105 protein-coding genes, 1 tRNA gene and 2 pseudogenes (1 of these 108 cut by a window edge) are annotated in these 113,179 nt (G+C 69.8%); 77 read left to right on the plus strand and 31 right to left on the minus strand.

Going from position 1 to position 113,179, the window contains the following annotated elements:
* Nucleotides 1–505, plus strand: the 3' portion of a protein-coding gene (locus AB0I67_RS08700) for a hypothetical protein (protein WP_357919815.1). It extends 350 nt beyond the left edge of the window; the window shows 505 of its 855 coding nt (coding positions 351–855); the start codon falls outside the window, past its left edge; the stop codon is at nt 503–505.
* Nucleotides 506–515: 10 nt separating this feature from the next.
* Nucleotides 516–758, plus strand: a complete 243-nt coding sequence (locus AB0I67_RS08705) for a hypothetical protein (protein WP_357919818.1) — start codon at nt 516–518, stop codon at nt 756–758.
* A 73-nt stretch (nt 759–831) separates the two neighbouring features.
* Here AB0I67_RS08705 and AB0I67_RS08710 read toward each other — a convergent pair whose 3' ends face one another.
* Nucleotides 832–1,053: a BldC family transcriptional regulator gene (locus AB0I67_RS08710; protein WP_026214226.1), complete on the minus strand. Its 222-nt coding sequence runs from the start codon at nt 1,051–1,053 to the stop codon at nt 832–834.
* Between the two features lie 256 nt (nt 1,054–1,309).
* Between AB0I67_RS08710 and AB0I67_RS08715 the strand changes: the two genes are divergently transcribed.
* On the plus strand, nt 1,310–1,528 hold the full coding sequence (locus tag AB0I67_RS08715) for a DUF4229 domain-containing protein (RefSeq protein WP_357919821.1): 219 nt from the start codon (nt 1,310–1,312) through the stop codon (nt 1,526–1,528).
* On the opposite strand, the gene AB0I67_RS08720 is transcribed toward AB0I67_RS08715, so the two are convergent.
* The gene (locus AB0I67_RS08720; RefSeq protein ID WP_357919824.1) at nt 1,525–2,718 is read right to left on the minus strand and encodes a hypothetical protein; all 1,194 of its coding nucleotides are present in this window, start codon (nt 2,716–2,718) and stop codon (nt 1,525–1,527) included. The genes AB0I67_RS08715 and AB0I67_RS08720 overlap by 4 nt on opposite strands.
* A gap of 128 nt (nt 2,719–2,846) precedes the next feature.
* Here AB0I67_RS08720 and AB0I67_RS08725 point away from each other — a divergent pair, with 128 nt between their 5' ends.
* The 17 genes from AB0I67_RS08725 (at nt 2,847) to AB0I67_RS08805 (ending at nt 21,111) form a co-directional block, all read left to right on the plus strand.
* Entirely contained in the window at nt 2,847–3,566 is a 720-nt protein-coding gene (locus AB0I67_RS08725) for a demethylmenaquinone methyltransferase (RefSeq protein WP_357919827.1), read from the plus strand.
* A 166-nt stretch (nt 3,567–3,732) separates the two neighbouring features.
* A complete protein-coding gene (locus AB0I67_RS08730; RefSeq protein WP_357919830.1) occupies nt 3,733–4,986 on the plus strand; it encodes a geranylgeranyl reductase family protein in 1,254 nt (417 codons plus the stop codon).
* A gap of 46 nt (nt 4,987–5,032) precedes the next feature.
* Nucleotides 5,033–5,392 (plus strand): NADH-quinone oxidoreductase subunit A, encoded by a 360-nt coding sequence (locus tag AB0I67_RS08735; RefSeq protein ID WP_357919833.1) that lies wholly within the window; start codon nt 5,033–5,035, stop codon nt 5,390–5,392.
* A gap of 3 nt (nt 5,393–5,395) precedes the next feature.
* Entirely contained in the window at nt 5,396–5,947 is a 552-nt protein-coding gene (locus AB0I67_RS08740) for an NADH-quinone oxidoreductase subunit B family protein (protein ID WP_357919836.1), read from the plus strand.
* A gap of 53 nt (nt 5,948–6,000) precedes the next feature.
* Nucleotides 6,001–6,606, plus strand: coding sequence for an NADH-quinone oxidoreductase subunit C (locus tag AB0I67_RS08745; protein WP_357920385.1), 606 nt, complete (start codon nt 6,001–6,003; stop codon nt 6,604–6,606).
* Entirely contained in the window at nt 6,603–7,919 is a 1,317-nt protein-coding gene (locus AB0I67_RS08750; protein WP_357919839.1) for an NADH-quinone oxidoreductase subunit D, read from the plus strand. Before AB0I67_RS08745 ends, AB0I67_RS08750 begins: the two co-directional genes overlap by 4 nt.
* The gene (nuoE, locus tag AB0I67_RS08755; protein ID WP_357919842.1) at nt 7,916–8,572 is read left to right on the plus strand and encodes an NADH-quinone oxidoreductase subunit NuoE; all 657 of its coding nucleotides are present in this window, start codon (nt 7,916–7,918) and stop codon (nt 8,570–8,572) included. Before AB0I67_RS08750 ends, nuoE begins: the two co-directional genes overlap by 4 nt.
* Entirely contained in the window at nt 8,569–9,855 is a 1,287-nt protein-coding gene (nuoF, locus tag AB0I67_RS08760) for an NADH-quinone oxidoreductase subunit NuoF (protein ID WP_357919845.1), read from the plus strand. The genes nuoE and nuoF overlap by 4 nt, the downstream gene beginning before the upstream one ends.
* Nucleotides 9,852–12,221: an NADH-quinone oxidoreductase subunit G gene (locus AB0I67_RS08765; protein ID WP_357919847.1), complete on the plus strand. Its 2,370-nt coding sequence runs from the start codon at nt 9,852–9,854 to the stop codon at nt 12,219–12,221. Before nuoF ends, AB0I67_RS08765 begins: the two co-directional genes overlap by 4 nt.
* Nucleotides 12,218–13,513 carry an NADH-quinone oxidoreductase subunit NuoH gene (gene nuoH / locus AB0I67_RS08770; protein ID WP_357919850.1) on the plus strand — a complete coding sequence of 432 codons (1,296 nt, stop codon included), beginning with the start codon at nt 12,218–12,220 and terminating at the stop codon, nt 13,511–13,513. The genes AB0I67_RS08765 and nuoH (AB0I67_RS08770) overlap by 4 nt, the downstream gene beginning before the upstream one ends.
* A 43-nt stretch (nt 13,514–13,556) precedes the next feature.
* Nucleotides 13,557–14,015, plus strand: a complete 459-nt coding sequence (nuoI, locus tag AB0I67_RS08775; protein ID WP_246380418.1) for an NADH-quinone oxidoreductase subunit NuoI — start codon at nt 13,557–13,559, stop codon at nt 14,013–14,015.
* The gene (locus AB0I67_RS08780; RefSeq protein WP_357919853.1) at nt 14,008–14,772 is read left to right on the plus strand and encodes an NADH-quinone oxidoreductase subunit J; all 765 of its coding nucleotides are present in this window, start codon (nt 14,008–14,010) and stop codon (nt 14,770–14,772) included. Before nuoI ends, AB0I67_RS08780 begins: the two co-directional genes overlap by 8 nt.
* Nucleotides 14,769–15,065, plus strand: coding sequence for an NADH-quinone oxidoreductase subunit NuoK (gene nuoK / locus AB0I67_RS08785; RefSeq protein ID WP_357919855.1), 297 nt, complete (start codon nt 14,769–14,771; stop codon nt 15,063–15,065). The genes AB0I67_RS08780 and nuoK (AB0I67_RS08785) overlap by 4 nt, the downstream gene beginning before the upstream one ends.
* Nucleotides 15,066–15,138: 73 nt before the next feature.
* Nucleotides 15,139–16,986, plus strand: a complete 1,848-nt coding sequence (nuoL, locus tag AB0I67_RS08790; protein WP_357920388.1) for an NADH-quinone oxidoreductase subunit L — start codon at nt 15,139–15,141, stop codon at nt 16,984–16,986.
* The gene (locus AB0I67_RS08795) at nt 16,986–18,527 is read left to right on the plus strand and encodes an NADH-quinone oxidoreductase subunit M (RefSeq protein ID WP_357919858.1); all 1,542 of its coding nucleotides are present in this window, start codon (nt 16,986–16,988) and stop codon (nt 18,525–18,527) included. The genes nuoL and AB0I67_RS08795 overlap by 1 nt, the downstream gene beginning before the upstream one ends.
* Nucleotides 18,524–20,107: an NADH-quinone oxidoreductase subunit NuoN gene (gene nuoN, locus AB0I67_RS08800; protein WP_357919861.1), complete on the plus strand. Its 1,584-nt coding sequence runs from the start codon at nt 18,524–18,526 to the stop codon at nt 20,105–20,107. Before AB0I67_RS08795 ends, nuoN begins: the two co-directional genes overlap by 4 nt.
* Before the next feature lie 14 nt (nt 20,108–20,121).
* Entirely contained in the window at nt 20,122–21,111 is a 990-nt protein-coding gene (locus tag AB0I67_RS08805; protein ID WP_357919864.1) for a polyprenyl synthetase family protein, read from the plus strand.
* Here AB0I67_RS08805 and rarD read toward each other — a convergent pair.
* Nucleotides 21,087–22,037: an EamA family transporter RarD gene (gene rarD, locus AB0I67_RS08810; RefSeq protein ID WP_357919866.1), complete on the minus strand. Its 951-nt coding sequence runs from the start codon at nt 22,035–22,037 to the stop codon at nt 21,087–21,089. The two genes, AB0I67_RS08805 and rarD, sit on opposite strands and share 25 nt — an antisense overlap.
* Nucleotides 22,038–22,137: 100 nt before the next feature.
* Here rarD and msrA point away from each other — a divergent pair, with 100 nt between their 5' ends.
* Nucleotides 22,138–22,824 (plus strand): peptide-methionine (S)-S-oxide reductase MsrA, encoded by a 687-nt coding sequence (gene msrA, locus AB0I67_RS08815; RefSeq protein WP_357919869.1) that lies wholly within the window; start codon nt 22,138–22,140, stop codon nt 22,822–22,824.
* A gap of 49 nt (nt 22,825–22,873) precedes the next feature.
* Here msrA and AB0I67_RS08820 read toward each other — a convergent pair whose 3' ends face one another.
* Nucleotides 22,874–23,119, minus strand: a complete 246-nt coding sequence (locus AB0I67_RS08820) for a GntR family transcriptional regulator (protein ID WP_357919872.1) — start codon at nt 23,117–23,119, stop codon at nt 22,874–22,876.
* A gap of 87 nt (nt 23,120–23,206) precedes the next feature.
* Between AB0I67_RS08820 and AB0I67_RS08825 the strand changes: the two genes are divergently transcribed.
* Entirely contained in the window at nt 23,207–23,428 is a 222-nt protein-coding gene (locus AB0I67_RS08825; protein ID WP_357919875.1) for a hypothetical protein, read from the plus strand.
* Between the two features lie 1,117 nt (nt 23,429–24,545).
* Nucleotides 24,546–28,025, plus strand: a complete 3,480-nt coding sequence (locus tag AB0I67_RS08830; RefSeq protein WP_357919878.1) for a hypothetical protein — start codon at nt 24,546–24,548, stop codon at nt 28,023–28,025.
* A gap of 621 nt (nt 28,026–28,646) precedes the next feature.
* Here AB0I67_RS08830 and AB0I67_RS08835 read toward each other — a convergent pair.
* The 3 genes and pseudogenes from AB0I67_RS08835 to AB0I67_RS08845 form a co-directional block, all read right to left on the minus strand.
* Entirely contained in the window at nt 28,647–29,570 is a 924-nt protein-coding gene (locus AB0I67_RS08835) for a recombinase family protein (protein WP_357920391.1), read from the minus strand.
* Nucleotides 29,571–29,627: 57 nt separating this feature from the next.
* Nucleotides 29,628–29,891, minus strand: a pseudogene (locus AB0I67_RS08840) (recombinase family protein); the annotation flags it as partial.
* Nucleotides 29,822–30,070 (minus strand): recombinase family protein, encoded by a 249-nt coding sequence (locus tag AB0I67_RS08845; RefSeq protein ID WP_357919881.1) that lies wholly within the window; start codon nt 30,068–30,070, stop codon nt 29,822–29,824. The pseudogene AB0I67_RS08840 and the gene AB0I67_RS08845, both read right to left, overlap by 70 nt.
* 68 nt (nt 30,071–30,138) lie before the next feature.
* Here AB0I67_RS08845 and AB0I67_RS08850 point away from each other — a divergent pair, with 68 nt between their 5' ends.
* Entirely contained in the window at nt 30,139–30,453 is a 315-nt protein-coding gene (locus AB0I67_RS08850) for a hypothetical protein (protein ID WP_357919884.1), read from the plus strand.
* Nucleotides 30,454–31,527: 1,074 nt separating this feature from the next.
* Here AB0I67_RS08850 and AB0I67_RS08855 read toward each other — a convergent pair.
* On the minus strand, nt 31,528–32,364 hold the full coding sequence (locus AB0I67_RS08855) for a PRC and DUF2382 domain-containing protein (RefSeq protein WP_357919887.1): 837 nt from the start codon (nt 32,362–32,364) through the stop codon (nt 31,528–31,530).
* A 192-nt stretch (nt 32,365–32,556) separates the two neighbouring features.
* Between AB0I67_RS08855 and AB0I67_RS08860 the strand changes: the two genes are divergently transcribed.
* The 7 genes from AB0I67_RS08860 (at nt 32,557) to AB0I67_RS08890 (ending at nt 42,763) form a co-directional block, all read left to right on the plus strand.
* Entirely contained in the window at nt 32,557–33,966 is a 1,410-nt protein-coding gene (locus AB0I67_RS08860; RefSeq protein ID WP_357919890.1) for a serine hydrolase, read from the plus strand.
* Between the two features lie 75 nt (nt 33,967–34,041).
* A complete protein-coding gene (locus AB0I67_RS08865) occupies nt 34,042–36,021 on the plus strand; it encodes an ABC transporter ATP-binding protein (RefSeq protein WP_357919893.1) in 1,980 nt (659 codons plus the stop codon).
* The gene (locus AB0I67_RS08870; RefSeq protein WP_357919896.1) at nt 36,018–36,968 is read left to right on the plus strand and encodes an ABC transporter permease; all 951 of its coding nucleotides are present in this window, start codon (nt 36,018–36,020) and stop codon (nt 36,966–36,968) included. The genes AB0I67_RS08865 and AB0I67_RS08870 overlap by 4 nt, the downstream gene beginning before the upstream one ends.
* The gene (locus AB0I67_RS08875; RefSeq protein ID WP_357919899.1) at nt 36,965–37,813 is read left to right on the plus strand and encodes an ABC transporter permease; all 849 of its coding nucleotides are present in this window, start codon (nt 36,965–36,967) and stop codon (nt 37,811–37,813) included. Before AB0I67_RS08870 ends, AB0I67_RS08875 begins: the two co-directional genes overlap by 4 nt.
* Nucleotides 37,810–39,663, plus strand: a complete 1,854-nt coding sequence (locus AB0I67_RS08880) for an ABC transporter substrate-binding protein (RefSeq protein WP_357919902.1) — start codon at nt 37,810–37,812, stop codon at nt 39,661–39,663. Before AB0I67_RS08875 ends, AB0I67_RS08880 begins: the two co-directional genes overlap by 4 nt.
* Nucleotides 39,645–40,754 carry an erythromycin esterase family protein gene (locus AB0I67_RS08885; RefSeq protein ID WP_357919904.1) on the plus strand — a complete coding sequence of 370 codons (1,110 nt, stop codon included), beginning with the start codon at nt 39,645–39,647 and terminating at the stop codon, nt 40,752–40,754. Before AB0I67_RS08880 ends, AB0I67_RS08885 begins: the two co-directional genes overlap by 19 nt.
* Nucleotides 40,751–42,763 carry a prolyl oligopeptidase family serine peptidase gene (locus AB0I67_RS08890; protein WP_357919907.1) on the plus strand — a complete coding sequence of 671 codons (2,013 nt, stop codon included), beginning with the start codon at nt 40,751–40,753 and terminating at the stop codon, nt 42,761–42,763. The genes AB0I67_RS08885 and AB0I67_RS08890 overlap by 4 nt, the downstream gene beginning before the upstream one ends.
* Here the strand turns inward: AB0I67_RS08890 and AB0I67_RS08895 are convergent.
* From AB0I67_RS08895 to AB0I67_RS08925, 7 genes are all read right to left on the minus strand, one after another.
* Complete coding sequence (locus AB0I67_RS08895) at nt 42,741–44,402, minus strand: helix-turn-helix domain-containing protein (RefSeq protein ID WP_357919910.1); 1,662 nt, start codon at nt 44,400–44,402, stop codon at nt 42,741–42,743. The two genes, AB0I67_RS08890 and AB0I67_RS08895, sit on opposite strands and share 23 nt — an antisense overlap.
* A gap of 146 nt (nt 44,403–44,548) precedes the next feature.
* Complete coding sequence (gene menC, locus AB0I67_RS08900) at nt 44,549–45,658, minus strand: o-succinylbenzoate synthase (protein ID WP_357919913.1); 1,110 nt, start codon at nt 45,656–45,658, stop codon at nt 44,549–44,551.
* Nucleotides 45,655–46,563 carry a GNAT family N-acetyltransferase gene (locus AB0I67_RS08905; protein WP_357919916.1) on the minus strand — a complete coding sequence of 303 codons (909 nt, stop codon included), beginning with the start codon at nt 46,561–46,563 and terminating at the stop codon, nt 45,655–45,657. The genes menC and AB0I67_RS08905 overlap by 4 nt, the downstream gene beginning before the upstream one ends.
* A 13-nt stretch (nt 46,564–46,576) precedes the next feature.
* Nucleotides 46,577–47,797 carry a M20/M25/M40 family metallo-hydrolase gene (locus AB0I67_RS08910; protein ID WP_357919919.1) on the minus strand — a complete coding sequence of 407 codons (1,221 nt, stop codon included), beginning with the start codon at nt 47,795–47,797 and terminating at the stop codon, nt 46,577–46,579.
* Nucleotides 47,798–47,888: 91 nt separating this feature from the next.
* Nucleotides 47,889–48,368, minus strand: coding sequence for a GNAT family N-acetyltransferase (locus AB0I67_RS08915; RefSeq protein ID WP_357919922.1), 480 nt, complete (start codon nt 48,366–48,368; stop codon nt 47,889–47,891).
* 53 nt (nt 48,369–48,421) lie between these two features.
* Nucleotides 48,422–49,180, minus strand: coding sequence for a maleylpyruvate isomerase family mycothiol-dependent enzyme (locus tag AB0I67_RS08920; protein WP_357919925.1), 759 nt, complete (start codon nt 49,178–49,180; stop codon nt 48,422–48,424).
* A gap of 169 nt (nt 49,181–49,349) precedes the next feature.
* Nucleotides 49,350–49,712, minus strand: a complete 363-nt coding sequence (locus AB0I67_RS08925; protein WP_357919928.1) for a signal peptidase I — start codon at nt 49,710–49,712, stop codon at nt 49,350–49,352.
* 40 nt (nt 49,713–49,752) lie between these two features.
* Here AB0I67_RS08925 and AB0I67_RS08930 point away from each other — a divergent pair, with 40 nt between their 5' ends.
* From AB0I67_RS08930 to AB0I67_RS08940, 3 genes are read left to right on the plus strand one after another with little or no spacing between them, the layout of a single operon-like run.
* Entirely contained in the window at nt 49,753–50,109 is a 357-nt protein-coding gene (locus tag AB0I67_RS08930) for an MmcQ/YjbR family DNA-binding protein (protein ID WP_357919931.1), read from the plus strand.
* A 52-nt stretch (nt 50,110–50,161) separates the two neighbouring features.
* Entirely contained in the window at nt 50,162–51,298 is a 1,137-nt protein-coding gene (locus tag AB0I67_RS08935; RefSeq protein ID WP_357919934.1) for a phosphotransferase, read from the plus strand.
* A 40-nt stretch (nt 51,299–51,338) separates the two neighbouring features.
* Nucleotides 51,339–51,827: a GNAT family protein gene (locus AB0I67_RS08940; RefSeq protein WP_357919936.1), complete on the plus strand. Its 489-nt coding sequence runs from the start codon at nt 51,339–51,341 to the stop codon at nt 51,825–51,827.
* Between the two features lie 11 nt (nt 51,828–51,838).
* On the opposite strand, the gene AB0I67_RS08945 is transcribed toward AB0I67_RS08940, so the two are convergent.
* Together AB0I67_RS08945 and AB0I67_RS08950 are read right to left on the minus strand one after the other, a co-directional pair.
* A complete protein-coding gene (locus tag AB0I67_RS08945) occupies nt 51,839–52,129 on the minus strand; it encodes a barstar family protein (protein WP_357919939.1) in 291 nt (96 codons plus the stop codon).
* Nucleotides 52,126–52,494, minus strand: a complete 369-nt coding sequence (locus AB0I67_RS08950) for a ribonuclease domain-containing protein (RefSeq protein ID WP_357919942.1) — start codon at nt 52,492–52,494, stop codon at nt 52,126–52,128. Before AB0I67_RS08950 ends, AB0I67_RS08945 begins: the two co-directional genes overlap by 4 nt.
* A 108-nt stretch (nt 52,495–52,602) precedes the next feature.
* Between AB0I67_RS08950 and AB0I67_RS08955 the strand changes: the two genes are divergently transcribed.
* The 7 genes from AB0I67_RS08955 (at nt 52,603) to rfbD (ending at nt 58,992) form a co-directional block, all read left to right on the plus strand.
* Complete coding sequence (locus AB0I67_RS08955; RefSeq protein ID WP_357919945.1) at nt 52,603–53,508, plus strand: EamA family transporter; 906 nt, start codon at nt 52,603–52,605, stop codon at nt 53,506–53,508.
* Entirely contained in the window at nt 53,492–54,073 is a 582-nt protein-coding gene (locus AB0I67_RS08960) for a GntR family transcriptional regulator (RefSeq protein ID WP_357919948.1), read from the plus strand. The genes AB0I67_RS08955 and AB0I67_RS08960 overlap by 17 nt, the downstream gene beginning before the upstream one ends.
* 40 nt (nt 54,074–54,113) lie before the next feature.
* Entirely contained in the window at nt 54,114–54,458 is a 345-nt protein-coding gene (locus AB0I67_RS08965) for a hypothetical protein (RefSeq protein WP_357919950.1), read from the plus strand.
* A gap of 238 nt (nt 54,459–54,696) precedes the next feature.
* Nucleotides 54,697–56,151, plus strand: coding sequence for a sugar transferase (locus AB0I67_RS08970; protein WP_357919953.1), 1,455 nt, complete (start codon nt 54,697–54,699; stop codon nt 56,149–56,151).
* A gap of 2 nt (nt 56,152–56,153) precedes the next feature.
* On the plus strand, nt 56,154–57,221 hold the full coding sequence (locus tag AB0I67_RS08975; protein WP_357919956.1) for a glucose-1-phosphate thymidylyltransferase: 1,068 nt from the start codon (nt 56,154–56,156) through the stop codon (nt 57,219–57,221).
* On the plus strand, nt 57,218–58,153 hold the full coding sequence (rfbB, locus tag AB0I67_RS08980; RefSeq protein WP_357919959.1) for a dTDP-glucose 4,6-dehydratase: 936 nt from the start codon (nt 57,218–57,220) through the stop codon (nt 58,151–58,153). The genes AB0I67_RS08975 and rfbB overlap by 4 nt, the downstream gene beginning before the upstream one ends.
* Entirely contained in the window at nt 58,141–58,992 is an 852-nt protein-coding gene (gene rfbD / locus AB0I67_RS08985) for a dTDP-4-dehydrorhamnose reductase (protein WP_357919962.1), read from the plus strand. The genes rfbB and rfbD overlap by 13 nt, the downstream gene beginning before the upstream one ends.
* On the opposite strand, the gene rfbC is transcribed toward rfbD, so the two are convergent.
* Nucleotides 58,974–59,543, minus strand: coding sequence for a dTDP-4-dehydrorhamnose 3,5-epimerase (gene rfbC, locus AB0I67_RS08990; RefSeq protein WP_357919965.1), 570 nt, complete (start codon nt 59,541–59,543; stop codon nt 58,974–58,976). The genes rfbD and rfbC overlap by 19 nt on opposite strands.
* Before the next feature lie 67 nt (nt 59,544–59,610).
* Between rfbC and AB0I67_RS08995 the strand changes: the two genes are divergently transcribed.
* From AB0I67_RS08995 to AB0I67_RS09005, 3 genes are read left to right on the plus strand one after another with little or no spacing between them, the layout of a single operon-like run.
* Nucleotides 59,611–60,813 (plus strand): class I SAM-dependent methyltransferase, encoded by a 1,203-nt coding sequence (locus AB0I67_RS08995; RefSeq protein WP_357919968.1) that lies wholly within the window; start codon nt 59,611–59,613, stop codon nt 60,811–60,813.
* Nucleotides 60,810–61,604: a sugar phosphate nucleotidyltransferase gene (locus AB0I67_RS09000; RefSeq protein ID WP_357919971.1), complete on the plus strand. Its 795-nt coding sequence runs from the start codon at nt 60,810–60,812 to the stop codon at nt 61,602–61,604. The genes AB0I67_RS08995 and AB0I67_RS09000 overlap by 4 nt, the downstream gene beginning before the upstream one ends.
* Nucleotides 61,585–62,235 (plus strand): PIG-L family deacetylase, encoded by a 651-nt coding sequence (locus AB0I67_RS09005; protein ID WP_357919974.1) that lies wholly within the window; start codon nt 61,585–61,587, stop codon nt 62,233–62,235. The genes AB0I67_RS09000 and AB0I67_RS09005 overlap by 20 nt, the downstream gene beginning before the upstream one ends.
* 2 nt (nt 62,236–62,237) lie before the next feature.
* On the opposite strand, the gene AB0I67_RS09010 is transcribed toward AB0I67_RS09005, so the two are convergent.
* Nucleotides 62,238–62,774: a dTDP-4-dehydrorhamnose 3,5-epimerase family protein gene (locus AB0I67_RS09010; protein ID WP_357919977.1), complete on the minus strand. Its 537-nt coding sequence runs from the start codon at nt 62,772–62,774 to the stop codon at nt 62,238–62,240.
* Nucleotides 62,775–62,819: 45 nt separating this feature from the next.
* Here AB0I67_RS09010 and AB0I67_RS09015 point away from each other — a divergent pair, with 45 nt between their 5' ends.
* Genes AB0I67_RS09015 through AB0I67_RS09030 form a run of 4 tightly spaced genes read left to right on the plus strand, consistent with a single transcriptional unit; the run spans nt 62,820 to nt 67,465 of the window.
* Nucleotides 62,820–63,839, plus strand: a complete 1,020-nt coding sequence (locus AB0I67_RS09015; protein WP_357919980.1) for an SDR family oxidoreductase — start codon at nt 62,820–62,822, stop codon at nt 63,837–63,839.
* The gene (locus AB0I67_RS09020; RefSeq protein WP_357919983.1) at nt 63,836–65,101 is read left to right on the plus strand and encodes a DUF4910 domain-containing protein; all 1,266 of its coding nucleotides are present in this window, start codon (nt 63,836–63,838) and stop codon (nt 65,099–65,101) included. Before AB0I67_RS09015 ends, AB0I67_RS09020 begins: the two co-directional genes overlap by 4 nt.
* Nucleotides 65,076–66,008, plus strand: a complete 933-nt coding sequence (locus AB0I67_RS09025; RefSeq protein WP_357919986.1) for a hypothetical protein — start codon at nt 65,076–65,078, stop codon at nt 66,006–66,008. The genes AB0I67_RS09020 and AB0I67_RS09025 overlap by 26 nt, the downstream gene beginning before the upstream one ends.
* Nucleotides 66,009–66,016: 8 nt before the next feature.
* Entirely contained in the window at nt 66,017–67,465 is a 1,449-nt protein-coding gene (locus tag AB0I67_RS09030; protein WP_357919989.1) for an oligosaccharide flippase family protein, read from the plus strand.
* 1 nt (nt 67,466) lies between these two features.
* Here the strand turns inward: AB0I67_RS09030 and AB0I67_RS09035 are convergent, their stop codons facing one another.
* Nucleotides 67,467–68,375: a glycosyltransferase gene (locus AB0I67_RS09035; protein ID WP_357919992.1), complete on the minus strand. Its 909-nt coding sequence runs from the start codon at nt 68,373–68,375 to the stop codon at nt 67,467–67,469.
* A 253-nt stretch (nt 68,376–68,628) separates the two neighbouring features.
* On the opposite strand from AB0I67_RS09035, the gene AB0I67_RS09040 reads away from it, so the two are divergent.
* Genes AB0I67_RS09040 through AB0I67_RS09070 form a run of 7 tightly spaced genes read left to right on the plus strand, consistent with a single transcriptional unit; the run spans nt 68,629 to nt 76,962 of the window.
* Nucleotides 68,629–69,498, plus strand: coding sequence for a hypothetical protein (locus tag AB0I67_RS09040; RefSeq protein WP_357919994.1), 870 nt, complete (start codon nt 68,629–68,631; stop codon nt 69,496–69,498).
* Between the two features lie 3 nt (nt 69,499–69,501).
* Complete coding sequence (locus AB0I67_RS09045) at nt 69,502–70,212, plus strand: hypothetical protein (protein WP_357919997.1); 711 nt, start codon at nt 69,502–69,504, stop codon at nt 70,210–70,212.
* On the plus strand, nt 70,209–71,513 hold the full coding sequence (locus AB0I67_RS09050; RefSeq protein ID WP_357920000.1) for an O-antigen ligase family protein: 1,305 nt from the start codon (nt 70,209–70,211) through the stop codon (nt 71,511–71,513). The genes AB0I67_RS09045 and AB0I67_RS09050 overlap by 4 nt, the downstream gene beginning before the upstream one ends.
* Nucleotides 71,510–72,277 carry a WecB/TagA/CpsF family glycosyltransferase gene (locus AB0I67_RS09055; protein ID WP_357920003.1) on the plus strand — a complete coding sequence of 256 codons (768 nt, stop codon included), beginning with the start codon at nt 71,510–71,512 and terminating at the stop codon, nt 72,275–72,277. Before AB0I67_RS09050 ends, AB0I67_RS09055 begins: the two co-directional genes overlap by 4 nt.
* Before the next feature lie 16 nt (nt 72,278–72,293).
* Nucleotides 72,294–74,336 (plus strand): glycosyltransferase, encoded by a 2,043-nt coding sequence (locus AB0I67_RS09060; RefSeq protein WP_357920005.1) that lies wholly within the window; start codon nt 72,294–72,296, stop codon nt 74,334–74,336.
* On the plus strand, nt 74,333–75,637 hold the full coding sequence (locus AB0I67_RS09065) for a hypothetical protein (protein WP_357920008.1): 1,305 nt from the start codon (nt 74,333–74,335) through the stop codon (nt 75,635–75,637). Before AB0I67_RS09060 ends, AB0I67_RS09065 begins: the two co-directional genes overlap by 4 nt.
* Nucleotides 75,634–76,962, plus strand: coding sequence for a hypothetical protein (locus tag AB0I67_RS09070; RefSeq protein WP_357920011.1), 1,329 nt, complete (start codon nt 75,634–75,636; stop codon nt 76,960–76,962). The genes AB0I67_RS09065 and AB0I67_RS09070 overlap by 4 nt, the downstream gene beginning before the upstream one ends.
* Here the strand turns inward: AB0I67_RS09070 and AB0I67_RS09075 are convergent.
* The 5 genes from AB0I67_RS09075 to AB0I67_RS09095 form a co-directional block, all read right to left on the minus strand.
* Nucleotides 76,952–77,617: a hypothetical protein gene (locus tag AB0I67_RS09075; protein WP_357920014.1), complete on the minus strand. Its 666-nt coding sequence runs from the start codon at nt 77,615–77,617 to the stop codon at nt 76,952–76,954. The genes AB0I67_RS09070 and AB0I67_RS09075 overlap by 11 nt on opposite strands.
* A gap of 94 nt (nt 77,618–77,711) precedes the next feature.
* Entirely contained in the window at nt 77,712–78,758 is a 1,047-nt protein-coding gene (locus AB0I67_RS09080; protein ID WP_357920017.1) for a 2-oxoacid:ferredoxin oxidoreductase subunit beta, read from the minus strand.
* Nucleotides 78,751–80,598, minus strand: a complete 1,848-nt coding sequence (locus tag AB0I67_RS09085; RefSeq protein ID WP_357920020.1) for a 2-oxoacid:acceptor oxidoreductase subunit alpha — start codon at nt 80,596–80,598, stop codon at nt 78,751–78,753. The genes AB0I67_RS09080 and AB0I67_RS09085 overlap by 8 nt, the downstream gene beginning before the upstream one ends.
* Before the next feature lie 158 nt (nt 80,599–80,756).
* Nucleotides 80,757–80,852, minus strand: a complete 96-nt coding sequence (locus tag AB0I67_RS09090; protein WP_357920024.1) for a putative leader peptide — start codon at nt 80,850–80,852, stop codon at nt 80,757–80,759.
* Between the two features lie 9 nt (nt 80,853–80,861).
* On the minus strand, nt 80,862–82,289 hold the full coding sequence (locus tag AB0I67_RS09095) for a polysaccharide deacetylase family protein (protein WP_357920027.1): 1,428 nt from the start codon (nt 82,287–82,289) through the stop codon (nt 80,862–80,864).
* A 98-nt stretch (nt 82,290–82,387) separates the two neighbouring features.
* Between AB0I67_RS09095 and AB0I67_RS09100 the strand changes: the two genes are divergently transcribed.
* The 6 genes from AB0I67_RS09100 to AB0I67_RS09125 all read left to right on the plus strand — a co-directional run bounded on the left by AB0I67_RS09100 (nt 82,388) and on the right by AB0I67_RS09125 (nt 87,410).
* Entirely contained in the window at nt 82,388–83,725 is a 1,338-nt protein-coding gene (locus tag AB0I67_RS09100; protein WP_357920030.1) for a glutamate-1-semialdehyde 2,1-aminomutase, read from the plus strand.
* Between the two features lie 17 nt (nt 83,726–83,742).
* Nucleotides 83,743–84,114: an NADH-quinone oxidoreductase subunit A gene (ndhC, locus tag AB0I67_RS09105; protein WP_357920033.1), complete on the plus strand. Its 372-nt coding sequence runs from the start codon at nt 83,743–83,745 to the stop codon at nt 84,112–84,114.
* 114 nt (nt 84,115–84,228) lie between these two features.
* Complete coding sequence (locus tag AB0I67_RS09110; protein ID WP_357920394.1) at nt 84,229–84,705, plus strand: NADH-quinone oxidoreductase subunit B family protein; 477 nt, start codon at nt 84,229–84,231, stop codon at nt 84,703–84,705.
* Complete coding sequence (locus AB0I67_RS09115) at nt 84,702–85,295, plus strand: NADH-quinone oxidoreductase subunit C (RefSeq protein ID WP_357920036.1); 594 nt, start codon at nt 84,702–84,704, stop codon at nt 85,293–85,295. Before AB0I67_RS09110 ends, AB0I67_RS09115 begins: the two co-directional genes overlap by 4 nt.
* On the plus strand, nt 85,288–86,229 hold the full coding sequence (gene nuoH, locus AB0I67_RS09120; RefSeq protein WP_357920039.1) for an NADH-quinone oxidoreductase subunit NuoH: 942 nt from the start codon (nt 85,288–85,290) through the stop codon (nt 86,227–86,229). Before AB0I67_RS09115 ends, nuoH (AB0I67_RS09120) begins: the two co-directional genes overlap by 8 nt.
* Nucleotides 86,230–86,276: 47 nt before the next feature.
* The gene (locus tag AB0I67_RS09125) at nt 86,277–87,410 is read left to right on the plus strand and encodes a hypothetical protein (protein ID WP_357920042.1); all 1,134 of its coding nucleotides are present in this window, start codon (nt 86,277–86,279) and stop codon (nt 87,408–87,410) included.
* Nucleotides 87,411–87,598: 188 nt separating this feature from the next.
* On the opposite strand, the gene AB0I67_RS09130 is transcribed toward AB0I67_RS09125, so the two are convergent.
* Nucleotides 87,599–89,224 (minus strand): serine/threonine-protein kinase, encoded by a 1,626-nt coding sequence (locus AB0I67_RS09130; protein ID WP_357920045.1) that lies wholly within the window; start codon nt 89,222–89,224, stop codon nt 87,599–87,601.
* Nucleotides 89,225–89,419: 195 nt separating this feature from the next.
* On the opposite strand from AB0I67_RS09130, the gene AB0I67_RS09135 reads away from it, so the two are divergent.
* The 7 genes and pseudogenes from AB0I67_RS09135 (at nt 89,420) to htpX (ending at nt 99,344) form a co-directional block, all read left to right on the plus strand.
* The gene (locus AB0I67_RS09135; RefSeq protein ID WP_357920048.1) at nt 89,420–90,766 is read left to right on the plus strand and encodes a 4Fe-4S binding protein; all 1,347 of its coding nucleotides are present in this window, start codon (nt 89,420–89,422) and stop codon (nt 90,764–90,766) included.
* Nucleotides 90,767–90,822: 56 nt separating this feature from the next.
* On the plus strand, nt 90,823–91,566 hold the full coding sequence (locus tag AB0I67_RS09140) for an NADH-quinone oxidoreductase subunit J (RefSeq protein WP_357920051.1): 744 nt from the start codon (nt 90,823–90,825) through the stop codon (nt 91,564–91,566).
* Nucleotides 91,566–91,850 (plus strand): annotated as a pseudogene (nuoK, locus tag AB0I67_RS09145) (NADH-quinone oxidoreductase subunit NuoK); the annotation flags it as partial. The gene AB0I67_RS09140 and the pseudogene nuoK (AB0I67_RS09145), both read left to right, overlap by 1 nt.
* A 191-nt stretch (nt 91,851–92,041) precedes the next feature.
* Nucleotides 92,042–94,126 carry an NADH-quinone oxidoreductase subunit L gene (locus AB0I67_RS09150; RefSeq protein ID WP_357920054.1) on the plus strand — a complete coding sequence of 695 codons (2,085 nt, stop codon included), beginning with the start codon at nt 92,042–92,044 and terminating at the stop codon, nt 94,124–94,126.
* A gap of 271 nt (nt 94,127–94,397) precedes the next feature.
* A complete protein-coding gene (locus AB0I67_RS09155; protein ID WP_357920056.1) occupies nt 94,398–96,572 on the plus strand; it encodes an NADH-quinone oxidoreductase subunit M in 2,175 nt (724 codons plus the stop codon).
* A gap of 4 nt (nt 96,573–96,576) precedes the next feature.
* Nucleotides 96,577–98,097, plus strand: coding sequence for an NADH-quinone oxidoreductase subunit N (locus tag AB0I67_RS09160; protein WP_357920059.1), 1,521 nt, complete (start codon nt 96,577–96,579; stop codon nt 98,095–98,097).
* A gap of 395 nt (nt 98,098–98,492) precedes the next feature.
* Nucleotides 98,493–99,344, plus strand: coding sequence for a zinc metalloprotease HtpX (gene htpX, locus AB0I67_RS09165; RefSeq protein WP_357920062.1), 852 nt, complete (start codon nt 98,493–98,495; stop codon nt 99,342–99,344).
* Nucleotides 99,345–99,755: 411 nt separating this feature from the next.
* On the opposite strand, the gene AB0I67_RS09170 is transcribed toward htpX, so the two are convergent.
* The gene (locus tag AB0I67_RS09170) at nt 99,756–100,796 is read right to left on the minus strand and encodes a hypothetical protein (protein ID WP_357920065.1); all 1,041 of its coding nucleotides are present in this window, start codon (nt 100,794–100,796) and stop codon (nt 99,756–99,758) included.
* Between the two features lie 83 nt (nt 100,797–100,879).
* Nucleotides 100,880–101,356 carry a MarR family transcriptional regulator gene (locus AB0I67_RS09175; RefSeq protein WP_357920068.1) on the minus strand — a complete coding sequence of 159 codons (477 nt, stop codon included), beginning with the start codon at nt 101,354–101,356 and terminating at the stop codon, nt 100,880–100,882.
* A gap of 18 nt (nt 101,357–101,374) precedes the next feature.
* Between AB0I67_RS09175 and pip the strand changes: the two genes are divergently transcribed.
* A complete protein-coding gene (gene pip, locus AB0I67_RS09180) occupies nt 101,375–102,307 on the plus strand; it encodes a prolyl aminopeptidase (protein ID WP_357920071.1) in 933 nt (310 codons plus the stop codon).
* Nucleotides 102,308–102,408: 101 nt separating this feature from the next.
* Here the strand turns inward: pip and AB0I67_RS09185 are convergent, their stop codons facing one another.
* The gene (locus AB0I67_RS09185) at nt 102,409–103,416 is read right to left on the minus strand and encodes a hypothetical protein (RefSeq protein ID WP_357920074.1); all 1,008 of its coding nucleotides are present in this window, start codon (nt 103,414–103,416) and stop codon (nt 102,409–102,411) included.
* Between the two features lie 76 nt (nt 103,417–103,492).
* Between AB0I67_RS09185 and AB0I67_RS09190 the strand changes: the two genes are divergently transcribed.
* From AB0I67_RS09190 to AB0I67_RS09215, 6 genes are read left to right on the plus strand one after another with little or no spacing between them, the layout of a single operon-like run.
* Nucleotides 103,493–104,974 (plus strand): hypothetical protein, encoded by a 1,482-nt coding sequence (locus tag AB0I67_RS09190; RefSeq protein WP_357920077.1) that lies wholly within the window; start codon nt 103,493–103,495, stop codon nt 104,972–104,974.
* Nucleotides 104,975–105,006: 32 nt separating this feature from the next.
* Nucleotides 105,007–106,245: an ABC transporter substrate-binding protein gene (locus AB0I67_RS09195; RefSeq protein ID WP_357920080.1), complete on the plus strand. Its 1,239-nt coding sequence runs from the start codon at nt 105,007–105,009 to the stop codon at nt 106,243–106,245.
* Nucleotides 106,246–106,261: 16 nt separating this feature from the next.
* Nucleotides 106,262–107,143 (plus strand): sugar ABC transporter permease, encoded by an 882-nt coding sequence (locus AB0I67_RS09200; RefSeq protein ID WP_357920083.1) that lies wholly within the window; start codon nt 106,262–106,264, stop codon nt 107,141–107,143.
* Nucleotides 107,140–107,952, plus strand: coding sequence for a carbohydrate ABC transporter permease (locus tag AB0I67_RS09205; protein WP_357920086.1), 813 nt, complete (start codon nt 107,140–107,142; stop codon nt 107,950–107,952). Before AB0I67_RS09200 ends, AB0I67_RS09205 begins: the two co-directional genes overlap by 4 nt.
* 3 nt (nt 107,953–107,955) lie before the next feature.
* Nucleotides 107,956–109,101, plus strand: a complete 1,146-nt coding sequence (ugpC, locus tag AB0I67_RS09210; RefSeq protein WP_357920089.1) for a sn-glycerol-3-phosphate ABC transporter ATP-binding protein UgpC — start codon at nt 107,956–107,958, stop codon at nt 109,099–109,101.
* Nucleotides 109,102–109,156: 55 nt separating this feature from the next.
* Nucleotides 109,157–109,930: an SDR family oxidoreductase gene (locus AB0I67_RS09215; protein ID WP_357920092.1), complete on the plus strand. Its 774-nt coding sequence runs from the start codon at nt 109,157–109,159 to the stop codon at nt 109,928–109,930.
* 149 nt (nt 109,931–110,079) lie between these two features.
* Here AB0I67_RS09215 and AB0I67_RS09220 read toward each other — a convergent pair whose 3' ends face one another.
* Nucleotides 110,080–110,919: a helix-turn-helix transcriptional regulator gene (locus tag AB0I67_RS09220; protein ID WP_357920095.1), complete on the minus strand. Its 840-nt coding sequence runs from the start codon at nt 110,917–110,919 to the stop codon at nt 110,080–110,082.
* A 70-nt stretch (nt 110,920–110,989) separates the two neighbouring features.
* Between AB0I67_RS09220 and AB0I67_RS09225 the strand changes: the two genes are divergently transcribed.
* Nucleotides 110,990–112,372, plus strand: a complete 1,383-nt coding sequence (locus AB0I67_RS09225; protein WP_357920098.1) for an MFS transporter — start codon at nt 110,990–110,992, stop codon at nt 112,370–112,372.
* A gap of 50 nt (nt 112,373–112,422) precedes the next feature.
* Here AB0I67_RS09225 and AB0I67_RS09230 read toward each other — a convergent pair whose 3' ends face one another.
* Nucleotides 112,423–112,911: a YajQ family cyclic di-GMP-binding protein gene (locus tag AB0I67_RS09230; RefSeq protein ID WP_357920100.1), complete on the minus strand. Its 489-nt coding sequence runs from the start codon at nt 112,909–112,911 to the stop codon at nt 112,423–112,425.
* Between the two features lie 134 nt (nt 112,912–113,045).
* On the opposite strand from AB0I67_RS09230, the gene AB0I67_RS09235 reads away from it, so the two are divergent.
* Nucleotides 113,046–113,127: transfer RNA gene (locus tag AB0I67_RS09235), tRNA-Tyr, on the plus strand.
* Nucleotides 113,128–113,179: the final 52 nt, after the last annotated feature.

Consider the following 113,179-nt stretch of genomic DNA (forward strand, 5'->3'; position numbering starts at 1 on the left):
GGTGGAGAGCCTCGCCCGGCTGCCCGACCGGCTGAAGGAACTGCTCGCCGACCGCATCGACGGCATCTACGTGGGCACGGGCGGCGTCCCCGAGCTCGACGACATGGGGTACCTGCGCGGCGCACCGTTGCCGTCCGGCCGGGCGACCTGGGACATCTGCGCCGGCGCGTACGGCGACCGCAAGATCGTGGTGGGGGACCGGCCGTCGCCGACACCGGACGTGATGATGCACGAAGTCGGGCACGCGATCGACGATGTGGACTCGCCCTATGGCGATTGGGTCTCCGATTCGGCAGAGTTCGTGGCACTCTACGAACGGGCGCGGCCTTTGCTGGCCTCCGCCTTCCACCGGCAGGACGGGGGGCTCGGCCGCAAGGAGTTCTTCGCGGACGCCTTCGCGGCCATCGCCTCCCGCCAGCGTCCGGCGCTCCTCGACATGCTGAGCGGCGACACGAGGCTGGCGCTCGACATCATGCTCTTCTTCAACAGGCGCTACGGGATTTAGGTGATGAGCGATGTACGTCATCCGCCTTGCTGACGGGACCCTGCGCGTGCCGCAGAGCGTCACCAGCGAGGACGGCCGGCTCATCGGCAACGCCTTCGTGGAGCTCAAGCCGGGCGATCCCGACTACGACACGTGGGAGGCGGAGGCGCTGACCGAGGCCGAGGTGGCCGAGCGGCGCGAACGGTGGCTGGCCGAGAACGACGAGCTGGAGCGGGAGTTCCTGGCGTTCAAGGCGCGGCAGGACGACGCCTGACGGCCCGCTTCCGTTCGGGCTTCCGGTCTGGTGACCCTGCGGTTTGTGGCGCAGGATCACCTATGACGGAACGTCATACGCGCGGGGACTCGCCTGCGGGCCTGTCGGCCGTCAGCACGTCCTCGCCACGGAGAAGGGCATGCACTTCCGATTCACGGAAGCGCCGGTGCCCTCCGGGGGTACGGATGCTACTGATGCGGCCTGCCGCGGCCCAGCGCGTCACCGTCTTTGGGTCAACCCGGAAGAGGGCGGCAACCTCACCCGGGGTCAGCAGACGCTCGCTGCTACTCTCCACCAATCTCTCCCCCTCGCATCCCGCTTCCTGCCAGCGGGCGGACAGGTAACCAGTGTGTCGAGCGAAGCCTGATTTATCCGTGGTTTTCGACAAAGATCACGGGTTGTTATCGGCTGACTGCCCGATTGTTATATGATAGAGCCTCTTTGGGGCTCTCGTGGGTGTTTCTTTACGAAAGCACCTGACTGGGAACAGTAGCAGTGCAAGCGCCGGATGCGAAGAGCGGTCACTGCCGGGGGCGAGTAACCTCGAACGCGTGCGTCCAGTTCTGACTTACACCCTCGCCCGGGTCGGCGTGTTCGCCGTGACCGCCGGAGTGCTCTACCTCGTCGGGGCCCGAGGGCTCCTGTGGCTCGCCCTGACCTTGGTGGTGAGCGCCATCGCCAGCTACGTCCTGCTGGCGAAGCAGCGTGACGCGCTGACCCAGAAGGTCAGCGAGCGGCTCAACCGGCCGAAGCCCTCTCAAGAGGTCTAAGGCCTGGGGAACATGCCAATTCGGGCATGGTACTCCCCTCCGAGCCGCGTTGTGTCGCTACCGACAAGTAGTCCTTCCCGATGCGCGAGAAATGCCTTGACGCCGATCCCGCGCTCGCGCCCGGGGTTCCAACTCAGGGCTTTACCGGTGATCGGATGAATGGCGCCGATGCCCTCCCTCGGCACTGCTCCGGGCCCGGCTGAATCGCGTCCGCGCGGATTGTCGAGCCAGCGCTGATGCCCGCCGACATACACCGCCTTCCCGGTGACCTGGACGGCGTAGAGCGAGTCTCCGCCGGTGTGGTTCACCCAGGTCGGCTTGATCCGCGTCCCCCTGGCGTAGGTCTCGAACCGGGCGGTGGTGTCGCAGAGCCGGTTGCGCCCGCTGAGCGCCCCGCCGGTGGTGACCACGGCGAAGTACTTGCCGTCGGGGGACAGGTCGAGTCCGCGGACATAGGAGGGGAACGCCTCCATGCAGGCCGGCTCGTAGGCGGCGCTGTGCCAGTCGGCCACCTTCGCCCTGGTCCGGCCGATGTCGATCACGCCGAGCTGCGGGCGCGGCAGGCCGTCCAGGGTGGTGAAGCTGCCGTCCACGACCAGCCGGTCCTTCGAGACGGCCAGCGCGTGCACATTCACCCTGGGCGTGCGCGGGTGGCCGGGGGTGACGGTGAAGGCCGGATCGGCCGCCCCGGTCGTCGCGTCCAGCCTCGCCAGCGCGGTGCGCGGATGGGCGAAGTCGCCGCCGACGTACAGCTTCGAGCCGCGCCGGGCCAGCGTCGTCACGTTCCCGCCGGCGACACCCGGCCGGAACCTCGCCGACACCCGCCCGTCGGCCAGGCTCAGCCGGAGCAGCCGGCCGTCGAAGTCGCCGCCCACGTAGACCGTTCCACCGGCGCCCGGAGCCAGCGCCAGCACGGGACCGTCCGGGTCGGGCGCGAAGTCCTCCAGGATGCGGCCGGTGGTCAGGTCGAAGGCGAACAGGTTCGTGCGGGTCAGCGTCTCGGTGCGCCGGGCGTCGCTCACCTCGCTGAACGACCCGCCGACCACGACCGTCGAGCCGACCAGCGCGATCGCGTTGACGATGCCGTCCAGGACGTGCGGGGTGTGGTCCACCGGATCGGCCGAGACCACGCGCGCGTGCGCGACGGGGGAGAGGGCCAGGTAAGCCGCGAAGGCCGTACGGGCAAGCATTCGCCAAGTCCTAGCATACTCAGAGTAAGGGGAAAGCCGCTTTCCGTCACTTTGGCCGGTGTTCCGGCCGCGGCGTGCGGGGGTGATCCTGTCGGGCACCGGCGGTCCGGCTCAGTAGGCTGGGCACCATGACGCGCGCCCAGCTCGACAAGAAGCCGCACGAGGTCGCTGCGATGTTCGATCGCACGGCCCGCCGTTACGACCTGGTCAACGACCTGCTCTCGCTCGGCCAGGACCGCTTCTGGCGCAAGGCCACCGCGCGCGCGGTCGACGCCGGGCCCGGCGAGGTGGTCCTCGACCTCGGCGCCGGCACGGGCACCTCCACCGTCTCCTTCACCGAGCTCGGCGCCCGCGCCATCGCCTCCGACTTCTCCCTCGGCATGCTCGGCGAGGGCGTACGGCGGCTCGGCGGCAACGCGCTCAGCGGCCCCGGCGTGCCGTTCGTCGCCGGCGACGCGCTGCGGCTGCCCTTCGCCGACGAGTCGGTGGACGCGGTGACCATCTCCTTCGCGCTGCGCAACGTGCACGACACCGAGCACGCGCTGCGCGAGATGCTCCGCGTCACCAAGCCGGGCGGGCGCCTGGTGATCTGCGAGTTCTCGCACCCGACGGTCAGGTCGTTCGACGTCGTCTACTCCCAGTACCTCATGCGCCTGCTGCCCCTGGTGGCCAAGGCCGCCGGGTCCAACGACGACTCCTACGACTACCTGGCCGAGTCCATCCGCGACTGGCACGACCAGCCCGCGCTCGCCGCCATCGTGCAGCGGGCCGGGTGGGAGCGCGTCGCGTGGCGCAACCTCTCGCTCGGCATCGTCGCCCTGCACCGCGGCTTCAAGCCGCGCGGCTGAGCCGTACGGCAGGCGTCCGGAACGAGGCGGCGCTGCGGACAGAGTGATCACCTACCGGCTACTCTGGGCCCGGCGACCCCCGGCTGACACCTTGTCCGGGAAAGGCGTTAGACTTCCCGCGACAAGTTTGTGAAGACCTTCACAAAGCGCCGAGCAAGGACAGCCAGTGACCGAGCCAGCCGCCTCTCAGGCTGACGCCGACGTCATCGTCGTCGGCGCCGGTCCCGCAGGTTCCGCGACCGCGTATTACCTCGCCCAGCACGGACTCGATGTCCTGTTGCTGGAGAAGACGACCTTCCCCAGGGAGAAGGTGTGCGGCGACGGGCTGACGCCGCGGGCGGTCAAACAGCTCATGAACATGGGTGTCGACATCGACGCTCCGGGCTGGACGCGGCACAAGGGGCTGCGCGTGGTCGGCGGCGGGCACCGGTTCGACCTCGACTGGCCGGAGCTGGACAGCTTCCCCAACTTCGGGCTGGTGCGCACCCGGCAGGACTTCGACGAGATCCTCGCCGCCAACGCGGTCAAGGGCGGCGTGCGCCTGATGGAGGGCGTCAACGTCTCCGGCCCGATCCTCGACGACCGCAGCGGGCACATCGTGGGCGTCACCACCAAGGACGGGCGGAGCTTCCGCAGCCGCGTCGTGGTGGCCGCGGACGGCAACTCGACGCGGCTGGCCCTGGCGATGGGGCTGCACAAGCGCGAGGACCGGCCGATGGGCGTCGCCGTACGGACCTACTACGACTCCCCGCGCCACGACGACGACTACCTCGAGATCTGGCTGGAGCTGTGGGACGGCGACACGCTGCTGCCCGGCTACGGCTGGGTGTTCGGCGTCGGGGACGGCCGGGCCAACGTCGGCCTGGGCCTGCTGAACACGAGCGACGCCTTCAAAGCCATCGACTACCGCGACCTGCTGAAGCGGTGGACGAGGAACATGCCCGCCGAGTGGCAGTTCGACGACGAGCACATGACGGCGCCGATCCGGGGCGCGGCGCTGCCGATGGCCTTCAACCGGCAGCCGCACTACACCCGCGGGCTCCTGCTCGTGGGCGACTCGGGCGGGTCGATCAATCCCTTCAACGGCGAGGGGATCGCGTACGCGATGGAGACGGGCGAGATCGCCGCGGAGGTCATCGCCAAGGCGCTCCGCCAGGACACGGCCGCCCAGCGGGAGCGGGTGCTGCGGACCTACTCGCAGGTGCTCAAGGACGCTTATGGCGGATATTTCACCTTGGGCAGGTTGTTTGTCGAGGCGATTGGGAAGCCGGGTCTGATGAGCTTCGGTGTACGGCACGGCCTGCCACACCCGAGGCTGATGCGCTTCGCGCTGAAACTCCTTGGTAATCTCACCGACCGGCGAGGCGATGCGTCGGACAAGATCATTAATGTACTCTCGAAGGTCGCTCCGCCAGCATGAATCCACACCACACACACAGCTCAGACTGCAATGAGGAGGCGTAGCGATGGACCTTTACGTGCCCATCCTGGTGCTCGCCGTACTCGCCGGGGGGTTCGCGATCTTCTCGGTCGCCATCGCCCCCTTCACCGGTCCCAAGCGCTGGAACCGCGCCAAGCTTGACGCATACGAATGCGGCATCGAGCCGACGCCCCAGCCTGTCGGTGGCGGACGGTTCCCGCTCAAATACATGATCACGGCGATGCTCTTCATCGTCTTCGACATCGAGATCATCTTCCTTTACCCCTGGGCCGTCTCCTTCAAGGCACTCGGGGTGTTCGCGCTGATCGAGATGATCCTCTTCATTGCGACCGTCCTGGTGGCCTACGCCTACGTGTGGCGCCGCAAGGGACTGGACTGGGACTGAGACATGGGACTTGAAGAGAAACTCCCCAGCGGATTCATCCTCACCACCGTCGAGCAGGTGGCGGGCTGGGCGCGCAAGAACTCGGTGTGGCCGGCCACCTTCGGCCTCGCCTGCTGCGCGATCGAGCTGATGGCCACCGGCGCCTCGCACTACGACCTGGCGCGCTTCGGCATGGAGCGGGCGTCGGCTTCGCCGCGCCAGGCCGACCTGATGATCGTCGCCGGTCGCGTGTCGCAGAAGATGGCCCCGGTGCTGCGCCAGATCTACGACCAGATGGCCGAGCCCAAGTGGGTCATCGCCATGGGCGTGTGCGCCTCCTCCGGCGGCATGTTCAACAACTACGCCATCGTGCAGGGCGTGGACCACATCGTCCCGGTCGACGTCTACCTGCCCGGCTGCCCGCCGCGGCCGGAGATGCTGATCGACGCGATCGTGAAGCTGCACGACAAGATCCAGAACATGAAGTTCGGCGCCCACCGGGCCGAGCAGATCGACGAGCTCGAACTGCGCGCGCTGCGCCAGCTTCCGCTGATCGACCAGGGGGCGGTCAAGTGAGCACGGAGGAGAACCTCCCGTCCGTGCCGGAGACTCCGATCGTGCGGCACGGCATGTTCGGCGCGCACGACTCCGGCGACACCTCCGGCTTCGGCGGCCTGGTCGTCCGGCGGGCGCCCGAGCTGTCGACGCCGCGCCCGTACGGCGAGTACTTCGACGAGGTGGTCGACACCCTCGGCTTCGACGAGGCGATCGAGCGCGTGGTCGTCGACCGCGGCGAGCTGACGCTGCACGTCCGGCGCGAGTCGCTGCTGGAGGTCGCGCGCAAGCTGCGCGACGACGCCGCGCTCCGCTTCGAGCTGTGCATGGGCGTCTCGGGCGTGCACTACCCGCACCTGGCCGGCCAGGAGCTGCACGCGGTCTACCACTTCGTGTCGATCACGCACAACCGCCGGGTCCGCCTCGAGGTGAGCTGCCCCGACGCCGACCCGCACATCCCCTCGATCGTCAGCGTCTACCCGACGAACAACTGGCACGAGCGGGAGACCTACGACTTCTTCGGCATCGTCTTCGACGGTCACCCCGCGCTGACCCGGATCATGATGCCGGACGACTGGGACGGTCACCCCCAGCGCAAGGACTACCCGCTGGGCGGCATTCCGGTCGAGTACCGCGGCGCCGAGATCCCCGCGCCGGACCAGAGGAGGTCCTACTCATGACGGCTGAGGCCACCGAGGGCAAGGTCTATTCGGTCAACGGCGGCGACTGGGACGACCTCGTCACCGGCGTCCGCGACTCCGAGGACGAGCGCCTCATCGTCAACATGGGCCCGCAGCACCCGTCCACGCACGGCGTGCTCCGCCTCATCCTGACGCTCGACGGCGAGACGGTGACCGAGGCGCGCAGCGTCATCGGCTACCTGCACACCGGCATCGAGAAGAACATGGAGTTCCGGACGTGGACGCAGGGCGTCACGTTCGTCACCCGCATGGACTACCTCTCGCCGATCTTCAACGAGACGGCGTACTGCCTGGCGGTCGAGAAGCTGCTCGGCATCACCGACCGCATCCCGGAGCGGGCGTCGGCCATCCGCGTGCTGACCATGGAGCTGACCCGCATCAGCTCGCACCTGGTCGCGATGGGCACCTTCGGCATGGAGCTCGGCGCCACCACGCCGTTCCTGTTCGGCTACCGCGACCGCGAGCTGATCATGGACCTGCTGGAGCACATCACCGGTCTGCGGATGAACATGGCCTACATCCGGCCGGGCGGCGTCAGCGTCGACCTGCCGGCGGGCACCGTGGACAAGGTCGGCGAGTTCCTCAAGGAGATGCCCAAGCGCATCCAGGGCGTGCGCAAGCTGCTCGACGAGAACCCGGTCTACACCCGCCGCACCAAGGACGTGGGCTACCTCGACCTGACCGGCTGCATGGCGCTCGGCATCACCGGCCCGATCCTGCGTTCGGCCGGCCTGCCGTGGGACCTGCGCAAGTCTCAGCCGTACTGCGGCTACGAGACCTACGACTTCGACGTCGCCACCCAGACCAGCGCCGACGTGTACGGCCGCTACCTGGTGCGCATGCAGGAGATGGAAGAGTCCCTCAAGATCATCGAGCAGGCGATCGACCGGATCGCCGGCCCGCTCAAGGGCCAGCCGGTGATGATCCAGGACAAGAAGATCGGCTGGCCGGCGCAGCTCGCGCTGGGCCCCGACGGCTACGGCAACTCGCCCGACCACATCGCGCACATCATGGGCCAGTCCATGGAAGCGCTGATCCACCACTTCAAGCTGGTGACCGAGGGCTTCCGCGTCCCGGCCGGGCAGGCTTACGCATCGGTCGAGTCGCCGCGTGGCGAGCTCGGCGCCCACGTGGTGAGCGACGGCGGCACCCGCCCCTACCGCGTGCACTTCCGCGACCCGTCCTTCACCAACCTGCAGTCCTTCCCGGCGATGTCCGAGGGCGGCCAGGTGGCGGACGTGATCTCGGCCGTGGCGTCGATCGACCCCGTTATGGGAGGTGTGGACCGGTGACTTACGCACCGGAAGTCCGTGAGCGTCTCGAGCGAGACGCCAAGGAGATCATCGGGCGTTACCCGAAGACCCGGTCGGCGCTGCTGCCGCTGCTCCACCTGGTGCAGTCGGAGGACGGCTACGTCTCCGACGACGGCCACGAGTTCTGCGCCGAGATGCTCGGCCTGAGCAAGGCCGAGGTGGTCGGCGTCGCGACCTTCTACACGATGTACAAGCGCCGTCCGATGGGCGACTACCACGTCGGCGTCTGCATCAACGCGCTGTGCGCCGTCATGGGCGGCGACCAGATCTGGGACGAGCTGTCGGAGCACGTGGGCGTCGGTCACGACGAGACCACCGCGGACGGCAAGATCTCGCTGGAGCGCCTGGAGTGCAACGCGGCCTGCGACTTCGCGCCGGTCATGATGGTCAACTGGGAGTTCTTCGACAACCAGACCCCCGCCTCGGCCAAGCAGCTCGTCGACGACCTGCGGGACGGCAAGGAGATCGCGCCGACCCGCGGGCCGAACAAGCTCTGCACCTTCAAGCAGACCTCGCGCGTGCTCGCCGGGCTGGAGGACGGCCTGGCCGGTGAGGGCCCCGCCGCCGCGGGCGCCTCGCTGGAGGGTCTGAAGGTCGCCAAGGCCAACGACTGGAAGGCACCGGAAGCGTGACTACCCTGACTCCGGTCCTCACCGCCAACTGGGACCAGGCCAACGCCTTCACCATCGAGGGCTACGGTCCTTACGACGCCGCGAAGAAGGCGCTGGGCATGGACCCCGACGCCGTCATCCAGGCGGTCAAGGACTCCGGCCTGCGCGGCCGCGGCGGTGCGGGCTTCCCCACCGGCATGAAGTGGGGCTTCATCCCGCAGGGCGACGGCAAGCCCCACTACCTCGTCGTCAACGCCGACGAGTCGGAGCCGGGCACCTGCAAGGACATCCCGCTGATGATGGCCAACCCGCACTCGCTGGTCGAGGGCGTCATCATCACCTCCTACGCGATCCGCGCCAACCACGCCTTCATCTACGTGCGCGGCGAGGTCGCGCACGTGATCAGGCGGCTGCACGCGGCCGTGCGCGAGGCGTACGCCAAGGGCTACCTCGGCAAGGACGTCTTCGGCTCCGGTTACGACCTGGAGCTGGTCGTCCACAGCGGTGCGGGGGCGTACATCTGCGGCGAGGAGACCGCGCTGCTCGACTCGCTGGAGGGCTTCCGTGGCCAGCCGCGACTCAAGCCCCCCTTCCCTGCGGTGGCGGGCCTGTACGCCTCGCCTACTGTGGTGAACAACGTCGAGTCGATCGCCAGTGTTCCCTCGATCATCGCCAACGGCGCCGACTGGTTCGCCGGGATGGGCACCGAGAAGTCCAAGGGCTTCGGCATCTTCTCGCTGAGCGGCCACGTCACCCGGCCGGGACAGTACGAGGCGCCGCTGGGCATCACGCTGCGCGAGCTGCTCGACATGGCCGGCGGGATCCGCGAGGGGCACCAGATCAAGTTCTGGACCCCGGGCGGCTCCTCGACGCCGATCTTCACCGACGAGCACCTCGACGTGCCGCTCGACTTCGAGGCGGTCGGCGCCAAGGGCTCCATGCTCGGCACCCGCGCGCTGCAGATCTTCGACGAGACCACCTGCGTGGTCCGCACCGTGCTGCGCTGGACCGAGTTCTACGCGCACGAGTCCTGCGGCAAGTGCACCCCGTGCCGGGAGGGCACCTTCTGGCTCAAGCAGGTGCTCAAGCGGCTGGAGAAGGGTGAGGGCACCGAGGACGACCTCGTGCTGATCACCGACATCGCCGACAACATCCTGGGCCGCTCCTTCTGCGCTCTGGGCGACGGCGCGACCAGCCCGATCCACTCGTCGGTGAAGTACTTCCGCGACGAGTACCTCAAGCACTTCGAGATCGGCGGCTGCCCGTTCGACCCGAAGAAGTCCACTCTGTGGGGTGACCAGTGACTGACCTCGTGACGCTCACGATCGACGGTTTCGCGGTCAGCGTCCCCAAGGGCACGCTGATCATCCGGGCCGCCGAGCTCCTGGGCATCCAGATCCCGCGCTTCTGCGACCACCCGCTGCTCGACCCGGCGGCCAACTGCCGCCAGTGCCTCGTCGACATCCCCGACGCCGGCAACGGCCGCGGCTTCCCCAAGCCGCAGCCGTCCTGCGCGATCGAGGTCGCCGAGGGCATGGTCGTGCAGACCGCGCTGACCTCGCCGGTCGCCGAGAAGGCGCAGCGGGCGGCGATGGAGCTGCTGCTCATCAACCACCCGCTGGACTGCCCGGTCTGCGACAAGGGCGGCGAGTGCCCCCTGCAGAACCAGGCGATGTCCAACGGCCAGGGCGAGTCGCGCTTCCACGAGCACAAGCGCACCTTCCCCAAGCCGCTCCCGCTGTCGACGCAGGTCCTGCTCGACCGCGAGCGCTGCGTGCAGTGCGCCCGGTGCATCCGCTTCTCCGACGAGATCGCGGGCGACCCGCTCATCGAGTTCTTCGAGCGCGGGGCCAAGGAGCAGGTCCGCACGGCCGACGGCAAGCCGTTCGACTCCTACTTCTCCGGCAACACCATCCAGATCTGCCCGGTGGGCGCGCTGACCAGCGCCGCCTACCGCTTCCGCGCCCGCCCGTTCGATCTGGTCTCCTCGCCGAGCGCCTGCGAGCACTGCGCCTCCGGTTGCGCCCTGCGCACCGACCACCGGCGCGGCCGGGTCACCCGCCGCCTGGCCGGCGACGACCCGGTGGTGAACGAGGAGTGGAACTGCGACAAGGGCCGCTTCGCCTTCACCTACGCGACGCAGCCCGACCGCCTCCGCACCCCGCTCATCCGCGACGAGGAGGGCCAGCTCGTCCCGACCTCGTGGCAGGAGGCGCTCGCGGTGGCCGCCCAGGGCCTGTCCGCCGCGCGCGGCCGGACCGGCGTGCTGACCGGCGGCCGGCTGACCGTCGAGGACTCCTACGCCTACGCCAAGTTCGCCCGCCTGGCGCTCGGCACCAACGACGTGGACTTCCGCGCCCGCGCCCACTCCGCCGAGGAGGCCGCCTTCCTGGCCCACTCGGTGGCCGGCAAGGGCATCGAGCTCTCCTACGCCGACCTGGAGGCCGCCCCGGCGGTCGTGCTGGCCGGCTTCGAGCCCGAGGAGGAGTCGCCGATCGTCTTCCTGCGCCTGCGCAAGGCGTGGCGCAAGAAGGGCCTGCGCGTCACGGCCATCGCGCCGTTCGCCTCGCCCGGCCTGCTCAAGATGGACGGCACGCTGATCCGCACCGCGCCGGGTGGCGAGGCCGACGCCCTGGGCGAGCTGGCCGGCTCCCTGGCCGAGGGCACGATCGTGCTCGCCGGCGAGCGGCTGGCCACCGTCCCGGGCGCGCTCTCCGCGCTGGTACGGCTGGCCGACAGCCCGAACGTCCGCGTCGCCTGGATCCCGCGCCGGGCCGGTGAGCGCGGCGCGCTCGAGGCCGGGGCGCTGCCCGCCCTCCTGCCGATCGGCCGCCCGGTCGACGACGAGGCGGCCCGCGCCGAGGTGGCCCGGGTCTGGGGCGTGTCCGCGCTGCCCGCGCAGCCCGGCCGCGACACCACGGGCATCCTGACCGCCGCCCTGAACGAGGAGCTCGACGCGCTGGTCGTCGCGGGTGTCGACCCGTACGACCTGCCGGACCCGGCCGCCGCGCTCGCGGCGCTGGAGAACACCCCGTTCATCGTCAGCCTGGAGATCCGCGCCAGCGCCGTCACCGACCGCGCCGACGTGGTGCTGCCGGTGGCCGCCGTGCAGGAGAAGAGCGGCACCTTCGTCAACTGGGAGGGCCGCGGCCGCTCCTTCGAGACGGCCATCAAGGTGCCCGGCCTGATGAGCGACCTCCAGGTGATCTCGGCCATCGCCGACCACATGGACATCCACCTGGGCCTGCCCGACGCCGCGGCCGCCCGCCGCGAGCTCGGCTCGCTCGGCGCCTGGAAGGGCGCCCGCGCCGCCGCCCCGAGCCTGTCCGGGTCCGGCCAGGCCGCCCCGGGCGTCGGCCAGGCGGTCCTCGCCTCCTGGCACCAGCTCCTCGACCAGGGCCGGCTGCAGGACGGCGAGCCGTACCTCGCGGGCACCGCCCGCGCGGCCGAGGCGCTGCTGTCGCCGCAGACCGCGGCGGAGATCGGCGTGGCCGACGGTGACAAGGTGGTCGTCAGCGGAACTGTCGGTGGCCTCGGTCAGACTGTGACCCTGCCGGTGCGGATCGCCGATCTGCCCGAGCGCGTCGTCTGGGTGCCGGCCAACTCCGGCGGCTCCTCCGTTCTGGGAGCCGCCGCCGGTGACATCGTCACGATCGGGAGCGCTTCATGATCCGTCTGGCCACTGATCCAACCCTTGCCGACTTCGGCAAGGACCCGCTGTGGATCACCATCATCAAGGCGCTGCTCTTCTTCGTCATCGTGATGCTGGGCATCCTGTTCGGCGTCTGGTACGAGCGCAAGCTCATCTCCCGGATGCAGCACCGCTACGGCCCCAACCGGGCCGGCAAGTTCGGCCTGCTGCAGTCGGTGGCCGACGGCCTCAAGATGGGACTGAAGGAAGACCTCTTCCCGAACACCGTCGACAAGGTCCTCTACCTGCTGGCGCCGGTCATCATGGTGATCCCGGCCTTCCTGGCCTTCTCCATCACCCCGTTCGCCGGCATGGTCAACCTCTTCGGTGTCGAGACGCCGCTGCAGCTGCTCGACCTGCCGGTCGCGGTGCTGTTCATGCTGGCGATGGGCGCCATCTCGGTCTACGGCGTGGTGCTGGCGGGCTGGTCGTCCCGCTCGCCGTACGCGCTGCTGGGCGGTCTGCGGTCGGCGGCGCAGGTGGTCTCCTACGAGATCGCCATGGGCCTGTCGTTCGTGGGCGTGTTCCTCTTCGCGGGCACGCTGTCCACCTCCGAGATCGTGGGCTCGCAGACCGGCATGTGGTACGTCGTGCTGCTGCTGCCCTCGTTCCTGGTCTACGTGGTCTGCATGTTCGGCGAGGCCGCCCGCATCCCGTTCGACCTGCCCGAGGGTGAGGGCGAGCTGGTCGGCGGCTTCCAGACGGAGTACTCCTCCTCGCTGAAGTTCGCGCTGATCATGATGGGCGAGTACCTCCACACCTTCACCGCAGCCGGCATCGCCGTCACGCTCTTCCTGGGCGGCTGGCACTCGCCGTTCGGGTTCCTGCCCGACGACGGCTACTGGGGCTTCCTCTGGTTCTTCATCAAGTTCGTGCTGGCCTTCAGCTTCGTGGTGTGGGTCCGCGCCTCGCTGCCGCGAGTGCGGTACGACCAGCTCATGGCGCTGGGCTGGAAGGTCCTGATCCCGGTCAACCTGGCCTGGCTGCTGCTCGTGGCCGGCATCCAGACCGTCCGCGGCCAGGACATGGGCACCGGCGACTGGTACTGGGCCGTCGGCGTCACCGCGGTGGTCCTGCTCGCCGGCCTGGCCATCTGGGCCCGGTTCGACACGGTCAACCAGCGCCGTAAGGAAGCCAAGAAGGCACAGGTCGAAGCCGAGTACGAGGAGCTCAGGAACGAGCCCGAGGCCGGCGGCTTCCCGGTGCCTCCGCTCGACTTGCCCCACTATCACGGGGTTTCCCGCAAGGAGGTCTCCAGTGGGAGCAACTGATTGGCTGAACCCCGTGAAGGGCTTCGGCGTCACCTTCCACACGATGTTCAAGAAGCCCGTCACGACGAACTACCCGGAGGAGAAGAAGCCGACGGCTCCTCGCTTCCACGGTAGGCACCAGCTCAACCGCTGGCCGGACGGGCTCGAGAAGTGTGTGGGTTGTGAGCTCTGCGCGTGGGCGTGTCCTGCGGACGCGATCTACGTGGAGGGCGCCGACAACACCGAGGAGGAGCGGTTCTCGCCGGGTGAGCGCTACGGGCGCACCTACCAGATCAACTATCTGCGGTGCATCCTGTGCGGCCTGTGCATCGAGGCTTGCCCGACTCGGGCGCTGACCATGACCAACGAGTACGAGCTCGCCGACACCTCGCGTGAGAGCCTGATCTACACCAAGGAGATGCTCCTGGCGGACCTCACGCCGGGTATGGAGCAGCCTCCGCACCCCATGCGGCTCGGCGAGACCGAAGAGGACTACTACCGGCTGGGACGAACCAATGGGTGAGCAAGTCACATTCTGGGTGCTTGCCGTGGTCTCCGTCGGCGCGGCGCTCGGCATGGTGTTCAACCGCAAGGCGGTGTACTCCGCGCTCATGCTGGGCACGGTGATGCTCTGCCTCGCGGCGCTCTACGCCGTGCAGGACGCGCCCTTCCTGGCCGCGGTGCAGATCATCGTCTACACCGGCGCGATCATGATGCTGTTCCTGTTCACGCTGATGCTCGTGGGCGTCGACTCCTCCGACTCGCTGGTCGAGACGATCAAGGGGCAGCGCTTCTGGGCGGCCGTCGCCGGTCTCGGCTTCGGCGTGCTGCTCGTGCTGGCCTTCGGCAACGCCTTCTTCACCAGCCCGGCCGGGCTCGGCGCCATCCACCAGGAGGGCGGCGGCAACATCGGCGCGCTGGCGAGGCTGATCTTCACGCGGCACGTCTTCGCCTTCGAGGTCGTCTCGGCGCTGCTGATCACCGCCGCGCTCGGCGCGATGGTGCTCGCGCACCGCGAGAAGGACCGGCCGCGGCCCTCGCAGAAGGAGCTGGCTCGCGCCCGCTTCCGCCAGGGCGACCCGTCGCCGCTGCCGGGCCCGGGCACCTACGCCCGCAACAACGCCATCGACATGCCGGCCCGCCTGCCCGACGGCACCCTCTCGGAGCTGTCGGTCAACCGCACCATCGCGCGGCACGACGTCGAGGACGGGCACCTGCCCACCGACCCCGAGCTGGCCGAGGCCATCCGGCACGCCGCCGCTGAGGAGGAGGCCAAGTGACCACCGAGTTCCTTGTCCTGTCGGGCATCCTGTTCGTGATCGGCGCCGTCGGCGTGCTGATCCGCCGTAACGCGATCGTGGTGTTCATGTGCGTGGAGCTCATGCTCAACGCCTGCAACCTCGCGTTCGTCACCTTCGCCCGGCAGTGGGGCAACCTCGACGGCCAGATCATCGCCTTCTTCGTGATGGTGGTGGCCGCGGCCGAGGTCGTCATCGGCTTGGCGATCATCGTGACGATCTTCCGGACCCGCAGGTCCGCGTCTGTGGACGACGCGAACCTGCTGAAGTACTAAGAGGTGACTGGTGGAATCTCCTGCTGAGATCCTCAAGTACGCGGGCGGCGGTGTCATCGGCGTCTCGTGGCTGATGATCGCGCTGCCGCTGCTGGGCGCGGCGATCCTGCTGATCGCCGGCCGGCGGACCAACAAGTGGGGACATCTCCTGGGTGTCACCATGTCCCTGGGCGCCTTCGTCGTGGCGGTGCTCGCCTTCGTCGAACTGCTGGGGCTCGCCCCCGAGCAGCGCCGTCAGGCCGTGCACCTGTACGAGTTCATCCCCGGCATGGTGGACATGGGCCTGCTGGTCGACCAGTTGTCGATCAGCTTCGCCCTGCTGATCACGGGTGTCGGATCGCTGATCCACATCTACTCGATCGGCTACATGTCGCACGACCCCGAGCGGCGGCGCTTCTTCGCCTACCTCAACCTGTTCGTCGCGGCGATGCTCCTGCTGGTGCTGGCCGACAACTACGTCGGGCTGTTCATCGGCTGGGAGGGCGTGGGCCTGGCCTCGTACCTGCTGATCGGCTTCTGGTACTTCAAGCCCTCGGCGGCGGTGGCGGCCAAGAAGGCCTTCATCGTCAACCGCGTCGGTGACTTCGGCCTGCTGGTCGGCATGTTCGTCATGTGGACCACCTTCGGCACGCTGGCCTTCGCCGACCTCGGCGCCAAGGTCGGCACCGCCTCCAACGGCACGCTGACCGCGATCGGCCTCCTGCTCCTGCTCGGCGCGTGCGGCAAGTCCGCCCAGCTCCCGCTGCAGTCCTGGTTGCTCGACGCGATGGAGGGCCCGACCCCGGTCTCGGCCCTCATCCACGCGGCGACCATGGTCACCGCCGGCGTCTACCTCGTCGTCCGCTCGGGCGCGTTCTTCTTCCCGCTCGGCTCCACGGCGGCGATGGCCGCGGCGATCGTCGGCTGCGCCACGCTGATCGCCGGTGCGATCATCGGTTGCGCCAAGGACGACATCAAGAAGGGCCTGGCCGGCTCGACGATGTCGCAGATCGGCTACATGATGCTCGGCGCGGGCTTCGGCCCGGTCGGCTACGCCTTCGCGATCGGTCACCTGATCACGCACGGCTTCTTCAAGGCCGACATGTTCCTCGGCGCGGGCTCGGTCATGCACGCCATGAACGACGAAGTCGACATGCGCAAGTACGGCGGGCTCTTCTCCAAGATGAAGATCACCGCGATCACGTTCATCATCGGCTACCTGGCGATCATCGGGTTCCCGCTGCTGTCCGGCTACTTCACCAAGGACGGCATCATCGAGACCGCCATGCACCACAACCAGGTGCTCGGCTGGCTCGCGGTGCTGGGCGCCGGTCTGACCGGCTTCTACATGTCGCGCATGATCTTCATGACCTTCTTCGGCAAGCCCCGCTGGGACAAGGACGCGCACCCGCACGAGTCGCCAGCGGTCATGACCCTCCCGCTGGTCATCCTGTCGATCGGCGCGATCGGCCTCGGCGCCTTCCTGGTGCTGGGTGGCCGCCTCTACACGTGGCTGGCCCCGGCGGTCGGCGGCGCGCGTGACGGCGCGCCGGCCTTCCACCCGATCACCACGCCGGGTCTCGCGACCCTGGCGCTGGTCGCGGTGGGCGTCGTCATCGCCTGGCTCAAGTACGGCAAGGCCGAGGTCCCGGTCGTCGCCCCGCGCGGCAGCTTCCTCACCACCTTCGCCCGGCGTGACCTCTACGGGGACGCGCTCAACGAGTCGCTGTTCATGCGCCCCGGCCAGTGGCTGACCCGCCTGGCGGTGTTCTTCGACAACCGCGGCATCGACGGGCTCGTCAACGGCCTGGCCGCGACGATCGGCGGCACCTCGGGCCGGCTGCGCCGGATCCAGACCGGCTTCGCGCGCAGCTACGCGTTGTCCATCCTGATCGGTGCCGCGCTGCTCAGCGGCGCCCTGCTCCTCGTTGGGAACCTGTGATGTCACTCTGGCTTCCAATCCTCATCGCGGTGCCCGTACTGGGCGCCGTGCTGGTGGCACTGCTCCCCAAGGGCAGCGACACGCTGGCCAAGTGGCTCACGCTCGGCGTCTCCCTGGTCGTGATGGTCCTGACCCTGGTCATGGCCTTCCAGTTCGACACCGGCGCCAAGGCTGAGCGGTTCCAGTTCGTCTTCGAGAAGGACTGGATCCCGAGCTTCGGCGTGCACTTCGGCCTCGGGGTCGACGGCATCGCGCTGGTGCTGATCGCGCTGTCGGTCGTGCTCACGCCGATCGTCATCGCGGCCTCCTGGCACGACGCGGACGCCCCGCACGCCAAGTACTCGGTGAAGACCTACTTCGCCCTGCTGCTGGTGCTCGAGGCGATGATGATCGGGGTCTTCGCGGCCACCGACATCTTCCTGTTCTACGTCTTCTTCGAAGCCATGCTGATCCCGATGTACTTCATGATCGGGTCGTACGGCGGAGCCCAGCGGTCCTACGCGGCCATCAAGTTCCTGCTCTACTCGCTCTTCGGCGGCCTGCTCATGCTGGTCGCGGTCATCGGCCTCTACGTCGCGGCGGGCAAGAACACCTTCCTGTTCCCCGAGCTGATCGGCGCGATCCAGGACCCGACGACGCAGAAGTGGCTGTTCGCCGGCTTCTTCATCGCTTTCGCGATCAAGGCGCCGCTGGTGCCCTTCCACACCTGGCTGCCCGACGCGGCGGCCCAGGCCCCGGCGGGCGCCGCGGTGCTGCTGGTGGGCGTGCTCGACAAGGTGGGCACCTTCGGAATGCTCCGCTTCTGCCTGGAGCTGTTCCCGGAGGCCTCCAAGTGGGCCACCCCGCTGGTCATCGTGCTGTCGGTGGTCGGCATCATCTACGGCGCCATCGTGGCCATCGGCCAGACGGACATGAAGCGCCTGATCGCCTACACCTCGATCTCACACTTCGGCTTCATCGCCATGGGCGTGTTCGCGATGTCGCAGACCGCGCAGTCGGGCGCGACCCTCTACATGGTCAACCACGGCTTCGCGACCGGCATGCTCTTCCTCGCCGCGGGCTTCCTCATCGCCCGCCGCGGCTCGCCGTACATCGCCGACTACGGCGGCGTGCAGAAGGTGGCGCCGCTGCTGGCCGGGGCGTTCTTCATCGCCGGTCTGGCCGGGCTGTCCCTGCCGGGTCTGTCGTCGTTCGTCAGCGAGTTCATGGTCATGATCGGCACCTACTCCAGCTCCGCCTTCGGGAGCGGGGCGCTGGGTGTGGCCGCGGTGATCTCGGCCGTCGCGGTCATCCTCGCCGCCGTCTACATCCTGTGGATGGTGCAGCGGGTCCTGCACGGCCCGGCCACCGAGTCGGTCGCGGGCATGAAGGACCTCAACAAGCGCGAGCTCTGGGTGGTCGCCCCGCTGATGGCCCTGATCATCGGCTTCGGCTTCTTCCCCAAGCCGCTGCTGGACATCATCAACCCGGCGGTCAACCACACCTTGCAGAGCGTCAAGGTCGACAACCCCGCTGTCGCTGAGAAGGGTGCGGGTCAGTGAATACCATTCCGGCGCCAACGATCGAGTACGGCACGCTAGCGCCGCTGCTGCTGGTCTTCGGTGCGGCCGTCCTCGGCGTGCTGGTCGAGGCCTTCGCGCCCCGATACCTGCGCAGGTCGATCCACCTGCCGCTGACCCTGCTGGGGCTGGCGGGCGCGTTCGTCCTGGTCGTCGTGCAGACGGTGACCTCCGGAGTGCCGAAGTCCGCGGTCGCCATGGGCGCGGTCGCGGTGGACGGCCCGTCCCTGTTCATCTGGGGCGTCATCCTCGTCCTGTCCTTCGTGTCCGTGCTGCTGATCAACGACGAGGGTCACTTCGTCGCCTCGGCGGCGGCGGTCCCGGGCAGCCGGGACGAGGAGGAGGCCGAGGCCTCCGGCAACGCGCACACCGAGGTCTACCCGCTGGTGCTCTTCGCCGTCGGCGGCATGATGCTCTTCCCGGCCAGCAACGACCTGCTGGTCATGTTCGTCGCCCTCGAGGTCATGTCGCTGCCGCTGTACCTGCTGTGCGGCCTGGCCCGCCGGCGCCGCCTGCTCTCGCAGGAGGCCGCGCTGAAGTACTTCCTGCTCGGCGCGTTCTCCTCGGCGTTCTTCCTGTACGGCATCGCCATGACCTACGGCTACGCCGGTTCGGTGGAGCTGGCGGGCATCAGCAAGGCGCTGGCCACCGGCGGCGTGCTCGACCCGCTGCTGCTGGCCGGGCTGGCGCTGCTCGGCGTCGGCCTGCTGTTCAAGATCGGCGCCGCGCCCTTCCAGGCGTGGAAGCCCGACGTCTACCAGGGCGCGCCCACCCCGATCACCGCCCTCATGGCCTCCGGCGTGCTCGTCGCCGCCGTGGGCGCCGTGCTGCGGGTCTTCTGGGTGGCGCTGGGCAACATGGACTGGGACTGGCGCCCGGTCATGTGGGGCGTGGCCGCGCTCACCATGCTGGTCGGCGCGATCCTCGCGATCACGCAGACCGACATCAAGCGCATGCTGGCCTACTCCTCGGTCGCCCACGCGGGCTTCCTGCTGGTCGGCGTCCTGGCCACCTACGACGCGGCCGAGGGCAACGAGAAGTCGCTCGGGGCGATCCTGTTCTACCTGCTGGTGTACGGGTTCACCACGGTCGGCGCGTTCGCCGTCGTCACGATGGTGCGCGACGCCGGCGGCGAGGCGGGGCACCTGTCCCGCTGGGCCGGGCTCGGCAAGCGCTCGCCGCTGCTGGCCGGCATCTTCGCCTTCTTCCTGCTCGCCTTCGCGGGCATCCCGCTGACCAGCGGCTTCTTCGGGAAGTACGCGGTGTTCACCGCGGCGCTGGGCAGTGGCGCGGAAGCGGGCGACTCGCTCGGCGCGTGGATGACCGGAATCGTGGTCGTCGGTGTGATCGCCTCGGCGATCGCCGCCTTCTTCTACGTCCGCGTCATCGTGCTGATGTTCTTCAGCGAGCCGGCCGCGGACGGCCCGGCCGTCGTGGCGCCCTCGGTGTCGCTGAAGGTGGTAATTGGTATGGCTTTGGCGGTCACGCTCGTCGTGGGCGTTTTCCCGCAGCCTATTCTGGACATCGCTGGCCAGGCCGCTTCAGGCCTGTTCATTCGGTGAAATTGGGGGATTAGATGGCTGCGCCACCCGTTGTTGACCTTCCGATCGTCGACGAGAGGTTGGCGCAGGATCTGGCCACCGGGATGGCCTCGGTCGAGAAGCTGCTCCGCTCGTCCGTCGAGACGGAGGACGCCTTCGTCACCGAGGCCTCCAAGCACCTCATCGAGGCCGGCGGCAAGCGGTTCCGCACCATGATGGTGCTGCTCGCCGCCCAGTTCGGTGACCCGTCGGCGCCGGGGATCGTGCCCGGCGCCGTGGTCATCGAGCTGACCCACCTCGGTTCGCTCTACCACGACGACGTCATGGACGAGGCGCTCGTGCGCCGGGGCTCGGAGTCGGCGAACTCGCGTTACGGCAACACCGTCGCCATCCTCACCGGCGACTACCTCTTCGCCCAGGCCTCCGACATCCTGGCCGATCTGGGCCCCGAGCTCATCCGCATCCAGGCGCAGACCTTCTCCCGCCTGGTTCAGGGCCAGATCCGCGAGACCATCGGGCCGCGGCCCGGTGAAGACCGCATCGCGCACCACATCCGCGTTCTGGCCGACAAGACCGGCTCCCTGATCGCGGCCTCCGGCCGCTTCGGCGCCCTGCTGTCCGGGGCCTCCTCCGAGATCGAGGACCGCATCAGCCGGGCCTGCGAGGCCATCGGCGTCGCCTGGCAGCTCGGGGACGACCTGCTCGACGTGGCGTCCACGTCGACCGAGTCGGGCAAGACCCCGGGCACCGACCTGCGGGAGGGCATCCAGACCCTGCCGATGCTCTACGCGCTGCGCTCCGGGGAGTCCGCCCGGCTGTCCGAGCTCCTGGCCGGGCCGGTCGCCGAGGAGGACCTCGACGAGGCGCTCGACCTGCTGCGCTCGTCCGAGGGCATGCGGCAGGCCCGTGCCGACCTGCACGCCTGGGTCGACCGGGCTCGGGGCGACCTGGCCACCCTGCCGGACATCCCGGCTCGCGCCGCCTTCCTGGCCCTGTGCGACTACGTGGTGGAACGCTCGGGCTGACCGGCCTCCCGCGTCGCCGCCGCGGCGAGGACGGCCTGGCGGGCCTTCTCGTTGCGGTGGGCCTCCCGCAGGGAGTCGTAGGTGAAGACGGCCAGGGCTGCCCAGACGATGGCGAACCCGATCCAGCGGCTGGGCGGCATGGTCTCCTTGGCGATCAGCACGCCGCACAGGAACTGCAGGACCGGCGCGATGTACTGGAGCAGCCCGATCGTGCTGAGCGGGACCCGGATCGCGGCCGAGGTGAAGCACAGCAGCGGCACCGCGGTGATCAGACCGGCCCCCGCCAGCAGCAGGGCGTGGCCGGGCGTGGTGTGGCCGAAGGTGGCCGTGCCGTTGGCCTCCAGGTAGACCAGGTAGGCGAGCGCGGGCGCGAGGAGCACGAGGGTCTCCACGGTGAGGCTCTCGGCCGCGCCCACGTTCGCCTTCTTCTTCACCAGGCCGTAGAGGCCGAAGCTGAAGGCCAGGGTGAGCGCGATCCAGGGCAGCCTGCCGTACCCGAGCGCGAGCACCACGACGGCCAGCGTCCCGAACCCGACCGCGACCCACTGCAGGGTGCGCAGGCGCTCCTTGAGTACGGCGACGCCGAACAGCACGCTGACCAGCGGGTTGATGAAGTAGCCGAGGGCGCTCTCGACCACTTGGCCGCTGTTGACGGCGAAGATGTAGGTGCCCCAGTTGAGCGACACGAGCACCGCGGCGAGGGCGAGCAGCCCCATCGTCCTGGGCTGCTTGACCAGGACGCGGAACCACGACCAGTGCCGGCGGATCGCCAGGATCGCTACGACGGCGACCAGGGACCACGCCATGCGGTGGGCCAGGATCTCGACCGGCTCGGACGGCTTCAGCAGGGGCCAGTACAGCGGGAAGAGGCCCCACATGGCGTAGGCGGCCACCCCATAGAGCACACCACGGCGAGAGTCAGGCATGTAGTCAATTTTTGCGCCTTACGTGCTTAAATACAAATAAGTCTTGGTATGCGGACACTTAAGCGCAGCTTCAGTGTGGGGTTGACGTAGGCTGGACGGTATGGGCTGGCTTTTCGGTACGCACAAGACCTCGATGGTCGCTCCTTCCGACGCGCTTCCCGGGCGGGACACCCCCATGCCCGTCCCCGCGCGCCACGCTGTCCTCGACGCTCCGCTGGCACCGCCGTACCCCGACGGGCTGGAGATCGCCGACTTCGGCCTGGGCTGTTTCTGGGGCGCCGAACGCAAGTTCTGGCAGACGCCGGGCGTCGTCACCACCGCGGTGGGCTATCAGGGCGGCTACACCGCCAACCCCACCTACGAAGAGGTCTGCAGCGGCCTCACCGGCCACACCGAGGCCGTCCGCGTCGTCTTCGACCCGGCCAAGGTGTCGTACGAGGAGCTCCTGCGCGTCTTCTGGGAGGCCCACGACCCCACCCAGGGCATGCGCCAGGGCAACGACGTCGGCACCCAGTACCGCTCGGCGATCTACTACCACTCACCCGAGCAGGAGAAGTCCGCTCTGGCCTCCCGTGACGCCTACCAGGCTGTGCTCAAGGGCGCGGGGTACGGCGAGATCACCACGGAGCTCGCGCCGGCGGGGCCGTTCTTCTATGCCGAGGAGTATCACCAGCAGTACTTGTACAAGAACCCCGGCGGCTACTGCGGGATCGGGGGCACCAACGTCAAGCTGGGTGACCCGTCCGAGTGGTCCTGCCCGACGGGACTGACTACGTCAGAGGAGTAGTCCCTGAACCTTGAGACCCCGTTGTGCGGTGAGTGCACCGTCCGGGGTCTCAGTCGTTTTCGGAGGCCTTCTTGGAAGCGACGAAGGATCCCATGCCTGGGGTGGTGACGATGAGGCCGTCTTCGCGGAGTTGGGCGGTCGCCTTGCGGATGGTCACGCGGGCGACGTGGAACTCGGACTCCATCTGCACCTCTGAGATGAGGTGGTTGGGCGGGTACTCGCCTGACTCGATGCGTGCGCGTACGACCTCGTAGATCTGCACCCACTTGGGGCGCACGGGGTCGTAGTCGATCATGCAAGCAACTGTAGACAGTCACAGTCTGCCAACCATAGAAGCTCATAGCTATAGACAGGCATAGAGAGGCTCTCTAATGTCTCTATCGTGGACGACTTGAAGTTGCTGGCGGAAGGCTTCCCGAATTGGTCCATCTGGCGCGCTCGGGCTGGAGATGGCTACGGCGATTGGTATGCGACGCGGAAGGCATTCCGTATCACCGACGCACAGCTGGATGCTGGACTGTGTATGACGGTGTGCGCTGCCACGCTGGACGACCTGGCGTACCTCCTGAACGCTCAAACCGAACGCCAGATCCGTTCTCGATGAGTTCCGTGGACAGGAATCCACGTGCCCCTGCCCGCGATTCGGTGGATGCCTCCGAGTGGGAGTGCCCAGGCGTGTCGGTTCACCCAGGCCGTGCTCTGTCGAATCACATCACTCTGTCCTGGCAGGGCCATCCGCTGGGTCCGTATCGCGTGGTGGACCATACGTGCGCGTGTGTCGCCGTCGTCTACGAGCTGGTGGTCATAGGCGGCCTGTTTCAGATCCACAAGCTCGTACAGGCCGAATCGCCAGTACACACCTATGCGGGGGCCTGGCGGCGTTCGGAGGCTCAGGAATGGTGGCTCCGCGTGCTACTGGGCACCGCTCGCTGAGCAACTCATTACGAGATTCTCCATGATCGTCCAGCGCCGTCCACCAGAGACTCCGCGCGCTGGTCACATCCACCCGATGCGCTTGGCCCGGCCTGCTGTCGTCCGTGCTCGTCCAAGGCCGTTGTTAGCAACCGCGTCAGCAAGATCCGGCCCTCAGCCACGTCATCCGATGGCCAGAGGAGACCGCACCGCAGGGCTACCAGACCCGACGAGGGGAAGCCTTGCGGCAGCGTGACCGTCCGCTTTTCAGGCGGACCGATCAGCCTGCTCGGCTGATCGAGACCGTGGTCAGGCACGCGTGGACAGTGGCGCGGATGCGTCGGCGTGCGGGGACGTTGCTGTCAGCACTGCTGTCACCTCAGCCATTGTCACTCGGTGGCGAGGCCCGACGAAGGAGAGCCTCGGCGTCGATCGCCCCAGCAACGGACGGCGAGAGCCGAAGTCCGCGATCGTCACGGCCTCAGCGAGTGATGTTCGTTGTCATGCCGTGGATCAGCGTGAGCGCCCTATAGAAATGAGCGAGATACGGCGCAAAGCCTCTTTGAGCTCCCTACAGTGATGGCGTGGCCTCGACTCCCTGAGAGGATAGCTGATCGCAAAAAGACCTCCGGGCGTAGGGGAGTTGCCGACTTCACCACCCCCGGAGATCCTGCGCTCCTAACGGCAGTTGCCATCTGATCAAAGTTGGGTCCTTTAGTCTGCCTGCTATGGCTCATCTGAAAGTGTCGGTCCCGCGTGCCTCGATCGGAGGGGCGAGCGGGGACGGGGGTGTGGAGTACCGGCGAGCCGTGGCAGCGTACGCCGTAGCACACGCCCTGGCGGGCGAGGCGCTGCCGGAGTTCGGATTTGCCCTCACCTTGGCGCAAGTCGTGGCAGTTGCAATTGAGACGGACGAGCACGCCGACGATGTTCGGGTAACGCTCGCTGGCGGTCATAAAGCGCAGGTTCAGGCGAAGCGCACGCTGCGCTCCGGCCGTGTGTTGCGTAGCGCTGTAGCGCAGTGGCGCGACGCGGCGATGTCAGGACTGAACGTTACTCGTGACCGACTGGTCCTGGTAACCGGTGCTGCTAGCGGGCCTGTACGTACGCTGGCACGAGCGCTCGATCGATGCAAGACCGACGAGCCTGGGGCGTTCACGGGACAGGAGAAGGAGGCGCTGAAGGCGCTCGACCAGATGCTGTCTGGCCTGACGTCACAGCAGCGGCAGCTGGTACGTCGGTGCGCGGTGATCACGATCCTCGATGTGGAGGAGGAGCAGTCGTCAGGGGCCAGTCTTGCTCGGCATTTGCTTGGGCGAGTCCTCGGCGGCGGCGACGTGGCAGTACGAGCCTGGCGTGATTTGGTTGCGCATTGCGGCAGAGTGGGACGACTGCGGGGTGGGTTCGGCGTCGAAGGCTGGGTGCGGCTCCTGCAGGAGGAAGGATATCGGGTCGCTGGCTACGGGACCCCGGCGGCAGATGCGGCCCGACAAGCAGAGGCATTAGACAGATATCGGGATCTGCTGCGGTCGCGTGGCACTATGGTCGACTTGCGGCCACTCGGCGCCGACACGCCACCGATTCCGCTCGCAGAAGTTGATTCAGTAACGGAATGCGTGCCGGCGGGTGCGGATGAACGTGAAGTCGAGCCGCTGCCATGGTCATTGCTTCGCCGTCGACGCGTGCTGCTTACAGGGCTACCGGGCGGCGGAAAGAGCGTCACGATGTCAGCGGCAGCAGCGGTGCTCGTCGATGCGGCGGGCGCGCCGCTCCCGCTGGTGGTCTCCTTGCGGGACGTCGATGCGCGGGACCGGTCCAGCGGATTTGCCGACCGCGTGCTGGATACCGCTGTAAAAGACGTACCGGCGATCGATCGACCACTGGTCCGCGCGGCGCTTGAGCACGGGCTGCGGTCGGGTGCGACAGCGCTTCTGCTGGACTCACTAGATGAGACACACGACCGCCGCGGGACGGTTGTGTCCGAGATAGAAAACCTATGTGGTGGAATTAGCGCGGATGTGCCGGTATTGCTTGCGACGCGCGATGTCGCCTACGCCCAAGCAGCCACGCTCGGGTGGGACGACCTGCGCCTCGTCAAACCGAAGGAGCCCAAACGAGCTGTCCGGGCCGTCCTTGCGGCAGTAGCGGCCGCTCGCCAGGCACCGGATTCTGACACGTGGGTGGAACGGCGGGTCGAGTGGGTAGCAGCGATTCTCGACAGGGACCGTGTGCTGGGCGAAACAGCACTCATGCCAGTGCTGTTGGCGTTGCTTGCGGGTGACCGAAGCAACGGAGCCCTGCCCGTAACGCGCGCCGAGATCCTGCACGGGGTAGTCGAGGCCGCCGTACGACGCCGCGAGGCGCATCGCGACCCCGGTGTTCGACTAGCGACTCTCAACGAGCACGACTCTGCAAACGCGACCCTGGCCGCGTTCGCAGTCGAGGCCGGTGTTCTCGGGGACTCTGGCGGCCAGGCACGATTGGCGACTGTGCAGGAGGCGGTCGCCACCGCCTTGATGCGCGACTGGGGTCTCCCCTCAGGCGCCGCTGCGTCCAGCGCGAGAGCCATTGTGCACTTCTGGGATGAAATTGGAGTATTCGTCATCCGCGGTGCGGATGAGATCATCGCGCCACGGATGGAACTGTTCCTCGATATTGGCGACGCCGTCCAAGCCAGCAAACGGCCACCGGAGGCCGTTGCCGCATGGGTCGACGCACGCATCCATGACCGACGGCACGAGCCCCTCATCCTCGCTGCCGCAATGAGCGACATCGCGTGCGAGAAGCTGCTAACCGCAGCGTGTGACAGCGGCGAGCACGAGTTGCTGATCGCGGCCAGCACCGCTGTCCGCCAGCATGCACGCATATCCGACGAGGGTCGAGTACGACTCGCCGCTGCCTTAACGAAGGATGCCGCGAGCCCGGATAGACAAGGATGGACATCCTACGTTGCGATGCTGGGGTTGGTGAGCGAGTACGACACTCTGCGTCATACAGGTGAGGTGCTGGCGCAATATCCGCTTGAGCATCAAGTCATCGCGAAGGCGGCGATAGTGCTACGCACCTCATCCGACTCGGCAGACAACGAGGCTCTGCTGAATACGCTTCGCACTAATCGCCTTCGACAATTGCCGGATCGAGATCTCACCGCCACATCGGCGGGCCCTTGGACACTTGGGGACGATCTGTATGACGAGGTGATTGAGGCGGTAGCGCGCCGACTTCTGGGCCATGTGGATGAGGCGACAGGGCTCATCATAGAGATGCTGAAGAACGCATCCATAGGTCTGCACAAGCGTTTGCTCAGTGCGCTGCGCGGTGCTGGTTTTGACGACGAGGTAAATGACATTCTCACTCAAGAGGCGCGTAAGTTTAAGCGCACTTTGGAGTGGTTGAAGGATCATGATTGGGAGGGAGAAGTGCGCGTCCTTGATCATCTCGCACACCTCTCGTGTGCCGCGGAGTTGGATGTCGCACAAGCAGCGCGACTCGACGAACTCGCCGTACTCATCACCTCGCTGAGGTTGGATGTCCTCAGCGCTTGGCCTCGCCGAGAGGCGTATTCAGCCTGGCTGGAGTTTGTCGATGTCATCCTCACACTTGGCGGATTCGATCTAGCCCGCATTTCCGCAGAAGCCGCGATCATGCAGCGACGTGTCGCGCAGTTTGGCATTAGAGCGTTCACGGCACTGGACATCGCGTCTGACCACCGACGCCTCGTACGCTGGCACGCCATCGATACTCCCGAGGTTGGCGCGCGCAGCCTGGCCAAGGCTCTTTTTATGGGCAGGGCGACATCTTTCGTCGCCGCCGCTGCCCTATCGACCGCTCCTCCAGATATTGCCGTCCCACTACTGGAAGATGCACTGCCCCGGCTTGAGTCTCTCCGCGACAATCAGCACTTTGCTGCGCTTGCTCTCTCACTACTACAGCACGATGAGCCGCTGAGGGAGTGGGCCGTATCGGACCAAGTTGAACTACGGCGTGTAGCCGCGATGCGGCTACCAAACGTGGTGAACGGGGAGCTCAACTCCCTCCTCTGCCAACTCACACATGACAAGGACAATCGCGTGGCCGACGCTGCGGTGCGCAACGTCGGTGATGTGCGCACGAAGGCGGCTGTCGAACACCTCAAGAGCATCGCCAGCACGGAGCACGGCAAGTGGACATGTCTGCACTGTGGATCCCCACATGCGGACATTGTCGATTGTATGGCCCCCCATATCGCCCTACCGGACCCCGCACGAACCGCCCACGACATACTCGCGGAGTTCGCAGATTCTTCATGATCTCTTGGTAAGTTCCGGGAGGAACTAACTACCATGAGTCGGATCCTGGTGAGCCAGCAGCTTTCGATGGCTCCTCATCTGCATGCCTTCGTCCGCGGGGCGGTGCCGGCCGCGACCGGCCGAAGAGCCGCAGCGCGGCCAGCGACCGCCCGGCGCGCGGGGGACGCCGCAGGCGGCTCGCGCCTTGATGACGTACAGAGAAGTTGCTTTCTGATCTTGACGGCCTGTGTGTGGCGCTGCCGACGAAGTTCATCTGGGGCCGATGAGGGACGTCCAGGGATGACCGATGCGTCGGGGACGTCTCGGCCGCGTCCGTGCTGGTGGTGATCGTGTCCCGGTTCCTTCGCTGATCCTTGATGTTGTTCGACGACTGAAAGGAGCAGCGGAAGGAGGCCATCCATGACGATGAGGAGGTACCAGGCCCGGCGGGTTGAGGTCGGGAGTGAGCTTGTGTTGTCGGGTTCCGGCGGTGCGGGTGAATGAAGAGATGCGAGCACGGGTGGCTGCATCTCGGGCACGGCAGGGGTTGCCGCCGGTTATCGAGGATCTGGCGGTCCTTGAACGGGTCGCGGCAGTGTTCCGGTTGGTGGCGGCAGAGGATTCGGAGGGTCGTTGTGCGGCTTAGGCGATCCAGTCGAAGGTGAAGCGGTCGGGGTCCCAGCGCTTACGTGGGTTGGCGGGAGCGACGGCGATGGTGCGGACGGTGGCGCTCACGATGGCACGCTGCTGGGAGACATTCATGACCCTCCATCGGGCGAGCATCTCGTCGGCGGTTCCGATGAAGGAGATGAGTGGGGAACTGCGTGAGAGGCTGGCGAGCTGAGCGCGGTTCTTCTCCAGACGCATATCTATAGGTGCACGGGCTGCCATCCACTCCTTGCGGCTGATCTCACGGGCGGCCCATGCTTCGGCGAGTTCTTCGAGTTGTTCTTCGTCGGCGCGGACCAGTTCGGAAAGGTTGTCATCGTCGCCTGACTGATGCCGGATGCGTTCGGCGAGTGCGGGTGAGTCGAGAGCGGTGAGGACCATGTCGCGGACGTGTGTGTCAGTGCGTTCAGCGTTGGTGGCGATGCCTCCGCATGCGCCGCTGCCGGGTACGTTGGGGCACACGTAGCGGGGGACTCCGGAGCGAGGGCGGCCGTTCATCCGGTGTCCGCAGCGACCGCAGCGCAGGATTCCGGAGAGCAGGTAGGTACGGCCAGTGGCGGCCAGCCGACGGTAGTCCCTGCTGGGATCGCTCAGTAGGGTTCGTAGCCGGTCGGAGTCCAGTGGGCTGATGATCGCGGGCCAAACGGCATCCGCAACGATCTCGCCGAGAAGGGGACGCGTCGTCTCGAAGGTGCTGCGCGGGGTGTGTTCACGACGACCACTGATCCGCGCACCAGCGAGCATCCGCCGAAGCGTAGTCGGGATCCAAAGCCGACCACCGGACGTGCGGACATCTCGGCTTGCGAAGTCTCGGCACACACTGGAGAGGGACTCTCCAGCCAGGATGCGATGGGCGGCCTCGCGGATGAGCTCTGCTTCCTGCTCGATGATGGTGATGCGGTCTTCGGCGTAGCCGTACGGACGTAGACCCCCACCAGAGACCTTGCCAGCCGCAGCGTTCTGGCGGCGTTGGCGCTTCTGGCGTTCTGCCTTGTGTTCGGCTTCGTGGCGGGCGGCGGCACCGAGCATGCGGGCGATGAGGCGACCGGTTGGTGTCGCGAGGTCGATTTCGCCGGTGACGGTGGCCAACTCGATACCGTGGCGGTCGGCGAGGTCGATGACGTCTTCCAACTCGCGTGGGGATCGTGTCAGCCTGTCCACATGCCAGCAGACGATCGCGTCGATCGCGCCTGACTTGATGTCTTCCAGGAGCTGTTGCCAGGCGGGGCGGGGCTGCCGGAGTAGGCGCTGACGTCATTGTCTGGGTAGACCCCGGCGACGTTCCAGCCGCGAAGCTCCACGAGCTTGCGGCAGTCGGCCTCCTGGCGGGCGACTCCCAGCCCCGCACCTTCGCGGTCCTGGCTGATCCGGCAGTAGATGGCTGCACGTCTCGTCATGGGTCACACAGATACACGCTCGTAGGGACCGGGGTCGCTTGCCCCGTGGGCGTCGCGCCTGCTGGCGAGTGAACAAGACGGTCTTCGACGAGGTCTGTGTGCTCTGGGCGGAGCACATGGGCCTGCCGTTCCCCGACGACCTGCGCGGCGTGGACATCTACGAGCAGCCGGTCGCGTATCTGGACTTCTGCATGGCAGGCCCTCTGGCCAGCTATGTCGGAAGCCAGAGAGGCGTGTTGGACGCTGATCAGCTTCGAGTTGTGAAGGAGTCCGCTCGTGATTTGCGAGCGCTCCTTCCGCGCCTACGACGTCGCGAAGGCCGAACGTACGTCGCCCGGTTGGTCCGAATCGGCGAGCTGGTCATCAGTGATGCCCCAGGATAGTTCTGGCCGCCGCAAGTAGTTGCGGCGACAAACTTCACTACAAGGTCAAGAGCGTGCCGCCTGCGGCGGCCCGCCGCTCCTCGGGCCGTCGCAGGCCGCGCTGGGGCCTGAGGGCCGGTCGCGGCCAGCACCGCCCACGCGGAGATGATGAGCATGCATCTTGGCTGTGCGGGCAACATGCGAACGACTATGGGCGTTCATCCGTCGTGTCAATCTGATCACGCAGCATCTGTTCTCTCCAGCTCTCGATGACGGGGCGAGCTGGTGTTGTTCCCCGTCTGGGAGCCAGCCCGCCCGAGGATGCGGCGGGACTGCTGACGTGGTGGCAGAGGCGCATGCCTGCGTGGGCGTTCTACAGGACGGCTTTTACTTGTGGACGACCGTCCATCTGTGCCGTTCCGCCGTCTCCCGGTTGAGGCGGTACTGGTCCTGCACCCCGTGCTCATCCCGCCTGATATTGCGGAAATGCGAGCGTAAGAGACGGGCGGACAATGGACCTATAACCCTTCTCACGTGAGTTGGTGCGGAGAGTCGAGTTCCACGCGCTAGCAGTACTTGTACAAGAACCCCGGCCGGTCGGGCTGACGTCCAGCGACTGACCGGTTTAGGCGCACCTCAGCGAGCTGAGGGTTCGGGCTGGCATTCCTCGGACTCCAGGCTCTTGCGGAGGCCCTCCAGGGTGCGGCTGCAGACGACGTTGGAAAGGCCGTTCTGCTGAGGAAGGGGGATCCGGCGGAGCGCATACCAACCGCCTCCGGCCGCATCCATGATCTCCCAATCTGGGAAGGCGGCCATGATCTCTCGCTGGGTCGGCGGCATAGTGCTTCATTCGTAGTGAAGGCCGAGAGCGGATGCATGGCGTGGACAGAAAGCTGACCGTCATCCAGGGGGCGTGGGCGGATGGGGAGGCCGTCTCCGTGGTAGATCAGGGTGGGTGCGCGGCCCCATCGGTCGTCCTCAATCCGGGCGACGTGTAGGAGGACGGTGGGTTCCTCGGCGGGAGGGTCCAACCTATCTCGGACGTGACTGCACGCCCGGGCGGGCCGGGCGTGCAGTTGGGGCCCTCCCGATCGATCAGGAGGAGCGCGGGTCGATGTCGTCGTCCGAGGTGTCGAGGGCGCCGTCGGTCTCCAGGCGCTCCTTGCGCACCTGGCCCGAGACGGTTTCCTGCTCGGTGACGTTCTCCTTCACCAGGCGGACCCGTTCGACGGGGACGGCCTCGGTGTCGACGACGGGGCGTTCGGCGTGCAGGGTCACCTCGCGCTCGACTTCGGTGAAGTCGACGTCGCCGCGGGCGCCGTCGGCGATGGGCTCACGCTCGACGCGCACCTCTTCGTGGGTGACGGGAACGGTGACCTGCTGCTGCTCGGTGACGACGTACTTGCGCAGGCGGACCCGGCCGGTCTCGTAGCTCTCGGTGCCGACGCGGAGGCGCTCCTCGGACAGGGTCAGGTCGCCGGTGTCGTCGGTGGTGGAGCCCTGCGTCGGGATGGAGGCCGCGGCGGCGGCGGTGCCGCGGCGGGACATGTCCACGCCGTCGCGGCCGCCCTGGCCGGGGATGCCGGTCCGGCCGGTCGTGCTGGTGCCGGTGCCGGAGTTGACGCCGTAGTAGCGGTAGAGCTCGCGCTCCTCCTCTGCGGACAGGTGCTGGCCACCGGCGGCGTCCACGCGCGGCGCGTCCTTGATGCGCGACTTGTCGAAGTCGACCTGCACCCGGTCCTCGACCCGGGTGGCGGCGCTCAGTGGCACGAAGGACTCGTGCATGCCGAACCAGCCGGTCTTGACGGTCATCCACTCCGGGCGCCCGGATTCGTCGTCGAGGTAGAGATTCTGTACCTCGCCGACCCGGTCACCGTTGGCGTCGTAGACCGTCATACCGATCAGGTTGTCGATCTGCGTGTGGCTAATCACGGTTATCCCCCCTTGGTCACCTGCACAGATGCCCGCCGTGGCCGGGAGGTATCGCGAGATACCCAATGCATGACCAAACCTGAACTTCGAGCTACAGACCGGCGGAAAACATGGACCGGGGCTGGTCTACGTCACGAATACCTCGGGTCCGGCTGGTGGGAGCGGACGAACGGGCATGTTCCGCCCAGTTCTATGCTCGACCGGAAAATCCGGGGCTCAGGGGCGCCGGACGACCTGGGAGGGGTGCGGGTGGCGGCGCTGGGCGAGGTTGGCGAGTGGCTGAAGCGGCGGTTGCCGGAGTTGCTGGGCGAGCATGACGTGCCCGGGGCGGTCGTGGCGATCGGCATCGGGGACGAAGTGGTGGAGGCCGCGGCCGGGTTGCTGAGCCGTACCACCGGGGTGGGGGTGACGACGGACTCGATCTTCCAGATCGGGTCGGTCACCAAGGTGCTGACGGCGACGCTGGTGATGCAGCTCGTCGACGAGGGCAAGGTCGAGCTGGACGCCCCGGCGGGCCGGTACGTGCCGGAGTTCGGGCGGGAGGGCACCGTCCGGCAGTTGTCGTGCCACGTGGCGGGGTTCGAGGGGGACATCTTCACCGACACCGGCAAGGGGGACGACTGCCTGGCGAAGTTCGTGGCGTCGCTGGACGAGGTGCCGCAGGTGTTCGGGCCGGGAGAGATGTTCTCCTACAACAACGCGGGGTTCTGCGTGCTCGGGCGGCTGGTGGAGAGCGTGCGGGGCCGGCCGTTCGACGAGTGCCTGCGGGAGCACCTGTTCGGGCCGCTGGGGATGACGCACGCGGCGAACGATCCCTACGAGGCGGTGCTGCATCGGGTGGCGGTGGGGCACATCGCGGGGGAGCCGACGCCGGTGTGGGCGCTGGCGAGGTCGAACGCGCCGGCGGGGTCGATGCTGGCGATGCGGGCGCGGGATCTGCTGGCGTTCGGGCGGATGCATCTGGCGGGTGGCGTCGCGGCTGACGGCGCTCGGGTTCTGAGCCGGGCCGGGGTCGAGGCGATGCGGGAGGTTCAGGTCCGGCAGCCGGATCTCTGGCAGGGGGAGGCCTGGGGGCTGGGCTGGGAGTTGTTCGAGAGCAGCGCCGACAGGGCGGTGTTCGGGCATGACGGGAACACCATCGGGCAGTCGGCGTTCCTGCGGGTGGTGCCTGAGCTGGATCTGGTGCTGGTGGTGCTCACCAATGGCGGCTCACCTAAGCCGATATTTCGGGAAATATTCGGGCGGTTCCATGACCTTCCCCAAGCCCCGGTTCCAGACCCCCAGGCCCGGCCGACCAGACCCGAGCGCTACGCGGGGGTGTATGAGTCGAGCACCGGTCGCACCACCGTCAGCGTGGACGGGGAGGGACGGGTGTGGCTGGACCGCGTCCCGCTGGGCGTGACCGCCGAGCTGGACGAGGTGCCCTACCGCTCCGAGCTGGTCGCCTGGCGTGGTGACTCGCTGATCCCGCTGGAGCCGGAGGGCGGCGCCCACGCGCCGGTCGCCTTCCTGGGCGACGACGGCGAGGGCCGCGCGCTCTACCTGCACACCGGCCGAGCCGACCGGCGATCAGTTCGTCCGCACGGACAAGCGCGGGACTGAAGGTTCGATGGACGCGACGAACACCACCAGACCATCCCATCCCAATATCGTCGGGTGGATTTGGAACGTACTGCCGTGAGCACCGACCGTGTGCTGACGATCCGCGACCTGTCGGTCGAGATCCGCCGCGGGGATCGGGTCGTCCGTCCGGTCTCGGACGTCAACCTGGTCCTGAACCGCGGCGAGACGCTCGGCATCGTCGGTGAGACCGGGTCCGGCAAGTCCATGACCGGCCTGGCGATCATGGGCATGCTGCCTCCGGGCGGCCGGCTGGCCGGCGGTTCGATCCACTTCCGCGACCGCGAGCTCGTCGGCCTGCCGGCCGCGCAGTACCGGGGCGTCCGCGGCAACGAGATCGCGATGATCTTCCAGGACTCGATGACCGCCCTTAATCCCACCCGGCGCATCGGCGACCAGGTCGCCGAGCCGGTCCGGCTGCACCGGGGCGAGTCGAGGCGGGCCGCCCGCGCCCGCGCGGAGGAGATGCTCGCCCTGGTCGGGCTGCCGCGCCCCGCCGAGCGGCTGGACGACTACCCGCACCAGCTCTCCGGCGGCATGCGGCAGCGCGTGATGATCGCCATGGCGCTGGTCTGCGAGCCGAGCGTGGTCATCGCCGACGAGCCGACCACGGCCCTGGATGTCACGATCCAAGCCGAGATCCTGGAGCTGCTCGACGACCTCCGGTCTCGGCTGGGCATGTCGATGATCCTGGTCACGCATGACATGGGGGTGATCGCCCGGCATGCGGATCGGGTCGGGGTGATGTACGGCGGGCGTCTGGCCGAGACGGGGCCGACGGCCGCGCTCTTCGACCGCACGCGGCACCGCTACACGCACGCGTTGCTCGCCTCGATCCCGTCGCTCACCCAGGACCGGGGCGAGGAGCTCTTCAGCATCCCCGGAGCGCCGCCGGACCTGACGGTGGCGCAGGCCGGGTGCCCGTTCGCGGCGCGTTGCGAGGCGGCGACCGAGCAGTGCCGGACCGAGCAGCCCCCGCTCACCGTGGCCGAGGACGGGCACGCGCACGCGTGCTGGCACCCCGCCTCGGGACCCACCGCGCGGGCCCGCTCGTCCTTCCCCGTCCCCGCAGCGAAGACCGAGGACGCCGCGCCGCGGTTGCGGGTGGTCGACCTCGTCCGGGAGTACCCGGCCGGTGGGCGCCGCACGGTCAAGGCGGTGTCCGGGGTCAGCTTCGAGGTGGCGCCCGGCGAGACCTTCGGGCTGGTGGGGGAGTCGGGCTGCGGCAAGTCCTCGCTGGGCCGGATGCTCGTCGCCCTCGACCGGCCGACCTCCGGCCAGGTGGTCTTCGACGGCGAACCCGTCACGCCGGGCACGAAGCGGCTCCGCCGTACCGACCTGCAGATGATGTTCCAGGACTCCAACGCCTCGCTCGACCCGCGGATGCGGATCGGCACGATCCTGCGCGAGCCGCTCGCGATCCAGGGGATCGGCAACCGCGCGCAGCGCACCGAGCGCGCCCACGAGCTGCTGGCGGACGTGGGCCTGCCGGCCGCGGTCCTGGACCGCTACCCCTACGAGCTGTCCGGCGGCCAGCGCCAGCGCGTCGGCCTGGCCCGGGCGCTCGCCCTGAACCCGACGGTGCTGGTCGCCGACGAGCCGGTCAGCGCGCTGGACGTCTCCATCCGCTCGCAGGTCCTCAACCTGATGCGCCGGCTGCAGATCGAGCGCGGCCTGAGCAGCGTGGTGATCTCGCACGACCTCGCCGTCGTCAGGTACCTCGCCGACCGCGTCGGCGTCATGTACCTGGGCAAGCTGGTCGAGACCGGCAGCACCGACGAGGTGTACGGCGCCGCCGCCCACCCCTACACCGCCGGCCTGCTGGCCGCCATCCCCCAAGCCGGTACGGCAGGCGCCGCCAGGGTGCGAGGCGAGCTGCCCAGCCCCATCGACCCGCCCAGCGGCTGCCGCTTCCGCACCCGCTGCGCCCTGGCGACCGAGCTGTGCGCCCAGGTGGAACCCCCGATGAAGCCGCTCACCGGCACTCACCAGGTCGCCTGCCACCACCCCCTGCGCCGAGAGGACTCGCTCGCATGACCTGGTACGTCCTCCGGCGGCTGGCGATCTCGCTGCTCGTCCTGCTCGGCATCACCGCGGTCGTCTTCCTGCTGCTGCACCTGGTGTCGGAGAGCCCGGGCCGCGTGGTGCTGGGCCAGCGCGCCTCGCCCGAGGCGGTCGCCGCCTTCAACCACGAGCACGGCTTCGACCGGCCCGTGGTCGTGCAGTACGTCAGCTACCTGGGCCAGCTCTTCCAGGGCGACCTCGGCCGCTCCTACAAGCTGAACGAGAACGTCGCCACGCTGCTCCAGCAGAACGCCGGCCGCAGCGCGATGCTGTCGCTGGCCGGCCTGGTGGTCGCGCTGGTGATCGCGGTCCCGCTGGGCATCCTGCAGGCGGTCAAGCGCAACAGCGTCGTGGACCGGGTCGCGACCGCGGTGTCGTACGTGCTCTACGCGACGCCGTCGTTCCTGCTCGGGCTGATCCTCATCGCGGTCTTCAGCCAGACGGTGCCGATCTTCCCGGCGGAGGCGTCGCAGTCGCACTCGCCCTGGGTGGTCTTCACCGACCCGCAGGCGATGGCGCTGCCGGTCATCACGCTGGCCATCACCAGCGTCGCGATCTTCGCGCAGTACCAGCGCTCGGCCGCGCTGGACCAGCTCGGCCAGGACTACATCCGGGTCGCGCGCGCCAAGGGCCTGCCGGAACGGCTGATCCTCACCCGCCACCTGCTGCGCAACGCCTGCCTGCCGCTGATCATGCTGGTCGGCACGCTCATCCCGACGCTGCTGGCCGGCAACCTGATCGTCGAGTCCCTGTTCAACTATCCCGGCCTGGGCCTGCTCTTCCTCAACAGCCTGCAGCGCGAGGACTATCCGGTGCTCCTGGCCTACACCCTCATCGGCGGCGTCCTGACCGTGGCCGGCAACTTCCTCGCCGACGTCATGGTCGCGGCCGCCGACCGCCGAATCGAGCTGAACACATGAGGTCCTCCCTGCGGCAGCACCCGCTCGGCGTCGCCGGCGGCCTGCTCCTGGCGCTGATCGTCGCCTTCTGTTTCCTCGGCCCGCTGCTCTACCAGACCAACCAGACCGACGTGGACCTGGTCAACGCGGCCGTGCCGCCGGGCGAGGGCTTCCCGCTCGGCACCGACACCAACGGGTTCGACGTGCTGGGCCGGTTGATGGCCGGCGGCCAGGTCTCGTTGCAGATCGGCCTGATGGCCGCGCTGTTCGCGACCACGATCGGCACCCTCTACGGGGCGATCGCCGGGCTGGCCGGGGGCGTGGTGGACGGGTTCATGATGCGGCTGGTCGACATCATGCTGTCGATCCCGTTCCTGTTCTTCGTGCTCATCCTGTCGGCCCGCTTCCACGCCGACGCGGTGTCGCTGAGCCTGGTCATCGGCGGCTTCTCCTGGCTGGTCTCGGCCCGGCTGGTGCGCGGCGAGGTGCTCACCCTGCGGGTGCGGGAGTTCGTGCTGGCGGCGAAGGTGATGGGCGCCTCCCGGCGCCGGATCATCCTCACCCACCTGATCCCGAACGCGCTCGGCGTGATCATCGTCAACATCACCTTCCAGGTCGCCGACGCCATCCTCGTCGTCGCCGCCCTGGGCTTCCTGGGCTTCGGCCTGACCTTCCCGAGCGCCGACTGGGGCAGCCAACTCGCCAGCGGCGTCACCTACATCTCCGCCGACTACTGGTGGCTGATCTATCCCGCGGGCGCCTGCATCATCCTCACCGTGCTGGCGCTCAACCTGCTCGCCGACGCCCTCCGGGACGCCATCGGGCGGCCGACCCACTCCACTTCATCCGCAGGGAGCCTGTCATGACCCGAATGCCGCGCCGATCGGTGGCGCTGGCCGCCGCGGTCGCCGTGCTCGCCACCGCGTGCAGCGCCGGCGGGGGTGCGCCCAAGCCGAAGCAGATCGCGACCGGCTACACCGCCACGCCGCAGCAGACCGGGGCGCCCAAGGACGGCGGCACGATCACCGTGGCGCTGACCCCCGGGCTGAGCCCGAACTACATCTACCCCTACCCGCCCGCCGCCGCCAACGGCACGGTGATCGGGCGCGGGCAGATGTGGCGCTCCCTCTACCGGCCGAGCGGCGAGGGCGACCAGGTGGCCGACGCGGAGCTCAGCCTGGCCGAGCCGCCGGCCTTCAGCCCGGACCGCAAGACCGTGACCATCAAGATGAAGGACTACAAGTGGTCCACCGGCACCCCGGTCACCGCCGATGACGTCGTCTTCTCCCTGGCGCTGCTGAAGGCCGCGCTCAAGGAGAGCCCGGCCAACTGGAGCTTCTACACCCCCGGCCAGTTCCCCGACGGCGTCAGCGCCGAGGCCACCGCCCCGGACACGCTCACCCTGAAGCTGGAGACGGCCTACAACCCGTCCTACCTGCTGTCGATGCTCACGCTGCTGTACGTCATGCCTTCGGCCGAGTGGAACATCGCCGAGACCGGCGGCGAGCACCTCGACTTCAAGGACCCGAAGAACGCCAAGGCGATCTACAATTACCTCACCGAGCAGTCGGCCGAGCAGTCCACCTTCGCCACCAACCCGCTCTGGCAGGTGGTCAACGGCCCGTACAAGCTCAAGAGCTTCGACCCGACGACCGGCTCGTTCTCGCTGGTGCCCAACGAGAACTACAGCGGACCCGGCGACTCGCGCCTGGACCAGGTCGACTTCAAGGCCTTCACCTCCGCGGCGGCGGTGCTCAACCAGTTCAAGGCCGGCACGCTGACCGTCGGCACGCTCGACTCCAGCTACGTCACGCAGATCGACGAGCTCAAGGCCAAGGGCTACAGCGTGTACGGTGCCCCGGCCCCGGCCCGGTTCGACGCGCTGACCATCAACTTCGCCAACACCGTCGACAACTTCGACAAGGTCATCGCCCAGCCGTACGTCCGCCAGGCCCTGCAGCGGCTGATCGACCAGAACGGCTACATCGCCAGCCGCGGCATCTACAACGGCGCGGGCTCGCCCAACTACAGCACCGCCGGCAGCGGCTCGCCGTACCCGCCGGCCTTCGGCGACACCCCGCCCTACCCCTACGACCCCGCCGCCGCCGAGAAGCTGCTGACCGGCAACGGCTGGAAGGTCGTGCCGAACGGCGTCACCACCTGCGAGAACCCCGGGACCGGAGCCGGGCAGTGCGGCGCGGGCATCGAGAAGGGGCAGAAGATCAGCTTCACCCTGGCCTCGGCGAACACCCCCGCCTACGTCGGCGCCCGGGACGTCGCGTTCTCCTCGGCGGCCAAGAAGCTCGGCATCGAGGTCAAGATCGTGACCAAGGCGCTGAACTACATGTACGCCAACTACGGCAACACCTTCGCGCCGGCCACCAAGAACGAGTGGGCGATGCAGGACTTCGGCCCGCTCTACCTGGCCGCGGGCTACCCGAGCAGCAACACCGTCTTCAACGCCGACGGCAGCTTCAACCTGGGCAGCTACCGCAACGCCGAGGTGGACAAGCTGATCAACGAGTCGACCTTCGGCGCGGACGAGAAGACGTTGTCGGCCGAGGTGACGCGGCTGGCCGAGGACCTGCCGGTGCTCTTCTTCCCCACCCCGCACACGCTGGTCGTGGTGAAGGACACCCTGTCGGGGCCGCAGTCGTCGTTCAACGCCCTGCTCAGCTACCTCTACAGCCCCGAGCAATGGTACTTCCACAGCTAGCCCGCGACCTGGCCGGCGGCGCCCGCGTGGTGGCCGTCGGCGAGGGCGCGCACAACGTCACCGAGTTCTACGAGCTCCGGCTGGAGCTGCTGCGCACGCTCGTCGAGGAGTACGGCTTCACCGCGTTCGTGATGGAGTCGGGCTTCCCCGAGGGGCTGGCCGTGGACGCCTGGGTGCGCGGCGGGCCCGGCGAGGTCGAGACGGTGGCCCGCGAGGGCATCACCTACCGTTTCGGCGAGTGCGAGCCGATGTGGCGGCACCTGAGCTGGATGCGGCAGGCGCAGGTCGGCTTCTACGGCATGGACCTGCCGGGCTCGTCCACCTCGCCCGGCCCGGCGGTCCGCGCGATCCTCGCCCGCATGCCGGGCGACGAGGAGCTGCTGCGGCTCAGCGACCTCGGCGGGCGCACCGAGGCGGCGGTCCGCTTCGCGGCCCTGCCGCCCGGCGAGCGGGCCGGGCTGCTGGACGCGCTGCGCGAGCTGGCCGGGCGCGCGGCCGCCCACCCGGACGGGATCGTACGGCGGTGCGCCGCCTCGCTGGACGCCTTCGTGGCCGAGGCCGAGTTCGACCCCGAGGCGGCCGGGCCGTACCCGAGGGAGCGGTTCATGGCCGAGACCGTGCGCTGGATCCTGGAGCGCGAGGAGCGCGTCGTGGTGAGCGCGCACAACTCGCACGTCCGGCGCACGCCCTTCCTGGGCCGGCCGACCCTGGGCGGCCTGCTGGCCGAGACGCTCGGCGACGAGCTGGCCGTCGTCGGCATGACCTACGGCTCGGGGCCCGAGGTGCGCTTCACCCAGCGCTCGCCGCGCCCCTTCGACTGCGACGTCTCGCTCGGCGCCCGCACGCTGAGGCCGGACAGCATCGAGGCGCGGCTCGACCGCCTCGGCGCGCCGGTGTCCGCGGTCGACCTGCGCACCGCGCCCGCCGAGCTGTTCGACGGCGTGGCCGGCACCCTCGCCTCGGGCGGGCTCGACCCGGTCGACGACTTCCCCGCGGCCTTCGACGCGCTCGTGCACGTCCGCGAGGCCACCCGCATTCCCGGAGCGTTCGAGCGGCTCCGGGCGGAACTCGCCGGATCGGAGCCGACGTGACCCTGCTCTACCCGCCCGCCCGCACGGTCGAGGTCTTCGAGGAGGTCGCCGGCGTCCGCGCCGCCGACCCCTACCGGTGGCTGGAGGACGAGAGCCCGGAGGTGCACCGCTGGCAGCGGCGGCAGGCCGAGCTGGCCGTCTCCGTCATCTACGAGGGCCAGGACCCGGAGGCCTTCCGCGACCTGATCCGCGCCTACGACGCCGGTTCGCGGCCGGCGCTGCCGAAGCACGCCGCGGGCCGCTGGTTCCGGGTGGCCGGGGCGTCGGTCGTGGTCGCCGACGAGCCGTTCGGTGATGGCCGCCCGCTCCTGGACACCGGAGGCGCCTACGTCTCCTGGCTGGCGCCCAGCCCGGACGGCCGGGTGCTGGCGCTCGGCCTGTGCACCGACGGCAGCGAGCACAACACCATCCGCCTGGTCGACACCGCCACCGGCGACCTGCTTCCGGGCGCGCCCGAGCAGGTCCTGCACAGCGCGTGGGCCGGAGGCGTCTCGTGGCTGCCGGACGGCAGCGGCTTCACCTTCTTCGCGCTCACCGGCACGCCGGAGGAGTTCCGGCAGGCGGTCTTCACCCACCGGCTCGGCGGCCCGACCGAGCTGGAGGAGATCCCGGTGCCGGCCGGCTCGCGCGAGTACACGCTGGTCCAGATGACGCCCGGCAGCCGGTGGGCCGTGGCGGCGCACCGCGTGGGCAGCCCGATCCCGGTGGCCGTGCGCGACCTGTCCGAGGCGGGCGCGCCCTGGCGGCCCTTCGTCACCGATTGCGCCGGGACCGTCGCCGGGCACGTGATCGGCGATCACTACGTCGCGGTGACCGACGTGGGCGCGGCCCGCGGGCGGGTGGTCGCGATCCCGCTGGACGCGGCCGACCCCGGCGATCCCGGCCAGTGGATCGAGCTCGTCCCGGAGGGCGAGACGGTGTTGCGCTCGCTCACGCCGGTGGGCGAGCACCTCTACCTGAGCGAGTTCGACCGGACCTTCGCGCGGGTCCGGATCCTCGACCGGGCCGGCGCGGTGGTCGGCGAGGTGCCGTTGCCGGGGCGGGGCGCGCTGGCCGCGCCGTTCTTCGCGCTCACCGGGCTGGCCGTCGGGGCGCCAGTGGCCGACTTCGTCTTCGCCTTCTCCACGCTGACCAGCTCGTGGGGGGTCTACCGGCATCGGCCGGGCGGGGAGCTGGAGACGCTGGCCGCCCCGGCGGTCACGCTCGACGCCGACGTGGTGGAGGGGCAGGCGCTCGCGCCGGACGGGGTCGCTGTGCCGTACCACGTGGTGGGACGGACCGGCGGCGGGCCGGCGCCGGTGCTGATCTCCGCGTACGGCGCGGCCAACGTGCCGCTGCTGCCGCAGTACCAGCCCGACCTGGCCGCGTTCGTCGCCGCCGGCGGCGTGCTGGTGCAGGCCTACCTGCGCGGCGGCGGCGAGTTCGGCCGGGACTGGTACCTGGCCGCGCACCGCGAGCGCAAGGGCGTGCGCGACTCCGACCTCGTCGCGGTCGCCGAGCACCTCATCGCGGAAGGGGTGACGACCCCGGCCCGGCTCGCGCTGACCGGAGGCTCCGACGGCGGCCTGATGTGCGGCGTCGCGCTCACCCGGCGGCCGGAGCTGTGGCGGGCCGTGCTGCCCCGGGCGCCCCTGCTGGACCTCATCGGAGGCACCCGCGACCCCTACCTCGACTTCGTGATCCGCAAGGCGTGGGCCGACCCGGACGACCCGGACGAGGTACGCCGCCTGCTGGGGCTCTCGCCGTACCAGCTCGTCCGGCCGGGTGTCTTCCCCGCGGTCTACCTGCAGGCCGGGGCGGCCGACCCGCGGTGCCGGCCGTGGCACGCGCGCAAGTTCGCCGCGCGGCTGCAGGCGGCCCAGCAGGGGGAGGCGCCGATCCTGGTGCACGTCTTCGAGAACGCCGGGCACGGCGCGGCGACCGGGCCCGACGTGGCGGTGGCGCAGGACGCGGAGTGGCTGGCGTTCCTGGCGAAGACCCTCGGGCTCACGCCTCCGGCTCGGACCTGAGGGACATCAGCCGAAGCTGCAGCATCGCCGACAGCCGCGCGTTCGGGTCGCCGAGGTCGAGCCGCCCGACCTCGGCGGCGCGGCGCAGCCGGTACCGGAAGGTGTTGGGGTGCACGTACATCGACGCCGAGGCTACCGCCACGTCGCCGAAGGCGTCGAGCCAGGTGCGCAACGTCTCGATGAGGCTGGTCTGGTGCTCCCGGTCGTAGGCGACGATCCGCGCGACCGCCCCGCTGGGGATGTCGCCGCGCGGGACGAGGTCGCCGAGCTCGATCAGCAGCGCCTCGACGTGCACGTCGTCCAGGCGGGCCACCTGCTGCGGTGCGACACCCGAACGCAGCACGCGCAGGGCCCGCTCGGCGCCCGAGCGGGACCGGGCGAGCGCGGAGCTGTCCCTGGCCAACCGTCCGACGCCGACCAGCGGCCGGAGCCGCGAGCCGACCCGGGTCAGGAACTCCTCGGCCACCACGACCGCGCGCTCCTCGGCGTCCTGCCGGTTCTGGGCCGGGAGGATGCCGTAGGCGACGTCGCCGATCAGCGCCGCGGCGGCCCGGGGGTGCACGGCCGACAGGTGCATGCCGAAGGCGTCGGCCAGCCGCTTGCGCTCGGTGGCGAGCTGCGCGGGCAGCGGGTTCTCCGCGCCCGAGCCGACCACGGTGAGCGCGAGCACGACCGCGGGCTCGTCCTTCAGCCCCAGCCGGCGCACCGCCTCCAGCGAGCCGGGCCCGCTCTCCAGCGCGGTGCTCAGCAGCTCGGCGCGTAGCCGCCGCTCCATGTCCTCGTCGGCGCGCTGCCACACCATGTGCATCGCGACCAGCTTGGACGCCTCGTAGAGCGCCTCGCTGCGCTCGTCGCTGAGCGGCTCGGGGACGACGACCCAGATCGTGCCGAGGATCTCGTCCCCGGCGCGTACGGCGATGGCCGCCCGGGGCAGCTCGGGCGGCAACGTCGGGTCCACCGGCTCGGGCAGCGGCGCGACGTAGACCGGCCGGTCGCTGCGGTAGATCGCCTGGAAGACGCCGCGCTCCTCCAGGATGCGGGTGTAGTGCTCGGGGACCTGGCGGCCCAGGATCGTCTGGACGCGGGACGGGTCGGCCTCCTCCTGGCGGCTGGAGAAGGCCAGCAGGCGCGAGTTGCGGTCCTCGATGGTGACCGGCGCGTCGAGCAGCGCGGCGATGGCGTTGGCCACCGCGAACAGGTCGCCGGAGCGGATCCGGCCCACGGTGTGCGCGTCCGGGTCGTGCAGGCCGCTGTCGGCGGTCAGCGAGCGCAACATCCCCGACAGGTGCGTCCACGACGCGCCACGCGCGAAGGCCAGGACGGTCACCCCGGCCTCGCGGGCCGCGGCGGCCAGCCGCTCGTCGGGGGCGACCGGCGCGCGGACCACCAGCCCGACGGCGCCGCGCCGGCCGAGCTGGGTCACCACCCGGACCAGCTCGTCGGGGTCGTGCAGGCCGACGCCCAGGACCACCGCGCGGGGCGGCAGCTCCGGCTCGTCGAGCGGGTCGTGGATGACGACGCCGCCGATGTCACCGGCGCGCTCGACATCGCCACACACCACATCGAGGAGCGTGGAGCCGAGTTCCTCCAGGACACGGGCCAGACCGGCGCGCGGGAGGCTGGTCACCGGGACAAGCACAGGCCCGAAGCTAGCGCGGCCCGGACCTGTCGTCGTTCGTTGTGCATGACGAAATGATGCTACCCGCTTCGTCCGGCGGGACCAGGTCGGGGGGAGGTTCGTCCGGCGGGACCAGGTCGGGGGGAGGTTCGTCCGGCGGGACCGGGTCAGGGGAGGGGTAGCCAGACGGTGGTGGTGGTGACCTCCTCCAGGACCTCGGGGATGGGGGAGACGCCGAGCCCGGGACCGGTCGGCACCGCGAGGTGACCGTCCTCCAGCCGGAACGGCGGGGTCAGGTCGGTCCGGTAGTAACGGTCGGAGGCCGAGGTGTCGCCGGGCAGGACGAAATTGGGCAGCGCGGCCAGCGCGACGTTGGCCGCCCGGCCCAGCCCGGTCTCCAGCATGCCGCCGCACCAGACCGGCACGTCGTGCGCCGCGCAGACGTCGTGGATGCGCTTGGCCTCCAGGTAGCCGCCCACCCGGCCCGGCTTGATGTTGACCACCTGGCAGGCGCCCATCGCGATCGCGTCGGCGGCGGCGCGGGCCGAGACGATCGACTCGTCCAGGCAGATCGGCGTGCTGAGCTGCCGGGCCAGTTCGGCGTGCCCGAGCAGGTCGTCCTCGGCCAGCGGCTGCTCCAGCAGCAGCAGGCCGAACGGGTCGAGACCGGCCAGGTGCCGGGCGTCGGCACGGCTGTAGGCGGTGTTGGCGTCGACCTGGAGCGGAATGTCGCCGAAGCGCTCGCGGACCGCGCGGACCGGCTCGATGTCCCAGCCAGGCTCGATCTTCAGCTTGATCCGCCGGTAGCCGTCGCCCAGGTAGCCGCCGACGGTGTCGAGCAGTTCGGGGAGGGTGTCGGTGATCCCCACCGACACCCCGCAGGGCACCCGGTCCCGGACCGCGCCGAGCGCCTGGCCGAAGCTGACGCCCCTGGCTCGCAGTCCGACGTCCAGCACGGCGGTCTCCAGGGCGGCCTTCGCCATCCGGTGGCCCTTGAACTCCGCCAGCGCCGGGGCCACCTGGTGGGCCTCCAGCCCGTCGGCCACGCCGGCCAGGGCGGGGACCAGGTGGCGGGTCAGCACGTCGGCTGCGGCGTGGGTGTACTCCGCCGAGTACAGCGGCGCGGTGCCCGCGCCGCACTCGCCCCAGCCTTCGGCCTCGTCCGTCACCGCGCGGACCAGCAGGGCCTCGCGTACGGTCTCCGTGCCGAACGAGGTGCGGAAGGGGGTGACCAGGGGGATCTGGATGGTGCGGAGCTCTACTCCGGTCAGCTTCATTGCGACATCTCCCTGCCTGCCGGGCTGTGGTCATTTCGATTCGTTGGGTCTCGGTCCACGACGTACCAGCCGGTGCGGTCGAAGCCGCGCACGCGGGCGCCCTCGGCGAGCAGCCCGCCCAGCACCTCCCGCAGCGCCGTACGCCACTCGGCGGCGCAGCCGGGGTCGGTCTCCCGCATGGCCTCGATGTCGGCCGGCACCCCCACGAGCACCGTGCGCTCGTCGGCCCGGGCCACCACCGGCCCGCCGCCGGCCGCCACCCGCAACGCCGCCGCGGCCTGCACCGAGACCGCCTTGGGCCGCCCCGCGCACGCGGCCACCGCCTCCGGGGTCTCCAGCCGCCACCGGATCAGGACCCGGTCGGTGTCGTCGCTCCGGTTGATGTCGTCGTCCATCGGCCCGTAGAAGTTCGGCAGGTACTCCGCCGGCTCGGCGGCCAGCTTGGCGAGGTTGAAGTAGGCGTTGCGCCGGATCAGCGGGTCGTAGGTCCAGCTCACCTCGCCCACCCCGCGCGACATCGCCCACGCCCGCTGGTGCAGCTTCAGCGCGAACCCGACGTTCCGCCCCTGCATCCGGGCCAGCACCCCGGCGATGTGACTGTGCAGCGCCTCCCGCGCGGGCGGGGAGAAGAAGCCGAAGCAGGCGCCCACCAGCTCGCCCCCGTCGAACGCGCCGCTCACGTAGCTGCCCGCCTTGGCCATCGCCACCAGCAGGTCGGCGGTCACCGGCGGGTTGTTCGCGCCGGTGCGCCAGATGTGCTCGTACAGGCGGCGGACGGCCTCCAGCTCGGCGACGCTGTCCAGCGGGCGGATGTCCACGCCCCCGGCGCGCGCGGCTGCCTCGGCCGCGGCGTAGGCCGCCTCGACGGGGCCTGACTCGCGGCGGTCGCGGATGAGATCGGTCACGGCGGTCATGGTTTCAGCCGCTCCAGCCCTGTAGATGGTCGACGCGCACCGCTCCGGCCACCCCGGTTCGTCCATCCGAACAACCCGCCCCGCCCCCTCCCGCCAGCCCGGCCGGTTCGGCTCCGCTGGCTGGCTCGCTAGGCCGTCCCGCGCGCTCTTCCGGCTGTGTGGCCGCCCGGGCGTCGGTCAGCAGGTCGGTGACCAGCGCCGCGAGCAGCCGGGCTCGCCTGGGCAGTTCGGCCACCAGCACGTGCTCGTCCTCCGCGTGCGCCCCGCCGCCGACCGCGCCCAGCCCGTCGAGCGTGGGCGTGCCCACCCCGGCGGTGAAGTTCCCGTCCGAGGCCCCGCCGACGGCGACCTCGGCCAGCGGCCCGACCCCGAGCCGATCGGCCAGCCGGCTCGCCCGCTCGAACAACTCCCGCGACGCCGCCCCGGCCAGCGGCGGCCGATTCGGCCCACCCCGCACCTCGGCCCCCGGCAGCCCGGTCATCGCAGCGTGCACCCGGTCCTGCTCGGCCTGGTCCCACACCCGCGCGTCCACCTCGAACCGCGCCCCGCCCGGCCCGGCCTCCATCCGGGTCGGCGTCACCGTCGTCCCCGCCGCCGCGTCCCCCAGCCCGGCCACCGCCACCACCAGCCGCGCTAGCTTCACCGTCGCACCCGGCGAGTCCGGCACGATCACCTCGTACCGCGACACCCCCTTGCGTGCCGTCTTCAACGCCCCGCCAGGCCCGGCCGCCTCCAGCACCAGCGCCGCCGTACACCCCCGGGCCTCGTCCTCGATCAACCCCCGCGACGTCGCCGACCCCGGCTCCTCGTCCCCGGTGACCAGCACCGTCACCCCGTCGAGACCGCTCAGCCCGGCCAGCGCGTGGAACGCCACGACCAGCCCGGCCTTCATGTCGAAACACCCCGGCCCGCGCAGGACCCCGTCCCGTACGTCGAACGGCCGCCTGGCCAGCGTCCCCACCGGCCACACCGTGTCGTGGTGTCCCAGGAGCAGCACCCGCGGCTCGCCCCCGAACCGCCACCGCAGATGGGTGCACCCGTCGATCACGACCCGCTCCGGCTCACCCCCGAGCCACCGCGCGCCGACCTCCGCGACCACCTCCGCGCTCCGCGCCACCGCCCCGAGATCCTCGGACGGCGACTCGCAGCCGACCAGCCGCGCCACATCCCTGACCATCGTGTACGGCAGGCCGGCCCGGCCCCCGTGTCTCCCTCGTTCGCGCACCGCCCCAGCATCGCGAACCACCCAGGCCCCGGACCTGTCCTCCCGGCCAACATCCCCACACCCCGTTGGGCCACCCCGATGAACGCCCCGCTCAGCCCGCGTGACGGACCATGTAGACGTCGATCTCGTCCTCCGACTCGACGGTGAAGCCGTGGCGTTCGTACAGGCGGAGGGCGGCGCTGCCCTGCAAGACGTTCAGCCGGACCGGGACGCCCTCGGCGTCCATCCCGAGCAGCAGCGTGCGCAACACGACCGTGCCCAGACCGCGGCCCTGGAGGTCGGGGTCGAGGTAGAAGTGCTCCAGCCAGCACCCGTCCTCCTCCGGCCGGACGGTGACACAACCGGCGAAGGAGTCGTCCACCTCGATGACCGAGGTGTGCTCGGCCGAGAAGGTGTCCCTGAGCCGTTGCCGCACCCGGTGCTCGTCGAACCGGCCCAGCCGTTCGAGGTCGTCGCGGAGCACGATCGCCCGGAGTTCGGCGATCTCCTCCACGTCCTCGTGCCGCGCCGGTCGCAACCGCCACTGCAACACCCGGTTCGCTTGACCGTTTCGTGCCTCATTCTTGTCCACGGCTTGCAGTATCCCAGCGCCTGCCGTACCGGGTGATGTCGTGCCGGACGGGGTTACTGGGTGGCGGCGGTCCGGAGGGCCTGGAACTGCTTGAGCAGGACGGTGTCGCCGGAGGTCTGGACCGCGGCGTCGTCCGTACGGTTCCAGAGCCACAGCAGCAGCGGCTGGGGCTCGCCGGACACCCGGGCGTCGCTCGGGGTCGCGGGGTCGGCGTCGGCCACCTCGACGCGGCCCTCGACCGCGGTCACCACCCAGCCGCGGCCACCCGCCGTCACGAGCACTGGACGCTCGTCCGGGGCGTGGAGCAGCGAGCCGAACTCGTCCTGCCACACGGTGCTCCCGTAGCCGAGGAACAGCTTGAGGATCTCGTCGATGCCGTCGAGCGCTAGGTCGTCGGGGATCGGCGAGAGCGGCCGCCCGGCGACGAGCTCGGCGTCGACGCGGTGGATAACGGTCTCCTGGGCCATGCGGCGGATCCAGAAGCTCACGGTCTGGTCGGGCTCGTGCCAGGTGGCCGCCGGGTCGGTGGGTGCGTGCGCGGCGAACTCCTCGCTGAGCCGGGCGTGGGTGCGCTCCAGGGTGCCCAGCGGGTCCGCCTCGTCCAGGACGCCCTCGGGCCACTCCTCGGGGAAGGCCTGGAGGCGGATGCACTCGGCCTTGTGCAGGTAGACCTTGGCCACGTGCTCAGTCAGGTCGTTCGCGGTCCAGTCGGGGCAGGACGGCACGCGCGCCGCCGGGTCGGCGGCGGTGACGGCGGCCCGCAGGCGGTCGTAGTCGTCGTTCAGGCAGGTGAGCAGCCGGGATGAGTCCATATCCCGAGATCCAAGCAGGTGAACACCAGTTCGCGAAACCCACCCACGGCCACCAGGTGAGTGGCGGGGGTCCGTCCGGTAGGGCGGAGCCGGGTGGCCGGTCTGCCCTTCTGTACGGCGGAGCCGGGTGGTTGGTCAGTCTTTCTGTACGGCGCGGCCGGGTGGCTGGTCAGTCTTTCTGTACGGCGTAGCCGGGGATCGAGGGCCAGCGGACCGTGACGAGCACCGAGTCCTCCTCGGCCACCCACGAGTGATCCACCCCCCGCCCCCACACCACGTAGTCCCCCGGCGAGTCCAGCAGCACGCTCCGATCCGTGAACTCCACCCGGAACCGCCCGCTGACCAGCAACAGCAACGCCGTCCTGGTCTCGTTCACCGCCCACTCGCCCCGCTTGTCCCCACGCGCGTGCACTCCCCACTTGACCTCGACATCCGTGCTGTGCCGGGCGTCGCCCTCCGGTTTGAAGTGGCCGAGCAGCCAGCCGCTGTCCGCCGCCCCGTCGAGGTGCGCGTTGCCCACGTAGACCGTCATGCCGTCGATTCTGTCGGAGGCGTCTGGTTTCATCGGCGGCATGGGTGTGAGCGTCGATGAGTTCCTGGAGATCTTGGAGCGGCTGCCTGAGGTCAAGCAGGGCGATGGGGGCGAGTGGGTCTCGCTGAAGGTGCGGGGCAAGGGCTTCGGCTACCTGTGGGAGAAGACGCGCACGGTCGGGTTGAAGGCGACGATCGAGGAGCAGCAGGCTCTGGTCAACGAGCGGCCGCACGTGTTCGAGGAGCAGTTCACCGCCGGGCGGTTCGGGTGGGTCGTGGTGCGGCTCGACGGGATCGAGGCGGACGAGCTGGAGGAGCTGGTGGACGAGGCCTGGTGCCTGACCGCGCCCAAGCAACTCGTGGACGCCCACGAGGCCGCGCGGGCGGCCGGGCGCTGAAGCTGTAGATATTTGAGTGCTTCGTCCCGGTTTGTGGCGTAGGTTCGCCGGAATGAGCGCGGAGTACGGGGAAGTCTTCCAGCGGTTCGGGATCGAGCCGCAGGAGTCGATATATGCCTACTCGCCGGTCTTCCGGGGCGAGGTCGGTGGTCGTCAGGTTGCGGTGAAGCGCACCCACTCCGGTGCGGCCATGGTGCGGTGGCTTCACTCGCTCGCCGCCCGTGGCGTGCCCGTGGTCACCCCGGTGGCCGGGCCTGTGCGGATCGGGGCGTGGGACTGGGTCGCGTACCCGTGGATCGACGGCCGCCTCTACAACGGCACCCCAGCCGACGCCGCAGCGGCCGGTGCGTTGCTCGGCCGCATCCACACCATCCCACCGCACGGGGCCGGGGTCGAGGAGGAGGCCAGAGAAGGGGACGGGGCCGGGGTTGAGGAGGGGGCCGGAGAAGGGGACGGGGCCGGGGTTGAGGAGGGGGCCGGAGAAGGGGACGGGGCCGGGGTTGAGGAGGGGGCCGGAGAAGGGGACGGGGCGGGGGTCGGGAAGGCGGCCGGGGAGCGAGATGGGGATCCCGGCGGGGGCGGTCTGCCGGCCTTCTCCTGGCCTGACCATGACCAGGCGTCGATCGACGAGGACGTCACGGGGCTGTCCGCCGTCCTGCGAGCACACCGTCCGGACCTTCACGCCGAGGTCATGGGGCGGCTGGAGCCGCTTCTGCGGTCGTTCATGACCACCACCCTCCCCGCGATCCGGGACGCCGACCTGCCGGTGGTGGACGCGTGCCTCGACTTCAAGGCGGTCAACCTCGTCTACCCCCAGTACACCCCCACCGCGCCCAAGGGACCGGTGTTGGTGGATCCGGACAACGGGGAGCGGGTCCCGAGGCTGCTGGATCTCGCCCTGGCGGTGCTGCTGTTCCACAACGACCTGCCAGGGGAGCCGGCCGGGTTGTTCGATGCCGAGCAGTGGCAGGCGTTCCGGGAGGCCTACCTGGCCGAGGTGGAGCTCACCGAGGAGGAGCGACGGCTGTGGCCGACCGCCCTGCAGTACATGCTCCTGGAGTGGGGCGTCTGGACGGTGATCAACGGGGACGAGGCGGGAGACTGGGTGCACCCCCGGCACGCCGAGTTCTTGACCGCCCTGGTGACGGTGGACGTGACGGGCTTCCCGCTAAATGGGGAAATGGCGTGAACTGTTGAGTGTTGGGCTAGACCGCAAGGAAGGGAAGCCAGTGGGGATCGAGCTGCGAGCCTGGCGGGACGAGGACGCGCCGGCGGTGCTGCGGGCGTTCCAGGAGCCTGACATGCGGCGGCAGACGTCACTGCCGATCGTGTCGTTGCAGGACGCCGTCGGGTGGGTGACCGCGATGCGGGAGGTGCAGCACGCGTTCGCGGTGACGCTCGACGGGGCGGTGGTCGGGAACGTGGCGGTGACCAACATCGACCGGCACGACAACGGGTGGGTGTCGTACTGGACGACCGCCGAGGTGCGGGGGAAGGGGGTCGCCACGCAGGCGACCCTGCTGGTGGCGGAGTGGGCGTTCCGTGAGCGGGGGCTCTACCGGCTGGAGCTCGGGCACCGGACCAACAACCCGGCCTCGTGCCGGGTGGCTGTGCGGGCGGGGTTCCGGGCCGAGGGGATCGAGCGGGGGAAGCTCTGTTACGACGGGGTCCGGTATGACGTGGAACGGCACGCGCGCCTGGCCGACGACGTGATCTGAAGCCCGGTCGGCTAGGGCCGGAAGACGATCGACAGGCGGGGGCCGCCGAAGGTACCGGTGGCGACCGCGTCGGTGAGGGCGGAGGCGAGTTTGGAGTAGCCCTCCGGGTCGAGCTGGGCCAGCCGCCCAGGAGCGTTCCAGACCAGGACATAGTCCCCGTCGGGCAGCCATTCGAGGTCGGTCAGGCAGTCGTACAGGCTGTCCAGCGTCCCCCCGAAGTAGTCCGGGAAGGACAACTGCCGCGCGATGGCGGCGATCACCTCGGCGGTGCTGTCGCCGGTGATCAGGTGCTTGGTGCTCATCTCGTCACATCCACCGACACGAAGCTCCGATAGTGGTCCGAGGTGTAGTAGACCTCGGACGAGCGCCCGGTGACGAGGCGGCGGGCGCCGCGGTCGGATCTGCCGGGAGTCGGGACGGTGTATTCGCGGTAGTACCCGCGGGAGCGGGTCGGCAGCAGGCGTTCGCGGTTCTCGAAGGTCACGCCGTCCTTGCGATAGGGGAAGGGTCCGCCCTGCTGAATCAGGCGCCAGGTCTCGGCGGCCTGGGCGGGGAGGGAGGAGAGCGGCTTCACCGGGAGGCCGGTTCGAGGCACGGTCCCGGCCCCGCAGCCGCCGAGGAACACGAAGATCGCTAGAAGGGCTGTCAGGAGTCCCCGGGTTCTCACGACGCCTGCCGTACCCGGGAAGAGTCGGGACGAACCTCCGCATGCCGTACCGGACGATCTCTGCACGCCACTGGACGAATGTTGTCTGGTTGTCAGACAATCTCACCCATGCGAAACGGTGCGATGGCTGTCGTGGGTGCGGCCGTGTTGTGGGGTACGGCGGGCACGGCCGGGTTGCTGACGTCGGCCGACCCGATCTCGGTCGCCGCGGCACGGCTGGTCATCGGTGGTGTGGCCCTGGCGGTCGTGGCACGGGCGGGACTGCGCAGAGCGGTGTCGCCGGGGCTGGTGCTGGCGGCGCTGGCGGTGGCGGCGTACCAGTTGTGCTTCTTCGCCGCGGTCAGCCGCACCGGCGTGGCGATCGGGACGGTGGTCGCGATCGGCAGCGGCCCGGTGTTCACCGGCCTGCTGAGCTGGGTCCTGCACGGCAAGGCGCCCACCCGCAGGTGGGCGGGCGCGACGGCGGCGGCGATCGCCGGATGTGCGGCCCTGATCGTGGGCGCCGGCCCGGCCGAGGGCGACGCGCGGGCCGCGGGCGGGGAGGTCGCGCTCGGCGTCGGGCTGGCGCTGCTCGGCGGCCTGCTGTACGCCTTCTACGCGGTGACCGCCGCCCGGCACATCGAGGCGGGCCAGAGCTCGAACGCGGTGATGGGCGTGCTGTTCGGCGGCGCGGCGGTGGCGATGGTGCCGGTGCTGCTGTGGACCGGGCCCGGCTGGCTGGCCGAGCCGACGAGCCTGCTGGCCGCGCTCTACCTGGGCCTGGGGACGACGGCGCTGGCCTACTTCCTGTACGGCAGGGGCCTCAGGAGCACCCCGGTGGCCACCGCCGCGACGCTGGCGCTGGCCGAACCGGCGGTGGCGGCGCTGCTCGGCCTGGTCGTGCTGCACGAGACGCTGACGCCGCTGTCCGTGGGCGGACTGTTGCTCCTGGGCGCTAGCCTCGTGGCGGTAGCCGTACCTGAAAGGAAGCAGCCCCTTGCTGAAGCCGGTGTCGGCGGTGGACGCCCTCGTTGACGCACTGCGCAAAAGGGTGCTGTCAGGCGAGATCGAACCGGGCGCGCCCCTGCCCGAGCAGGAGATCTCCGCCCTGTACGGCGTAGCCCGCCCCACGGTCCGCGAGGCGCTCGCCGCGCTGGTCCACGAGGGCATCCTGCGCCGCGAGCGCAACCGCAGCGCGTACGTCCCGGTGATCACGGCCCAGGACCTCGACGACCTCATGCTGGTCCGCCGCCCCCTGGAGGACCTGATGGCGCAGCGGCTGGCCGGCCGCCGGGTCCCCGCGGCGGAGGCCGCGCTGGAGCGCATGGCGAGCAAGGCCGCCGGCCCGTGGTCGGAGCTCGTCGCCGAGCACATGGCCCTGCACGAGGCACTGATCGAGGCGGTCGGCAGCCCGCGCCTCGAACGGCTGTACGCGGTGCTCGCCGCCGAGACGCGGTTGGGCCTGGTCAGGCTGCGTGAGACGTACGAGGACCGCGATCTGCTCGTCGCCGAGCACCGCGCGCTGCTCGACGCGATAGCCGCTGGTGACGGCCGTGCCGCCGTGGCCGAGCACCTCAGCCATTCCTGGGGTGCCGCGTAGCCCTTGCGGGATGTGCGTAGTTGTCGCGAGAATCGCGGCCATGCACGGCAACGCGATGCCGGACTCCTACGTGTACGTCACCGAAGAGGGCGTTACGCGACACTACGCTGACGGGAGCGTGGAGGCGCTCGCGTGGGAGGATGTCGTGGAGGTCCGGGTGCGGACCGAGCCCGAGGTGTTGTACATCCTGCTCGATCGGGACGGCGAAGGCTGCGTGGTCCCGCGCAGCGCCACCGATGCCACTTTTCTCGCGCGGTTGCGTTATCTGCCGGATTTTGATCTAGAGCGTCTGCATCTGGCGGCGGAGCGGCCTCTTGATGGGTTTGTGGTCGTTTGGCGGAGTCCTGATCCGCCGTCCGCTTTGCCGGACCTCGAATACGACTAGGGCGTTAAGCAGGCAGTAGCACTAGGTTGCCCGGCCGAACGAGGCCGTTGGACCGTTCCCGTCAAGTTGTGGTCGGCGTCCGATTGTGGACATTTGTCGTTATTCCCCAGCCTTGTCTCGATCTTTACGCTAGGGGAGTTGGTCAGCCGCTGAGTTATCTGTGTGATTCGTGGCAACCGATGGGGTTCATGGGACGTCTGTAGATTCACAGTGCCTGAAGCTGCAGGGTGGGGAAGCTATGGGGCTCGGAACGGAAGACGTCGACGTCTTCGTTGTCGGGACGCGAGCTCACCATGTCGCCACCATTTGGACTCGATCCTATTTTCGAGTCTTATTGGGCGGAGATGTGGTGTGCGCGCTGTTAGCCAGCGCCTCCGTTTTGGGGGTCCGGCTATCGTCTGGGGTGTATATCCCCATGGGAGAAATCGCGCTCTGCGCCGGACTCGCGGTTGCCTGGCCGGGGGGCCTGGCGGCGGCGGGCGCGTACCGGCGGAGAGTGCACGGAGAAGGCACCGACGAATTCCGGTCGGTATTCAATGCGGGTATCGGGCTAATGGCTGCGGTCGCGGTAGCCGCGTACGCCACCCAGACCCTCGTGGCGAGAAGCTTCGTGATGGCCACGCTGCCGCTGGCCATCGGGCTGACCCTGCTGTTCAGGCACCGGATGCGCAAGCGCCTGCACCGCCGCCGCATCGCCGGCCAGTACCTGCGGCAGGTGGTCGCGGTCGGGCACCGGGATTCGGTCCTCGACCTGGTGGTCCAGTTCCGCAGGCAACCCCATCACGGCATGCGCATCGTGGGCGCGTGCCTGCCGCCCTCGGCACTCCACGCCGACCTGGACGGCGTCCCGATTCTCGGCACGTTCGGTGACGTGGCCGACGCAGTGGCGCGGGTCCAGGCGGACGCGGTGGCGGTGTTGTCCTGCCCCGAACTGGACGGGACGGCGCTGCGCCGGCTCGCCTGGAGCCTGGAGGCCTCGCGCACCGACCTGTTCGTCGCGCCCGCGCTGCTGGAGGTGGCCGGGCCGCGGATCAGCATCCGGCCGGTCGCCGGGATGCCGCTGCTGCACGTGGAGCACCCCGAGTTCGACGGCGTCAGGCAGCTGATCAAGGGCGTGTTCGACAAGGTGATGGGCGGCGCGGTCCTGATCGGCCTGGCGCTGCCGCTGCTGGTCATGGCGCTGGCGATCCGGCTGACCAGCCAGGGTCCCGCGCTGTTCACCCAGACCCGGGTCGGCAAGGGCGGCCGGGAGTTCAAGGTGTACAAGTTCCGCACCATGGTGATCAACGCCGAGCAGCTCAAGGGCACGCTTCGCGAAGCGAACGACTTCGACCAGGTGCTCTTCAAGATAAGGAACGATCCACGCATCACCCGCGTGGGCGGCCTGCTGCGCCGGTACTCGCTCGACGAGCTCCCGCAGTTGATCAACGTGCTGCGCGGTGAGATGTCGCTCGTCGGGCCACGGCCTCCGCTGCCCGAAGAGGTCGCCAGGTACGGTGCCGACGTCCGCCGGCGCCTGGTCGTCAAGCCGGGGATGACCGGGTTGTGGCAGGTCAGCGGCCGATCCGACCTGTCGTGGGAGGAATCAGTCAGGCTGGACCTTCGTTACGTGGAGAACTGGTCGCTCATCCTCGATCTCCAGATCCTGTGGAAAACCTGCGCCGCGGTCGTGCGCGGAGAAGGGGCGTACTAGCGGTGAAAGCACTTGTGCTCGCCGGAGGGTCGGGCACGCGGCTTCGGCCCATCACCCACACCTCGGCCAAACAACTGGTTCCGGTGGCCAACCAGCCGGTGCTCTTCTACGGCCTGCGGGCGATCGCCGACGCCGGCGTGACGGAGATCGGCCTGGTCGTGGGCGACACCCAGGCCGAGATCGAGGCGGCGGTCGGCGACGGCTCGCGCTTCGGGCTGCAGGTGACCTACCTGCGGCAGGCAGCGCCGCTGGGGCTGGCGCATGCCGTACTGATCGCCAGGGAGTTCCTGGGTGACGACGACTTCGTCATGTACCTCGGCGACAACTTCATCGTCGGCGGCATCACCGGCATCGTGCGGAGCTTCGCCGAGACCCGGGCGGCGGCGCAGATCATGCTGACCACCGTCAGCGACCCGCGCCAGTTCGGCGTCGCCGAACTCGACGAGCACGGCCAGGTGATCGGGCTGGAGGAGAAGCCGGCCCGCCCCAAGAGCGATCTGGCGCTGGTCGGCGTCTACCTGTTCAGCCCTGCCGTGCACGAGGCGGTGGCCGAGCTGAAACCGTCCTGGCGGGGCGAGCTGGAGATCACCGACGCGATCCAGTGGCTGATCGACAACGGCCATCCGGTCCGCTCGACCACGGTCTCGGGCTACTGGAAGGACACCGGGAACGTCGACGACATGCTGGAGGTCAACCGGCTGGTGCTGGAAACGTTGCCCGGCTCGGTCGAGGGCGAGGTGGACGCGGCCAGCACGCTGATCGGCCGGGTGGTCGTGGAGCCGGGCGCCGTCGTGCGGGGCTCCCGCATCGTGGGCCCGGCCATCGTCGGATCGGGCGCCCGCGTCGTCGACAGCTACGTCGGCCCCTTCACCTCCATCGGTCAGGACTGCGTGATCAGGCAGAGCGAGATCGAGTACTCCATCCTGCTGCCGAGGGCCTCGATCAGCGGCGTCGGCCGCATCGAGGCCTCCCTGATCGGCCACGACGTCGAGGTCACCCCCGCACCCACCACGCCCCGAGCGCACCGCCTGGTGCTGGGCGATCACAGCAAGGTTCAGATCAGCTCATGAAGAAGATCCTGGTCACGGGAGGCGCGGGCTTCATCGGCTCGCACTTCGTCCGCAGCGTGCAGCCGGCGGACGTCACCGTGCTCGACAAGCTCACCTACGCCGGCAACCGCGCCAACCTCGACGGGGTGCCGCACACCTTCGTGCACGGCGACATCTGCGACGCGGAGCTCCTGGCCGAGGTCGTGCCCGGGCACGACCTCGTGGTGAACTTCGCCGCCGAATCGCACGTGGACCGCTCGATCGACGGCGCCGGCGAGTTCGTCCGCACCAACGTGCTCGGCACCCAGGCCTTGATGGCGGCCTGCCTCGACGCGGGGGTGCGCAAGGTCGTCCAGGTCTCCACCGACGAGGTCTACGGCTCGATCGATCTCGGCTCGTGGGACGAGTCGGCGCCCCTCGCGCCGCGATCGCCGTACGCCGCGGCCAAGGCGGGCGGCGACCTGATCGCCCGCTCGTACGCGATCACCCATGGCCTGAACGTCTCGATCACCAGGTGCGGCAACAACTACGGCCCGCGCCAGTACCCCGAAAAGATCATCCCGCTCTTCCTCACCAACCTCATGCGCAACCGCAAGGTGCCGCTGTACGGCGACGGCGGCAACGTGCGCGACTGGATCCACGTCGAGGACCACTGCGCGGGCATCCGCCTGGTGGCCGAGGTGGGCGAGCCCGGCGAGGTCTACCACATCGCGGGCACCGAGGAGCTGTCCAACCTGGAGCTGACCGAACGGCTCCTGGAGGCGTGCGGCAAGGGCTGGGACCTGGTCGAGCAGGTCCGCGACCGCAAGGGCCACGACCGGCGCTACTCCCTCGACGACAGCCGGCTGCGCGCGCTGGGCTACCGGCCGGAGATCGCCTTCGAGCAGGGACTCAAGGAGACGGTCCGCTGGTACGCCGAGCACCGTGACTGGTGGGACCCGTGCGCTGGCTGATCACCGGCGGCCAGGGCCTGCTCGCCACCGACCTGCTGCACCGGGTGGCGCTCACGGGGGAGCCGGTCCTCGCACCCGGCCGCGCCGAACTGGACTTACGCGACCGGCGGGCGGTCCGTGACCTGCTCGCCGGCTACCGCCCCCGAGTCGTGATCAACTGCGCCGCGTGGACCGCGGTCGACGACGCGGAGAGCCGCGAGGCGGAGGCGCTGGAGATCAACGGCCTGGCCGTGCGCACCCTCGCCGAACACTGCGACCGCGTGGGGGCCCGGTTGCTCCAGGTCTCGACCGACTACGTCTTCGACGGCACGCGGCGCGAGCCGTACCCGGAGGATCATCCGCCGGCCCCGCTCAACGCCTACGGCCGGACCAAGCTGGCCGGCGAGCGGGCCGCCCTGGACCTCGGCCACTCGGTGGTCCGCACCGCCTGGCTCTACGGCGCGGGCGGCCCGAACTTCGTCACGACGATGATCCGGCTGGCGGCCGAGCGCGAGACCCTGGACGTGGTCGACGACCAGCGCGGCCAGCCGACCTGGAGCGCCGACCTGGCCGACCTGCTGGTACGGCTGGCCCAGTCGGATCTGCCGCCGGCCGTCTACCACGGCACCAGCGACGGCGAGACGACCTGGCACGGCTTCGCGCAGGAGATCTTCACCCTGCTCGGCGCCGATCCCGACCGGGTCCGGCCGGTGCCGTCGACGGCCTTCCCCCGTCCCGCGCCGCGTCCGGCCAACAGCGTGCTGGCCCACACCAGGGGCCCGCGCATCCGGCACTGGCGCGAGGCGCTGCACGCCGCCTGGCCGGTGCTGACCGGGAGGCGTCAGTGCAGCGTCGTGTAGAACTCCCGGCACTCCTCGAAGGAGGGCAGGAGCCCGCCGGCCCGGGCCTGCTCCAGCGTGGGCGCGGCCGCGTCCTTCTCCGACAGCACCGGGGCCAGCTCCGGCCACTCGATGCCGGCGCTCAGCGGGTGCACCCCGTGCTCGCGTCCCGGGCTGTACGGCTGGGAGCACAGGTACAGCACCGTGGCCTCCTCGCTGAGCGCCATGAACGCGTGCCCGAGCCCTTCGGCGATCAGCACCGCGGCCCGCGTGCGGTCGTCGAGCTCGACCGCCTCCCAGCGGCCGAAGGTGGGCGAGCCCACCCGGACGTCGACCACCACGTCGAGCACCGCGCCGGCCACGCACATCACGTACTTCGCCTGGCTCGGCGGCACGTCGGCGAAGTGGATGCCGCGGATCACGCCCCTGCCGGATACGGAGCAGTTGACCTGCGCGAGCTCGAAGGGGTGAGGCAGGTCGGCGGCGCGGAAGGCTTCGGCGAAGCTGCCGCGTGGATCGGCGTGGACGCGGGGTTCGTACACCCAGGCGCCGTCGATGCTGAGGGGCCGCATGATCCGAAGAGTAGCTGTAACGACCGTCGCTGTTACCCCGAATAATCCCCGTGTTTGGAGCGCCTAGATGAGTGTTTGCCGGTTATGCGGGTCGGCTGAGCTGGCCGAGGTCGTGGACCTCGGGGCGACGCCTCCGTGCGAGCTGTTCCTGACCGCGGAGCAGCTCGACCTGCCGGAGCCGACCTACCCGCTGCACCTGCGGGTCTGCACGTCGTGCTGGCTGGCGCAGATCCCGCCGTTGATCACGCCGGAGGAGACCTTCACCGAGTACGCCTACTTCTCCTCCTTCTCCTCCTCCTGGGTCGAGCACGCCAGGACCTTCGTGGACGGCCTGAAGCTGGGGCAGGACGCCTTCGTGGTGGAGGTCGCCAGCAACGACGGCTACCTGCTGCAGCACGTGGTAGCCCGCGGGGTGCGCTGCCTGGGCATCGAGCCCTCGGCGAACGTGGGCCAGGCGGCGCGGGACAAGGGGGTGCCGACGCTCACCGAGTTCCTCACCCCCGAGCTCGGCGCCCGGGTGCGCGCGGAGAACGGGCCGGCCGACGTCGTGATCGCCAACAACGTCTACGCGCACATCCCCGACGTGCTCGGCTTCACCCGGGGGCTGCGCGCGCTGGTCGCCGAGGACGGGCTGGTCTCCATCGAGGTGCAACACCTGCTCACGCTCATGGAGCTGAACCAGTACGACACCATCTACCACGAGCACTTCCAGTACTACACCGTCGCCTCCGCGCAGCGGGCGCTGGCCGACGGCGGGCTGACGCTCGTGGACGTCGAGTTGCTGCCCACTCACGGCGGTTCCATCCGGTTGCTCGCCAAGCCGTACGGCACGCCCTCCGAACGGGTGCTGGACGTGATCGCCCGGGAGAAGGCCGCCGGGCTGCTGGAGATCTCCGGCTACGCCGACTTCGCGGCCCGTGTCGCGAAGGTCCGGCGCGACCTGCTGCGCTTCCTCATCGACGCGGCCGACGAGGGCAGGACGGTGGTCGGCTACGGCGCGCCGGGCAAGGGCAACACCCTGCTCAACCACTGCGGCATCCGGCCCGACCTGCTGGCCTACACCGTGGACCGCAACCCCTACAAGCACGGCCGGTTCACCCCCGGCACCCGGATCCCGATCCTGCCGCCCGAGCGCATCGCCGAGGATCGCCCCGACTACGTGCTCGTCCTGCCGTGGAACCTGCGCGAGGAGCTGTCCGAGCAGCTCTCGTACGTGCACGAGTGGGGCGGCCGGCTGGTCTTCCCGATCCCGCGGCTGGAGGTCGTGTGAAAGTCGTCCTGTTCTGCGGGGGACGCGGCTCGCGGATGCGGAGCGGCCCGACCGATCTGCCCAAGCCGATGCAGCTCGTCGGCCCCAGGCCGCTGATCTGGCACGTCATGCGCTACTACGCCTACCACGGGCACAAGGAGTTCATCCTCTGCCTGGGCTACGGGGCCGAGTACATCAAGGACTTCTTCCTCTCCTACCAGGAGACGGTCTCCAACGACTTCCGCCTGACCGGCGGCCGGATCGAGCTGCTGTCGGCGGACATCTCCGACTGGCAGATCACCTTCATCCACACCGGCACCGACTCGCCGATCGGCGAGCGGCTCCGCCGGGTGCGCGAGCATCTCGACGGCGAGGAGATGTTCCTGGCCAACTACGCCGACGTACTCACCGACGCGCCGCTCAACGACATGATCGCGCGCTTCGCCGCCTCGGAGCTGGGCGCGTCGATGATGGTCGTGCCGCCGCCCGGCACGTTCCACTGCGTGGAGCTCGGGGAGAACGGCATGGTCGGCGGGATCACCCCGGTCACCGAGATGCCGCTGTGGATCAACGGCGGCTACTTCGTCCTGCGCCGGGAGGTCTTCGACCACATCCCCCCCGGTGGGGACCTGGTGGCCGACGGGTGCGCGGCTCTGGCCAAGCGGGGTCGGCTGCTGGGCTATCCCTACCGCGGGTTCTGGCGGCCGACCGACACCGTGAAGGAACGCGTGCAACTGGACGAGGAGTACTCGCGAGGGGATCGTCCGTGGGCGCTGTGGGAAGGAGCGCCGGTTGCCGCGGCTGCTTGCTGAGCACTGCAGGGAGATCCTGCTCCTGGGCGCGCACTGTGACGACATCGCGATCGGGGCGGGCGGCGCGCTGCTCGACCTGTGCCGGGCCCGGCCGGGGCTGCGGGTGAGCGCCTTCGTGCTGTCCGGCGCGGGCACCGAACGCGAGACTGAGGAGCGGGCGGCGCTGGCCGCCTTCTGCCCCAAGGCTGAGCTGGAGGTGACCGTGCTCGACGTGCCCGACGGGCGGTTGCCGCAGCACTGGGACCGTGCCAAGGACGCGTTGCACGAGCTGCGGGGCCGGTGCGCGCCGGACCTGATCTTCGCGCCGGCCGCGCACGACGCCCACCAGGACCACCGCGAGCTGGCCCGGCTGACGCCGACCGTCTTCCGCGGCGGGCTCATCCTCGGCTACGAGATCCTCAAGTGGGAGTCCGACCTGGCCCAGCCGACCGCCTTCTGGCCGTTGCCCGAGCAAGTGCTCCGGGAGAAGATCGAGCTGCTGCACCGGCACTACCCCTCCCAGCTGAGCCGGGACTGGTTCGATCGGGAGAGCTTCGCCGGGCTCGCCCGGGTGCGGGGGGTGCAGTGCCGGAGCCGCTACGCCGAGGGCTTCCACGTCGACAAGCTGGTGATCGGTGGAGCCGCCCTGTGAGGTCAGAGCCGGAGATCGGCCCACGAGCCCGCGGCCAGGTCGCGGGCGCTGAGGCCGCGCGGCGGGAACGGCCAGGCGATGCCCAGGTCGGGGTCGTCGAAGCGGACCGAGAGGTCCTCGGCCGGGTCGTGCTCGCGGTCGATGCGGTAGCAGACGTCGGCCAGCTCCGTCAGCACCTGGAAGCCGTGCAGGAAGCCGCGCGGGACGTAGAGGCAGGCGAGGTTGTGGTCGTCGAGGCGGAAGCTCTGATGCCTGCCGAAGGTGGGGGAGTCGGGCCGGGCGTCCACGACGACGTCGAGGATGGCACCGCGCGCGCACCGGACCAGCTTGGCCTCGCCCTTGCCGGACCGGCCGTGCAGCCCGCGCAGGATGCCGTGACTCGACCTCGACTGGGAGTCCTGGACGAAGGCCCAAGGGTCGAGACCCGCCTCTTCGGCCACTGCTGCGTCGAATGTCCGGCTGAAGAATCCCCTGTCGTCGCGGTGCGGCGTAGGAACAAACAGCATCAGACCCTCAAACTCGGTCTTTTCTGCACGCATGGGGCTATCTTGGCCTACCGATTCCGCTAACTGAAGGAGAAGCTTGTGCGCGTTCTCTTAACTGGATATCAGGGGTATCTCGGAACGGTTATGGCGCCATTCCTGACTGCCGCCGGTCATGAAGTGGTGGGCCTCGATTCAGGGCTGTTCGCCGACTGCGTTCTGGGCCCCATTCCCGACGACCCCGAGGGTTTCTCCGTAGACCTGCGAGACGCCGGGCCTGAGCACGTCGCCGGCTTCGACGCGGTGATCCATCTGGGCGCCCTGTCGAACGACCCGCTGGGCGCGCTCGCACCCGACCTGACGTACGACATCAACCACCACGCCTCGGTACGGCTGGCCCGGCTGGCCAGGGAGGCCGGCGTGCGCCGCTACCTGTATGCCTCCACCTGCTCGGTCTACGGCGCCTCCGGCGGAGACGAGCTCGTGGGGGAGGACGCGCCGCTGCGGCCGGTCACCCCGTACGCCGAGTCCAAGGTCCGGGTCGAGGACGACCTGGCCGAACTCGCCGACGCCGACTTCTCCCCGGTCTACCTGCGCAACGCCACCGCCTTCGGGTTCTCGCCGCGGCTCCGGGCCGACATCGTGCTGAACAACCTGGTCGGCCACGCCGTCCTGACCGGCACGGTGAAGGTGCTCTCCGACGGCACCCCCTGGCGGCCGCTCGTGCACGCCCAGGACATCGCGCGGGCCTTCGTGCTCGCCCTGGAGGCGCCCCGCGAAGCCGTACACAACCGGGCCTTCAACGTGGGCACCGAGCAGAACAACGTGACCGTGGCGGAGATCGCGGCCGAGGTCGTGGAGGCCGTGCCCGGCGCCGACCTGCTGGTCACCGGCGAGACCGGCAGCGACCCGCGCTCCTACCGGGTGGACTTCTCCCGCATCCGTACGGCGATGCCGGAGTTCGAGGCGGCGTGGTCGGTCAAGGCCGGAGCGCGCGAGCTCGCCGACGCCTACCGCGAGCACGGCCTGACCCAGGAGGCCTTCGACGGGCGTTTCACCCGGCTGGCCAGACTCGCCGCCCGCCGCGCTGCGGGCACGATCGACGAGAGTCTCAGACCATGAAAGCGCTGGTCGAGCGGCTCCACCCGATCTGCAGGAGCATGACGGGCGACGGCGTGCGGCGGACGCTGGAGATCATCAACGAGCGCATCCCGCTGCAGGTCCACGAGGTGCCCACCGGAACCCGGGTGCTGGACTGGGTGGTGCCGCAGGAGTGGAACATCGGCGACGCCTACGTCAAGAACGCCGCCGGCCGGCGGGTGATCGACTTCGGGCGTTCACCCCTGCACGTCATGGGCTACAGCGTGCCGGTGTCCGGCACCATGAGCCTGGACGAGCTCCGCCCGCACCTGCACAGCCTGCCCGACCAGCCGGACCTGGTCCCCTACCGCACCGGCTACTTCCGGCAGGACTGGGGCTTCTGCCTCAGCGACAACGAGCTGCGGGCGTTGCCCTCGGGCGACTACGAGGTCCGCATCGACTCGACGCTCACCGACGGCCACCTCACCTACGCCGAGCACGTGGTGCCCGGCACCAGCGACGACGAGGTGCTGATCTTCTGCCACACCTGCCATCCGGCCCTGGCCAACGAGACCCTCTCGGGCATCGCGGTGGCGACCGAACTGGCCCGGCGGCTCGCCCGCCGGGCCATGCCCCGGCTCACCTTCCGTTTCGTCTTCGCGCCCGCCGCGATCGGCTCGATCACCTGGCTGGCCATGAACCGGGAGCGGGTGGCGCGGGTCAAGCACGGCCTCGTCCTGGCGTGCGCGGGCGACCCCGGACGGCTCACCTACAAGCGCAGCCGCAGAGGCGACGCGGTGATCGACCGGGCGCTGGCGCTCGTGCTCGCCTCCAGAGAGCACGAGCTGCGCGACTTCCTCCCGCTCGGCTACGACGAGCGGCAGTTCTGCTCGCCCGGCTTCAACCTGCCGGTCGGGCTCCTGACCAGGACGCCCAACGGGGAGTTCCCCGAGTACCACACCTCCGCCGACAACCCGGATCTGGTGACCGAGGACGCGCTGCGCGACACGCTCGCCGTCCTGGAGGAGACCGCCCAGGTCCTGGAGGAGAACGCCACCTATCTCAACCTCGAACCGTACGGCGAGCCCTGGCTGGGGCCTCGGGGCCTGTACGGCGTTCCAGGCGTCGATCACCTGGCGCTGCTGTGGGTGCTGAACCTGTCCGACGGACAGCACAGCCTCCTGGACATCGCCGAGCGGACGGGGATGCCCTTCCCCGCGCTGTCCGCCGCGGCGCGCGCGTTGTCGACCGCTGGACTCCTGAAGGAGGAAGGGAACGATGCTCAAGGTGGGGGACCAGGTTGAGGTGCTGAGCGCCGGGGAGATCCTCGCCACGCTGGACGAGCGTGGCGAGCTCGACGGCCTGCCGTTCATGCCGGAGATGCTGCGGTACTGCGGCCGGCGCATGACGGTCTTCAAGGTGGCGCACAAGCTGTGCGACACGATCGAGTACACCGGCATCCGGCGCATGCGGGACGCCGTCCACCTCGCGGAGTCCAGGTGCGACGGCTCCGCGCACGGCGGCTGCCAGGCCGCCTGCCTGATCTACTGGAAGACCGCCTGGCTCAGGCCCGTGTCCGCCGAAGGCCGGCCGGCCGCCACCGGCCCGGTCGACGTCACGCTCCTGGAGCGGGCGACCACCAAGGAGCCCGACGAGGACGGCGCGACACGCTACTCCTGCCAGGCCACCGAGATGTTGCGAGCCGCGCCGGAGCGGCTGCCGCTCAAGGACGTGCGCCAGTTCTGGTGGGACTACCGGACGGGCAACACCGGCGCCGCCGACACCCTGCGCGGCTTCGTCACCGCGCTGATCGGCCGGATTCGGGCCAGGCTCGGCCTCGGCGAAGCCCGCGTGATCAAGGGCAGGGCCGGCACCCGCACGCCCGTTGCCAACCTCGACCTCGAAACGGGAGAGTTGGTGCGCGTCAGATCGATGGACGAGATCGCCGAAACGCTGGACGCGGGGCTGCGGAACCGAGGCATGGCGTTCGCCGACGACCTGACCGAGTTCTGCGGGAAGACCGGCCGGATCAGCGGGCGGATCGACCGGCTGATCGAGGAGAGCAGCGGGCGCATGATCGAGATGAAGACGCCGAGCCTCGTCATCGACGGTTTCGTCTGCCCCGGCCGCAGGAGCTTCAACTGCCCTCGCAGCCACCTCGCCTACTGGCGGGAGATCTGGCTGGAGAGGGTGCCGACCGATGAGGGCTAGGGAGCAGCATGGTGGAGACTGAGGCCTCGGAGCGCGCCGGTTCGGCGGGCAAAGGGTTACGTTGGGGCCTGGTCGCCCGGGTGGCGAGCAGGCTCGCCTCCTTCGGGATGGGGTTGGTGCTGGCCAGGCTGCTGGCCCCGGAGGACTTCGGCGTCTTCGCCGTCGCCCTGGCCGCGCAGCAACTCCTGTGGCACATCAACGACGCGGGCATCGTCTCGGCCATCGTGCAGTGGCGCGGCAAGCTCGAAGAGGTCCTGCCGACGGCGACCACCATGGTGCTCACCTTCAGCGTGCTGGTCTACGCGGTCTTCTGGTTCCTCGCTCCCGCCTTCGCCGGTTTCGCGGGCAACGAGCACGCCGCCACCATGGTCCGGACCATGGCCTTGCTGATCGTGATCGACGGCTTCATCGGCGTACGCAGCGCCGTCCTGCTGCGCCGCTTCCAGCAGGGCAAGGTCGCCATCGCGACCATGGTGGGCGTGGCGGTGCAGGTGCCGGTCGCGATCGGCTTCGCCCTGGCCGGCGCCGGGCCCTTCAGCTTCGCCTTCGGCGCGCTGGCCTCGACCGCGGTCGGCGGCGTGCTCATGATCATCTGGGCCGGTGAGCCGATCAGGTTCGGCCTGCGCCGCGACGTCGCGACGCGCCTGCTCCGCTTCGGCCTGCCGCTGGCGCTCGGGCTCGGCGTGGAGGCGTTGCTGCTGAACGCCGACTCCATCATCGTCGGCAAGCTCTTCGGCGCCACGACGCTCGGCTTCTACCTGCTGGCCATGAACGTCTCCAACTGGGTCCCGGGGCTGATCGGCGAGGCGCTGCGCCATGTCACCCTCCCCGGTTTCGCCCGGGTCGCCGACGAGCGGCCCGACGACCTGTCCGCCAAGGTGCAGCAGATCATCCCGATGCTGCTGATCGTGCTGACCCCGATCGCGGTGCTGGTCGCCGTGCTGGCCCCGGTGCTGGTGCCCTTCCTCTACGGCGACCGGTGGCTGCCCTCCGCCGCCGCGCTCTCCTTCCTGATGGGCCTGATGGCGGTGCGGATGTTCATGAACACCTGCTCCGACGTGCTCACCTCGATCGGCGCGGTGGGCTCGATCGCCCTGGTGAAGGTCGTCTGGGCGGTGGCGCTCATCCCGGCGTTGTGGTTCGGCGCGCAGTGGGGCGGCATCCAGGGCGTCGCCGTCGCCCACGCGGTGGTGGGTCTCCTGGTCACGCTGCCCGTGACCGGGGTGCTCCTGCACCGCCAGGGCATCGAGTTGGCCCCGATCGGCCCGGCCGTCGTGCGCCCGCTGCTCGGCGGGGTGGTGGCCGGTCTGGTCGCGTGGCTGGTGGCCGAGGCCACCGCGGGCGCCTTCTCCTTCGTACGGCTGGCCGCGGCCGGCACGGCCGGACTGGTCGTCTACGTGCTGGTCGGCATCTCCCCGGCCCGGCTCAGGGAGATGCGCGGCCTGGTCGCGAGCTGATTCACCGCTCCCCGCGGGCCAGCAGCACGTGCGCCACGTTCTTCAGCATCGGCACCGCGTTGCGCCGCAGCCACGGCCGCATCGCCGCGTAGGCGCGGGCCCGCTGGCCGCGGGTGAGCGGCGCGTTGCCGATGGCGCGCAGCAGGCACCGGCCCTCCTCCACGTTGGGCAGGAACCAGCGCAGGTTCTCCTCGGGCGCCTCGCGCTTGCGGAAGGCACGGGAGCGGTTGGCCCGGCTCACGCTGCCCGGGTGGTTGCGGTGCCACAGCAGCGGCTCGTTGACCGCGATCAGCGGGCCGAGCAGGGCCAGGTCGGCGATCAGGACGCGGTCGCAGGCCACGATCGGCGCCAGCGGCAGCGCGCGTTCCAGGACGCTGCGCCGCATCAGGCCGTAGAAGTGCAGGGTCTCGTCGTAGTGGGAGAGCTTGGCGTGCAGCCGCCGGACCGGGTCCGGGTCGTCGGTCGGCGCGGTGTTCAGCCAGATCGACAACGTCTGCCCGTCCTGGTCGACCTCCTCGGCCCCGGAGAAGGCCATGGCGGCCTCGGGGTGCTTGCGCAGCGCGTCGGCGAGCAGGACCAGGCGGTCGGCGCGGTAGCGGTCGTCGGAGGTGACCCAGGCGAAGAACTCGCCGCGCGTCTCGTGGATGATCTGGTTGTGGGTGGCGGTGACGCCGATGTTGCGCTCCCGCCGCAGGTAGCGCACGCGCGGGTCGTTCCTGGCGCGTTCCCGGCAGATCTCCTCCGTGCCGTCGGTGGAGGCATTGTCCGCGATGACCAGCTCGAAGTCGCCCTCCTGGGCGAGGATCGAGTCGAGTGACGAGCTCAGGTAGGGCTCCCCGTTGTAGACGCAGAGCCCCAAGCCGATCTCCGGCTCCGCCAGGCCGGTTAACGAAGGAGTTTCCTGGGTCATTGCCGCCCTCCGGAGGTCACTGGATATCGCTGCACTCGCGTGCAGAATATCCTCAGCCGCCACATTCGCAGGGATTTCGCGCGGGGTGGACGCGTTGGCCGGAGAACCGTAACGTTGTTGGGCAATCGTTCGATAGAGATCAGTACCCGCTTCAAAGGTATATGCACCAATCGGGGGCGAGAGGGTAAGTATGGGCTTCTGGGGCACTGTTTTCGGTCTCTTACGGAGGAAATTAGTAGGTCCGCCCGTTTTCGTGCTGGCCCTGGCCCTGGCAGCGGGAGGCTTCTTCCTGGTACCCGCTCGCTACGCCGCCAGCGCATCCATGATCCTCGTCGCCCCGCCCTCCGGTGGAACGCTCTCGTTCGACCCCACCAAGCCCGTAGGACTGACCAACCCGCTGCTGCAGTACAACGACAGCATGCGGACGGTGTCCAGCATCCTCATCCTCACCCTCAACAGCCCCGCCGTGCAGCGTGAGCTCGGCATCGTCGAGAACGGGCCGGTCAAGCTCACCGTCGACGACGGCCGCTCCAACGCCGACCTGATGGGCATGACCAACTCCGGCCCCTTCGTGCACCTGGCCGCCGAGGCGCCCTCCGGGGCGGTCGTGCAGGACACGATCAGCCGGGCCGAGAAGCGCATCCGCTCCGAACTGCTCAGGCAGCAGAAGGTCCTCGGCGCTCCGCAGGGCACCTACATCGCGATCAACAGCGTGACCGTCCTGCCGCCCAAGCCGGTGTGGACCAACACGATCACTGCCGTCCTCGGCGGTTTCTTGCTCGGCATGGCCGGCGGGCTGGGTGTCGCCTACTTCGTGATCGCACGGCGCCGGCCGGGTACCCCGGAAGCGGCGCTCGTCGCGCCGGCCGAGCCGGTCATCGCTGAGCCGGTCACCGTTCCCGCGCCCAGGATGAGCCCCGCGAAGAAGGACGCGGCGGTGCTCAAGAGCGCCGAGGAGGCTTCCGAGGCCAAGTCCAACGGCAAGGTCCTGGTGCTGACCGAGGAGAAGAAGCCGGACGCGGACGAGAAGCCGGATCGGTCCGGCACGGCCCAGGTGCCCGACGCCGAGCTCACGATGCCGCTGCCCGCCGTACGCCTGGACGAGCCCGAAGAGGGTGAGTGACCAGTGGACTTCTGGGGGGCCGTCGGCGTCGTCGTCCGGCGCTGGTACGTCGCCCTGCCCGCCCTGCTGCTGACCCTCGGCGGGGCCTTCGGCGTCTACCAGGGCATCCCGCCGCAGTACCGCTCGACCGCCGTGCTCTCGTTGACCGTGCCCACCAGCGGCCCCTCCACCCTGGGCGACCCCAGGGACCGGATCATGGAGGTCAACCCGCTGCTCAACTTCGGCACCGGCCTGAACATGACCGCGGAGGTGCTCGTCCAGGTCCTGGGCTCGGAGAACATGATGGCCAAGCTGGGCGCCCCCGCGCACAGTGACACCACCTACGCGGTCAACAACGGCCACCCCAACCCCGAACTGCTCTTCAGCGAGCCGTTCGTGCTCATCGAGGGCACGAGCACCGATCCGGCGACGGCGACCGCGGTGGTCAAGCGGGTCGCCCAGCAGGCGAAGATCGAGCTGGACCGGCGGCAGGTGCAGCTCAAGGCGCCGCCCACCACGTTCATCGTGCTCACCGAGATCCTGGAGCCGACCGAGGCCGTGGCCCTGCGCAACGACAAGCTCCGGTTCGCGGCGGCGGTGCTGCTGCTGGGCCTGCTGGCGGCGCTGGCCGGTTCCTTCATCACCGAGAGCGGGCTGGCCCGGCTGCACCGCCGGAAGGTGGAACGTGCCGCGGATGCGGCGGAAACCCCGGTCAGGGAGCCGGTACTCCGGTGACCGCGACGGCTCTCGCGCCCCTCAGGCCCAGGACCGACGGCGCCACCTTCTCTGCGCTCTTCGTCGTCATCCTGATGGTCGTGCCCGCCCGGCTGATCCTGCGCGGTCTTCCGTTCGCGCTCACCCCGGCCGAGGCGGTCGGCCTGTTCGCCTTCGTGTGGTGGCTCTGCGCGCACCTCACGCTCTCCCTCGGCGCGGCCAAGGGCGGCAACCCGGTCCGCACCGCCATCTACCTCTACGCCGTCGCCTACCTGGCCAGCTACGCCCAGGCGGCCATCTCCTACCTCGAACCGCGCGAGCTGGAGCTGGCCGACCACATCGGGATCATCGCCATCGCGATGATCGGCATCGCGTTGCTGGCCTGCGACGGCGTGCGCGGCACCGAACGCATCGACCTGGTGCTCAAGACCGTCGTCGTCTGCGGCGCGATCATCTCCGTGATCGCGGTGATCCAGTACGTCTTCACCTACGACATCACCGCCGACATCCCCATCCCGGGCACCCGGATCAGGGGCGAGGCCCCCGCGATCATGGAACGCAACGGGCTCAACCGGGTGGCGGCCACCACGAGCCACCCCATCGAGTTCGGGGTCGTCTGCTCCATGATCCTGCCCATCGCGCTGCACTACGCCTTCGCCGCCGGGCAACTGGGCCGGCCGGCGGTCCGCTGGTGGCTCTGCGTGGGGCTGATCGCCGTGGGCCTGGTCTTCTCCGCCTCCCGTTCGCCGGTGCTGGGCCTGGCCGCGGCCGGGCTCATCCTGCTGGGCGGCTGGCCGCACCGGCGGCGGGTGCGGGCGGTGCTCACGCTGCTGCTCTTCCTGGTGGTGGTACGGATCACCGTGCCCGGCCTGCTCGGGGCGATCACCGGGCTCTTCGGCAACATCGGCGGCGACGAGAGCGTCCGCTACCGCACCTCCGACTACGGCATCGCGCTGGAGGCGATCAGCCGGCACCCGTGGCTCGGGCAGGGCCACGGCACCTGGTACCCGCCCTACGACATCGTCTTCGACAACCAGTACCTGCTGACCGCGGTGGAAGGCGGCATCATCGGGGTCCTCACCCTGGTCGGCCTGTTCGTCGCGGCCATCTGGGCCTCGCTCCGCTCGCGCTGGGCGGCCACCGACCCGACGACGCGCGATCTCGGCCTGAGCTTGGCCGCCGCGCTCACCGTCCCGCTGGTCGGCTGCGCCACCTTCGACCTGAACGCCTTCGAGACCACCAGCGGCATCGCCTTCCTCTTCGTCGGCCTGTCAGGGGCGCTGCTGCGCGCCACCACCACCACGCGCGAGGCTTCGGCATGATCCGGCCGCCGAGCGTCCGCGTGGGCGCCGTCGAGGTGATGGCGATCGGGGAGGCCGAGGTGGCCGACCACGTGGCCGCCGCCCGGCGCGCGGGCCTGGGCGGCTCCATCGTCACCGCCAACGTGGACATCATCCGCAAGGCCACCCGCGACCCCGGCCTGGCGCGGCTGGTCGCCGAGGCCGAGCTGGTGGTCGCCGACGGCATGCCGGTGGTGTGGGCGGCCCGCCTGCAACGGCTGGCCGTGCCCGCGCGCGTCACGGGCTCCTCGCTGGTCTTCACGTTGAGCGAGCGGGCCGCGGCGGAGGGCTGGTCGGTCTACCTGGTGGGCGGCGACCCCGGCGTCGCCGCCGAGGCCGGGCGGGTCCTCGCCGAGCGGTATCCGGGCCTGCGGGTGGCCGGTGACCACTGCCCGCCGTACGGCTTCGAACAGAGCCCCGAAGGGCTGGCCGAGGTCGTGGGCAAGGTCGCCGCGGCCGAACCCGACCTGGTCCTGGTCGGGCTGGGCTTCCCGAAGCAGGAACTGACCATCGCCGCGATCCGGGCCCGGCTGCCCCGCGCGTGGTACCTCGGCTGCGGCGCGGGCATCCCGATGGCCGCCGGGCAGTTCCGCCGCGCGCCCGAGCGGCTCCAGCGGCTGGGCGGGGAGTGGCTCTACCGCCTGTGGCTCGAACCCCGCCGGCTGGCGCGGCGGTACCTGCGGGAGGACACGCCCTTCGCGCTCAGGATGCTGGCCGTCGCCGTCTGGCGGCGCCTGACCTCGTGAGGATGGATGTCGGCTGATGACCCTTGCCGTTGTGATCGTCTCCTACGCGAGTGCCGCGATCATCGAGGACTGCCTGCGTTCGCTGGGACCGGGGCTGGAGGGCGCCGGGCCCACCCGGATCATCGTGGTGGACAACGCCTCGCCCGATGACACCGCGGCCCGCGTGCGGGCCTTCGGGCAGGGCGTCGAGCTGATCGAGACCGGGCGCAACGGCGGCTTCGCCTTCGGGGTGAACGCCGGGATCGAGGCGGCTCGCGGCTGCGACGTCCTGGTGCTCAACGCCGACATCCGGCTCAAGCCCGGCGCCGCCGCCCGGCTGCTGGAGACGCTGCGCCTCCCGGGCACCGGCATCGCCGTACCCCGGCTGCTGGACGAGGCCGGCGGGCTGCAGCTCTCGCTGCGCCGGAGGCCGACCGTGCTCAGGGCCATGGGCGAGGCGATGCTCGGCGGCTTCCGCGCCGGACGGATCGCGCCGCTGGGCGAGCTCGTCGCCGACCCGCGGGACTACCGGCGGGCTCGCCGGGTCGACTGGGCGACCGGCGCGGCCTGGCTGATCTCCGCGGCGTGCATCGAGGCCACCGGACCGCTCGACGAACGGTACTTCCTCTACTCCGAGGAGACCGAGTACATGCTGCGGGCCGGGCGGCACGGCTTCGCCGTCCGCTACGAGCCCGAGGCCGTCGCCGTCCACCTCGGCGGGGACCAGGTCGCCTCCGGGTGGTTGTGGGCGCTGGCCGCCGCCAACCGCGTGCGCCTGCACAGGGAGCTGTACGGCAGGCCGCGCGGCGCCCTGATGCGCCTGGCGGTCACCCTGAACGAGGCCAGCCGCGCGCCGGTCAGAAGCAGGCACCGGGCGGCCCTGCGCGAGCTGCTCACCATGGCCGCCTGGCCGGCCCCGCCCGGCGAGGCGCCCCCGCCCTCCGGCTACGTCTGCTTCTCCGCGCAGGACTGGTGGTACCACAACCGGGCGCACTCCGACTTCCAGCTCATGCGCCACATGGCCGCCCACCGGCGGGTCCTGGTCGTCAACAGCATCGGCATGCGCCTGCCGACCCCGGGCAAGACCAGCAACCCGGTGCGGCGCATCGTGCGCAAGCTCAGGAGCGTGGCCAAGTTCGTCCGCCGCCCCGCGCCCGGGTTCTACGTGATGTCCCCCCTGCCCCTCCCGCTGTACGGCTCGCCGCTGGGCCGGCGCGTCAACGGCCTGCTGGTCCGGCTCCAGGTGGGCGCGGTCTGCCGGGCCCTCGGCCTGCGCAAGCCGGTGATCATGGTCACCCTGCCGACCGCCTGGGACGTGGTCCGGCCGATGAAGCGGCACTCGCTGGTGTTCAACCGCTCCGACCGGCACTCGGCCTTCCCCGAGGGCGGCGAGATCATCGCCGCCATGGAGCAGGAACTGCTGCGTAACGCCGACTCCGTCGTCTACGTCAGCCGCACCCTGATGGCCGAGGACCGGCCTCTGGCGGCCGACCGCGCGCACTTCCTCGACCACGGCGTCGACCTGGACCACTTCCAGCGCGGCCCGATCCCGCCCGACCTGGCGGCGATACCCTCGCCCCGGGTCGGCTTCTTCGGCGCGCTGGACGACTTCGTCGTCGACTTCGACCTGCTCGACCGGCTCGCGAGCGACCTGCCCGAGGTGTCGCTCGTGCTGGTCGGCGACGCCAACGGCCCGATCGAGCGGCTGACCCGGCACCGGAACGTGCACTGGCTCGGCTTCAAGCCCTACGAGCTGATCCCGGCCTACGGGTCCGGCTTCGACGTCGCGATCATGCCCTGGCTCGACAACGACTGGATCAGGCACGCCAACCCGATCAAGCTCAAGGAGTACCTGGCGCTGGGGCTTCCGGTGGTCAGCACGGAGTTCGGCGAGCTGGCGGGCTACGTGGACCGCGTCCGGGTGGCCGCCACGCCCGAGCTGTTCGCCAAGGCCGTCCGGGTCTCGCTCGCCGAAGGCGCACCGGTCCCGCCCGCGACGCTGCGCGAATCGGTCATGGCGCACGACTGGTCCGTGCGCGCCGCCGAGCTGCGCCGCATCGCCGAGAGGCGGAGCGGGTGAGGGCACTCACCGCTCTGCTGGCCGCCGGGCTCGCCCTGGCGGGCTGCGCCGCCCCGGAGACGAAGGGCCGGGCCGCCGCGCTGCCTCCGGCGGCGGTCGAACCCGAGGCGGTGCCCTGGGAAGGCGGGCCGGCCTACTACGCGCGCTTCCCCCAAGCGGCCAAGGCCGGCTGGACCGACCCCCGCTTCTTCCCGGTGGGGTTGTGGTTCGCGGCGGTGCGCTCGCGCGACGACGTGGAGCAAGATCGCGGCGCGGGCATCACGACCTACTTCGAGCTGACCGCCGACAGCGACATCCGGCTGGTCCGCGGCGCCGGGCTGTCGGCCCTGACCAGCCGGCCCTTCCCCGGCCACGGCTCGGAGACGGTGGGCTGGCTGCTGGCCGGCGAGGCCGACATGTGGGGCGGACCGGGCAAGGGCCGGTGGACCGGCGTGACCGGCTTCGACGGCGCGGCGTGCACGCCGAAGAAGAGCCTGTGCGGCTACACCGCGCTGGCGACGCTCAAGAGCCGGCTGCCCCGGGGCGACGGGCGGATGTTCTACGCCACCTACGGCAAGGGCGTCATGTACTGGCAGGCCAACGAGCTGGCCGCGGCCTTCGTCAACGACTACACCGACGCCGTCTCCACCAGCCTGTACTGGTACACCGACCCGGCCGCCTGCGACGAGGGCGAACGCTTCATGCACCTGCTGGCCAGCCAGTGCCGGCTGGCCGTCAACTACGGCGGCGTCATCGACCGGCAGCGCCTGCTGGACGCCAGGGACGGGCGGCTGCAGCCGATCTACGCCTTCGTGGAGCTGGGCCGGCCCCGGCCGGGCGACAGCAAGGCGATCACGCCGGCGCAGGTGGCGGGTGCGGTCATGAGCTCCCTCATCCACGGCGCCCGGGGCGTGATCTACCTGGCGCACAGCGCCGAGCCCGCCTGCCGTACCACCAACCTGCTCCGGGAGCGCTGCGGCGCGGCCATGCGCAAGGCGGTCACCGACCTCAACGGCCGGCTGGCCCGGCTCGCCCCGGTCCTGAACAGCCAGTCGCTCACCTACGGCTACTCGGCCGGGCTGGACACGATGCTGAAGCGCCACGAGGGCTTCTATTACCTCTTCGCGATGCCCAAGCGAGGTGGAAACATGGGAGCCCACAGCATGACGGTGCCGGTCGGCCTGAGCCCGGCCGGTGAAGTGGAGGTCCTCTTCGAAGGACGCAGGCTGCCCGTGGACGCCGAAGGCAGGTTCACCGACACCTTCGCCGCCGAGCACAGCTACCACATCTACCGGATCCCGTTGGGAGAGGCACGCCCGTGAGGAAGAGACACGTCCTGGCCCTGATGGTGGCCACCGCCGTGGTCACGGCTGCCGCGGTGTTGTTCGTGGTCAACGCGGGCGCCGCCCCCCGGGGTTCGGCGAACGGCGGCTCGGTCGCCACGCTGAAGCTGCCGCGCGTGCCGTGGGAGGGCGGGCCTGCCTACTACAAGCGGTTCAAGGTGGCCGCCGAGCGCGGCTGGACCGACCCCGGCTTCTTCCCGATCGGCGTCTGGTACGAGTCGGTCCTGTCCGAGCAGGACGTCGCGACCGACAAGGCGGCCGGGCTCAACCTGTACGTGGAGCTCACCGACGACAGCGATCTGAGCCTGATCAGGAAGCACGGCATGTCGGCCATGACCAGCAAGCCGCTCGCCGGCGCGGGCGCCGAGACGGTGGGCTGGATCATCGCCGACGAGGCGGACATGTTCCCCCGGCCCGGCAACGCCAAGTGGGACGGCCGGCTGGCCGGCGACGGCGACCCGTGCATCCCGGCCAAGGGCGAGGGCTGCGGCTTCACCGCGATGAAGACCCTCAAGAGCAAGCTGCCCGCGAACGACGGGCGCATGTACTACGCCAACTACGGCAAGGGCGTCGGCATGTGGTGGTCGGACGAGGACAACGCCACCTTCGTCAACGACTACACCGACGTGGTCTCGACCGACATGTACTGGTACACCGACGCGGGCATCTGCGTGGAGGCCAAGAACATCCTGAAGTTCCCCGAGAGCCACTGCCCGAAGGCCGCCGACTACGGCTGGCTGCTGGACAAGCAGCGGCGGCTCGACGCCACCGACGGCAAGCTCCAGCCGATCTACGCCTTCGTCGAGGTCGGCTGGCCGTTCAGCGAGCAGAACGGCTCAGGCGTGCGCACCATGGAGCCGGAGGAGCTCAAGGGCGCGGTGATGAACTCGATCATCCACGAGGCGCGCGGCATCCTCTACTTCAACCACAGCTTCGGCGGCCCGTGCCAGAGCCAGCACGCGTTGCGCGAACCCTGCTACTCGAAGGTCCGCGAGGCGGCCACGCAGGTCAACAAGCAGATCCAGCAGCTCGCCCCGGTCCTGAACACGCAGTCCTACGCCTTCGACTTCGGCACTGGCGTCGAGACGATGCTGAAGGGGCACGACGGCTCGTACTACGTCTTCGCGATGATCGAGCGGGGCGACAAGCCCGGCTCGCGCTCCTTCACCCTGCCGCCCGAGCTGTCCCACGCCGCCGAGGTGGAGGTGCTGTTCGAGAACCGCAAGCTCCCCATCCAGCACGGCCGGTTCACCGACTCGTTCAAGGCGGAGACGTCCTACCACGTCTACAAGGTCACGCCTTAGCCGAGCCGACCGCGATCACCGACTTGACCAGGCCGCCCATCCGCTCGAAGCGGATCTGCGAGGTGGGGAAGTAGTAGCGCATCTCGGTGACGCTCAGCAGCTCCACCTCCATCGCGTCCCGCAGGGCGTGCAGCCGGTCGGCGGGCGCGGTGTGCACCAGCGGCCAGTGACTGATGATCATCCGTCGGGCCGCCACGGGCAGGAACTGGAAGCCGGGGAAGAGCACGTGCGGCTCGATGGGGAAGTAGCGGTAGGGGCACTGCACCCAGTGCCGGGGGGCTAGCGCCCGCACGTTGTCGGCGAAGCGCTCGCGCCGGATGTGGCCGCCGACGTGCTCGATGACGGCGTTGGAGTAGACCAGGTCGTACTCGCCGGCGAGGATCGCCTTCGGGAGCTCGGTCGCGTCCGCCCGGTCGGCCCGCGCCCACGAGGGCAGGTCGGCGGGCGGATCCATCAGGTTGACCAGGTGCAGCCGAGCCGGCCGGACCGGGGCGCGCTCCCAGGCGCCGAAGGTGCCGCCGAGGTCGATCACCGACATCTGCTCGATGCCGGGGAAGGTGGCGGTGAACCGCTCCCAGCGCCGCTGCCTGGCCCGTGCGCCCACGGAGTCGGGCGCGTCCACGAACCTGTTGCGAAGGGCCTGTAAGGTCCCCATTTCCCTCCCCGCATCCGGGGCCGGCCGCCCCTCACCCGAAATGTATCGGTCCATGCTGAGGGTGCGTTACGGGAGCCTTACAGGCCCTTTCTTGCTAGCCGATCCGCCAGGTGTCCCCGCCGTGCAGCAGCGACCCCAGATCGCCAGGCCCCTGCTGCGCCACCGCCTCCTCCAGCTGCCCGCTCATCAGCGAGTCGTAGGAGGGCCGGTCGACCTGCCGGAAGATGCCGATCGGGACGTGCTCGAAGGCCGGCTCGTCCAGCCTGCTCAGCGCGAAGGCCAGTGACGGGTCCGGGTGGTGGGCGTCGTGGACCAGGATGTCGGCCGGGGCGGCCTGGTCACGGGCGACGACCTGGAGGCTGCCGTTCGGGCCGCGGACGACCGCCTTGGTGGCGCTCACGATGGGCTGGTCGTGCTCCAGCCGCAAGGTGATGTCGTCACGCACCTCGGGGTCCTTCAGCGGCTCGAAGGCGTTGTCGTTGAAGATGTTGCAGTTCTGGTAGATCTCCACGATCGAGGTGCCGCGGTGGGCGGTGGCCTCGCGCAACACCGACTGCAGGTGCTTGCGGTCGGAGTCGAGGGTGCGGGCGACGAAGGTGGCTTCGGCGCCGATGGCCAGGGAGATCGGGTTGAACGGCTTGTCCAGCGACCCCATCGGCGTCGACTTGGTGATCTTGCCGACCTCGCTGGTGGGCGAGTACTGGCCCTTGGTCAACCCGTAGATCCGGTTGTTGAACAGCAGGATGTTCAGGTTGACGTTGCGCCGCAGGGCGTGGATCAGGTGGTTGCCGCCGATGGACAGCGCGTCGCCGTCCCCGGTGATCACCCACACGCTCAGGTCGGGCCGGGAGGCCGCCAGCCCGGTCGCGATCGCCGGAGCGCGGCCGTGGATGGAGTGGAAGCCGTAGGTGTTGAGGTAGTACGGGAAACGTGAGGAGCAGCCGATGCCGCTCACGAACACGATGTTCTCCCGCTTGAGCCCCAGTTCCGGCAGGAAGCTCTGCACCGCGGCCAGGATGGCGTAGTCACCGCAGCCGGGGCACCAGCGCACCTCCTGGTCGGACTTGAAGTCCTTCAGGCTCTGCTTGGCCTCGGACTTGGGGATCAGCTCCAGCCCCTTGCCGTTGATCAGTTCAGTCACCGTCGATCACGTCCTGGATCACTCCGGCCAGCTCTTCGGCCTTGAACGGAAGCCCGCGCACCCGGTTGTAGCTGATGATGTCGATCAGGAAGCGGGCGCGCAGCAGCAGGGCGAGCTGGCCGAGGTTGATCTCCGGCAGCAGCACCCGGTCATACGCCTTCAGCACCTGGCCGGTGTTGGCCGGCAGCGGGTTGAGGTGGCGCAGGTGGGCCTGGGCGACCTGGCCGCCGCTCTTCCGGATCCGGCGTACGGCTGCCGCGATCGGGCCGTAGGTCGAGCCCCAGCCGAGCACCAGCACCTTGGCGCCGCGGCCGTCGGGGCCGGTCGGGTCGTCGACTTCGAGGTCGGGCACGTCGATGCCGTCGATCTTGGCCTGCCGCAGCCGGGTCATCAGCTCGTGGTTGCCCGGGTCGTAGGAGATGTTGCCGGTGCCGTCGGCCTTCTCGATGCCGCCGATCCGGTGCTCCAGCCCTGCCGTGCCCGGGATGGCCCAGGGGCGGGCCAGCGTCTCCGGATCGCGCTTGAAGGGCAGGAACTCCTCTTCGGTCTTGACCGCGAACGCGGTGGAGATGTCCGGCAGGTCGGAGATCTCCGGCAGCCGCCACGGCTCGGAGCCGTTGGCCAGGTACCCGTCCGACAGCAGGTAGACCGGCGTGCGGTACTTGATCGCGATCCGGGCCGCCTCGACGGCCGCGTCGAAGCAGTCCGAGGGCGAGCGGGGGGCGACGATCGGCACCGGCGACTCGCCGTTGCGGCCGAACATGGCCATCAGCAGGTCGGTCTGCTCGGTCTTGGTCGGCATGCCGGTCGAGGGGCCCGCGCGCTGCACGTCGACCAGGATCAGCGGCAGCTCGGTGGCGACGGCCAGGCCCACGGTCTCGGCCTTGAGCGCGACGCCGGGGCCGCTGGTGGTGGTGACGCCGAGCTGGCCGCCGAAGGAGGCGCCCAGGGCGGCGCCGACGCCGGCGATCTCGTCCTCGGCCTGGAAGGTGCGCACGCCGAACCGCTTGTGCTTGGACAGCTCGTGCAGGATGTCGCTGGCCGGGGTGATCGGGTAGGAGCCCAGGAACAGCGGCAGCTTGGCCTGGACGCTGGCGGCGATCAGGCCGTAGGCCAGCGCCTGGTTGCCGGAGATGTTGCGGTAGACGCCCGGCGCCAGCTTGGCCGGCTTCACCTCATACGAGACCGAGAACGACTCGGTGGTCTCGCCGTAGTTCCAGCCCGCCTGGAAGGCCGCGACGTTCGCCTTGGCGATCTCGGGCTTCTTGGCGAACTTGGTCTCGATGAACTTGACGGTGTGCTCGGTCGGCCGGTGGTAGAGCCAGCTCAGCAGGCCGAGCGCGAACATGTTCTTGGAGCGCTCGGCGTCCTTCTTGGAGATGTCGAAGTCTTCGAGCGCCTTGACGGTCAGCGAGGTGAGCGGGACGGCGTGCACCCGCCATTCCTTGAGGCTGTCGTCTTCGAGGGGGTTGGCGTCGTAGCCGACCTTGGCCAGGTTGCGCTTGGTGAACTCGTCGGTGTTGGCGATGATGTCCGCGCCGCGTGGCAGGTCGCCCAGGTTGGCCTTGAGCGCGGCCGGGTTCATCGCGACCAGCACGTTGGGGGCGTCACCGGGGGTGAGGATGTCGTGGTCGGCGAAGTGGAGCTGGAAGCTCGACACGCCCGGCAGGGTGCCTGCGGGGGCGCGGATCTCGGCCGGGAAGTTGGGGAAGGTCGACAGGTCGTTGCCGAACTCCGCGGTGCCCGCGGTGAAGCGGTCGCCGGTGAGCTGCATGCCGTCGCCGGAGTCGCCCGCGAACCGGATGATCACACGGTCGAGTTGCTGGACCTGCTTGCTCATAGCGCCTCCACCGAGGTGCCCTGCTTGGTGCCCTCGCTACGCTCGGTCACGCCTCAGTCCTCGCTGTTCGTCGCCGGGGCGCGTTCTCTATTTCCATGCTAGATCCTCGGGAGGTCATACGTTTCCCACTGCCCAAAGCGGGTACACGCAGTCGAATTTCAGGAAGCCGCGCGAGAACGGGAAGCGTGACACAGCCCGGATGCGAGCCTGCACAGGTCAACGTGCAGCCGGGCGAAGAGGACGGTTCTGGTCACGGTCGCCAACTATACGTCCCCGTCGCGCGTGGCCCGGTTGAGGGGTCCGGACGTGTACAACTGCCCCGCCTCAAGCGTGGCCTCGCCGTACAACTCCGGAACAGTGACAAGCGTGTAACCCTTCCCCTTGAGCGCTTTGAGGATGGCCGGAACGGCGTCAACGGTCGTCCGGTGGATGTCGTGCAGCAGGATGATCGCCCCGGGCCGCGCCCCGGCGACCGCCCGGCTCGTCACGGTTTTGGAGTCGCGGTCCTTCCAGTCCCTGGTGTCGACGTTCCAGTTGACCAGGGCGACGCCGAGGCGCTTGGCCACGTCGCGGACGTCCTTGTTCACCGCACCGTACGGCGGGCGGGCCAGCGTGGGCTCGACGCCGGTCGCCGCGGCCAGGGCGTCCTGGGTGCGGCCCAGCGAGTCGGCCACCCGGCTGCTCGACTGCTTCGACAGGTCGCGATGCGCCCAGCTGTGGTTGGCGACCAGGTGGCCCTCCCTGACCATCCGGCGCAATATCTCCGGCTGGGCGGCGGCGTTCAGGCCCACGGTGAAGAACGTCGCGCGCGCACCGGCCTCCTCCAGCGAATCCAGCAGCCGCCCGGTGTACGGCCCCGGGCCGTCGTCGAAGGTCAGCGCCACGCACTTGGCGACGCGGCAGTCGACCGCCCGGGCCGCCGGCGCCGGCGTGGTCGGCCGTGGTGTGGCCGTCGCCGCCTCCTGCCCGAGCGCCGCCTCCTGGGCCCGCCGGCCCAGCGCCGACAGCAGCGGCCGGGCCTGGTCTTTCGGTACGGCTGCCGCGACCCGGCCCTGCGAGCAGTCGAAGACCTGGCAGTCGTCGAACTCCACCACCAGGTCGCCGTCGGCGCTGAAGGCGATCGAGTCGAGCATGTCGTCGGTGAGCGTGGGCGTCACCCCGCGGTCGACCAGCTTGGTCTGGACCGCCTGCCGTACGGCGTCGCGGTCCGCGAGCAGGCCCAGCGAGCCGGTGGCCCGCTCGGCGGCACGGTCGTACCAGAGGGTGCGTACGGAGTTGCCCCAGTTGGCGCCGGTGAACTCGCCGGTGCGCAGCCGTACGCCGATGACCTGGTCGGAGAAGGCGGCGACCTGCCAGTCGACGTTCAGCTCGGGCCGGGGCGCGGCGCCGGTGTCGCCGGTGGCGGCGCGGAAGTCGCGCTGCTGCCGGCGCGCCTCCTCGGCGAGCGCCTCGTTCAGGGCGGCCGCTCCGGGGAACTCGGGATGGGAGATGTGCACGTACCGGCCACCGGACTCGCCCTCGTTGAGGGTCCGCGTGGTCAGACCCGTGATCGTGGCGGGGTCCACAAAACGGATCTTGGTGGGGTCCGCCGGGACGGTGTCGTCCTGGCTGGGGGAGGCGGTGGCGACGCCGCAACCGGTGAGAACGGCCGCGGCAAGCGCGATTCCTCCGAAGAATCGCCTTTTGTGCATGAATGTCACCTTAAGACGGCTTCTTTGCTATTTACCCCCTCTTGGGAAGATGCTGTTCCGGCCTTTCCAAGGGCAGATCCCCTGCCTACCATGGGCCGATGGATGATCCAGGCTTACCGCTCTCCACCCGGCTGCAGGACCGCCTCCACGACGTCATCCCAGGTGGGGCCCATACTTACGCCCGCGGAGCGGACCAGTATCCAGAGGGTTTCGCGCCCGTCCTCACCCGCGGTCAGGGCGCCCGCGTCTGGGACGTCGACGGCAACAGCTACGTCGAGTACGGCATGGGCCTTCGCTCGGTCACGCTCGGTCACGCCTACCGGCCGGTCCTCGACGCGGTCCGCTCGGTCCTGGACGACGGGCTCAACTTCAGCCGGCCAACCGAGCTCGAACTCCACGCGGCCGAGGAGCTCCTGGACCTGCTGCCCGGCGCCGACATGGTGAAGTTCGCCAAGAACGGCTCCGACGCCACTACCGCCGCCCTGCGCCTGGCCAGGGCGGCCACCGGACGCGACCTCGTGGCCGTCTGCGAGCAGCCGTTCTTCTCCGTCGACGACTGGTTCATCGCCACCGTCGGCATGAACGCCGGCATCCCCGCGCCGATCGCCGAGCTCACCGTGCGCTTCCGCTACAACGACCTCGACTCGCTGCGCTCGCTGTTCGAGGCTCACCCCGGCCGGCTGGCGGCGGTCTTCCTGGAGGCGGCCACCGCGCTGGCCGAGCCGGAGCCGGGCTTCCTCGAAGGCGTGCGCGACCTGTGCACCCAGCACGGAACGGTCCTGGTCTTCGACGAGATCATCACCGGCTTCCGCTGGTCCTTCCCCGGCGCGCAGGAGTTGTACGGCGTGCGGCCCGACCTGTCGTGCTGGGGCAAGGGCATGGGCAACGGCTTCCCCATCTCGGCGCTGGCCGGGCGCCGTGAGCTGATGGAACTCGGCGGGCTCCGCACCGACGCCGCCCGGACCTTCCTGCTGTCCACCACCCACGGCCCGGAAAGCGTGTCCCTCGCCGCCTTCCGCGCGGTGCTGCAGGCCTACCGCGAGCACGACCCGATCGGCGTCATGGAGACGCGGGGACGGCAACTCGCCGACGGGGTGAACGCCGCCGCGGACGGCCTGGGCGTCGGCGAGCACGTCCGGGTGATCGGACGGCCCTCCTGCCTGGTGTTCACCACGACCGGCCCCGACGGGCAGCCCTCCCAGACCTACCGGGCGCTCTTCCTCCAGGAAATGATCAGAAGAGGCGTGCTCGGCCAGTCCTTCGTGATCTCCGCGGCGCACACTCCTGAGGACGTCGAGCACACGATCGCCGCCGCGCGCGAAGCCCTCGTGGTGTACGGCAAAGCCCTGGAGTCCGGCGTCGAGCCGTTCCTGCGCGGCCGGCCCGTCGCCCCAGCCCTTCGCTCCCACGCCGATCCTCGCCGCCTGCCCTCCTGAGGGCTACCATCGCGACCATGGACGGCTATTACGGCTCCTACCTGCTGGTCGCCGTGCTCATCGGCATCGGGGTGGCGATCGTGGCCGTCGCGCTGCTCGCCAACCGGCTGTTGCGGCCCACCCGGCCGACCGCCGAGAAGCTGACGACCTACGAGTGCGGCGTCGACCCCGTGGGCGAGGGGTGGGCGCAGTCGCAGATCCGGTACTACGTGTTCATCTACCTGTACGTGGTGTTCGCGGTGGACGCGGTCTTCCTGTTCCCGTGGGCGACGGTCTTCGCCGACCCGGGGTTCGGGATGACGACGCTGGTGGAGATGTTCGTCTTCCTGGGGATCATCGCGCTGGGCATCCTGTACGCCTGGCGGAAGAAGGTCCTCACCTGGGCCTGAGCGGCTCGGGCGTGGTGCCTCTACTCAGGGCGGCCCCGGCAGGCGAGAATGGTCGCCATGGCCGATCTTCCGATGCCCACGGTGGGGCCGGTCTCACGGCTGGCTCCCAAGCCCATGCGATTCATCCTCAACTGGGGCAGGCGTTACTCGCTGTGGGTGTTCAACTTCGGGCTGGCCTGCTGCGCGATCGAGTTCATCGCCACCTCGATGAGCCGGCATGACTTCATCCGCTTCGGCGTGATCCCGTTCGCGAACGGGCCTCGGCAGGCGGACCTGATGATCGTCTCGGGTACGGTCACCGACAAGATGGCCCCGGCCGTGAAGCGGCTCTACGAGCAGATGCCCGACCCGAAGTACGTCATCTCCTTCGGCGCCTGCTCCAACTCGGGCGGGCCGTACTGGGACTCCTACTGCGTCACCAACGGGGTGGACCAGATTATCCCGGTCGACGTCTACGTCCCCGGCTGCCCGCCGCGGCCCGAGGCACTGCTGCACGGGATCATGCAGCTCCAGGAGAAGATCGCCGGGGAGCGGCTGAGCGACCGGTACGTGTGGTCCCGCTCGCACGGGACCCCCGGGGAGGAGGCGTGAGCTTCTACGAGGTCTCCGAGACGTTCGGCGAGCGCACGTTCGACGTCGAGCGCGGGGACTGGATCCGGCTGCTCACCCACTGCCGGGACGAGGGCTACGAGTACTTCGACTGGTTGACCGGCGTGGACGACCCGCCCGAGGGGTTCTTCGTCGTCTCGCACGTCTACAACCCCACCGCGCAGGTCCGGGTGCTGCTGCGCACCTGGGTGCCGCGCGCCGACCCGGTGCTGCCCACCGCGATCGGGGTGTACCGCGGGGCCGACTGGCACGAGCGGGAGACGTTCGAGATGTTCGGGGTGCGTTTCGACGGCCACCCGAACCTCGTGCCGCTGCTGCTGCCGGACGGGTTCGAGGGTTATCCGCTGCGCAAGGAGTTCATCCTGGCCGCGCGGGTGGCCAAGCCTTGGCCGGGGGCCAAGGAGCCGGGGGAGTCGGCGCCGGCGCGGCGCAAGACGTTGCCGCCGGGCGTGCCCGCGGACTGGGACGCCCCCTCGTCGACCTCCCTGCCCGCCTCGTTCGAGGCCCGCGCCTTGTCCGAGGCCGACGCTGCGGCCGAGGCCCGCCAGCCACAGGAGCCGCCCGATGGTTGAGATCCTGCTGCACTTCGCCGTCATCCTCCTGCTCTTCCTGCTGCTCCCGCTGATCGTGGGGCAGACCGAGCACAAGGTCATGGCGCACATGCAGTCCCGCCTCGGCCCCATGTACGCCGGCGGCTTCCACGGCTGGGCCCAGCTCATCGCGGACGGGGTGAAGTTCGCCCAGAAGGAGGACGTCATCCCCGCCGGGGCCGACCGGCGCGTCTTCATGATCGCCCCTGGGGTCGCGCTGGTGCCGTACCTCGTGGTCCTGATCGTCCTGCCGCTCGACGCCGGGTTCGTGGGGGTCGACCTCGACCTCGGCCTGTTCTTCGCCCTCGCCGTCATGGGCGTCGGCGTCCTCGGTTCGATCATGGCCGGGTGGGCGTCGGCGAACAAGTTCTCCGTGCTCGGCGGCATGCGCTCGGCGGCCCAGCTCATGTCGTACGAGCTCCCGCTGGTGCTGGCCGCCTCCTCGGTCGCGATGGCCGCCGGCACGCTGTCCATCCCGGGCATCGTCGAGGCCTGGCAGTGGTGGTGGCTGCCCTGGCAGGCCATCGGCGCGGTCGTCTTCTTCACCGCCGGGCTGGCCGAGCTGCGGCGGCCGCCGTTCGACATGCCGATCGCGGAATCCGAGATCATCATGGGGCCGATGACCGAGTACACCGGGATGCGGTTCGCCCTGTTCATGCTCGCCGAGTACGTCGGGATCGTGGTGCTGTCGTTCCTGACCACCGTGCTGTTCCTCGGCGGCTGGCAGGGGCCGTTGCTGCCGGGGTGGATCTGGACGCTCCTCAAGATCGGGGCGTTGTCCTTCGTCGTCATCTGGCTGCGGGTCAGTTACCCGCGGCTTCGTGAGGACCAGTTGCAGAAGCTCGCCTGGGCGGGGCTGGTGCCTTTGGCGTTGATGCAGCTCGCGCTCACCGGGGTGGTCAAGGTCCTGCTCTGAGGAACTTCCCGCCTCGTCCGGCCGTCGGACAGAGTGGGGTGAGGGTGATGCGGGCTGTTCGTCCTATCGCCGGCGCGGTCAAGAACGGGGCGCGCCCGAAGACCGTCCTCGAGGCGGACGGGGCTTGGCTCGTGGTGGACGTGCCGGGGGAGCGGTTACGCCTCCGGCCCGCGGCCCTGGCCCTCTACTCCTGCCCGCTCCCGGACGACAAGGCCGCCGCCGGCAGGCCCGGCCCCGTCGCCTCCACAAGCGGGACGACCGCCCCCGGTTCGCCCGGGCGTCTCGCCTCCACGGACACCGCCGATTCACCTGGCCACCTCGCCTCCACGGACGGCGCGAACGCCGACGCCGTTCCTCCCGGTTCGCCCGGTCACTTCGTTTCCACAGGTGGTCGTCTGGTCATGCCGGGGAGCCATGGTTCCGGCTCCCGTGACCCCGACCGCATCCTGGGCCTCGTCGCCCTCGACCCCGACGGCCTGGTCATGCTCGACCTGCCCGGCGAATGGCTCCCCCGCCAGGTCGCCGAACTGGCCACCGCCCTCGGCATCCCGCTGACCGTGCAGATCACCGCCCCCGCCGCTGCGGTACGGCTGGCCGCCCGGGCCCCCGGCTGGCGCCGCCTCCACGGACGCCGCGTCCTGCGCCTGGGCCGCTGGACCAAACCCGTCCTGACCACCGTCGCCTTCACCGGCCTGCTGGTCATGGCCTACCTGGTCACCGCCGGCGGCTGGTTAGCCTGGCGCGGCCTGTCCGGCCTGGGCCGCATGCTCCTCGACCTCCTGGACTCCAAGCTGGCCATCGCCGCCTTCGCCCCACTCGCGCTCCTGGCCCGCCCCATCCGCGCCCGCTTCCACCGCCGCCGCCTCGCCCGCGGCACCCGCCTGGGCCCCCTCGGCGGGCCGTACCTCCGGATGATCGGCACCACGCTCGAACTCGAGTACCCCAAGACCAGCATCCCCATGGGCGGCGCCGCCACCCTGGTCCACTACCGCTACGAAGAACTGGCCGGCCTGCTCATCCTGAACCGCACCGGCGCCCCGCTCCACCACCTGCCCGGACCCTTGACCCCGGACGCCGTCCACCGCTTCGCCACCCGCAACTCCCTGGACGCCCGCTTCCTGCGCTTCACCCGCGCTGAATACCTGTCCGCCGTCCACGCCACCCGCCGAGCCACCCCTTAGCCCTTAACCAGGCGGCCGGTCGGGTTAGCCCTTAATCAGGCGGCCAGTCGGGGCGCCCCCCGGGCCACCCTCTAGCCCCTCAGGCCGGCGGTCAGTCGGGGCCTTTTACTGGGCCGTCCCATGGCCCTTCAACCTGGAGGCCAGTCCATGCCACCCGTCGGGTCACCCCTTAGCCCTTATTTCGGCGGTCAGTCCACGATCGCCAGCATGACGTCCGAGGCGCTGGGCCGGTTCTCGGGCGTCTTGTCCAGGCAGGCCCCCGCCACCCGCCGCAACGAGGACGGCAACGGTGACAAATCGGGGTGAACCGTAAGCACCCGGTTGAAAACCGCCGGCACACTGTCCTCCCCAAAGGCCGGACGCCCCGTCGCGGCGAACAACATCGTCACCGCCCAGCTGAAGACATCCGAAGGCGGCCCCACCTTCTCCCCGGACAACTGCTCGGGCGACATGTACGGCGGCGTCCCCACCATCCGCCCAGCGGTCATCGTCACCTGATCCAGCGCCCGGGCAATGCCGAAGTCGATCACCCGAGGGCCGTCGGCCCCGATCAGGATGTTGCTCGGCTTGAAGTCCCTGTGGACGATCCCCGCCTTGTGGATAGCAGCCAACGCCCCCGCTGTGGACAACGCCAGCCGCGTAAGGCTGTCCGCATCCCGCGGCCCCTGCCGACGTACGAGCTGCTCAAGCGACGGCCCCTCCACATATTCACTGACGATGTACGCGTGCGGCCCGTTGATGTTCACGTCCAGCACGCGGGCTGTGGAAAACGTCGCCACCCGCCGAGCCGCCTCCACCTCCCGGACGAACCGCTCCCGCGCAGTCTCATTGCCCAACTCGTGCAGCACCTTCACGGCCACCTTGGTCCCGTTCGGCGCGACCGCGAGATACACCGCCCCCTGCCCACCACGCCCGAGCGACTCAAGCACCTTGTAATGCCCCACGAAGTGCGGAAGCCCAGCCTGGCTCTGCGACGACGACGCCTGCCGCCCAGGATGCTCGGCCGCGCCGCGACCGGGCTGCCCACCACCCCCCGGCTGCCCTGCCCGATGCCCCGGAAGCGGCCCCCCGAACGGCGAATTCGGCCCCGAAGCGGGAGATCCAGGCCCTTGAGGCCCCGAGCCGTGCCCTACATGACCCGGGCCGTGCCCAACCGGCCCCGAACCGTGCCCAAGGTGCCCCGCGCCATGCCCCGAACCGGCCGGACCGTGCCCACCGCCGTGCCCCGAACCGGCCAGACCGTGCCCCGAACCGTGCCTAGTAGCAGGCGACGCCGGCCCCGAGTTCGCCGTCCCGTGCCCCGCCCCCTGATAAGGCCCCCCAGAACTCCCCGGCTCCCCGTGCTGCGGCCCGAAGTGCGCCGAGTACCCCCCAGCCTGCCGCCCCTGTCCACCTTGCTGCTGCCCATACGGCCCCTTGGGCCCTTGATGATGCCCCTGAACCGGCCCCCGCTGATGAGCAGGATGAGTGGCCATGCCATGAATGTCATCCCGCCGCCGAGCATTGGCCATCAACGGCACCAAGATCCCGGTATGCACGAGCCCGCCGAACCAAGCCCCCACCAAAGCGATCGTCACCAATGTGGAAGCCGGCTCAGGCACCATCTCAAAATCGTCATACTGCGCCGTCACCACCACGAACAGCCCCACGCAGAACAGGTAGAACGCCGCGGCGACCGCCTGAAAGGCACTCCTCATCCAGAACGCGGCGAAACCGATCGCGAACGGCGTCCCCAGACCGCAGGTGACCAGGGGGATGAGGGCCCACACCACGGTGGCGACCCACGTTCCAGCACTCGGACGGCTGTACGGCATGCGGAGAGACTATCGGGCCGCACTTCGCAAATCGGGCTGTGGAGCCAACCTGTGGATAACTCCGATTCGCCTGTGGACGGTTGTGGAAATCGTGTGGCGCATTCACCTCTGACGCCGAGTGCGTCATGATGTTCAATCATGGCGCGGATACCGGGAGTCGGACTGGCAAAGGGGCTGTCCATCACCCTTCGCCACATGCTGCGCAGGTCGGTCACGCAGCAGTACCCGGAGGTGCATCCCGATCTTCCTCCTCGCAGCCGGGGCGTGATCGCTCTCGTCGAGGAGAACTGCACCTCCTGCATGCTCTGCGCCCGCGAATGCCCCGACTGGTGCATCTACATCGACTCCCACAAGGAGACCCTCCCCGCCCCCGAAGGCGGCCGCCCGCGTCAGCGCAACGTCCTCGACCGCTTCGCCATCGACTTCTCGCTGTGCATGTACTGCGGCATCTGCATCGAGGTCTGTCCCTTCGACGCGCTGTTCTGGTCCCCGGAGTTCGAGTACGCCGAAGGCGACATCCGCAACCTTCTCCACGAGAAGTCCCGCCTGGCCGCCTGGACCCAGTCCGTCCCGCCACCTCCGGCCCACGACCCCGGCGCCGAGCCCCCTAAGGAACTGACCACCACGCCCCGACCCGCTCGCCCCACCCGAACCACCCCCGCCGCGGGGCCCGCAGCCGCCAGAACCGCCTCGGCAACCGAGCGAGGCCCCTCCGCCAGACGTACGCCGGCCGTACGCGCTGAGGGCGAGTCCTCCGTCCCTGCTGAGCCCGGGTCCACCGCCCGTGCTGAGGGTGAGACATCTGCTCCGGGGGAGGGCGGGTCCGCTATGCCTGCTGAGCCCGGGACCGTCGCTGAAGGCGGGCCAGCGGCTCGGACAAACGAGGGCGCGACCGCGGCTCCCTCGACGGACCAGCCTGCCGTACCGCCAGCGACGGACAGCCCGGCCACACCCTCCCCAGCCACGCCTCCCCCCACTGACCCCACCTCCTCGGCCTCAACTACGCCGAGCTCGACCACACCGAGCTCTGCGCGCCGCCCAACCGCGAACGTCCGCGCGATCCGCCCGCCTGGCTCTCTCCCTCCGCGTCCCCAGCCCTCCACCCAGCCCCGGACCCCGGCCTCCGAGTCACCGAAGTCCCAGGCCGAGCCGGAGTCCCAGGGCGAGCCGGAGTCCCAGCGCGGCCTGGAGTCCCAGGGTGAGCCGAAGCCCCACACCGCCGGCCCGGAGCGCCCCAGCACGCCCACCCAACCGGCCCCCGCGGAAGGGCCCGCCCACCCGGCAGCCCAGCCAGAGTCCGCCAATGAGCCCGCTCACCCCACCCAACCCGAGGCAGCGGACACGGACACAACCTTGTCATCCACAGGCGAGCCCTCCGACGAGAAGTTGTCCACAGGTTCCCCCGCCCCACCCCCGCAGGCCGAATCCGAGGAGCAGACTTCTCCCGCGGAGCGACGCAGGCGAAAGATGGCCGACCCAAGGTCCATCCGTCCGCCGGGCACGCTCAAGCCTGCCGACCCACGGGAGCCCGAGGAGGAGTAGTCGTGACCGACCCGGTGCCACCCTTCTTTCCGCCAACCGGCCAAGAGGTGGTCCTCTTGCTGCTCGGCGTGGTCGCCGTAGGGTCGGCGCTGCTCGTCGTCACGACCCGCCAACTCGTCCACGCCGCCCTGTGGCTGGTGGTCTCTTTCGGCGCCCTGGCCGGCTGCTACCTGGTCCTCACCGCCGAGTTCGTGGCCTGGGTCCAGGTCCTCATCTACGTCGGCGCGGTCATCGTCCTGCTGCTGTTCGGGATCATGCTGACCCGCGCCCCCATCGGCCGCTCGGCCGACCTCGACAGCGGCAACAAGAAGCTGGCCTTCGCCGTCGCCCTGGCCACCGCAGGAGTCCTGGTCACGGTCGTCATCGACGGCTTCCGTACGGCCTACACCCCGCTCACCCCAGGCGCAGGCGCCGCCAAGGAACTCGGCACCAGCGTCTTCCGCACCTGGGTCCTGCCCTTCGAAGCCCTGTCGGTGCTCCTCCTGGCCGCCCTGATCGGCGCCATCGTCCTGTCCCGAACCGACATCCGGGGCACCGACCCCACACCAGTACGGCAAGCCCCCAGCCCGACCCCAGGCCCTCAAGGCTCCAGTCCGGCCGCGGGCCTGCAGGTCTCCGACCCAACCCCAGGACGCCAGGCCCTCCGCCCGACCTCAGGCGACCAGGCACCCGCCCCGAGCCCAGGCCACCAACCCCCCGGCAACGGCCAAGCCGTACAGCAAGCTCCGGAGCAAGGCGACCCACCAACCAGTCCGCCCTCCGAAGCAGCACCCCCCACGGGCGAAAGCGGGGACAAGTAGTGCACATCGTCTACCCGGCGGTCATCTCCGCGCTGCTCTTCTCCATAGGCGTGTACGGCGTGCTCGCCCGCCGCAACACCATCCTCGTGCTGATGTCGGTCGAGTTGATGCTCAACGCCGTCAACATCAACCTGGTCGCGTTCGACGTCTGGCTCGGCGACAAGCTGCACGGCGGCCAGGTGCTCACCCTGTTCGTGATCGTCATCGCCGCCGCCGAACTGGGCCTTGGCTTGGCGATCGTCCTCGCGCTGTTCAGGAACCGCGCGACCGTCGACATCGACCGCCTCCGCGACCTGGCCGAACCCCCGCCTGCTGACCCTTCGCCTGCCGACCCTGCGACAACCGCCGCCGCAGCCGCGAGCCTCACCGCCTCAGAACGGTCACCGGGCGCCCAGCCACTTCCGACGGCCGACGCCGGCAACGGCGCCACCGCCCAACCTGACCCGCATGCCGCCGGACAGCGGGGAGCTGGCCGATGACCCCATCCGTCCTGCTCCCGCTGACGATCGCGCTGCCGTTCCTGGCCTCCGCAGCTGGCCTGCTCCTGACCCGCCTCTCCTTGACCCGACGCCCGACTGTCATTCACACGCCCTCAGCCGCACTTAGCCAGGCAGCCACCACCAGGCCGGGCACCCACCCGTCCCTGGCCTCCGGAACCGGCACCGGCCCAGATTCCCCCTCCGGCTCCGGCAGCCACCCAGCCAACCATTCCGGCTCCGGCAGCCGCCCAGCCTTCGCCGGCCGCGCCGACACCCGCACAGCACACCGCCGAGCCGCCGCCATCGCCATCACAGCCACAGCCGCATCCGCAGTGCTGGCCGCCTGGTTGGCCTGGCAACAGGGCCTGACCTTCTTCGCCCAACTCGAAGGCGGAACCGCCCAATCCCCGGTCCTGACCGCCGACTACGGCACGATCGAGACCGGCGGAATCCCCATCTCCCTGACCCTCCAGGCAGACGCCCTCTCCACAGTGCTGGGCATCCTCGTCACCGTGGTCGCGCTGGCCGTCCAGATCTACTCCGTCGGCTACCTGAAGGACGACGCCCGCTACCCCTCCTACAGCGCGTTCGTCAGCCTGTTCACCAGCGCGATGCTCCTGGTCGTCTTCTCCGGCGACCTCCTGGTGCTGTACGTCGGCTGGGAGATCATGGGCATCTGCTCCTACCTCCTGGTCGGCCACTGGTGGGAGGACCGCGGCAACTCCCGCGCCGCGATCAAGGCGTTCCTGGTCACGCGCCTCGGCGACGTCGGCTTCCTGTTCGGCATCTTCGTCCTCGGCACCGCGACCGGCAGCTTCAAGATCGCCGACATCCTTGCCAAGGTCCCCGAACTGTCCACCGGCACCGCGATCGCCGCCACCCTGCTCCTGCTCGCCGGCGTGGCAGGCAAGAGCGCCCAGGTGCCGCTGCACACCTGGCTGCCCGACGCGATGGCCGGTCCGACTCCGATCAGCGCGCTGATCCACGCGGCCACCATGGTCGCCGCGGGCATCTTCGTCGTCGCCCGCCTCTTCCCGGTCTTCCTCGCCGCCCCGCCGACTCTCGACGTGCTTGCCGTACTGGCCGCCCTCGGCATGCTCGGCGCCGCCCTGGCCGCGCTCGCCCAGGACGACCTCAAACGAGTCCTCGCCTACTCCACGATCAGCCAGCTCGCCTTCATGGCCGCCGCCCTGGCCGCCGGATCGTCCACCACGGCGATCTTCCATCTGATCACCCACGGCGCCTTCAAGGCGTTGCTGTTCCTCTGCGCCGGAGTGGTCATCCACCACGTGGGCTCCAACCTGATGAGCGAGATGGGCGGCCTCCGCAAGGAACTGCCGGTCACCTTCGTCACGATGACCGTGGGCTTCGCCGCCCTGATGGGCCTGCCGCCCACCAGCGGTTTCTTCAGCAAGGACAGCGTTCTCCACACCATCGAGCAGTCCCTGTCCGACGGTGTGCTGACCGACGCCGCCGCTTGGCTGCTGTACGGCTGCGCGCTGGCGACGCTGATCGTCACCGGCGCCTACGCCACCCGAGCCTGGCTGCGTACCTTCCTCGGCCCGCCCCGGCTGGTCGAACTCGCCGAACCGCCCCCCGGCACCGCACACGTCATCGACGTCCGCGAGGCGCCGCTGTCGATGCTGTTGCCTGTCATGCTGCTCGCCGTCCCGGCGATGTTGCTCGGCCTGCCCGCGATGGGCCACCTCGACCTGGCCATCGCGGCCATCAGCGTGGTTCTGGCCCTGCTGGGCGGTGCCTCGATCTTCGCCGTCTGGCGTATCGACCCGGTCTCCGACCCCGCCCGCGTCCTCGGCCCGTTTCGCGCCCCCTGTGAGCAGGCTTTCTACCTGGACACCCTCTACTCCGTCCTCTTCGTGCGCCCGGTCCTCGCCCTGTCGAGGCTGGTCGTCCGGACCGACGACCACGTGGTCGACGGCGCCGTCCGCGAATCCGGCCGTACCGCCCAGGGCGCCTCTGGCCTGCTCCGCCTCGCCCAGAACGGCAACGTCCAGCTCTATGTCAGCGGCGTCCTTGCCGGGGTGCTGTTGATCGCGGTGGGAGCGGTGATGCTCACATGACCCCGCACCGCGCTTTGGTACGGCAACGCCACCCCTCTGTACGGCGAAGCCTCCGCGCTCCCTTTCCTTTTCCTTCCGACGTGCCCGGACCGGTTGCGGCGTGGATGGGCGGCTCAGCCTGGTCTGGCCCCGACCGGGGGCACGGATGCCGCGGTCACTGCGGTCGCCGGGGTGAGGGCGGTCATCACGGGCAGAGCGGGCACCGCGAGAGCAGCAGTCGTGGCGGGAAGCCCGGAAAGAGTGGTCGTGGCGGGAAAAGGGTGGTGAGGCGATGAGCTGGCTGCTGGTGTCGCTCGTGGCGGTGCCGCTCGTCGGCGCGGCCGGACTGCTACTGCCGAACCGCTCCCGCCAACGGGACTGGCTACGCCCTTACGGGCTGGCCGTGTCGGGAGTGGTCCTGGCCCTGGCGGTCGTCCTGGCGGTGCGGTTCGACTACAACCGCTCCGGCACCCCCCAGTTCGAGACCGACTGGGCCTGGGTCCCAAGCCTCGGCCTGCGCTTCCACCTGGGTGTGGACGGCATCTCCCTGCCACTGGTCGTGCTGACCGCCCTGCTGACGTTCCTCTGCTTCGGCTACCTGTCCTGGAGCGGCGGCCGGAGCCCGGGCCAACTACTGCGCCCGGAGTCGGGACGCCCCCGAGCCCTGGTCTTCACCCTCCTGGTCCTCGAAGTCGGCATGATCGGCACCTTCCTGGCGTTCGACCTGCTGCTCTTCTTCCTCTTCTTCGAGATCGTCCTGATCCCGATGTATTTCCTGATCGCCATCTGGGGCGGCCCGGCCCGGCGCGCGGCGGCGATCAAGTTCATCCTCTACACCCTGCTCGGCTCGGTCGTCCTCCTTCTCGGCCTGCTGCTCATCTGGGCCCAGACCGGGACGTTCGACATCATCGCCCTGACCGCCGCCCACGGCATGGGCCTGGCCCGGGGTGTCCAGACCGTGGCGTTCATCGCCATCGGGGTGGGATTCGCGGTGAAGACGCCGATGTGGCCGCTGCACACCTGGCTGCCGGACGCCCACACCGAAGCGCCCACCGTCGGCTCGGTGCTGCTCGCCGGAGTCCTGCTCAAGATGGGCACGTACGGCTTCGTCCGCATCGCCATCCCGATCCTTCCCGAGGGCGCGCTGGTGGTCGCGCCCTGGTTGGGGGCGTTCGCGGCGATCGGCATCGTCTACGGAGCCCTCGCGTGTCTGGCCCAGCGCGACCTCAAGCGCCTGATCGCCTACTCGTCCGTCGGTCACATGGGCTTCGTCCTGCTGGGACTGTCCACGCTGACCACGGTCGGCATCAACGCCGCCCTCTTCGCGAACATCGCGCACGGGCTGATCACCGGGCTGCTCTTCTTCCTCGCCGGTGCCATCAAGACGCGGTACGGCACAGCGGACATGCCCTCGCTGGGCGGTGGCCTCCTGAGCACCCTGCCGCACCTCGGAGCCGTACTCACCTTCGCCTGCATCGCCTCGCTCGGCCTGCCTGGGCTGGCCGGGTTCTGGGGCGAGATGCTGGCGTTGTTGGCTGCCTTTGAACCGGCTACCGGGTTGCCGCGCGGGTTGTTCCTGGTGTTCATGGTGGTGGGTGGGCTCGGGGCGTTGCTCACGGCGGCGTACTTCTTGGTCATGCTCTCGCGCGTCACCCACGGCGTGGCACGTGGCCTCCGGTCGCCCGGGCCTGGATATCCCGACGAGCAACCGGTCGCCGTCGTCCCTGGTGCGGCGTCGCCGTACCGGCAGCCGGCGTTGGCGGAGGGGGAGCGGGCCTGGTCGGGGGGCGACGCGTCGGCTTCGAGCAAGCGGGCTTGGACGGGCGACGACCCGTGGGTGGCCGAGGAGAAGGCGCTGGCCGGGGCGGGTGCTTGGGAAGAGGACCCGGACTGGGCCGAGGAGCAGGAGCGCGCGGAACGCCTCGAACGAGAGGCCGCCGCTCGGGAGTTCCGCACCGGTGAGCGGCCGTGGGGCGGGGCTCAGACAGGCGCAGGGGCGGACACGGGCGTAGATGCGGGAGCGGGGACGAGCTCGGGCGCAGGCCTCGGCCCAGGCGCCGGGCGCGAGGCTGAGGCCGGTACCGCTGCCGGAGCTGGAACCGAAGCCGGGGCCGCTGGTGCCTGGGCTGGGGGTCAGGCGGGGAGCGGGGCTGAGGTCGGGGCGGCTGGCGGGGCTGGGACTGATCCGGTGGGCGGTGCTGTGGGTGAGACGGCGGGTGGCGCTGGGGGTGTGGCAGCCGAAGGTGCTGGGGATGCGGCGGCGAGCGGGGCTGCGGGCAAGGTCCGGGCTGGGGGTGGGGCTGGTCGGGGGAAGGGCTGGGTGGGGCCGCTCAAGGACATCCAGCCGTATGAGCTGGCCGCGTGGAGTCCGCTGATCGTGCTGACCCTGGTTTTCGGTCTGTGGCCAAAGGCGTTGTTGTCGGTGACGACGCCTGCCGTACAAGCTCTCCTTGGAGTGGCCGGGTGAAGCCATGATCCAGTCGATCGACTATTTCGCCATCGCGCCGCCGGTGGTTCTGGCGCTGGTGGCCGGGCTGGTGCTGGTGCTCGACGCCTTCCTTCCGGCGAGCCGGCGGGTGCGGGCGCTGCTGGCCGGGGTCACGCTGGCGGGGATTCTGGGTGCGGCGGGCTTCGTGCTCGCGCAGGCGTTCTCGGGCGGGACGCCGCTGTCGACGTTCTGCGTACCGAAGGACCTGGCTGCCTCGCAGAAGATCGCGGTGGCGAGTGCCGGTCCGGCTCCGTGCTCGTTCGTGGTCGATCAGTTCACGTTGATCTTCGCTGGGCTGGTGCTGGCGGCGGGTCTTGTGGTCGTCCTGCTGTCGATGACGGAGCTCGCCGAGGGACGGATCCCGGTGGGTGAGTGGTATTTCCTGTTGCTCTGCGCGCTGGTGGGCGCGGTCACGCTCCCGGCGTCGCGCGACCTGATCATGCTCCTGGTCGCCCTCGAGCTCGTCTCCCTGCCGGTCTTCGCCCTCACCGCGCTGCGCCGCTACGACGGGCGCGCCTCCGAAGCCGCGATCAAGCTCTTCCTCGTCTCCATCGTGTCGACTGCGGTGATGTTGTTCGGGATCTCCCTGCTGTACGGCATGAGCGGAACCGTCTACCTCACGCAGCTCGCCGCGGTCTTCGCCACCGGGCGTGATGCGCCGGTGATCACGGTGGGCGTGGTGCTCGTCGTGGCGGGCTTCGCGTTCAAGATCGCGGCAGTGCCGTTCCACGCGTGGGCCGCGGACGTCTATGAAGGGGCGCCGATCCCGGTGGCGGCGTTGCTGTCGGTGGTGTCCAAGGCTTCGGGGTTCGCCGGGTTGATCCTGGTCATGCTGACCGCGCTAAGCGCGCATGCCGCGACCTGGGCGCCGATCGTGGCGATCGTGTCCGCGCTCACCATGACCGTGGGCAACCTGCTCGCCATGCGGCAACGTTCGGCGGTGCGGTTGCTGGCGTGGTCGTCGGTGGCGCAGTCGGGGTACATCCTGGCGCCGCTTGCCGTACAGGAGGCTGGGGCGGTCAACGCGGCGGTGGCGTATCTGGTGATTTATGCGGCCATGAACCTGGGGGCCTTTGCGGTTGTCATGCTGGTCTCGCGTTATGCGGCCGGCAATTCGCTGGAGGACTATCGGGGGCTGGTCTTCCGGAGTCCGGTGGCGGCGTTGACCTTGGCGTTCAGCCTGATCTGTCTGGCGGGGTTGCCGCCTGGGCTGGCGGGGTTGTTCGCGAAGGTGGTGGTGTTCCGGGAGATCGTGCAGGGCGGGCTGGGGTGGCTTGCCGTCGTTATGGCGATCAACACGGTGATCGGGCTGTATTACTACGTGGTTTGGGCGGCGAAGCTGTTCACCCCGGCGGCGGCGGGTGAGGCTTTGGCTGGTGGCCGGTTTGGTGGGGGCTTGGCGGCTACCTGGGTGGCTGCGGGGTTGGCGGTTGTGGTGGCGGTGGCCTTTTCGGTTGCGCCGCAGCTTGTCTTGGATGCGGTGGTGGTTTCGGCTTCCGGGTGAGCCTTTTGGGTGGGTTGGCCTTGTGGGCTTCCGGAGACCGTGGCTCTGAGGCTTGGCGGGGCGGATTTGAGGGCTGCCGTGGTGGGCCCGGCTATCCGTCGTGGGTCGCGGGCAGCGAAAGGGTGCGGCAGCGGGGGCGCGGGCCACTCCAGGGTCCGGGGCCGCATGAGGGGCATGGACTACATGAGGGTGACGGGCCGCATAGGGGCGTGAGGGGTGCGGGGGCGGGCTTGGTGGGTGGTTGGTGGAGGAAGGGGGAGTAATCGGGTGAACGCGCTCTGCGGTCGGGTGGGGGTGGGCGGGGAACGCTGACCAGGGGTTGGTCGTTGGAGTGGAGGAAGGCAGGCTCCTTGCGGGCGGGACCGTGGGCCCGGCCAAGATCAGCGGAGGGTACCTTGCACCACAACGGTCTGCGCACGGCGGTCCTGCTGGGGACCATGTCCGCGCTGACTCTTGCGGTGGGGGCCTGGCTCGGCGGCAGTGTCGGACTGCAGATCGCGTTCGTGCTGGCGTTGGTGGGGAACGGGGTCGCGTACTTCTTCTCGGATCGGATCGCGCTGTCGGCGCTGCGGGCTCGGCCGGTGAGTGAGGTTGAGCAGCCGACGTTGTACCGGATCGTCAGGGAGCTCTCGACCGAGGCGCGGCGGCCGATGCCGCGGTTGTACATCTCGCCTACCGCTCAGCCCAATGCTTTTGCCACCGGGCGGAATCCGCGGAGTGCGGTGGTTTGTGTGACGTACGGGCTGACGCAGTTGCTGGATGAGCGGGAACTGCGTGGGGTGGTGGCTCATGAGTTGTCCCATGTGTATAACCGGGACATCTTGCTGTCGTCGGTGGCCGGGGCGTTGGCGACGATGATCACTTGGGCCAGCTATGTCGCGGTGTTCTTCGGTGGGTCTGATGACGATGAGGGGCCTGGGTTTCTCGGGGCGTTGTTGATGATGGTCCTTGGGCCGGTGGCGGCGACGATGATCCAGATGGCTATTGCTCGGTCGCGGGAGTTTCATGCTGATGAGTCGGCGGCTCGGTTGACGGGGGAGCCGTTGGCGTTGGCTTCGGCGTTGCGGAAGATCGAGATGGGGGCTCGGCGGGTGCCGTTGCCGGAGAACAGCCGGTTGACTTCGGCTTCGCACTTGATGATCGCCAACCCGTTCAGTGGGTCGGGGGTTGGGCGGTTGTTCTCGACCCATCCGTCTACGGCGGAGCGGGTGGCTCGGTTGGAGCGGATGGCGGGGTATCGGCGCTGAGGTTGGCCGCTGTGTGGCGGTCTGTGCGGTGTCGGCTGCACCGCTCAACCGGCGAGCTGCGCCGCACCGCCGCCCGGCGCCGCACCGTCCGGCGCCGCACCGCCTAGCCGCCCACCCATCCGGTGCCACACCATCCGGCCGCACCGCTCGGCCGCACCGCCTAGCCGCACTGGCTGGTCGCGCCGCCCAGTTGGCGAGCCGTACCGCCTAGCCGCCCACCGTCCGGCGCCGCGCCATCCGGCTGCACCGCCCGCCTGCACCGCCCGCCTGCACCGCCCGCCTGCACCGCCCGGCTGCACCGCCCGGACGCACCGCTTGGACGACCCGGCCGCAGGGCCCGGCCGTACTGTCCCGCCGTACCGGCTGGTCGCGTCGTTCGGCCGTGCCTCTCAGTCCACCTCCATGGCCCGGTTACTCGCCGGCGAGGTGGATGTCCCAGGTATGGGGGCTGATGGTGAAAGTGTCGAGCGTGCGGAGTTTGCCGGTGGTGGGGTTGAGGGAGCGGGTGACGTAGGAGCCGGGCTGCTTCAGGGTGAGCAGGGTGAGGTGGCCGGAGGGGGTCCAATCCAGACGGCGGGCTTCCTGGCCTCGGGGGAGGGTGAAGCGGAGCGGGCGGCGGTGCTCCATGGCGGTACGGGCGGCGTAGAAGCGGACGAAGTGGGTGCGGCCCTCGCGGGAGACGCCGGCGATGATGTCGCCGGTGGTACGGAGGGCGCTCCAGCCGACGACGGTGACGCCGCCGGAAGGGGGCGGGGCGCCGGGACGCCAGGCGGCGGTTTCTTCCATGTCGAGGATGACGCATAGGAGGGAGCCGTCCGGGGTGAAGCCCTGGACCTTGGCGTAGTCGGGCAGGGACCAGGTGGCGCCGGTGGCGGTCTCGATGACCGTGGTGGGCTGGGTGCCGAGGTCGGGGTCGACGACGAGGTAGCGGCCCTTGGGGGAGACGAGCAGGTCGAGGTGCGTCATCGACGGGCGCTTGCCTGCCGTACCAGGGATGAGGCGGACGGTCCGGGCGTTGAGGTCGCGTACGGCCAGGCGGCGGGTGGATTTGTGGAAGTAGGCGGCGAACTGTCCGTAGGGGTCGACGGCGATGGGGGCTCGGAGGCGGAGTTCGCGGCCGTTCTCGTCGAGGGCACGGACCTGGGCGTCGGGGAGGGGGAGGATGCCGCCGCCGCGTAGCCACAGGCGCCAGGGGGAGCAGATGTAGCGCTGGGGGCGTCCGCCGCAGCTGGTCAGGCCGGCGTATCGGGCGGTCAGGCGGGGGTTGGCGGCCGAACCGGCTGAACGGGCCGAATCAGCCCAACCGGCTGAACCAGCCCAACCGGCCGAACGGGCCGAATCAGCCCAACCGGCTGAACCAGCCCAACCGGCTGAGTCGGCCGGTTCGCGTGCCTGGGCGGGGGTGAGGGGTGTGCCGACTGCCAGCAGGAGGGCGAGTGCGGGCTTGAGCATGGTTGAAGGGTAGTCAGGACCGGCAGGCGGAGTGCGGTTGAAGCGTAATCAAGACCGGTAGGTGGAGAGCGGCTGAAGCGTAGTCAAGGCCGGTAGGCGGCGAGCGGCGGTGTGGCGAGCAGGCGGTCGTGGAAGGGGCGGCGGTCGAGGGCGGCCAGAGCGGCTTCGAGGAGGTCGGCCAGGGGGATGGGCAGTTCGGCGTCGAGGTCGCGCATGGCCAGGGCGGTGGCCTGCCATTCGGCCTCGATGAGCGGCAGCGCGGCCCGGCAGCGGTCGGTGAGGTGGACGATGCGCTGACGGGCGTCGGTGGGGCCGGGGTGGAGGTCGAGGTAGCCGGCACGGCGCATCTGCGAGACGGTCTGGCTGGCGGCGGAGTGGGTGACCGAGGCGGCGGCGGCGAGGTCGCGGATGGTCATGGGACCGGAGGTGACCAAGGCGCGGACGATGGGCGAGTAGCGGGGGCGGTAGTCGGGGAGTCCGAGGTCGGCGTAGATCTGGGCGATCGCGCCGTCGGTGCGTTCGTAGAGGGTGCGCATGAGGGTGCCGAAGCTCGGGGCCATGGAGATATATTAGCGCTTATGTATTCTGCCGTTGAGCCCTACGACCAGGGCATGCTGGAGGTCGGAGACGGGAACCGGGTGTACTGGGAGGTCAGCGGCAACCCGGACGGGAAGCCGGCGCTGATCGTGCACGGCGGGCCGGGAGGGGCGGCGTCGCCGAGCTGGCGCCGCTACCACGATCCCTCGGCGTACAAGATCGTGCTTTTCCACCAGCGCGGCTGCGGGAAGAGCACGCCGGACGCGGGGGAGCTCGGGACGGATCTGTCGGTCAACACCACGCAGCACCTGATCGCGGACATGGAACTGCTGCGCGAGCACCTCGGGATCGAGCGGTGGCAGCTCGTGGGGGCGTCGTGGGGCTCGACGTTGTCGCTGGCCTACGCCGAGCAGTACCCGGAGCGGGTGAGCGAGGTGATCCTCTTCGCGGTCACCGCGGGGCGGCGGCGGGAGATCGAGTGGATCACGCGGGACGTGGGGCGGATCTTCCCGCGGGAGTGGGAGCGGTTCCGCGACTTCGTGCCGGAGGGGGAGCGGGAGGGGAACCTGGCGGCGGCGTACGCGCGGTTGCTGGCGGATCCGGCGGTTCGGGAGCAGGCGGCGGTGGAGTGGTGTGCGTGGGAGGACACGCACGTCAGCCTCGACCCCCGGTTCGAGCCGAGCTCGCAGTTTCGGGACCCCGGGTTTCGGATGACCTTCGCGCGGCTGGTGACCCATTACTGGGGGAACGACTGTTTCCTGGAGGAGGAGGGGGTGCTGGTGCGGGAGGTCGGGCGGCTGGCGGGGGTGCCCGGGGTGCTCATCCATGGGCGGTATGACGTCAGCGGGCCGTTGGAGACGGCGTGGGAGCTGCACCGGGGGTGGCCGGGGAGCGAGCTGCACGTGGAGGACGAGGGGCATGGCGGGGCCGGAATGATCGAACTGGTGGTGGCGGCGACCGACAAATTCCGCTGAGTCGGCGAGTGGTGGCGGCCACCGACAAATTCCGCTGAACCGGCGAGTGGTGGCGGCCACCGATAAATCCGGTGAACACCGATAGCCGCCACCCGAAGCGACTAGTCGCCCGGCAGCCACCAAGTCCACAGCCCCCGCTTGAACTTGAACGAGTCCTGCCGCACCGCCGCCCCCGTGTCCGGGTTGACCCGCCGCTGGACGGCCGCCACCGGCGTGCCCTCCGCGTCGGTGCGGGAGGTCCACAGGGTGAGCCCGTCCCCCGACTCCCAGGTGATCCGGTTCGGGTACTCCGCTTCCGGCGGGTAGCTGAGCTTGACCGCGTCGGACACGGTGTCGGTCGACAGGTCGTAGGTCCGCAGCCGCGCCCGGCTGGTGGTCTCGGGCCCGGTGATGACCACCGCGACGGTCTTGCCGTCGTCGTTGAGCGCGACGGGCGCGTTGTTGCTGACGACCTGCGGCACGACGCGGCTCTCGACCTCCTGGCCGTCGGCGTCGTAGACCGCGAACTCGGTGGTGTTGTCCGCGGTGATCCGGGAGGTCAGCACGTAGGCGCCGTCCGGGCTGAAGCCCTGCATGACCTCGGTCCCGTTGATCCGGGTGACCTTGCTGGAGGTCAGGTCCACGACCACGGACTTGAGCTTGGACGCGGCGTCGAAGTAGTCGATGAACAGCTTGTCCCCGCTGTTGGAGAAGGCGAGGTCGAGGTCGTTCATGCCGAGGCCCTTGGGCAGCTTGGCCGTCGCGCCGGGCAGCGTCCGCACGCTCCCGCCGGCCAGGTCGCGCACGACGAGCTTGTTGTCGCTCTCGCGGAAGTAGCCGACGCTCGACCCGTCGCCGCTGATCGCGATCGGCGCGCTGGCCTCCTTGTCGGTCTTGCCGTCGGCGCCGCGCGGGTGGACCACGGCGTCCTTGAGGGCGACGTGCTTGCCGTTGCGCAGGGTGAGGGTCCAGTCCCCGCACGGGACGGTGTAGTCCTTCTTGGGGCAGCCGTCCAGCCAGGCGTACCGGGCCGGGGAGGCCGCCGTCCGCGCCTCAGCGGGCGCGGCGATCATGATGGAGGAGGCCGCCGCCGCGAGGGCCAGCGCCGCGTACCCGCGTGAGTTGATCATGTCTTGTCCTTCCGTGTCCTCTGGATAGATGCGCTGCCGAGGCCAAAGGTTGCGTCACGGTATGGACAATCGGATCATGCGTCGGTTAAGCAAGGCGGAACGGCTGTTGTGGCGGGCTTTCCCCTCCGGAGCCTGGGTCGAGTTCGAGCCGCGTCAGGCGCGGCCCCGCCGTACCGAAGAGGCCGGGCGGAACGCGCCGGCCGACGGCGGGTCGTGGGGGCCGGAGCGCACGGTACGCGCGGAGGTCCTGGCGTCGCTGCTGCTCGGCGCCCGGGAGGCCGAGGCCGGCGCGGTCGCGGCGGTCCGGCTGCGCGGCGCCCGCATCACCGGCACGCTGGACCTGCGCGGCGGCGACCTGAAGCACGAGGTGGAGCTGAACCGCTGCCACCTGGACGACGTGGTGATCATGACCGGCTCGACCAGCCGGACGGTCCGGCTGATCGACTGCCACCTGCCCGGCCTCACCGCCGGCGGATTGCGGGTGGCCGGCCACCTGAGCCTGTCCGGCTCGCACGTGACCGGTGCGGTACGGCTGTCGCGAGCCCAGTTCGAGGGCGGGTTGTGGCTGGCCGGCACCAAGATCGACGGCGATGGCGAGTGGGCGCTCTACGCCCCGACCGTGGTGGTCGATTCCGGGATGTTGCTGACGAACGCCGACCTGACCGGCGGCACCCGCCTGGTCGGCGCGCGGCTCAACGGCGGCCTGCTGCTGGACGGCGCCACGCTCCGCAATCCCGGCAAGGACGCCCTGATCGGCGACAACCTGGTCGTGGATGACGTGATGCGGCTCGGCGAAGGCTTCACCGCCTACGGCTGCGTGCGCGTGCGCGGCGCGCGGTTCAACGGCAGCCTGCTCGTCGCCGGGGCGCTGATCAGCCCGGACACCGAGTTCGCCCTGCACGCCGGGCACATCGAGGCGCGCGAGGTCTGGCTCGGCGCGCAGGCGAGCGTGGACGGCGTGGTGACCTTCGTGCACTCCACGGTCGGCGCGTTGCACGACGACCTGTGGCCCGACAAGCTCCGCCTCAACGGCCTGATCTACGAGCGGCTGCGCGGCAGCGGCGTCGCCCGGCGCGTCGAGTGGGTCGCGCGAGACCCCGACGGCTTCCGCCCGCAGCCCTACGAGCAACTGGCCGCGTGGTACCTGCGCGACGGCAACGGGGCTCTGGCCCGCCGTACCCAGCTCGCGAAGCTGCGCGCGCTGCGCCGCCACCGCGGCGGCCGCGGCCTGCGCCTGTTCTCACTGCTCCTGGACCTCACCGTGGGGTACGGCTACCGCCCCTGGATCGCCGCGTGGTGGTTCGCCGGCCTGCTCGCGCTGGGCGCGACGGTCTTCGGGCTCAACCCGCCCAGGCCGATCAAGCCCGAGGAGAGCCCGGAGTTCGAGCCGTTCGCCTACGCCTTCGACCTGCTGCTGCCGGTGTCGGTGTTCGGGCAGCGCGACCTCTTCGACCCGGCAGGGTGGACGCAAGGACTGGCCTACGGGATGATCATCATGGGCTGGGTGCTTGCCACGGCTTTGATCGCCGGTGCCACCCGTGTACTCCGCCCGGGGTGACCCTTTACCCGGCGTCGGGTACCTGACCAGGCATGTCCCGGATTCTGGCAGGAACACTGGCCCTGGTGCTCCTGCTGCCCGCGGCATGTGCCTCGGACGACGAGGGCGGCGTCCCGCGGATCAACTTCTACAACTCGCCCCAGCAGAACATCAAGGCGATCGCCGACCGCTGCACCAAGCTGGCCGACGGCCGCTACCGGATCGTCCTCAACATCCTGCCGCGTGACGCCGACGGCCAGCGCGAGCAGCTCGTGCGCCGGCTGGCCGCCGGTGACGACGGCCTCGACGTGCTCGGGGCGGACGTCACCTGGACCGCCGAGCTGGCGGAGGCCGGCTGGATCCGGGAGTGGACGGGCGAGAACGCGGCCAAGGCGCGGGCGGGCACGCTCCAGATGCCGCTGGACACGGCGATCTGGGACGGCAAGCTGTACGCCGCGCCGTACACGACCAACGTGCAACTCCTGTGGTACCGCTCCGACCTGGTGCCCGAGCCGCCGAAGACGTGGCAGGGGATCATGGACGAGGCCGCGCGCCTGGCCAAGGAGGGCAAGCCGCACTACGGCGAGGTGACCGGCGCGCAGTACGAGGGCCTGGTCGTCTGGTTCAACAGCATGGTCGCCTCCGAGGGCGGCAGCATCCTGGACCAGAGCGGGACGAAGGTGGAACTCGGGCCGCCCGCGCTGGCCGCGCTGCGCCTGATGCGGCAGTACGCGACGTCGAAGGCGGCCGACCCGTCGCTGTCGAACACGCACGAGGACGAGGCACGCCTGGCGGTCGAGGCGGGACGCGCCGCGTTCGAGGTGAACTGGCCGTTCGTCTACGCCTCGATGGCCGAGAACAAGCCCGACATGCTGCCGAACTTCCGGTGGGCGCCCTATCCGGGGGCCAACGGGCCGGGCCGCTCCCCGCTGGGCGGGGCGAACTTCGCGATCAGCTCCTACTCCAAGCACCCCGAGCTGGCCTTCGAGGCCGCGCTGTGCCTGCGGGACGCCGAGAGCCAGAAGATCGCCGCGACCAAGGACGGCCTGCCGCCGACCCTGGAAGCCGTCTACCAGGACCCGGCGATGCGCGAGCCGTACCCGATGAAGGACGCCATCCTCCAGGCGCTCAAGACGGCCGCGCCGCGGCCGAAGACGCCGACCTACCAGAACGTCTCGACGGTGATCTCGGCGGTGCTGTCGCCGCCGGGGGCGATCAACCCGGACGCCACGATGACGCGCCTGAAGGAGCAGATCCAGGACGCGCTGGAGAGCAAGGGAGTGCTGCCGTGAGCGAGGGAGAGCTCTCTTGGCCTTGAGCGAGGGCAAGCGGGACGAACGGCGGCTGGGCCTGTGGCTGAGCGCCCCCGCGGCACTGATCATGATCGCGGTGACCGGCTGGCCGATCATCTACTCCTTCATCCTGTCGCTGCAACGCGCCGACCTGCGCTTCCCTGACCAGCAGAAGTGGATCGGGCTGGAGAACTACGGCACGGTCCTGTCCAGCCCCTACTGGTGGAACGCGTTCTGGGTGACGCTGCTGATCACCGTGATCAGCGTGGCGCTGGAGCTGGTGCTGGGCATGGCGCTGGCCATCGCGATGTACCGCACGCTGGTCGGCCGCGGCCTGATCCGCACCGTGGTGCTGATCCCGTACGGCATCGTCACCGTCGCGGCGGCCTACGGCTGGAAGTACGCGTGGACGCCGGGCACCGGCTGGCTGGCCAACCTGCTCCCGGACGGTACGGCGCCGCTGACCGAGCAGTGGCCGGCGCTGGCGATCGTCATCGTCGCCGAGGTGTGGAAGACGACGCCCTTCATGGCGCTGCTGCTCATGGCCGGCCTCGCGGTGGTCCCCGAGGAACTGCTGCGCGCGGCGTCGATGGACGGCGCGACCACCTGGCAGCGCTTCACCCAGGTGACGCTGCCGCTGATGAAGCCGGCCATCCTGGTCGCGCTGCTGTTCAGGACGCTGGACGCGTTCCGCATCTTCGACAACATCTACGTGCTGACCAACGGCGCGAACAACACGAGCTCGGTGTCGATCATCGCGTATCACAACCTGATCGGCGGCCTGAACCTCGGCATCGGCTCGACGATGTCCGTGCTGATCCTCATCACCGTGGCGATCATCGCGTTCCTCTTCATCCGGATATTCGGCGCTTCGGCCCCGGGGAGTGACAGCCGATGAAGCTCAAGTGGGGCGTCGCCGATGTGTTCATCGTGCTGTACGCGCTGATCCCGGTGCTGTGGGTGGTCTCGCTGAGCTTCAAGGACCCCTCGACGATCACCGACGGCTCCTTCATCCCGCAGAAGTGGACGCTCGCCAACTACACCGGCATCTTCCAGAACGACGACTTCACCCGCGGCCTGGTCAACTCGATCGGCATCGGGCTGATCTCGACCTTCATCGCGATCGTCTTCGGCACGATGGCCGCCTACGCCATCGCCCGGCTGACCTTCCCGGGCAAGAAGCTGCTGGTCGGCTTCTCGCTGCTGATCGCGATGTTCCCGCAGATCTCGCTGGTCACCCCGCTGTTCCAGATCGAGCGCTCGCTGGGGCTGTTCAACACCTGGCCCGGCCTGATCCTGCCGTACATCACCTTCGCGCTGCCGCTGACGATCTACACGCTGGCCGCGTTCTTCCGCGAGATCCCCTGGGAGCTGGAGAAGGCCGCCAAGATGGACGGCGCGACGCCGTTCCAGGCGTTCTGGCAGGTCATCGTGCCGCTGGCGGCGCCGGGCATGGTCACCACGGCGATCCTGGCCTTCATCATGTGCTGGAACGACTTCCTCTTCGCCATCTCGCTGACCTCCTCCAACGCCGCGCGCACCGCCCCGGCGACCATCTCGTTCTTCACCGGCAGCTCCCAGTTCGAGGACCCGACCGGGTCCATCGCCGCGGCGGCCGTGATCATCACGATCCCCATCGTGATCTTCGTCTTGTTCTTCCAGCGCCGGATCGTGGCCGGGCTGACCTCGGGAGCCGTGAAGGGATGACGCGTGGCTGAGATCGTGCTCAACGGGGTGACCAAGCGGTATCCCGACGGCGCCCTGGCCGTCGACCACATCGACCTGCACATCGCCGACCGCGAGTTCATCATCCTGGTCGGGCCGTCCGGCTGCGGGAAGTCGACGACGCTCAACATGATCGCCGGGCTGGAGGACATCACCGAGGGCGAGCTGCTCATCGACGGCAAGCGGGTCAACGACCGGGCGCCGCGCGAGCGCGACATCGCGATGGTGTTCCAGTCGTACGCGCTCTACCCGCACATGACGGTCCGCGAGAACATCGCCTTCCCGCTCAAGCTGGCCAAGGTGGACAAGGCTGAGGCCGACCGCCGGGTCGAGCACGCGGCCGAGATGCTCGACCTGCAGCCCTACCTCGACAAGAAGCCCGGCAACCTGTCGGGCGGCCAGCGCCAGCGGGTGGCCATGGGCCGGGCGATCGTCCGCAGCCCCAAGGCCTTCCTCATGGACGAGCCGCTGTCCAACCTCGACGCCAAGCTGCGCGTGCAGATGCGCACCACGATCTCGCGGCTGCAGAAGAACCTCGGCACCACCACGGTCTACGTCACCCACGACCAGACCGAGGCCATGACCCTCGGCGACCGCATCGTGCTGATGCGCAAGGGCGTGGTGCAGCAGGTCGGCGCGCCGCAGGAGCTCTACGACCACCCGCGCAACCTCTTCGTCGCCGGCTTCATCGGCTCGCCGGCCATGAACTTCCTGCCCGCTCAGGTCACCACCGAAGGGCTCAAGACGATCGCCGGCACCTTCCCGGTCAGCGGTCGGATGCGCCGAGCGATGACCGAGCACGACGTGCCCAGCGAGGTCATCCTGGGCATCCGCCCCGAGGCGCTCGGCGAGGCGCCGATCGAGGGCGGCGGGCAGATCACCGAGGTCGTGGACATCGTCGAGTCCACCGGGGCGGAGAAGTACGCCTTCTTCTCGCTGCCCGAGGGCGGCGTCGCCTCCGAGCACCTGCGCGACACCTCGGCCTTCGACGCCGACGGCCACCCGCAGCTCGTCGCGCGGCTCAGCCCGCAGACCGAGGTGCACGAGGGGCAGCGGACGACGCTCTGGTTCGACTGCGAGGCCATCCACCTGTTCGACCCGGTCAGCGGGGCCAACCTCACCGAACTCTGAGCTTTTCGACCGTGCCCGGTGCTCCTGCCGGGCCCTTTCGCGGAAGGTCCCTCTCATGAGCGGCCACGAATCACTCGACGGCAAGGTCGTCGTCGTCAGCGGCGGCGCCCGCGGCCTGGGCGCGGCCTTCGCCGAACGCATCGTCGCCAGCGGCGGCCAGGTGGTCATCGGCGACCTGCTCGACGACGACGGCGAGGCCACCGCCGCCCGGCTCGGCCCGTCCGCCCGCTACGTCCACCTCGACGTCACCAAGCCGGCCGAGTGGGCGCGGGCGATCGAGCTCGCCGAGTCGGTGTACGGCAGGCTGACCGGCCTGGTCAACAACGCCGGCATCTCCACCGGGCAGTTCGTGGAGCGCGAGCCGCTCGACCACTTCGAGCTGGTGCTCAGGATCAACCTGGTCGGGACCTTCAACGGCCTCCAGGCCGCCATCGCACCCATGCGCGCCGCCGGCGGCGGGTCGATCGTCAACATCTCCTCGGCCGCCGGGCTCATGGGCCTCGCGCTCACCGCCGGGTACGGCGCGTCCAAGTGGGGCGTGCGCGGCCTGTCCAAGGTCGCCGCGATCGAGCTCGGAACCGACCGGATCCGCGTCAACTCCGTCCATCCCGGGATGACCTACACCCCGATGACCGCCGCCACCGGGATCCGCGCGGGCGAGGGCAACTACCCGAACACGCCGATGGGCCGGGTGGGTGAGGCCGAGGAGATCGCCGGGGCGGTCTGCTTCCTGCTCTCCGACGCGGCCTCCTACGTCACCGGCGCCGAGATCGCCGTCGACGGCGGCTGGACCGCGGGACCGACGGTGCGGTACGTCATGGGGGAGTAGGCCGTCAGGACGTGATGCGCACTCGTGTCTTTCCGCAGGTCTCGCACTGCTGGGTGACTACTCGGCCGATCCGTTCGATGATCACCCACCGGTGACGCAGGTGGAAACGGCGCACGCTGTCGGAGTACCCGCTGGGGTCGATCAATACGCTAGGTCGCCCTCTGATCACGTGCGGCCAGCGTCCGCAGCCGCCGCTCCGACTCCGACCCCGGCTCGGCGGCGAACAGGTCCATGCCCTGCAACTCCGGGTCCCCGGGCAGCGTGACGATCTCCGCCGACAGCCGCAGCTCGCCCACCACCGGGTGGTCGAGCACGTAGTCGCGATGCGTCGCCGCCGCCACCGCGTGCTCCTCCCACAGCCGCGCGAACTCCGGGCTCTCGGCCGCCAGCCCTCGGATGTGCTGCCGGATCTGCCGGTACTTCGGGTACCGCGCGGCCAGCAGCCGCAGTTGCGCCACGTGCTCGCGCGCCAGCCACTCCCACCGCTCGCCGTGCAGCCGCCGGATCCCCGGGTCGGTGAAGATCAGGTGCGCGATCGTCCGCCGCTCCTCCGGGATCGCCCCGAAGTCCCCGAACACCGCCGCGGCCAGCGTGTTCCAGGCCAACACGTTCGCGTGCCGGCCCAGCACGAACGCCGGGGTCAGCACCATCGAGTCGAGCAACCGCCGCAGCCCCGGCCTCACCGGCCCCTGCGTCACGTCCTGGCACCGGTGCGCCGGCCGTACCAGCGCGTGCAGGTAGCTCCGCTCATCCGCGCTCAGCCGCAGCGCGTCGGCGATCGCGTCCAGCACCTCGGCCGACACGTGCCGCCCGCGCCCCTGCTCCAGCCGCGTGTAGTGCGCCACGCTCACCCCGGCCAGCAGCGCCAGCTCCTCCCGTCGCAACCCGCGCACCCGCCGCGTGCCGTTGCTCCCGTACGGCAGGCCCTCCGGGCGGACCCTTGCGCGCCTGGACTTCAGGAACTCGCTCAGTTCGAGATCACGGTCCATGTGTTCAATTCTTGCCTACTCACTTTCCGGACCTGGTTGTCGCGCCTGCCTCTGAACCAGGCTCGCGCTCATGAGACTGTTCCTGCTCGGGCTCGGCGCCCTGATCACCGCCATCGACTTCACCATCGTCTACGTCGCCCTGCCGCAGATCGCGCGCGATGTCGGCTTCTCCGCGACCGGCCTGCAGTGGGTTGTCACCGCCTATGCCGTCCCCTTCGGCGGGCTGCTCCTGCTCGGCGGCCGTCTTGCCGACCTGGTGGGCCGTCGCCGGATGTTCGTCGCGGGCATGATCCTGTACGGCGTGGCGTCGACGTTGGGCGGCTTGAGCGGTTCGCCGGGGTGGTTGATCCTTGCGCGTGTCCTCCAGGGCGTCGGCGGGGCGCTCCTCATGCCCGCCACCCTCTCCCTGGTGGCCACCCTGTTCGACGAGGGGCCCGCCCGGAACCGGGCCATGACCGTCTGGGCCGTCTGCGGCGCCGGCGGCCTCAGCCTCGGCGCGTTGCTGGGCGGGGTGCTCACGGGGTACTTCGGCTGGTCCGCCGTCTTCTTCGTCAACGTCCCGATAGCCGCGGCCGGCGCTCTCCTAGCCCTCACCGTCCTCCCCGCAAGTGCCCCACCCCTCCCTGCCGCCGCGTCGCCTCTCCCCGGGAGTGCCCCGTCCCTCCCCGGCGACCGTCGCTTCGACCTCCCCGGTGCTTTGCTGGGCACCCTGGGCGTCACCGGCCTCATCCTGGCCCTCACCCAGGGCCCTGTCTGGGGCTGGCCCACCTCGGGCCTGCTCGCCGCAGCCTCCCTCGCCGCCCTGGGCGCCTTCCTCCTGATCGAGTCCCGCACCCGCAACCCGCTCATGCCGCTCCGCCTCTGGTCCAACCCTCACACCCGCACCGCGGCTCTGGCCATCCTCGTGTACGGCATGACATTGCAGAGCGTCCCGTACTTCCTGACCCTCTACTTCCAGGACGTCCTCGGCTACGCCGCCCTCCAGTCCGGCCTGGCCTTCCTCGGCCCGACCCTCGGCATCACCGCCGGCAACCTCCTCAGCGAACGCCTCCTCACCAGGCTGGGGCTACGCCGTACCCTCCTGATCTCCCTCGTCACCGGCGTCGCCGGAACCGCCCTCCTAGGCCTCTCCCTCACCCCGGACGGCACCTACCTCACCCTCTTGGCCGGGCTGCTCGGCTTCGGCCTCGGCTCCGGCCTGTCGTTCAACACCCTGTTCATCCTCGCCTCCACCGGCGTCCCCGCCACCGACCAGGGCGCCGCCTCAGGCCTGTCCACCACCGTCCTCCAGGCCGGCAGCGGCACCGGCCTGGCCCTCCTCATCCTCATCTCCGGCACGGACGGCACCCCCGACCTCCGCCTCGCCGTCCTCACCGCCGCCCTCTTGGCTGTGACCGCCCTGATCCTCCCCCTGCGCCGGAAAACACGAGAAGCCGCCGCCCCGAACCTCTGATCGGGACGTACGGCCAAGTGCCCTGGACTCCCCCTCCAGGCGGGGACCAGTCAGCGGTAGTTCGTGAACTGCAGGGCGAGGTCGAGATCCTTGCCCTTGAGCAGGTTGATGATCTCCTGCAGGTCGTCCTTCTTCTTGGAGCTGACCCGGAGCTCGTCCCCCTGGATCTGCGCCTTGACGCCCTTGGGACCCTCGTCCCGGATGATCTTCGAGATCTTCTTGGCGTTCTCCTGGTCGATGCCCTCCTTGAGCGCCACGACCAGGCGGTACTCCTTGCCAGACAGCTTCGGCTCGCCCGCGTCGAGGGTCTTCAGCGACAGGCCGCGCTTGACGACCTTCTCCTTGAACACGTCGAGTGCGGCGTTCGCGCGCTCCTCGCTGTTGGCCTTGATCTCGATGCTCTCCCCGGACCAGTTGATGCTCGCCCCGGTGCCCTTGAAGTCGAAGCGGTGCCCGAGCTCCTTGGCGGCCTGGTTCAGGGCGTTGTCGACCTCCTGCCGGTCGATCTTACTGACCACGTCGAAACTGCTGTCGGCCATCGGTATGGGTGTCCTCTCTTCTTCCCTCTCCGACCTTAGCGCCCTGTGACGCCCGGCCTGCGGGACAAACCGGTGTCACGTGCACGTGGGAAGTCCGCTATGCTTCTACCTGTCGCCGCGAGAGCGGATGGCACGGCAGGTTGCCCGAGTGGCCAATGGGAGCGGACTGTAAATCCGTCGGCTTAGCCTACCCAGGTTCGAACCCTGGACCTGCCACACCTCATGAAAGAGGCCTTGGAGCTGCATCAACGCGCTCCAGGGCCTTTTT

This window comes from Nonomuraea sp. NPDC050310 (genome assembly GCF_040655795.1).
In the GTDB taxonomy this organism is placed as follows: Bacteria; Actinomycetota; Actinomycetes; order Streptosporangiales; family Streptosporangiaceae; genus Nonomuraea.

What these genes read in the sequence shown, in the direction of transcription:
- AB0I67_RS08930 (WP_357919931.1), top strand. Translation starts at nt 49,753, where the DNA reads ATGGGTGTGAGCGTCGATGAGTTCCTGGAGATCTTGGAGCGGCTGCCT.
- AB0I67_RS08965 (WP_357919950.1), top strand. Translation starts at nt 54,114, where the DNA reads ATGCACGGCAACGCGATGCCGGACTCCTACGTGTACGTCACCGAAGAG.
- AB0I67_RS08725 (WP_357919827.1), top strand. Translation starts at nt 2,847, where the DNA reads ATGACGCGCGCCCAGCTCGACAAGAAGCCGCACGAGGTCGCTGCGATG.
- AB0I67_RS09055 (WP_357920003.1), top strand. Translation starts at nt 71,510, where the DNA reads ATGATCCGGCCGCCGAGCGTCCGCGTGGGCGCCGTCGAGGTGATGGCG.
- AB0I67_RS09035 (WP_357919992.1), bottom strand. Translation starts at nt 68,375, where the DNA reads ATGACCCAGGAAACTCCTTCGTTAACCGGCCTGGCGGAGCCGGAGATC.
- AB0I67_RS09215 (WP_357920092.1), top strand. Translation starts at nt 109,157, where the DNA reads ATGAGCGGCCACGAATCACTCGACGGCAAGGTCGTCGTCGTCAGCGGC.
- AB0I67_RS09020 (WP_357919983.1), top strand. Translation starts at nt 63,836, where the DNA reads ATGAAAGCGCTGGTCGAGCGGCTCCACCCGATCTGCAGGAGCATGACG.
- AB0I67_RS09030 (WP_357919989.1), top strand. Translation starts at nt 66,017, where the DNA reads ATGGTGGAGACTGAGGCCTCGGAGCGCGCCGGTTCGGCGGGCAAAGGG.
- AB0I67_RS09175 (WP_357920068.1), bottom strand. Translation starts at nt 101,356, where the DNA reads ATGGCCCCGAGCTTCGGCACCCTCATGCGCACCCTCTACGAACGCACC.
- rarD (WP_357919866.1), bottom strand. Translation starts at nt 22,037, where the DNA reads ATGCCTGACTCTCGCCGTGGTGTGCTCTATGGGGTGGCCGCCTACGCC.
- AB0I67_RS09170 (WP_357920065.1), bottom strand. Translation starts at nt 100,796, where the DNA reads ATGCTCAAGCCCGCACTCGCCCTCCTGCTGGCAGTCGGCACACCCCTC.
- AB0I67_RS08925 (WP_357919928.1), bottom strand. Translation starts at nt 49,712, where the DNA reads ATGACGGTCTACGTGGGCAACGCGCACCTCGACGGGGCGGCGGACAGC.
- AB0I67_RS09155 (WP_357920056.1), top strand. Translation starts at nt 94,398, where the DNA reads ATGAGCTGGCTGCTGGTGTCGCTCGTGGCGGTGCCGCTCGTCGGCGCG.
- AB0I67_RS08870 (WP_357919896.1), top strand. Translation starts at nt 36,018, where the DNA reads ATGACCTGGTACGTCCTCCGGCGGCTGGCGATCTCGCTGCTCGTCCTG.
- nuoH (WP_357919850.1), top strand. Translation starts at nt 12,218, where the DNA reads ATGATCCGTCTGGCCACTGATCCAACCCTTGCCGACTTCGGCAAGGAC.
- AB0I67_RS08795 (WP_357919858.1), top strand. Translation starts at nt 16,986, where the DNA reads ATGTCACTCTGGCTTCCAATCCTCATCGCGGTGCCCGTACTGGGCGCC.
- AB0I67_RS09150 (WP_357920054.1), top strand. Translation starts at nt 92,042, where the DNA reads ATGACCCCATCCGTCCTGCTCCCGCTGACGATCGCGCTGCCGTTCCTG.
- AB0I67_RS08705 (WP_357919818.1), top strand. Translation starts at nt 516, where the DNA reads ATGTACGTCATCCGCCTTGCTGACGGGACCCTGCGCGTGCCGCAGAGC.
- AB0I67_RS08845 (WP_357919881.1), bottom strand. Translation starts at nt 30,070, where the DNA reads ATGACGAGACGTGCAGCCATCTACTGCCGGATCAGCCAGGACCGCGAA.
- AB0I67_RS08720 (WP_357919824.1), bottom strand. Translation starts at nt 2,718, where the DNA reads ATGCTTGCCCGTACGGCCTTCGCGGCTTACCTGGCCCTCTCCCCCGTC.
- AB0I67_RS08875 (WP_357919899.1), top strand. Translation starts at nt 36,965, where the DNA reads ATGAGGTCCTCCCTGCGGCAGCACCCGCTCGGCGTCGCCGGCGGCCTG.
- AB0I67_RS08860 (WP_357919890.1), top strand. Translation starts at nt 32,557, where the DNA reads ATGCTCGACCGGAAAATCCGGGGCTCAGGGGCGCCGGACGACCTGGGA.
- msrA (WP_357919869.1), top strand. Translation starts at nt 22,138, where the DNA reads ATGGGCTGGCTTTTCGGTACGCACAAGACCTCGATGGTCGCTCCTTCC.
- AB0I67_RS09060 (WP_357920005.1), top strand. Translation starts at nt 72,294, where the DNA reads ATGACCCTTGCCGTTGTGATCGTCTCCTACGCGAGTGCCGCGATCATC.
- AB0I67_RS09110 (WP_357920394.1), top strand. Translation starts at nt 84,229, where the DNA reads ATGCGATTCATCCTCAACTGGGGCAGGCGTTACTCGCTGTGGGTGTTC.
- AB0I67_RS09010 (WP_357919977.1), bottom strand. Translation starts at nt 62,774, where the DNA reads ATGCGTGCAGAAAAGACCGAGTTTGAGGGTCTGATGCTGTTTGTTCCT.
- AB0I67_RS09185 (WP_357920074.1), bottom strand. Translation starts at nt 103,416, where the DNA reads ATGATCAACTCACGCGGGTACGCGGCGCTGGCCCTCGCGGCGGCGGCC.
- AB0I67_RS08880 (WP_357919902.1), top strand. Translation starts at nt 37,810, where the DNA reads ATGACCCGAATGCCGCGCCGATCGGTGGCGCTGGCCGCCGCGGTCGCC.
- AB0I67_RS08920 (WP_357919925.1), bottom strand. Translation starts at nt 49,180, where the DNA reads ATGGACTCATCCCGGCTGCTCACCTGCCTGAACGACGACTACGACCGC.
- AB0I67_RS08935 (WP_357919934.1), top strand. Translation starts at nt 50,162, where the DNA reads ATGAGCGCGGAGTACGGGGAAGTCTTCCAGCGGTTCGGGATCGAGCCG.
- AB0I67_RS09095 (WP_357920027.1), bottom strand. Translation starts at nt 82,289, where the DNA reads ATGCACAAAAGGCGATTCTTCGGAGGAATCGCGCTTGCCGCGGCCGTT.
- AB0I67_RS09075 (WP_357920014.1), bottom strand. Translation starts at nt 77,617, where the DNA reads ATGGGGACCTTACAGGCCCTTCGCAACAGGTTCGTGGACGCGCCCGAC.
- nuoH (WP_357920039.1), top strand. Translation starts at nt 85,288, where the DNA reads ATGGTTGAGATCCTGCTGCACTTCGCCGTCATCCTCCTGCTCTTCCTG.
- AB0I67_RS09085 (WP_357920020.1), bottom strand. Translation starts at nt 80,598, where the DNA reads ATGAGCAAGCAGGTCCAGCAACTCGACCGTGTGATCATCCGGTTCGCG.
- AB0I67_RS08780 (WP_357919853.1), top strand. Translation starts at nt 14,008, where the DNA reads ATGGGTGAGCAAGTCACATTCTGGGTGCTTGCCGTGGTCTCCGTCGGC.
- AB0I67_RS09225 (WP_357920098.1), top strand. Translation starts at nt 110,990, where the DNA reads ATGAGACTGTTCCTGCTCGGGCTCGGCGCCCTGATCACCGCCATCGAC.
- AB0I67_RS09195 (WP_357920080.1), top strand. Translation starts at nt 105,007, where the DNA reads ATGTCCCGGATTCTGGCAGGAACACTGGCCCTGGTGCTCCTGCTGCCC.
- rfbB (WP_357919959.1), top strand. Translation starts at nt 57,218, where the DNA reads ATGAAGAAGATCCTGGTCACGGGAGGCGCGGGCTTCATCGGCTCGCAC.
- AB0I67_RS09230 (WP_357920100.1), bottom strand. Translation starts at nt 112,911, where the DNA reads ATGGCCGACAGCAGTTTCGACGTGGTCAGTAAGATCGACCGGCAGGAG.
- rfbC (WP_357919965.1), bottom strand. Translation starts at nt 59,543, where the DNA reads ATGCGGCCCCTCAGCATCGACGGCGCCTGGGTGTACGAACCCCGCGTC.
- AB0I67_RS08820 (WP_357919872.1), bottom strand. Translation starts at nt 23,119, where the DNA reads ATGATCGACTACGACCCCGTGCGCCCCAAGTGGGTGCAGATCTACGAG.
- menC (WP_357919913.1), bottom strand. Translation starts at nt 45,658, where the DNA reads ATGAAGCTGACCGGAGTAGAGCTCCGCACCATCCAGATCCCCCTGGTC.
- AB0I67_RS08955 (WP_357919945.1), top strand. Translation starts at nt 52,603, where the DNA reads ATGCGAAACGGTGCGATGGCTGTCGTGGGTGCGGCCGTGTTGTGGGGT.
- AB0I67_RS08945 (WP_357919939.1), bottom strand. Translation starts at nt 52,129, where the DNA reads ATGAGCACCAAGCACCTGATCACCGGCGACAGCACCGCCGAGGTGATC.
- AB0I67_RS09220 (WP_357920095.1), bottom strand. Translation starts at nt 110,919, where the DNA reads ATGGACCGTGATCTCGAACTGAGCGAGTTCCTGAAGTCCAGGCGCGCA.
- AB0I67_RS09205 (WP_357920086.1), top strand. Translation starts at nt 107,140, where the DNA reads ATGAAGCTCAAGTGGGGCGTCGCCGATGTGTTCATCGTGCTGTACGCG.
- AB0I67_RS09025 (WP_357919986.1), top strand. Translation starts at nt 65,076, where the DNA reads ATGCTCAAGGTGGGGGACCAGGTTGAGGTGCTGAGCGCCGGGGAGATC.
- AB0I67_RS08805 (WP_357919864.1), top strand. Translation starts at nt 20,122, where the DNA reads ATGGCTGCGCCACCCGTTGTTGACCTTCCGATCGTCGACGAGAGGTTG.
- AB0I67_RS09160 (WP_357920059.1), top strand. Translation starts at nt 96,577, where the DNA reads ATGATCCAGTCGATCGACTATTTCGCCATCGCGCCGCCGGTGGTTCTG.
- AB0I67_RS08970 (WP_357919953.1), top strand. Translation starts at nt 54,697, where the DNA reads ATGGGGCTCGGAACGGAAGACGTCGACGTCTTCGTTGTCGGGACGCGA.
- AB0I67_RS08735 (WP_357919833.1), top strand. Translation starts at nt 5,033, where the DNA reads ATGGACCTTTACGTGCCCATCCTGGTGCTCGCCGTACTCGCCGGGGGG.
- ndhC (WP_357920033.1), top strand. Translation starts at nt 83,743, where the DNA reads ATGGACGGCTATTACGGCTCCTACCTGCTGGTCGCCGTGCTCATCGGC.
- AB0I67_RS08750 (WP_357919839.1), top strand. Translation starts at nt 6,603, where the DNA reads ATGACGGCTGAGGCCACCGAGGGCAAGGTCTATTCGGTCAACGGCGGC.
- AB0I67_RS08745 (WP_357920385.1), top strand. Translation starts at nt 6,001, where the DNA reads ATGTTCGGCGCGCACGACTCCGGCGACACCTCCGGCTTCGGCGGCCTG.
- AB0I67_RS08885 (WP_357919904.1), top strand. Translation starts at nt 39,645, where the DNA reads ATGGTACTTCCACAGCTAGCCCGCGACCTGGCCGGCGGCGCCCGCGTG.
- AB0I67_RS08995 (WP_357919968.1), top strand. Translation starts at nt 59,611, where the DNA reads ATGAGTGTTTGCCGGTTATGCGGGTCGGCTGAGCTGGCCGAGGTCGTG.
- AB0I67_RS09130 (WP_357920045.1), bottom strand. Translation starts at nt 89,224, where the DNA reads ATGCCGTACAGCCGTCCGAGTGCTGGAACGTGGGTCGCCACCGTGGTG.
- AB0I67_RS09100 (WP_357920030.1), top strand. Translation starts at nt 82,388, where the DNA reads ATGGATGATCCAGGCTTACCGCTCTCCACCCGGCTGCAGGACCGCCTC.
- nuoI (WP_246380418.1), top strand. Translation starts at nt 13,557, where the DNA reads ATGTTCAAGAAGCCCGTCACGACGAACTACCCGGAGGAGAAGAAGCCG.
- AB0I67_RS09135 (WP_357920048.1), top strand. Translation starts at nt 89,420, where the DNA reads ATGCTGCGCAGGTCGGTCACGCAGCAGTACCCGGAGGTGCATCCCGAT.
- nuoL (WP_357920388.1), top strand. Translation starts at nt 15,139, where the DNA reads ATGATCGCGCTGCCGCTGCTGGGCGCGGCGATCCTGCTGATCGCCGGC.
- AB0I67_RS09190 (WP_357920077.1), top strand. Translation starts at nt 103,493, where the DNA reads ATGCGTCGGTTAAGCAAGGCGGAACGGCTGTTGTGGCGGGCTTTCCCC.
- AB0I67_RS08740 (WP_357919836.1), top strand. Translation starts at nt 5,396, where the DNA reads ATGGGACTTGAAGAGAAACTCCCCAGCGGATTCATCCTCACCACCGTC.
- pip (WP_357920071.1), top strand. Translation starts at nt 101,375, where the DNA reads ATGTATTCTGCCGTTGAGCCCTACGACCAGGGCATGCTGGAGGTCGGA.
- AB0I67_RS09125 (WP_357920042.1), top strand. Translation starts at nt 86,277, where the DNA reads ATGCGGGCTGTTCGTCCTATCGCCGGCGCGGTCAAGAACGGGGCGCGC.